This is a genomic window from Halomonas sp. JB37, assembly GCF_002332255.1.
GTDB lineage: Bacteria > Pseudomonadota > Gammaproteobacteria > Pseudomonadales > Halomonadaceae > Vreelandella > Vreelandella casei.
The window spans coordinates 1,146,981-1,262,323 of sequence record NZ_NRGW01000001.1; the positions used below are offsets into that span (position 1 = coordinate 1,146,981).

General features: G+C 55.4%; 87 protein-coding genes, 3 tRNA genes, 3 rRNA genes and 1 pseudogene (2 of these 94 cut by a window edge). 58 read left to right on the forward strand and 36 right to left on the reverse strand.

The annotated features are described in order from the left end of the window. On the forward strand, positions 1–322 hold the end of the coding sequence (gene trxB / locus CIK78_RS05435; RefSeq protein WP_096277975.1) for a thioredoxin-disulfide reductase. It extends 632 nt beyond the left edge of the window; the window shows 322 of its 954 coding nt (coding positions 633–954); the start codon falls outside the window, past its left edge; it ends in the stop codon at positions 320–322. 23 nt (positions 323–345) lie between these two features. On the opposite strand, the gene CIK78_RS05440 is transcribed toward trxB, so the two are convergent. Beyond that, positions 346–882 (reverse strand): GspH/FimT family pseudopilin, encoded by a 537-nt coding sequence (locus CIK78_RS05440; RefSeq protein ID WP_096277977.1) that lies wholly within the window; start codon positions 880–882, stop codon positions 346–348. Between the two features lie 134 nt (positions 883–1,016). Here CIK78_RS05440 and thiO point away from each other — a divergent pair, with 134 nt between their 5' ends. Then, on the forward strand, positions 1,017–2,120 hold the full coding sequence (gene thiO, locus CIK78_RS05445; protein ID WP_096277979.1) for a glycine oxidase ThiO: 1,104 nt from the start codon (positions 1,017–1,019) through the stop codon (positions 2,118–2,120). On the opposite strand, the gene CIK78_RS05450 is transcribed toward thiO, so the two are convergent. Next, a complete protein-coding gene (locus tag CIK78_RS05450; protein ID WP_096277981.1) occupies positions 2,117–2,389 on the reverse strand; it encodes a PP0621 family protein in 273 nt (90 codons plus the stop codon). The two genes, thiO and CIK78_RS05450, sit on opposite strands and share 4 nt — an antisense overlap. Before the next feature lie 135 nt (positions 2,390–2,524). Between CIK78_RS05450 and CIK78_RS05455 the strand changes: the two genes are divergently transcribed. After that, complete coding sequence (locus CIK78_RS05455; protein WP_096282278.1) at positions 2,525–4,159, forward strand: NAD+ synthase; 1,635 nt, start codon at positions 2,525–2,527, stop codon at positions 4,157–4,159. A 130-nt stretch (positions 4,160–4,289) separates the two neighbouring features. Here CIK78_RS05455 and CIK78_RS05460 read toward each other — a convergent pair whose 3' ends face one another. Further along, positions 4,290–5,105, reverse strand: a complete 816-nt coding sequence (locus tag CIK78_RS05460; protein ID WP_096277983.1) for an outer membrane protein assembly factor BamD — start codon at positions 5,103–5,105, stop codon at positions 4,290–4,292. Positions 5,106–5,312: 207 nt separating this feature from the next. Between CIK78_RS05460 and rluD the strand changes: the two genes are divergently transcribed. The 9 genes from rluD to rrf all read left to right on the forward strand — a co-directional run bounded on the left by rluD (position 5,313) and on the right by rrf (position 19,010). Further along, positions 5,313–6,272 (forward strand): 23S rRNA pseudouridine(1911/1915/1917) synthase RluD, encoded by a 960-nt coding sequence (gene rluD / locus CIK78_RS05465; RefSeq protein ID WP_096277985.1) that lies wholly within the window; start codon positions 5,313–5,315, stop codon positions 6,270–6,272. Further along, positions 6,269–7,039, forward strand: a complete 771-nt coding sequence (gene pgeF / locus CIK78_RS05470; RefSeq protein ID WP_096277987.1) for a peptidoglycan editing factor PgeF — start codon at positions 6,269–6,271, stop codon at positions 7,037–7,039. Before rluD ends, pgeF begins: the two co-directional genes overlap by 4 nt. Before the next feature lie 165 nt (positions 7,040–7,204). Further along, on the forward strand, positions 7,205–9,799 hold the full coding sequence (clpB, locus tag CIK78_RS05475; protein WP_096277989.1) for an ATP-dependent chaperone ClpB: 2,595 nt from the start codon (positions 7,205–7,207) through the stop codon (positions 9,797–9,799). 478 nt (positions 9,800–10,277) lie between these two features. Continuing rightward, complete coding sequence (locus CIK78_RS05480) at positions 10,278–12,002, forward strand: acetolactate synthase 3 large subunit (RefSeq protein ID WP_096277991.1); 1,725 nt, start codon at positions 10,278–10,280, stop codon at positions 12,000–12,002. Continuing rightward, entirely contained in the window at positions 12,002–12,493 is a 492-nt protein-coding gene (gene ilvN, locus CIK78_RS05485; RefSeq protein WP_096277993.1) for an acetolactate synthase small subunit, read from the forward strand. Before CIK78_RS05480 ends, ilvN begins: the two co-directional genes overlap by 1 nt. A gap of 181 nt (positions 12,494–12,674) precedes the next feature. After that, complete coding sequence (pssA, locus tag CIK78_RS05490) at positions 12,675–13,598, forward strand: CDP-diacylglycerol--serine O-phosphatidyltransferase (RefSeq protein ID WP_096277995.1); 924 nt, start codon at positions 12,675–12,677, stop codon at positions 13,596–13,598. 508 nt (positions 13,599–14,106) lie between these two features. After that, positions 14,107–15,639: ribosomal RNA gene (locus CIK78_RS05495) — 16S ribosomal RNA — on the forward strand. Positions 15,640–15,884: 245 nt separating this feature from the next. Beyond that, positions 15,885–18,782: ribosomal RNA gene (locus CIK78_RS05500) — 23S ribosomal RNA — on the forward strand. A gap of 112 nt (positions 18,783–18,894) precedes the next feature. Next, positions 18,895–19,010 (forward strand): 5S ribosomal RNA (gene rrf / locus CIK78_RS05505). The 16S, 23S and 5S rRNA genes sit together here, the layout of an rRNA operon. Before the next feature lie 130 nt (positions 19,011–19,140). Here rrf and hisC read toward each other — a convergent pair. Then, positions 19,141–20,202: a histidinol-phosphate transaminase gene (hisC, locus tag CIK78_RS05510; protein ID WP_096277997.1), complete on the reverse strand. Its 1,062-nt coding sequence runs from the start codon at positions 20,200–20,202 to the stop codon at positions 19,141–19,143. A 167-nt stretch (positions 20,203–20,369) separates the two neighbouring features. Here hisC and CIK78_RS05515 point away from each other — a divergent pair, with 167 nt between their 5' ends. From CIK78_RS05515 to selD, 3 genes are all read left to right on the forward strand, one after another. Beyond that, positions 20,370–20,816 (forward strand): copper resistance protein NlpE N-terminal domain-containing protein, encoded by a 447-nt coding sequence (locus CIK78_RS05515; RefSeq protein WP_096277999.1) that lies wholly within the window; start codon positions 20,370–20,372, stop codon positions 20,814–20,816. Positions 20,817–20,978: 162 nt separating this feature from the next. Next, on the forward strand, positions 20,979–22,349 hold the full coding sequence (gene radA / locus CIK78_RS05520; protein ID WP_096278001.1) for a DNA repair protein RadA: 1,371 nt from the start codon (positions 20,979–20,981) through the stop codon (positions 22,347–22,349). A gap of 53 nt (positions 22,350–22,402) precedes the next feature. Continuing rightward, a complete protein-coding gene (selD, locus tag CIK78_RS05525) occupies positions 22,403–23,440 on the forward strand; it encodes a selenide, water dikinase SelD (RefSeq protein ID WP_096278003.1) in 1,038 nt (345 codons plus the stop codon). A gap of 64 nt (positions 23,441–23,504) precedes the next feature. On the opposite strand, the gene CIK78_RS05530 is transcribed toward selD, so the two are convergent. Continuing rightward, positions 23,505–24,197: a type 1 glutamine amidotransferase gene (locus CIK78_RS05530; RefSeq protein WP_096278005.1), complete on the reverse strand. Its 693-nt coding sequence runs from the start codon at positions 24,195–24,197 to the stop codon at positions 23,505–23,507. 95 nt (positions 24,198–24,292) lie between these two features. Between CIK78_RS05530 and CIK78_RS05535 the strand changes: the two genes are divergently transcribed. Beyond that, the gene (locus CIK78_RS05535) at positions 24,293–24,895 is read left to right on the forward strand and encodes a YjaG family protein (RefSeq protein WP_096278007.1); all 603 of its coding nucleotides are present in this window, start codon (positions 24,293–24,295) and stop codon (positions 24,893–24,895) included. A 3-nt stretch (positions 24,896–24,898) separates the two neighbouring features. Here the strand turns inward: CIK78_RS05535 and CIK78_RS05540 are convergent, their stop codons facing one another. Genes CIK78_RS05540 through hisB form a run of 5 tightly spaced genes read right to left on the reverse strand, consistent with a single transcriptional unit; the run spans position 24,899 to position 28,249 of the window. Further along, positions 24,899–25,405 (reverse strand): hypothetical protein, encoded by a 507-nt coding sequence (locus tag CIK78_RS05540; protein WP_096278009.1) that lies wholly within the window; start codon positions 25,403–25,405, stop codon positions 24,899–24,901. A gap of 28 nt (positions 25,406–25,433) precedes the next feature. Continuing rightward, positions 25,434–26,207: an imidazole glycerol phosphate synthase subunit HisF gene (gene hisF, locus CIK78_RS05545; RefSeq protein ID WP_096278011.1), complete on the reverse strand. Its 774-nt coding sequence runs from the start codon at positions 26,205–26,207 to the stop codon at positions 25,434–25,436. Further along, positions 26,204–26,950 (reverse strand): 1-(5-phosphoribosyl)-5-[(5-phosphoribosylamino)methylideneamino]imidazole-4-carboxamide isomerase, encoded by a 747-nt coding sequence (gene hisA, locus CIK78_RS05550; protein WP_096278013.1) that lies wholly within the window; start codon positions 26,948–26,950, stop codon positions 26,204–26,206. The genes hisF and hisA overlap by 4 nt, the downstream gene beginning before the upstream one ends. 11 nt (positions 26,951–26,961) lie before the next feature. Beyond that, the gene (hisH, locus tag CIK78_RS05555) at positions 26,962–27,603 is read right to left on the reverse strand and encodes an imidazole glycerol phosphate synthase subunit HisH (RefSeq protein ID WP_096278015.1); all 642 of its coding nucleotides are present in this window, start codon (positions 27,601–27,603) and stop codon (positions 26,962–26,964) included. Positions 27,604–27,655: 52 nt separating this feature from the next. Further along, positions 27,656–28,249, reverse strand: a complete 594-nt coding sequence (gene hisB, locus CIK78_RS05560; RefSeq protein WP_096278017.1) for an imidazoleglycerol-phosphate dehydratase HisB — start codon at positions 28,247–28,249, stop codon at positions 27,656–27,658. A gap of 241 nt (positions 28,250–28,490) precedes the next feature. Here hisB and CIK78_RS05565 point away from each other — a divergent pair, with 241 nt between their 5' ends. From CIK78_RS05565 to CIK78_RS05675, 23 genes are all read left to right on the forward strand, one after another. After that, a complete protein-coding gene (locus CIK78_RS05565) occupies positions 28,491–28,970 on the forward strand; it encodes an acetyl-CoA sensor PanZ family protein (RefSeq protein ID WP_096278019.1) in 480 nt (159 codons plus the stop codon). Beyond that, positions 28,970–31,303, forward strand: a complete 2,334-nt coding sequence (locus CIK78_RS05570) for an AsmA family protein (protein WP_096278021.1) — start codon at positions 28,970–28,972, stop codon at positions 31,301–31,303. The genes CIK78_RS05565 and CIK78_RS05570 overlap by 1 nt, the downstream gene beginning before the upstream one ends. 94 nt (positions 31,304–31,397) lie before the next feature. Beyond that, positions 31,398–32,480, forward strand: a complete 1,083-nt coding sequence (gene mutY / locus CIK78_RS05575; RefSeq protein WP_096278023.1) for an A/G-specific adenine glycosylase — start codon at positions 31,398–31,400, stop codon at positions 32,478–32,480. Between the two features lie 59 nt (positions 32,481–32,539). Then, positions 32,540–32,815, forward strand: coding sequence for an oxidative damage protection protein (locus CIK78_RS05580; RefSeq protein ID WP_096278025.1), 276 nt, complete (start codon positions 32,540–32,542; stop codon positions 32,813–32,815). Between the two features lie 124 nt (positions 32,816–32,939). Next, a tRNA-Phe gene (locus tag CIK78_RS05585) sits at positions 32,940–33,015 on the forward strand. Positions 33,016–33,021: 6 nt separating this feature from the next. Beyond that, a tRNA-Gln gene (locus CIK78_RS05590) sits at positions 33,022–33,096 on the forward strand. 72 nt (positions 33,097–33,168) lie between these two features. Beyond that, positions 33,169–33,244, forward strand: a tRNA-Thr gene (locus CIK78_RS05595). Positions 33,245–33,922: 678 nt separating this feature from the next. After that, the gene (locus CIK78_RS05600) at positions 33,923–35,101 is read left to right on the forward strand and encodes a transporter substrate-binding domain-containing protein (protein WP_096278027.1); all 1,179 of its coding nucleotides are present in this window, start codon (positions 33,923–33,925) and stop codon (positions 35,099–35,101) included. Then, positions 35,098–35,748, forward strand: a complete 651-nt coding sequence (locus tag CIK78_RS05605; protein ID WP_096278029.1) for an ANTAR domain-containing protein — start codon at positions 35,098–35,100, stop codon at positions 35,746–35,748. The genes CIK78_RS05600 and CIK78_RS05605 overlap by 4 nt, the downstream gene beginning before the upstream one ends. 148 nt (positions 35,749–35,896) lie before the next feature. After that, the gene (locus tag CIK78_RS05610) at positions 35,897–37,132 is read left to right on the forward strand and encodes an urea ABC transporter substrate-binding protein (protein WP_096278031.1); all 1,236 of its coding nucleotides are present in this window, start codon (positions 35,897–35,899) and stop codon (positions 37,130–37,132) included. Positions 37,133–37,236: 104 nt separating this feature from the next. Then, positions 37,237–38,109: a branched-chain amino acid ABC transporter permease gene (locus CIK78_RS05615; protein WP_096278033.1), complete on the forward strand. Its 873-nt coding sequence runs from the start codon at positions 37,237–37,239 to the stop codon at positions 38,107–38,109. Next, positions 38,110–39,213 carry a hypothetical protein gene (locus CIK78_RS05620; protein ID WP_217990273.1) on the forward strand — a complete coding sequence of 368 codons (1,104 nt, stop codon included), beginning with the start codon at positions 38,110–38,112 and terminating at the stop codon, positions 39,211–39,213. Continuing rightward, positions 39,210–39,932 carry an ABC transporter ATP-binding protein gene (locus CIK78_RS05625; protein ID WP_096278034.1) on the forward strand — a complete coding sequence of 241 codons (723 nt, stop codon included), beginning with the start codon at positions 39,210–39,212 and terminating at the stop codon, positions 39,930–39,932. The genes CIK78_RS05620 and CIK78_RS05625 overlap by 4 nt, the downstream gene beginning before the upstream one ends. Beyond that, the gene (gene urtE / locus CIK78_RS05630; protein WP_096278037.1) at positions 39,919–40,638 is read left to right on the forward strand and encodes an urea ABC transporter ATP-binding subunit UrtE; all 720 of its coding nucleotides are present in this window, start codon (positions 39,919–39,921) and stop codon (positions 40,636–40,638) included. Before CIK78_RS05625 ends, urtE begins: the two co-directional genes overlap by 14 nt. A 99-nt stretch (positions 40,639–40,737) precedes the next feature. Next, on the forward strand, positions 40,738–41,736 hold the full coding sequence (locus CIK78_RS05635; RefSeq protein WP_096278039.1) for an acetamidase/formamidase family protein: 999 nt from the start codon (positions 40,738–40,740) through the stop codon (positions 41,734–41,736). Positions 41,737–41,753: 17 nt separating this feature from the next. Next, the gene (locus tag CIK78_RS05640) at positions 41,754–43,451 is read left to right on the forward strand and encodes a nitrilase-related carbon-nitrogen hydrolase (protein ID WP_096278041.1); all 1,698 of its coding nucleotides are present in this window, start codon (positions 41,754–41,756) and stop codon (positions 43,449–43,451) included. 61 nt (positions 43,452–43,512) lie between these two features. Further along, positions 43,513–43,689 (forward strand): hypothetical protein, encoded by a 177-nt coding sequence (locus CIK78_RS17845; RefSeq protein WP_176483368.1) that lies wholly within the window; start codon positions 43,513–43,515, stop codon positions 43,687–43,689. 505 nt (positions 43,690–44,194) lie between these two features. Beyond that, entirely contained in the window at positions 44,195–47,200 is a 3,006-nt protein-coding gene (locus CIK78_RS18140; RefSeq protein WP_096278043.1) for a salicylate synthase, read from the forward strand. Beyond that, positions 47,197–56,985 (forward strand): non-ribosomal peptide synthetase, encoded by a 9,789-nt coding sequence (locus tag CIK78_RS05655; RefSeq protein WP_096278045.1) that lies wholly within the window; start codon positions 47,197–47,199, stop codon positions 56,983–56,985. The genes CIK78_RS18140 and CIK78_RS05655 overlap by 4 nt, the downstream gene beginning before the upstream one ends. Beyond that, complete coding sequence (locus CIK78_RS05660; protein WP_096278047.1) at positions 56,982–57,947, forward strand: alpha/beta fold hydrolase; 966 nt, start codon at positions 56,982–56,984, stop codon at positions 57,945–57,947. Before CIK78_RS05655 ends, CIK78_RS05660 begins: the two co-directional genes overlap by 4 nt. After that, the gene (locus tag CIK78_RS05665) at positions 57,944–59,092 is read left to right on the forward strand and encodes a saccharopine dehydrogenase NADP-binding domain-containing protein (protein ID WP_096278049.1); all 1,149 of its coding nucleotides are present in this window, start codon (positions 57,944–57,946) and stop codon (positions 59,090–59,092) included. The genes CIK78_RS05660 and CIK78_RS05665 overlap by 4 nt, the downstream gene beginning before the upstream one ends. After that, a complete protein-coding gene (locus tag CIK78_RS05670) occupies positions 59,089–61,038 on the forward strand; it encodes a saccharopine dehydrogenase NADP-binding domain-containing protein (protein ID WP_096278051.1) in 1,950 nt (649 codons plus the stop codon). Before CIK78_RS05665 ends, CIK78_RS05670 begins: the two co-directional genes overlap by 4 nt. Before the next feature lie 56 nt (positions 61,039–61,094). Next, a complete protein-coding gene (locus tag CIK78_RS05675; protein WP_176483369.1) occupies positions 61,095–61,874 on the forward strand; it encodes a class I SAM-dependent methyltransferase in 780 nt (259 codons plus the stop codon). Between the two features lie 69 nt (positions 61,875–61,943). On the opposite strand, the gene CIK78_RS05680 is transcribed toward CIK78_RS05675, so the two are convergent. From CIK78_RS05680 to CIK78_RS05695, 4 genes are read right to left on the reverse strand one after another with little or no spacing between them, the layout of a single operon-like run. Then, a complete protein-coding gene (locus CIK78_RS05680) occupies positions 61,944–63,668 on the reverse strand; it encodes an ABC transporter ATP-binding protein (protein WP_096278055.1) in 1,725 nt (574 codons plus the stop codon). Further along, a complete protein-coding gene (locus CIK78_RS05685) occupies positions 63,659–65,425 on the reverse strand; it encodes an ABC transporter ATP-binding protein (RefSeq protein WP_096278058.1) in 1,767 nt (588 codons plus the stop codon). Before CIK78_RS05685 ends, CIK78_RS05680 begins: the two co-directional genes overlap by 10 nt. Next, entirely contained in the window at positions 65,422–66,657 is a 1,236-nt protein-coding gene (locus CIK78_RS05690; RefSeq protein ID WP_096278060.1) for an MFS transporter, read from the reverse strand. Before CIK78_RS05690 ends, CIK78_RS05685 begins: the two co-directional genes overlap by 4 nt. Before the next feature lie 2 nt (positions 66,658–66,659). Continuing rightward, positions 66,660–68,696: a TonB-dependent receptor gene (locus tag CIK78_RS05695; protein ID WP_096278062.1), complete on the reverse strand. Its 2,037-nt coding sequence runs from the start codon at positions 68,694–68,696 to the stop codon at positions 66,660–66,662. Positions 68,697–68,818: 122 nt separating this feature from the next. On the opposite strand from CIK78_RS05695, the gene CIK78_RS05700 reads away from it, so the two are divergent. Then, entirely contained in the window at positions 68,819–69,739 is a 921-nt protein-coding gene (locus CIK78_RS05700) for an AraC family transcriptional regulator (protein WP_096278064.1), read from the forward strand. A gap of 39 nt (positions 69,740–69,778) precedes the next feature. Here the strand turns inward: CIK78_RS05700 and CIK78_RS05705 are convergent, their stop codons facing one another. From CIK78_RS05705 to CIK78_RS05720, 3 genes are all read right to left on the reverse strand, one after another. Then, positions 69,779–70,402, reverse strand: coding sequence for a 4'-phosphopantetheinyl transferase superfamily protein (locus CIK78_RS05705; RefSeq protein ID WP_176483370.1), 624 nt, complete (start codon positions 70,400–70,402; stop codon positions 69,779–69,781). A gap of 509 nt (positions 70,403–70,911) precedes the next feature. Beyond that, a complete protein-coding gene (idi, locus tag CIK78_RS05710; protein ID WP_096278068.1) occupies positions 70,912–71,436 on the reverse strand; it encodes an isopentenyl-diphosphate Delta-isomerase in 525 nt (174 codons plus the stop codon). A gap of 1,143 nt (positions 71,437–72,579) precedes the next feature. Then, positions 72,580–73,035: an META domain-containing protein gene (locus tag CIK78_RS05720; RefSeq protein ID WP_096278072.1), complete on the reverse strand. Its 456-nt coding sequence runs from the start codon at positions 73,033–73,035 to the stop codon at positions 72,580–72,582. Between the two features lie 264 nt (positions 73,036–73,299). Here CIK78_RS05720 and CIK78_RS05725 point away from each other — a divergent pair. Next, positions 73,300–74,281 (forward strand): annotated as a pseudogene (locus tag CIK78_RS05725) (phytanoyl-CoA dioxygenase family protein). Positions 74,282–74,399: 118 nt separating this feature from the next. Further along, positions 74,400–75,065, forward strand: coding sequence for a fumarylacetoacetate hydrolase family protein (locus tag CIK78_RS05730; protein ID WP_096278074.1), 666 nt, complete (start codon positions 74,400–74,402; stop codon positions 75,063–75,065). A gap of 104 nt (positions 75,066–75,169) precedes the next feature. Here CIK78_RS05730 and speA read toward each other — a convergent pair whose 3' ends face one another. Both speA and CIK78_RS05740 read right to left on the reverse strand, forming a co-directional pair. Further along, a complete protein-coding gene (gene speA / locus CIK78_RS05735) occupies positions 75,170–77,098 on the reverse strand; it encodes a biosynthetic arginine decarboxylase (RefSeq protein WP_096278076.1) in 1,929 nt (642 codons plus the stop codon). Then, entirely contained in the window at positions 77,095–78,054 is a 960-nt protein-coding gene (locus CIK78_RS05740; protein WP_096278079.1) for a homoserine kinase, read from the reverse strand. Before CIK78_RS05740 ends, speA begins: the two co-directional genes overlap by 4 nt. Positions 78,055–78,255: 201 nt before the next feature. Between CIK78_RS05740 and polA the strand changes: the two genes are divergently transcribed. After that, on the forward strand, positions 78,256–81,045 hold the full coding sequence (gene polA, locus CIK78_RS05745) for a DNA polymerase I (RefSeq protein WP_096278081.1): 2,790 nt from the start codon (positions 78,256–78,258) through the stop codon (positions 81,043–81,045). 82 nt (positions 81,046–81,127) lie between these two features. Here polA and CIK78_RS05750 read toward each other — a convergent pair whose 3' ends face one another. After that, positions 81,128–82,153, reverse strand: a complete 1,026-nt coding sequence (locus CIK78_RS05750) for a Fe(3+) ABC transporter substrate-binding protein (RefSeq protein WP_096282280.1) — start codon at positions 82,151–82,153, stop codon at positions 81,128–81,130. Positions 82,154–82,377: 224 nt separating this feature from the next. On the opposite strand from CIK78_RS05750, the gene CIK78_RS05755 reads away from it, so the two are divergent. After that, complete coding sequence (locus tag CIK78_RS05755; RefSeq protein WP_096278084.1) at positions 82,378–83,481, forward strand: ABC transporter ATP-binding protein; 1,104 nt, start codon at positions 82,378–82,380, stop codon at positions 83,479–83,481. Positions 83,482–83,491: 10 nt separating this feature from the next. On the opposite strand, the gene CIK78_RS05760 is transcribed toward CIK78_RS05755, so the two are convergent. The 4 genes from CIK78_RS05760 to dctP all read right to left on the reverse strand — a co-directional run bounded on the left by CIK78_RS05760 (position 83,492) and on the right by dctP (position 88,349). After that, positions 83,492–85,177 (reverse strand): iron ABC transporter permease, encoded by a 1,686-nt coding sequence (locus CIK78_RS05760; protein ID WP_096278086.1) that lies wholly within the window; start codon positions 85,175–85,177, stop codon positions 83,492–83,494. 169 nt (positions 85,178–85,346) lie between these two features. After that, positions 85,347–86,681 (reverse strand): TRAP transporter large permease subunit, encoded by a 1,335-nt coding sequence (locus tag CIK78_RS05765; RefSeq protein WP_096278088.1) that lies wholly within the window; start codon positions 86,679–86,681, stop codon positions 85,347–85,349. Beyond that, entirely contained in the window at positions 86,678–87,181 is a 504-nt protein-coding gene (locus CIK78_RS05770; RefSeq protein ID WP_096278090.1) for a TRAP transporter small permease subunit, read from the reverse strand. Before CIK78_RS05770 ends, CIK78_RS05765 begins: the two co-directional genes overlap by 4 nt. A 64-nt stretch (positions 87,182–87,245) precedes the next feature. Continuing rightward, positions 87,246–88,349: a TRAP transporter substrate-binding protein DctP gene (dctP, locus tag CIK78_RS05775; protein WP_096278092.1), complete on the reverse strand. Its 1,104-nt coding sequence runs from the start codon at positions 88,347–88,349 to the stop codon at positions 87,246–87,248. A gap of 393 nt (positions 88,350–88,742) precedes the next feature. On the opposite strand from dctP, the gene CIK78_RS05780 reads away from it, so the two are divergent. Both CIK78_RS05780 and pepD read left to right on the forward strand, forming a co-directional pair. Then, positions 88,743–90,959, forward strand: coding sequence for a GNAT family N-acetyltransferase (locus CIK78_RS05780; protein WP_255249089.1), 2,217 nt, complete (start codon positions 88,743–88,745; stop codon positions 90,957–90,959). Positions 90,960–90,986: 27 nt separating this feature from the next. Then, the gene (gene pepD / locus CIK78_RS05785; protein WP_096278094.1) at positions 90,987–92,453 is read left to right on the forward strand and encodes a beta-Ala-His dipeptidase; all 1,467 of its coding nucleotides are present in this window, start codon (positions 90,987–90,989) and stop codon (positions 92,451–92,453) included. Between the two features lie 100 nt (positions 92,454–92,553). Here the strand turns inward: pepD and CIK78_RS05790 are convergent, their stop codons facing one another. The 3 genes from CIK78_RS05790 to CIK78_RS05800 all read right to left on the reverse strand — a co-directional run bounded on the left by CIK78_RS05790 (position 92,554) and on the right by CIK78_RS05800 (position 95,688). Then, positions 92,554–93,738 (reverse strand): MFS transporter, encoded by a 1,185-nt coding sequence (locus CIK78_RS05790; protein WP_096278096.1) that lies wholly within the window; start codon positions 93,736–93,738, stop codon positions 92,554–92,556. A gap of 139 nt (positions 93,739–93,877) precedes the next feature. Further along, positions 93,878–94,354: a Dps family protein gene (locus CIK78_RS05795; protein ID WP_096278099.1), complete on the reverse strand. Its 477-nt coding sequence runs from the start codon at positions 94,352–94,354 to the stop codon at positions 93,878–93,880. Between the two features lie 197 nt (positions 94,355–94,551). Next, positions 94,552–95,688, reverse strand: a complete 1,137-nt coding sequence (locus CIK78_RS05800; RefSeq protein WP_096278101.1) for a glycerate kinase — start codon at positions 95,686–95,688, stop codon at positions 94,552–94,554. Positions 95,689–95,808: 120 nt separating this feature from the next. Between CIK78_RS05800 and CIK78_RS05805 the strand changes: the two genes are divergently transcribed. From CIK78_RS05805 to CIK78_RS05820, 4 genes are all read left to right on the forward strand, one after another. Beyond that, complete coding sequence (locus tag CIK78_RS05805) at positions 95,809–96,369, forward strand: hypothetical protein (RefSeq protein WP_096278103.1); 561 nt, start codon at positions 95,809–95,811, stop codon at positions 96,367–96,369. After that, positions 96,366–96,725: a hypothetical protein gene (locus tag CIK78_RS05810; RefSeq protein WP_096278105.1), complete on the forward strand. Its 360-nt coding sequence runs from the start codon at positions 96,366–96,368 to the stop codon at positions 96,723–96,725. The genes CIK78_RS05805 and CIK78_RS05810 overlap by 4 nt, the downstream gene beginning before the upstream one ends. Further along, complete coding sequence (locus CIK78_RS05815; protein ID WP_096278107.1) at positions 96,722–97,387, forward strand: DUF1007 family protein; 666 nt, start codon at positions 96,722–96,724, stop codon at positions 97,385–97,387. Before CIK78_RS05810 ends, CIK78_RS05815 begins: the two co-directional genes overlap by 4 nt. Positions 97,388–97,467: 80 nt before the next feature. Further along, positions 97,468–98,523, forward strand: coding sequence for a nickel/cobalt transporter (locus tag CIK78_RS05820; protein WP_096278109.1), 1,056 nt, complete (start codon positions 97,468–97,470; stop codon positions 98,521–98,523). On the opposite strand, the gene CIK78_RS05825 is transcribed toward CIK78_RS05820, so the two are convergent. Further along, a complete protein-coding gene (locus tag CIK78_RS05825) occupies positions 98,513–98,950 on the reverse strand; it encodes an HIT domain-containing protein (protein ID WP_096278111.1) in 438 nt (145 codons plus the stop codon). The two genes, CIK78_RS05820 and CIK78_RS05825, sit on opposite strands and share 11 nt — an antisense overlap. Before the next feature lie 175 nt (positions 98,951–99,125). On the opposite strand from CIK78_RS05825, the gene CIK78_RS05830 reads away from it, so the two are divergent. Both CIK78_RS05830 and CIK78_RS05835 read left to right on the forward strand, forming a co-directional pair. Continuing rightward, complete coding sequence (locus tag CIK78_RS05830) at positions 99,126–99,257, forward strand: entericidin A/B family lipoprotein (protein WP_096278113.1); 132 nt, start codon at positions 99,126–99,128, stop codon at positions 99,255–99,257. Between the two features lie 110 nt (positions 99,258–99,367). Next, on the forward strand, positions 99,368–99,739 hold the full coding sequence (locus CIK78_RS05835; RefSeq protein ID WP_225734463.1) for an I78 family peptidase inhibitor: 372 nt from the start codon (positions 99,368–99,370) through the stop codon (positions 99,737–99,739). 28 nt (positions 99,740–99,767) lie between these two features. Here CIK78_RS05835 and CIK78_RS05840 read toward each other — a convergent pair whose 3' ends face one another. Then, the gene (locus CIK78_RS05840) at positions 99,768–100,373 is read right to left on the reverse strand and encodes a LysE family translocator (protein ID WP_096278115.1); all 606 of its coding nucleotides are present in this window, start codon (positions 100,371–100,373) and stop codon (positions 99,768–99,770) included. Between the two features lie 97 nt (positions 100,374–100,470). Between CIK78_RS05840 and CIK78_RS05845 the strand changes: the two genes are divergently transcribed. Next, on the forward strand, positions 100,471–101,865 hold the full coding sequence (locus CIK78_RS05845) for a PLP-dependent aminotransferase family protein (RefSeq protein ID WP_096278118.1): 1,395 nt from the start codon (positions 100,471–100,473) through the stop codon (positions 101,863–101,865). 1 nt (position 101,866) lies between these two features. Here CIK78_RS05845 and CIK78_RS05850 read toward each other — a convergent pair whose 3' ends face one another. The 7 genes from CIK78_RS05850 to CIK78_RS05880 form a co-directional block, all read right to left on the reverse strand. Then, positions 101,867–102,871 (reverse strand): hypothetical protein, encoded by a 1,005-nt coding sequence (locus CIK78_RS05850; protein WP_096278120.1) that lies wholly within the window; start codon positions 102,869–102,871, stop codon positions 101,867–101,869. Between the two features lie 35 nt (positions 102,872–102,906). Continuing rightward, positions 102,907–103,434: an acyl-CoA thioesterase gene (locus tag CIK78_RS05855; RefSeq protein ID WP_096278122.1), complete on the reverse strand. Its 528-nt coding sequence runs from the start codon at positions 103,432–103,434 to the stop codon at positions 102,907–102,909. Positions 103,435–103,518: 84 nt separating this feature from the next. Continuing rightward, a complete protein-coding gene (locus CIK78_RS05860) occupies positions 103,519–104,829 on the reverse strand; it encodes a short-chain fatty acid transporter (RefSeq protein ID WP_096278124.1) in 1,311 nt (436 codons plus the stop codon). Positions 104,830–104,963: 134 nt separating this feature from the next. Continuing rightward, positions 104,964–106,268 carry an MATE family efflux transporter gene (locus CIK78_RS05865; RefSeq protein WP_096278126.1) on the reverse strand — a complete coding sequence of 435 codons (1,305 nt, stop codon included), beginning with the start codon at positions 106,266–106,268 and terminating at the stop codon, positions 104,964–104,966. A 17-nt stretch (positions 106,269–106,285) separates the two neighbouring features. Continuing rightward, entirely contained in the window at positions 106,286–106,534 is a 249-nt protein-coding gene (locus CIK78_RS05870) for a YfhL family 4Fe-4S dicluster ferredoxin (RefSeq protein WP_096278128.1), read from the reverse strand. Positions 106,535–106,606: 72 nt separating this feature from the next. Continuing rightward, positions 106,607–107,101 carry a pantetheine-phosphate adenylyltransferase gene (coaD, locus tag CIK78_RS05875; RefSeq protein WP_096278130.1) on the reverse strand — a complete coding sequence of 165 codons (495 nt, stop codon included), beginning with the start codon at positions 107,099–107,101 and terminating at the stop codon, positions 106,607–106,609. Next, a complete protein-coding gene (locus tag CIK78_RS05880; protein WP_096282283.1) occupies positions 107,098–108,981 on the reverse strand; it encodes a beta-ketoacyl synthase in 1,884 nt (627 codons plus the stop codon). The genes coaD and CIK78_RS05880 overlap by 4 nt, the downstream gene beginning before the upstream one ends. Positions 108,982–109,190: 209 nt before the next feature. Between CIK78_RS05880 and CIK78_RS05885 the strand changes: the two genes are divergently transcribed. The 5 genes from CIK78_RS05885 to CIK78_RS05905 form a co-directional block, all read left to right on the forward strand. Beyond that, complete coding sequence (locus tag CIK78_RS05885) at positions 109,191–109,856, forward strand: SAM-dependent methyltransferase (protein ID WP_096278132.1); 666 nt, start codon at positions 109,191–109,193, stop codon at positions 109,854–109,856. Further along, the gene (dacB, locus tag CIK78_RS05890; protein WP_096278134.1) at positions 109,853–111,331 is read left to right on the forward strand and encodes a D-alanyl-D-alanine carboxypeptidase/D-alanyl-D-alanine-endopeptidase; all 1,479 of its coding nucleotides are present in this window, start codon (positions 109,853–109,855) and stop codon (positions 111,329–111,331) included. Before CIK78_RS05885 ends, dacB begins: the two co-directional genes overlap by 4 nt. Before the next feature lie 34 nt (positions 111,332–111,365). Then, positions 111,366–111,737: a diacylglycerol kinase gene (locus CIK78_RS05895; protein ID WP_096278136.1), complete on the forward strand. Its 372-nt coding sequence runs from the start codon at positions 111,366–111,368 to the stop codon at positions 111,735–111,737. 86 nt (positions 111,738–111,823) lie between these two features. Further along, positions 111,824–114,796 carry a bifunctional [glutamate--ammonia ligase]-adenylyl-L-tyrosine phosphorylase/[glutamate--ammonia-ligase] adenylyltransferase gene (gene glnE / locus CIK78_RS05900; protein ID WP_096282284.1) on the forward strand — a complete coding sequence of 991 codons (2,973 nt, stop codon included), beginning with the start codon at positions 111,824–111,826 and terminating at the stop codon, positions 114,794–114,796. 67 nt (positions 114,797–114,863) lie between these two features. Then, positions 114,864–115,343, forward strand: the 5' portion of a protein-coding gene (locus CIK78_RS05905) for an AEC family transporter (RefSeq protein WP_096278138.1). 417 nt of this gene lie beyond the right edge of the window; the window shows 480 of its 897 coding nt (coding positions 1–480); the start codon lies at positions 114,864–114,866; the stop codon falls past the right edge of the window.

Sequence of the window (115,343 nt, forward strand, 5' to 3'; positions counted from 1 at the left end):
GGGCGATAACTCGGGCGTCACCGGTATTCGCGTTAAATCCACCAAAGATGGTTCAAGCAAAGAAATTCATGCGCCCGGTTTGTTCATTGCGATTGGTCATAGCCCTAATACCGGCATCTTCGCGGACCAGTTAACGATGAATGGCGGCTATATCAAAGTGAATTCTGGGTTGGAAGGTAATGCGACCGCCACCAATATACCGGGCGTATTTGCCTGCGGCGACGTGATGGATCACATTTACCGTCAAGCCATTACCTCTGCGGGCAGTGGTTGCATGGCTGCACTGGATGCCGAGCGTTACCTAGACGGTATTGCCGGGTAATCTTTCCCTGCATGATGAGGCGTCTAGCAATCGATAGGCGCTTCATCAATCCTCAGCCGCCCTAGCTGGCTGAGCACCAGCTTTTGACCCTGAGCGCCTTCGGCGCGATGGCCAGCACAAACGGTAAAGCTGCCGTTGAAGCCGCTGGTATAGCCCATCGGGTCATAGCGAATGCGCGACCAGCCGCGGCTGTAAGTCACCTGTGTGTTCCGTTGAATAGGCATAATGCGCAGGATGTCTTGAGCTTGTATGCCATCGGTGTCACTCCCACGCACAATTATTAGCTCACCGGCCCAGTCGTTATTACAGGCGCTGCGGTCGCCAGCCGTGGGGCACACCGTGATATGGCTGCGTTGGCTAATCGCGGTATTGCGTGCTAAAGAAAACGTGCTCTGTAGCCGATTAACCTCGCTTGCTTGTGCGGATCGTTCGCCCAGTGCTTGAAAGCGCGGCACTCCCCAGACGCTAATAATACCCACCAGCAGCAGTGTGACGAGAAGCTCAAGCAGCGTAAATCCACCTTCAAGTGAGGTGTGTATGTTGATCTGGTCTTCGCTCATCGCCGACTCCCCACTTGACCCTGTTAACGCCCGCGCTATGCTCACTGTCCGTTGCCAGCAGCGAACCTCTTAAGCTCATAGGTCACACTAGGCGTCGCTGAGCATTTTTTATGTAAGCCAAAACGGACATTTTTGTGAGCGATTTCTTAATTATTGGTGGCGGCGTCATCGGCATGATGACGGCGTTGCAATTAGCCGATGCTGGCCAGCAAGTAACGCTGGTTGAGCGCGGCGAGTGCGGGAAAGAGGCTTCATGGGCCGGCGGAGGCATTGTGTCGCCGCTTTATCCATGGCGCTACGACACGGCGGTGTCGCAGCTGTCACGCTGGTCTGAAGGCGTTTACCCCTCTTTAGCACTGCGACTGTTGGAAGAAACCGGTATCGATCCTGAGTATCGCCAAAAAGGGCTGCTGTATCTGAACGTGGACGATGCTGAGGACGCGCTGAACTGGGCGCGCCAGCTGGGCAAGCCCCTCGAAAGGGTGGGAAAAGACTTTGTCGGCCATAAAGAACCCGGCGTTGCGATGGCAGCCGACAGCGCGCTGTGGATGCCGACGCTGGGCAGCGTGCGCAACCCACGCTTAGCTAAAGCGCTGAAAACCCGTCTAGCAGCGATGCCTAATGTCACGCTGCGCGAGCAGTGCGACGTCAGTGGGTTTAGTGATAGCAATGGGCAGGTAGATGGCGTTGTCTCTTCCCATGGGCTATTGAAGGCTGAGCGCATTGTGGTATGCGGCGGCGCCTGGGCAGCTCAGCTGTTAGCGCAGCTAGAGGTGCGGCTACCGGTAAGACCGGTGAAAGGGCAGATGATCGCTTATCAGGCACCCAAAGGCTTGGTGCGGCGCGTAGTATTAAAAGACGGTCGCTATATCATTCCGCGCGCAGACGGCCTGCTGCTAGTGGGCTCGACACTGGAAGAGGCGGGCTTTGATAAGACCACCGACGAGGCGGCGCTCGCCTCATTAAAGCAGAGCGCAGAGGCGATGGTGCCCGCCTTGGCAAGCTGCCCGGTGGCGAATCAGTGGGCCGGGCTACGCCCTGGCTCCCCTGACGGCGTACCCTTTATTGGCGCACTGCCTGAGCGGCCTAACGTGTTCGTCAATGCCGGGCATTATCGCAATGGTTTAGTGTTAGCACCGGCCTCGACCCATTTACTCGTTGACCAGTTGTTAGGCCGCACGCCGCTGGTAGACCCGGCGCCTTATCAGCTTACGCCCGCACGGCTGGCCGCGATTTAAGGTGTGCTGTCTTTATTTTGCTGCTCTTGCAAAAAACGGTCGCGATGGGCGCTAGAACAGAACCACTGCTCTTGGTCACGTAGCGCTTCTTGTTCGGGAACGTGGACTTCGCACCAGCGGCAGCGCACCATTTCGCCACCTTCATGACGGTTGATTTTGTTACTCTGCACCTGATGGTCGAGTTTGCGTTGACGGTAGAGGCCGTAAAGCTTTAAACCGACATAGAATAGAACGGCGAAGATAATCAGCCGAATGATCAAGAGGTTCATCCTTTTGTGTCTCCCGAAGCAGGGATGGAAGTGGTGAGTGTGTCGCGCGGCCTTTGCTAGCTGGCGGCCCTTGCGGGACAATGCCGTATGACGGTGCAACCCTATTCTTAAGATTCTCAAGAGATTTTGATGCCCATGCAAGACTTAACGCTGGTAATGGCCCAACTCGATCCTTTGGTCGGGGATATTCCCGGCAACGCCGCGCGTGCCATTGAAGCCGTGCGCGAAGCGCGAATTGAGCATGGGGCGGATATTGTGGTCTTTCCGGAGCTTTTTTTGTCGGGTTATCCGCCGGAAGATTTACTGCTGCGCCCCTCAATGGAAACACGCCTACGCGAAGCTCGCGCTTTAATGGCGTCGAAAATCTCCCGCGATGTGCTGGTGATTATCGGCTATCCAGGCGTACGCGAAGGGCAGTGTTATAACCTGGCTGGGGTGCTTTACAACGGTCAGTGGGAAGCTGAGTACGCCAAGCAGGCGCTGCCTAACTATCAGGTGTTTGACGAGCAGCGCTATTTCACGCCCGGCACACAGCCGCTGGTCTATGAGCACAAGGGCGCTCGATTAGGCATCTTGATCTGCGAAGACCTGTGGGATGGTGCGCCGGTCAAGGCCACGACTCAGGCGGGTGCTGAAGTGCTGATTACGCTGAATGCCTCGCCTTATCACCAGGACAAGCCCGCCGAGCGGCTGCGCTTATTGGAGCAGCACGCCCAAGACGTTAAGCGCCCGATTGTGTATGTGAATACCATAGGCGGCCAGGACGAGCTGGTCTTTGATGGCGGCTCTTGCTGCGTTAACGCCAGCGGTGAGCTGCAGGTGTTAGCGCCGTATTGGCAGGCTGGCTTGATGCCGATTCAGTTTTTACAAACCAGTGCCATGGTATGGGAGCCTCAGCCCGGCGAGATTGATCCTGAAGCGGCACCGGAAGAAAGCCTTTACTGCGCGCTGGTCACCGGTCTGCGCGATTATGTCAACAAAAGTGGTTTTGAGGGGGTCGTGCTGGGGCTTTCCGGCGGCATTGATTCCGCGCTCTCGCTAGCCATTGCGGTCGATGCTCTGGGCCCTCAGCGGGTGCAGGCGGTGATGATGCCTTATCATTACACGGCAGACATCTCCAAACAGGACGCTGCCGAGCAGGCCAACTTGCTAGGTGTGCACTACGAAGTTCTGCCGATTGAACCCATGGTCGAGGCGTTTATGGGGACGCTGGCGGAGAGCTTTGCAGGTACCGAACGGGACACGACGGAAGAAAATCTGCAGTCGCGCTGTCGTGGTGTGCTGCTCATGGCACTTTCGAATAAGAAAGGCCTGATGGTACTGACCACCGGTAACAAGAGCGAAATGGCGGTGGGCTACGCGACGCTTTACGGCGATATGGTGGGTGGCTATAACGCAATTAAAGACGTGTATAAAACCTGGGTGTATCGTCTGGCTCGCTGGCGCAATACCCAGTCGCCGGCGATTCCGGCGCGTGTGATTGAGCGCCCGCCTAGCGCAGAGCTGGCGCCCGATCAGCAGGACAGCGACTCGTTGCCGGACTACGATGTTCTGGACGCGATCTTGGTCAACTACATCGAAGGCGATATGAGCGCGGAGGCGATCATCGCCGCCGGGTTCGATCATGAAGATGTGTATAAAGTCGTTAAGCTCGTCGATCGCTGTGAGTATAAGCGTCGCCAGGCACCTATTGGTGTTCGCGTCACGCCACGAGGCTTTGGCCGCGACCGCCGCTATCCGATTGTGAATGGATGGCAGCCCGGCGATTAGGCCGGGCGTTTTTAAGCATCGCTGAGTAAGAAAACCAAAAAACCACGCCGAGGCGTGGTTTTTTAGTTTTTGAAAAACGTTTTTGAAAAACGTCATTCAAAGACGTCGTTCACGAAGCCTTTACGGTTCGTTAGTCGCTCTTTTTCACGTGCTTGGGCACGAAACGATTGCCCTGCAGCTGTTCGTGATCGGGCGCGTTCTCACGCAGCACCGCGAGCACTTCACTGGCGCGATCATCCATATCCAGCCCTTGATAGCCTTCTACCATCGTGGCTAGGGCGTCGCGAGTGGCGCTGGACTCAGGATAGTTTTCGATTACCCAGCGGCCACGCTCAACGGCGGCTAAATAAGCCCCGCGGCGTAGGTAGTAATCTGCGACGTGCAGCTCGTGCCGGGCCATCAGTTCACGCAGGTAAACAATACGCTGTTGAGCATCGGGCGCGTATTCACTTTGCGGGTGGCGCTGAATAAGCTCACGGAAATCATTATAGGCATCCCGTGAGGCGCCCAGGTCACGCTTTGAGATATCAATTAAGCGCAGACGTTCTAAGCTGAAACGACCCGCTTGCCACGCGGAAAGACCACGCAGGTAGTAGGCGTAATCTACTTGTGGGTGGTCGGGGTGCAGGCGAATAAAGCGGCTAGCCGCCGCACGCGCTTCTTCCCAGTTGCTGTTTTCGTAGTAGGCATAGACCAACTCAAGCTGTGCCTGCTCGGCATGCGCACCAAACGGATAGCGAGTATCCAGTGCTTCTAAACGTTCTATCGCAATCGGGTAGCGATTACTGTCCAGAGCCGTACGAGCAAGTTCATACAGCTCGCGTTCTTGTACCCCAGCAAATTCATCTGGCTCTTCATCGCTGGTGTCATTATTTGCACAGCCCGCTAGCAGGGCAAGGCTTAGGGCTAGAGCACCAAAGCGGTTGGCAGCTGAAAAAACGCGCATCATCATCCTCGTTGCAAACAAGCCTCAATCACCAAAAAAGCGGCGATGGCCGTGATAGTATAGGTCGCAGTCCACCCACTATAAAACACCTCGGCCTAAAACGCAGGCTTAGCGACGTTTCGCCGGGTGTCGTTGTTGGAAATAGTGCCATGCTTTAGCTAAATTTTTGCGTCAGGCTAGGGTTTTTGCGTTTTAAAGAGGTTTTTCATGTCTCGAATAGTTGAAGACACGCAGCGTGTACCCGCCTCTTTAGCCGGTGCGCGTTTAGACCAAGCGGCGGCTGAGTTGTTCAGCGATTATTCCCGCGAGCGCTTAAAGGCGTGGATTAATAGCGGCGAATTAACCGTAGATGGCGCGCAGCTCAAGCCGAAAGCCAAGCTGCATGGCTATGAAGTGCTGGCGCTGCAGGCGACCATTGAAGAAGATACGCGCTTTGAAGCCCAGAATATCCCCCTGGATATCGTCTATGAAGACGATACCATGATGGTGATTAATAAAGCCGCCGGCATGGTGGTACACCCAGCTGCGGGTAATCCTGATGGCACTCTGCTCAATGCGCTGCTTTATCATCATCCGGCCATTGCTCAAGTGCCCCGCGCAGGCATCGTACACCGACTGGACAAAGACACCACGGGACTGATGATGGTGGCCAAAACGCTACCTGCGCAAACGGCGCTGGTTGATCAGATGCAGGCGCGCAGCGTGTCACGCCAGTACGATGCGGTGGTGATTGGCAAGCCGGTCTCAGGCAGCACCATCGATGCGCCGATTGGCCGTCATCCGAAAGATCGCAAGCGGCAGGCGGTGACGACGGCGGGCAAGCAGGCCATCACGCATTTTCGTGTGGTTGAGCGGTTTCGCGCCCATACGCACGTTCGCTGCAAGTTAGAAACGGGGCGCACTCACCAAATCCGTGTTCACATGGCGCACGCCCGCTACCCCCTAGTGGGAGATCCCATGTATGGCGGTCGCGCCAAGCTGCCGCCTGGGGCCGCTGAGCCTTTGAAGGAAATCCTGCGCGAGTTTCCTCGTCAGGCTTTGCATGCGCGCAAATTAATTTTCAAGCACCCAGCAAGTGGCGAAACCTTAACGTTTCAGGTGGATCTACCCGATGATTTGTTAATGCTGCTGGACTATCTGCGTGAAGATAACGAGACCATGAGATGAGCGATGCCATTGATTTACGGCCCACGCTGCTAATCCCAGACTGGCCCGCGCCGGCAAACGTACGGGCTTTTGTCACCACGCGTGAGGCCGGGCCTAGTCAAGGTGACTTTGCCGCTTTTAATCCTGCCGCTCACGTTGGCGATAATCCTGATCACGTGGCGCTGTGTCGCCGGCTGTTACAAAAAGAGATAGGCGATGAGCGGCCGCTGCTGTGGCTCAATCAAACTCATGGCGCGCGCGTTCAGCAGGGTTATCAACCGGAAGTGCCGGGCGTTGAAGCGCCCGATGCAGACGCGGCGCTCACGACCACCAATGAGTACGCCTGTGTCGTATTGACAGCTGACTGCCTGCCGGTGATGTTTTGTAATCGTGCCGGTACTCAGGTAGCAGTTGCTCACGCAGGATGGCGCGGCTTAGCTGGGGGCGTTTTAGAAGCGACCATTGCGGCCATGAATACTGACCCTGATGATATTTTGGTGTGGCTAGGCCCTGCTATTTCTAATGCCCAGTTTGAAGTGGGCCCTGAAGTGTACGGCGCTTTTGTCGCTGTCCATCCTGATACGGCTGAAGCCTTTGATCACAGCCCTTATCGGCTGGGTCATTACATGGCTGACCTGTACCGGCTGGCGCGTTTTCGGTTAGAGGCATTAGGCATTACCCACATCAGCGGCGGTCATTTCTGTACCGCCTGCGAGTCACGTTTTTACTCCTATCGTCGCGATGGCGGCAAAACAGGTCGCATGGCCAGTGTGATTTGGATCGACTAGCGTTCATTAAAGATTTAATAAGTCAGCGGTTTGTTAATCTACCTCTTGAAAAGCGCAGAAGTGACGCCATTTAACTTGTCAAGCTAAAAATTATTAGCACGTCTAACGACACGTTAACGGGTTACGCGGTGCGTCCAAACGCACGGCTACCCCAGGAGGAATTCCATGCGTTTTGATAAATTTACCGCCAAGCTCCAAAGCTCGATTGCCCAAGCGCAATCGCTTGCCGTTGGCCGCGGCCATAGTCAGCTAGACCCTGCGCATTTGCTGCTTGCCCTGCTCGACACTAAAGACACCGGTATTAAAGCGCTGATTGAGAAAGCCGAAGGCAATAGCGCGCGTCTGCGCGATGGTTTAGTGCAGCAGCTGGATAATTTGCCGAAGATAGGGCAGTTTGACGGCGAAGTGCAGCCATCGCGCGATTTCATCAAGCTCTTCAACCTAACGGATCGCGAAGCGCAAAAGCGCGGCGACCAGTTTATTGCCAGCGAGCTTGTCCTGCTTGCGGCGCTAGAAATGAATTCACCCCTCACTAAGCTACTCAAAGAAATCGGGATTAATCGTAAAACCCTTGAAGCGGCGATCAACAGCCTACGTGGCGGTGCTACGGTCGATGATCCGAACGCGGAAGATCAGCGTGAGGCGCTCAATAAGTACACGATGGATCTCACTCAGCGGGCGCTGGACGGCAAGCTCGACCCTGTCATTGGTCGTGACGATGAAATTCGCCGCACTATCCAAGTATTGCAGCGGCGCACTAAAAACAATCCTGTGCTCATCGGCGAGCCGGGCGTGGGCAAAACCGCCATTGTCGAAGGGTTGGCGCAGCGTATCGTCAACGGTGAAGTGCCTGAAGGCTTAAAAGATAAGCGCGTGCTGTCGCTGGATATGGGCTCACTGTTAGCCGGCGCCAAATTCCGCGGAGAATTCGAAGAGCGCCTGAAGTCCGTGCTGAAAGAGCTCTCTCAGGAAGAAGGGCGGGTCATTCTGTTTATCGATGAGCTGCACACCATGGTCGGCGCTGGCAAAGCGGAAGGCGCGATGGATGCGGGCAATATGCTTAAGCCCGCACTGGCGCGTGGCGAGCTGCACTGCGTCGGCGCGACCACGCTTGATGAGTACCGTAAGTACATTGAAAAAGATGCCGCATTGGAGCGTCGCTTCCAGAAAGTCTTGGTTGATGAGCCTTCGGAAGAAGATACCGTGGCGATTTTGCGTGGCCTAAAGGAACGCTACGAAGTTCACCACGGCGTGGATATTACCGACTCTGCGATCATTGCCGCGGCTAAACTATCGACACGCTATATCACCGACCGTCAGTTGCCCGATAAAGCTATCGACTTGATCGACGAGGCCGCCTCGCGTATCCGCATGGAGCTGGATTCCAAGCCAGAAGCAATGGATCGTCTTGACCGGCGCCTGATCCAGCTCAAAATGGAGCGTGAGGCGCTGAAGAAAGAGACCGATGACGCGTCTAAAAAGCGCCTCGAAGCCCTCAATAATCAGATTCATGAGTTAGAGCGCGAGTACGCTGACCTGGATGAAATCTGGAAGGCGGAAAAGGCTAGTATTCAAGGTGCCGCCCAGTTCAAGGCTGAGCTGGAGCAAGTGCGCCTTGACCTTGAACAGGCGCGCCGCCAGGGCGACCTTGGCCGTATGTCTGAAATTCAGTACGGCAAAATTCCTGATCTTGAGAAAAAAATTGCTGAAAGCAGTGAGGGCGAAGCCGATACCTCAAGCCATCAGCTGTTGCGCTCTAATGTCACCGAAGAAGAAATTGCGGAAGTCGTATCGCGCTGGACGGGTATTCCTGTCTCGAAAATGCTCGAAGGTGAGCGCGATAAGCTGCTACGCATGGAAGACGCGCTGCATGAGCGTGTCATTGGCCAGGACGAAGCCGTAGAGGCCGTGGCTAATGCCGTGCGTCGCTCTAGGGCCGGGCTTTCGGACCCCAATCGACCCAACGGTTCGTTTTTATTCCTCGGCCCCACCGGGGTGGGTAAAACCGAACTGTGCAAGTCCCTGGCGAACTTCTTGTTCGATACCGAAGAGGCGATGGTGCGTATCGATATGTCGGAGTTTATGGAGAAGCACTCCGTGGCTCGTTTAATCGGTGCGCCTCCGGGCTATGTGGGCTATGAAGAAGGCGGCTACTTAACCGAAGCCGTGCGTCGTAAGCCTTATTCTGTGCTGCTGCTAGATGAGGTGGAAAAAGCGCATCCCGATGTTTTTAATATTTTGCTGCAGGTGTTGGAAGATGGCCGTTTAACCGATGGCCAGGGTCGTACGGTGGACTTTCGCAATACCGTGATTGTCATGACGTCCAATATGGGGTCGGACATTATTCAGCGTATGGGCGGTGATAATAGCGCTGATCAAGAGAGTGGCTATGAGTTGATGAAGAACATGGTGATGGAGGTGGTGGGTAATCACTTCCGGCCTGAGTTGATCAATCGTATCGACGAAGTGGTCGTATTTCATGCGCTGGGTCAAGAGCAGATTCAGGCCATTGCCGGTATTCAGCTGGAGCGTTTGAAGCTGCGCCTTGCCGAACATGAGTTGAAGCTTGAGATCAGTGACGATGCCATGGCTCAGCTAGCGGTGGTGGGTTTTGACCCCGTGTATGGCGCGCGGCCGCTTAAGCGAGCAATTCAGCGGCGTATTGAAAATCCGCTGGCGCAGGATCTGCTGGCCGGGAAGTTTGCGCCGGGCGATACCATTCATATCACGGCGGAAGACGGCAAGCTGGTGTTTGTCTAACGTTAAATGCCGCTACTTGCGCGCAATTGAGTAAGCAAAAAGCCCCTTCAGCATTGCTGGCGGGGCTTTTTTAATGGCTTGGGGCGATGTTTGTTGCGTTTGACCTGATCGGAGGTTGACACGCTGAGGGTGCTAATGGAATCTTATCGGTTCCTGATTTGCGGGCGCGGACTTAACGGGCAACCCCTCATCCCCGCGCGATGGGTAGGCAAAAGCCTTTACCCGCCGAAGGACTTCCGGGTTCGAGCTAACCGCTCGGCCTGGCCAACGCCCCAACGCGGCAAACCGCCGTGCAAGAGAAACGCTGATTTATGTTGCCATTCAGCAGCGTTTCCGATGAGAGTGCAGGCCCTAACCGGGCCACATGCCAGGGTTTGGCATCAGGTGCCGGCATTGGCCGGCAGCGGCATACCGCCGCACTCGACACCGTGCCCATGTGGGTACGGCTCGCACTCGAGACCTCCAGGGGAGAAATACAGTGGAACTGCTTTCCGGCGCAGATATGATCGCCCGCTTCTTGCAAGATGAGGGCATCGAACACATTTATGGTTACCCCGGCGGTGCAGCGCTGCATATTTATGATGCGCTATTCCGTCAGGACAAGGTGAAGCACATTTTAGTGCGTCATGAACAAGCGGCCACTCACGCCGCCGATGGCTACGCTCGTGCCTCGGGTAAGCCCGGCTGCGTGCTGGTCACGTCAGGCCCTGGGGCGACCAATGCCGTGACTGGCATTGCCACCGCCTATATGGACTCAATCCCTATGGTGGTGCTGTGTGGCCAGGTTGCCAGCCACCTGATTGGTGAAGATGCTTTTCAGGAAACGGATATTGTCGGGGTAACGCGCCCGATCGTGAAGCATAGCTTCTCGATTCGCCATCCTTCTGAAATCCCGGAAGTGCTTAAAAAAGCATTTTATTTAGCCGCCACGGGCCGTCCTGGCCCTGTTGTGGTTGATATCCCCAAAGATATGACCGCACCGACCGAGCGCTATGAGTATATCTACCCTAAAAAGGTCAAGATGCGCTCGTACAACCCCGTCACGCGTGGCCATACTGGGCAGATCAAAAAAGCCGTGGAGCTAATGCTCAAGGCCAAGCGCCCGGTGTTTTATACCGGCGGTGGTGTTGTAACCGGCAAAGCCAGCGAAGGCTTGACTGATCTGGTTAAGCAGCTGGGTTATCCGATTACTACGACGCTGATGGGTATCGGTTCGTACCCCCAGAGTGATAAGCAGTGTTTGGGCTGGCTGGGTATGCACGGTTCGTATGAGTCCAATATGGCCATGCACCATGCCGACCTGATCATTGCCATCGGCGCGCGTTTTGATGATCGTGTGACCAACAGCACATCAAAGTTCTGCCCGACAGCCAAAATTATTCACGTTGACGTTGATCCAAGCTCTATCTCTAAAACGGTGCGTGCCGATGTGCCCATCGTTGGGCCTGCGCTTAGTGTTATCAATGAGATGATTAGCCTGGTGCAAGGGCAGAAAATTGCTCACCCAGAGGCGCTTACCGAGTGGTGGCAAAAAATTGATGGCTGGCGTGCCGATCGTGTTGGCAAGCTTTATGAGCCTTCAAAGCCCGGCGAGGCGCTTAAGCCCCAGGAAGTCGTTGAGGCCCTCTGCCGCGTTACGCGGGGCGAGGCTTATGTGACGACGGACGTTGGTCAGCACCAGATGTTTGCAGCCCAGTATTACAAGTTTGATAAACCTAACCGGCTGATTACCTCGGGCGGATTAGGCACTATGGGCTTTGGTTTTCCTGCCGCCATGGGGATCAAGCAGAATTTTCCGGAAAGCGATGTCGTCTGCGTGACGGGTGAGGGCAGTTTTCAGATGATGATGCAGGAGCTCTCAACCTGTAAGCAGTATGGTGTGGGCGTTAAGATCGTCAATCTGAATAATGCGTCGCTTGGCATGGTGCGCCAGTGGCAGGATTTGAACTACAAATCTCGCCACGCACACTCCTATATGGAGTCGCTCCCCGATTTTCATATGCTGATTGAAGCGTATGGGTTTACGGCGATTACGGTGACCACGATTGCAGAGCTCGAGCCCGCGCTAGAGCGTGCATTTGCTGACAAACATGAGCTAGTGTTCCTTGACGTGAAGGTCGACCCTTTTGAGCACGTCTATCCGATGCAGGTGCCGTTAGGCGCTATGCGCGACATGCTGCTGTCTAAAACGGAGCGTACCTGATGCGTCATATCATCTCGATTCTGATGGAGAACGAGCCGGGTGCGCTGTCACGTGTGGTCGGGTTGTTCTCCCAGCGTAATTTCAACATTGAAACGCTTAACGTGGCGCCAACGGAAGATCCCTCACTTTCGCGCTTAACGGTTACGACCATAGGCGATGACCGGGTGGTTGAGCAGATCACTAAGCATCTTAATAAGCTGATTGATGTGGTGAAATTGGTGGACCTTACTGAAGGCAACCACATTGAGCGTGAGCTGATGCTGGTGAAAGTGAAAGCGCTGGGAGCAGCACGCGATGAGGTAAAGCGTACAGTGGATATTTTCCGCGCGCAGATCGTCGACGTTACGCCCAGTCTGTATACCGTGCAGATTACGGGCGATGCGGGCAAGCTTGATGCGTTCCTGCAGGCAATGGCGCCCGTGGGTATTCTCGAAGTTGCGCGTACCGGCGTTTCGGGCATCGCCCGCGGTGACAAGGTTTTGTCGCTCTAAGGGTCAATAGTGCGATAAGCAAGCAAAGAACGCCGCTGCCATGATTTACATGGGGCGGCGTTTTTTTATGGGCGGCTTTTGCGCTTCTGTTTGCCTGTGCCTAGCTGCAATTGGCTGGCTGAGTGCCATTCACCGTGTAGAATGAATGCCAACACTGTTCCCGTGACTTCACTTTTAATGGATGAAACCTATGACACAGGACGCTCGCGATCAACAGCACCCAGGCTCAAGTGAGCCAGCCGCAGGACTAGGCAAGGAGAGTTCAGAACTGGATCAATCCGGCCCGGCACAGCCTGGCGCTGACGAACATTCAGAAGTCGGCGGTAATGAAGATCTGGCCGCCGCATTTCTACGTGAAACAGAGGTGGTTGAAGAGGCGGTAGAAGACGGCAAGAAGATTCGCCGTAAAGGTATCTATTTACTACCCAACCTATTTACCACTTCGGCACTGTTTGCTGGTTTCTTTGCCGTGGTTGCTGGTATTAATGGAGAGTTTGCCTCGGCCGCCGTGGCGATTTTTATTGCGATGGTGCTAGATGGTTTGGATGGCCGTGTTGCACGAATGACTAATACGCAGAGCGAGTTTGGGGCTGAGTACGATAGCCTGGCAGATATGATTTCGTTCGGCATGGCGCCTGCATTGGTCGCCTTTACTTGGATTCTGCAAGACATTGGTAAAACTGGCTGGGTAGTCGCTTTCCTTTATGTTGCCTGCGCTGCGCTGCGCCTTGCGCGCTTTAATGTCCAAATTGGCAGTGTCGATAAAAAATGGTTTATCGGCTTGCCAAGCCCGTCCGCCGCAGCGTTAGTCGCCGCGAGTGTTTGGACCTTCCATAGCTTTGACGCCGATGCGTTTGGTTTCAAGCTGCTGATGCTGGTCGTTGTAGCCGCCGCCGGCGTGTTAATGGTAAGCAATATTCGCTATTACAGCTTTAAAGAGTTTGATGTACGTAAGCCGGTGCCTTTTGTGGTGCTGTTAGCCATCGTACTAGCCTTTGTGCTGATCTCGGTCGAGCCGTCAGTAATGCTGCTATTGCTGTTTGGTACCTACGTAGCTTCAGGGCCTGTTTTAGCCGTTATGCGCAAAGCAAAATCCAAGAGCTAAACCGGTCAGTCAGTTTTTATACTTATTTTCACAATAGCCCTTGCCAACCCGGCAGCGAGTCCGTAAAGTACGCATCCGCTGCCGGGGACGCCTAGCGTTACCAGCGGTGGATGAAGGTGAAAACCTTCGGTTTGTCAGCAGGTTAGCGTTTTCAGGTCATCGAAAAATGTTTCCCGAATCGGCCCCAGAAATTGCCGATTGACAAACACTCGGAAGTGCGTAGAATACGCCTTCCTCGCTGAGGCCAAACAGTTCAACGGTTGGCCCGCTATCACAACACGATAGCCACAGCGAAACGCTCTTTAACAATTTGATCAGGTAATTCATGTGGGCGCTTGCTGATGTTGGTGACAAATCACCAAATATCAAGGCAAGCGACTCAAGCAATAAGGTTTTAAAGGCATTGCCTTTTTAATCTGTTTTGAATGAATTCGTTTGAACCTTGAGCCAAGTTTGATTCGCTTTTGTGTTTTCCTCGGAAGACACGAGTAAGGATCACAATGATTGTAAACTGAAGAGTTTGATCATGGCTCAGATTGAACGCTGGCGGCAGGCCTAACACATGCAAGTCGAGCGGTAACAGATCTAGCTTGCTAGATGCTGACGAGCGGCGGACGGGTGAGTAATGCATAGGAATCTGCCCGATAGTGGGGGATAACCTGGGGAAACCCAGGCTAATACCGCATACGTCCTACGGGAGAAAGGGGGCTTCGGCTCCCGCTATTGGATGAGCCTATGTCGGATTAGCTAGTTGGTGAGGTAATGGCTCACCAAGGCAACGATCCGTAGCTGGTCTGAGAGGATGATCAGCCACATCGGGACTGAGACACGGCCCGAACTCCTACGGGAGGCAGCAGTGGGGAATATTGGACAATGGGGGCAACCCTGATCCAGCCATGCCGCGTGTGTGAAGAAGGCCTTAGGGTTGTAAAGCACTTTCAGCGAGGAAGAACGCCTAGTGGTTAATACCCATTAGGAAAGACATCACTCGCAGAAGAAGCACCGGCTAACTCCGTGCCAGCAGCCGCGGTAATACGGAGGGTGCAAGCGTTAATCGGAATTACTGGGCGTAAAGCGCGCGTAGGTGGCTTTATAAGCCGGTTGTGAAAGCCCCGGGCTCAACCTGGGAACGGCATCCGGAACTGTGAGGCTAGAGTACAGGAGAGGAAGGTAGAATTCCCGGTGTAGCGGTGAAATGCGTAGAGATCGGGAGGAATACCAGTGGCGAAGGCGGCCTTCTGGACTGATACTGACACTGAGGTGCGAAAGCGTGGGTAGCAAACAGGATTAGATACCCTGGTAGTCCACGCCGTAAACGATGTCGACCAGCCGTTGGGTGCCTAGAGCACTTTGTGGCGAAGTTAACGCGATAAGTCGACCGCCTGGGGAGTACGGCCGCAAGGTTAAAACTCAAATGAATTGACGGGGGCCCGCACAAGCGGTGGAGCATGTGGTTTAATTCGATGCAACGCGAAGAACCTTACCTACCCTTGACATCTATAGAAGATTGCAGAGATGCGATTGTGCCTTCGGGAACTATAAGACAGGTGCTGCATGGCTGTCGTCAGCTCGTGTTGTGAAATGTTGGGTTAAGTCCCGTAACGAGCGCAACCCTTGTCCTTATTTGCCAGCGAGTAATGTCGGGAACTCTAAGGAGACTGCCGGTGACAAACCGGAGGAAGGTGGGGACGACGTCAAGTCATCATGGCCCTTACGGGTAGGGCTACACACGTGCTACAATGGCCGGTACAAAGGGCTGCGAGCTCGCGAGAGTCAGCGAATCCCTTAAAGCCGGTCTCAGTCCGGATCGGAGTCTGCAACTCGACTCCGTGAAGTCGGAATCGCTAGTAATCGTGAATCAGAATGTCACGGTGAATACGTTCCCGGGCCTTGTACACACCGCCCGTCACACCATGGGAGTGGACTGCACCAGAAGTGGTTAGCCTAACGCAAGAGGGCGATCACCACGGTGTGGTTCATGACTGGGGTGAAGTCGTAACAAGGTAGCCGTAGGGGAACCTGCGGCTGGATCACCTCCTTAAACGATGCGTCACAGTTAGTAAGCGTCCACAATGAATTACCTGATCAAAATGCTGTTGATGAGCAGTGATAAGCCAGCCGCCTCCGGCGTTGTCTTATCACTGCTTATAGCAGTCGCTCTTTAACAATGTATATCATGCTGACAAGAACACACCGCAAGGTGGGTTCTTAAATTGTGATACGTTTTATACGTATCCGGCAAATGAACGTTATCATTGCGAGACACCAGACTCCTTCGGGTTATAGGGTCAAGCAATGAAGCGCACACGGTGGATGCCTAGGCAGTCAGAGGCGATGAAAGACGTGGTAGCCTGCGATAAGGTTCGGTGAGGTGGCAACAACCTGTGACCCGGACATCTCTGAATGGGGAAACCCACTGACCATAAGGTCAGTATCTTACACTGAATACATAGGTGTAAGAGGCGAACCAGGGGAACTGAAACATCTAAGTACCCTGAGGAAAAGAAATCAACCGAGATTCCCCTAGTAGCGGCGAGCGAACGGGGACCAGCCCTTAAGCATGTGACTGATTAGACGAACAGATTGGGAAGTCTGGCCGTAGCAGGTGATAGCCCTGTAGTCGAAAATCTGATCATGTGAAATCGAGTAGGTCGGGGCACGAGAAACCTTGACTGAAGACGGGGGGACCATCCTCCAAGGCTAAATACTCCTGACTGACCGATAGTGAACCAGTACCGTGAGGGAAAGGCGAAAAGAACCCCGGATAGGGGAGTGAAATAGATCCTGAAACCGTGTGCGTACAAGCAGTAGGAGCAGACTTGTTCTGTGACTGCGTACCTTTTGTATAATGGGTCAGCGACTTATATTCAGTGGCGAGGTTAACCGTATAGGGGAGCCGTAGGGAAACCGAGTCTTAACTGGGCGACACAGTCGCTGGATATAGACCCGAAACCGAGCGATCTATCCATGAGCAGGGTGAAGGTTGAGTAACATCAACTGGAGGCCCGAACCAGGATCTGTTGAAAAAGATTTGGATGACTTGTGGATCGGAGTGAAAGGCTAATCAAGCTCGGAGATAGCTGGTTCTCCTCGAAAGCTATTTAGGTAGCGCCTCACGTATTACCGCCGGGGGTAGAGCACTGTTTCGGCTAGGGGGTCATCCCGACTTACCAACCCGAGGCAAACTCCGAATACCGGTGAGTACAGCGTGGGAGACACACGGCGGGTGCTAACGTCCGTCGTGAAAAGGGAAACAACCCAGACCGTCAGCTAAGGTCCCGAAATCCTGGTTAAGTGGGAAACGATGTGGGAAGGCTTAGACAGCTAGGAGGTTGGCTTAGAAGCAGCCATCCTTTAAAGAAAGCGTAATAGCTCACTAGTCGAGTCGGCCTGCGCGGAAGATGTAACGGGGCTAAACCAGGTACCGAAGCTACGGGTGCGTCATTATTTCGATAATGATGCGCGGTAGAGGAGCGTCGTGTAAGCCAATGAAGGTGGATTGAGAAGTCTGCTGGAGGTATCACGAGTGCGAATGCTGACATGAGTAACGATAAAGGGAGTGAAAAACTCCCTCGCCGGAAGACCAAGGTTTTCTGTTCGATGCTAATCAGAGCAGAGTGAGTCGGCCCCTAAGGCGAGGCCGAAAGGCGTAGTCGATGGAAAACGGGCTAATATTCCCGTACCGGACATGGTTGCGATGGGGGGACGAAGAAGGCTAGGTGAGCCAGGCGTTGGTTGTCCTGGTGAAAGTGAGTAGGCCGAGATCTTAGGAAAATCCGGGATCTTAAAGCCGAGACACGAGATGAACTGACTACGGTCAGGAAGTCACTGATGCCACGCTTCCAGGAAAAGCCTCTAAGCTTCAGATCATGTGCGACCGTACCCCAAACCGACACAGGTGGTCAGGGAGAGAATCCCAAGGCGCTTGAGAGAACTCGGGTGAAGGAACTAGGCAAAATGGTGCCGTAACTTCGGGAGAAGGCACGCCGGCGTAGGGTGAAGAGACTTGCTCTCCTAGCCCGAACCGGTCGAAGATACCAGGTGGCTGCAACTGTTTATTAAAAACACAGCACTCTGCTAACTCGTAAGAGGACGTATAGGGTGTGACGCCTGCCCGGTGCCGGAAGGTTAAATGATGGTGTTAGCCGCAAGGCGAAGCTCTTGATTGAAGCCCCGGTAAACGGCGGCCGTAACTATAACGGTCCTAAGGTAGCGAAATTCCTTGTCGGGTAAGTTCCGACCTGCACGAATGGCGTAATGATGGCCACGCTGTCTCCACCCGAGACTCAGTGAAATTGAAATCGCCGTGAAGATGCGGTGTACCCGCGGCTAGACGGAAAGACCCCGTGAACCTTTACTATAGCTTCACACTGGACGCTGATGTTGCCTGTGTAGGATAGCTGGGAGGCTTTGAACTTTGGACGCCAGTTCGAAGGGAGCCAACCTTGAAATACCAGCCTGGCATCATTGGCGTTCTCACTCAGGTCCGTTATCCGGATCGAGGACAGTGTGTGGTGGGTAGTTTGACTGGGGCGGTCTCCTCCTAAAGAGTAACGGAGGAGCACGAAGGTACCCTCAGCACGGTCGGACATCGTGCATTGAGTGCAAGAGCATAAGGGTGCTTGACTGCGAGACAGACACGTCGAGCAGGTGCGAAAGCAGGTTCTAGTGATCCGGTGGTTCTGTATGGAAGGGCCATCGCTCAACGGATAAAAGGTACTCCGGGGATAACAGGCTGATACCGCCCAAGAGTTCACATCGACGGCGGTGTTTGGCACCTCGATGTCGGCTCATCACATCCTGGGGCTGAAGTCGGTCCCAAGGGTATGGCTGTTCGCCATTTAAAGTGGTACGCGAGCTGGGTTTAGAACGTCGTGAGACAGTTCGGTCCCTATCTGCCGTGGGCGTTGGATGTTTGAGAAGGGCTGCTCCTAGTACGAGAGGACCGGAGTGGACGACCCTCTGGTGTTCCGGTTGTCACGCCAGTGGCATTGCCGGGTAGCTATGGTCGGACGGGATAACCGCTGAAAGCATCTAAGCGGGAAGCCCCCTTCAAGATGAGACATCCCTGAGGCCTAGAGCCTCCTGAAGGGCCCAGCGAGACCAGCTGGTTGATAGGCACGGTGTGGAAGCGCTGCAAGGCGTTGAGCTAACGTGTACTAATGGCCCGTGAGGCTTGACCCTATAACACCCAAGGGGTTTGGTCGCAGTGATAACGTTAAGATGTTAACGCATCAAAAAGCCGGATACGCGCAAGAAAAAACGATCACATCAGCATGATATACAGCCAGTTACGCCTGACGACCATAGCACGCGTGAACCACCTGATCCCTTGCCGAACTCAGAAGTGAAACCGCTTAGCGCCGATGGTAGTGTGGGGTCTCCCCATGCGAGAGTAGGTCATCGTCAGGCACTTATACGAAAAATCCCCCAGGGCACATGCCCCGGGGGATTTTTTTTGCGTCTTTTTTAGTTTGCGAGAAAAACAGTCGATAAAAAAGGCGGCTTGCGCCGCCCAGGTAAAGGTTTACAAATTAAAGCGTTACGCGCAGATCGTCTGGAACGCCTCAATCAAACTATCCATTTCATCATCGGTGCCGATGCTAATCCGTAAGAAGTTGTTGAGTTCGGGGGTATTAAAGTGACGCACCAAAATGCCGCGCTCGCGTAGGCCTGCGTACAGCTGAGCACCTGCAAAGCTAGGATGCTGGGCAAGCACAAAGTTAGCTTTCGATGGCAACACTTCAAATCCTAGTGCTTCAAGGCGCTGGCGAGTACGCTCTCGCGTGGTGATGACATATTCGCGACATGCCTCGAAGTGCTCGGTGTCTTTTAGGGCAGCGATGCCGACAACGCTGGCTAAACTGTCTACGGGGAACGAGTTGAAGGAGTCTTTTACTCGCTCGAGGCCGTCGATCAACTCCTCTGAGCCCACCGCATAGCCTAAACGTAAGCCCGCCAAGCTGCGAGATTTAGAAAATGTCCCTGTGACTAGCAAGTTAGGATAGCGATTAACCAGCGTCACAGCGCTCTCAGCGCCGAAATCGACGTACGCTTCATCAATGAGTACCACTCGGTCTGTCACGCGCTTAAGCAGTGCCTCAATCGTCTCTAGAGAGTGCGCATGGCCAGTCGGCGCATTAGGGTTGGCGAAAATAACGCCGCCGCGCTCTGTGTTTGCCGCAAGCGCTTCTATATCGACTTCCCAGTTCGCCGTGAGCGGATGCTTGCGCAGCTCTATACGGTAAAGGTTGGCATACACAGGATAGAAGCTATACGTGATGGCCGGTACGTCAAGTGGTGCTTGATGGCAAAAGAAAGCCTGAAAGGCAAACGCGAGGACCTCATCAGAGCCATTGCCAACAAACACCTGGCTACTTGTTACCTGAAAATTCTCCGCCAGCGCTTCGCGAAGATCGGCAGAGGTTGGGTCAGGGTAGAGGCGGAGATGGTCGGTAGCGTAATGACGCAGTGCTTCACCAACGCCGGGTGCCGGCGGGTAAGGATTTTCATTGGTATTGAGCTTCACCAGCTGCTCGCGTGGTTGCTCGCCGGGCACGTAAGGCGTAAGTTCGCGAACGGCCGGACTCCAGTATTGGCTCATGACGGTGACCTGATTATCCTAGCGAAGGTATGACATGGTCGCCTGAAGACTAACGAAGCGCAAGCATTCGCATCGCTAGGGGTGTGCGTCGCACCTTGTAGCAGTTATGCTGTCACAAGTGCGCGTAAATAAATGTGATGTCCAACACGAGATTAAGGAGACACTCTATGCAACTCAGGAGTTTGCTAGCCGGTTCGGCTATGTTGGCACTGCTGGCTGGCTGTGCGAGCGGCCAAATGGAGCAGCAGCAGGAAGAGGCTGCTACCTCGCAGGCTAACTACAAGGGCTCACTGCCTTGCCGTAACTGCGACGGTATTGACCTGGATGTCACGATGGTCGGTGAAGAAATGAGCGCCGCTGAAGAACGCACGTTCACGTTGAACGCGACTTATCGTAACCATCCCCAAACACCGCCGGATGAAAACTACGCCGGAAACTGGGAAGTACTGACAGGCACGCCGTCTGATCCAGATGCTACCGTTTACGAGCTAACGCCAAATGGCGAAGGCCAGATTTACTACTTCATGCGCATTGATGAGCGCACGTTGGAGTTGATCGATCCTGAGCGTCGCCGTTTTGAAAATGGTGAGATGCTGCAGCTAACGCGTCAGTAATGCGTTAATCAGTAGTACAAAAGGCGGCCGATGGCCGCCTTTTGTATATATATCTGTTGGCTCAATCAAGCGCTGTTAAATAAAGATTAGTTTGAAAAGAATGGGTCGGATGTTATGGCCTAGAAGCGACTCAGACATAGCAACCATGGGAGCGTAATCTCAGTGGCCAAAGCCAAAAGCGCCTTTGTATGTACCGAATGCGGTGCTGAATATCGCAAATGGCAGGGGCAGTGCAGCAGTTGCCAAGAGTGGAACACGCTAAGCGAAGTGCACTTGGCGAGTGCTCGTCCAGGCGGCGGAGCGGCTTCTGGCCGGTCAGGCTACGCGGGAGATCTTTCGCGTGAGGTAATCGACCTGGGCAACGTTGATCTCAGCGAAGTGCCACGTATGAGTTCCACTTTTGCGGAATTTGATCGCGTATTGGGCGGCGGGCTTGTGCCTGGTTCGGCGGTGCTGCTGGGCGGTAATCCTGGGGCAGGGAAGTCGACGCTGCTGCTTCAAACGGCCTGCAAATTAGCGCAGCAACGACGCATTTTGTATGTTACCGGGGAAGAGTCGCTATCTCAGGTAGCGATGCGTGCGCATCGCCTGCAGCTGCCTACCAACGGACTAAAGATGCTGGCTGAGACCAGCGTAGAAACCATTTTGGCAGTATCTGAGCGCGAAAAGCCCGAAATCCTAGTGATTGATTCCATTCAAACGATGCATCTGGAAGATATCAGCTCGGCGCCTGGCGGTGTTGCTCAGGTGCGTGAATCTGCTGCCGCGCTAACGCGCTTCGCCAAAAAAACCAATACCGTTCTACTGCTGGTTGGACACGTAACCAAAGACGGTACCCTGGCGGGGCCTAAAGTGCTCGAGCATATGATTGATGCTTCTCTGTTGTTAGAGGGCGGCGCAGACTCGCGCTTTCGTACCCTACGCGGCCAGAAAAACCGCTTTGGCGCTGTCAATGAGCTAGGGGTCTTCGCGATGCTAGAGCAAGGCCTCAAAGAGGTTAAAAACCCCAGCGCGATTTTTCTTTCCCGCCAGGAAGAGCAGGCACCGGGTAGTTTGGTAATGGTGGTGTGGGAAGGTACACGGCCAATTTTAGTTGAGGTGCAGGCGCTCGTTGACGAGTCTGCACTGGGTAATCCACGGCGGGTGGCGGTGGGCGTAGATCAGAACCGCTTGGCAATGCTGCTGGCGGTGCTCAATCGACACGGCGGATTGTTCACCGGCGATCAAGACGTCTTCTTAAACGTTGTCGGCGGTGTGAAGGTGCTTGAAACCAGTGCCGATTTAGCCGTTCTGTTGGCGGTGGTGTCGAGCTTGCAAAATCGGGCGCTGCCAAAAGAGCTGGTCGTTTTTGGCGAAGTGGGGCTGTCAGGCGAGATACGCCCGGTACCAAGCGGCCAAGAGCGCATTGCCGAGGCCGCCAAGCACGGGTTCTTACGCGCCATTGTCCCCCGTGCGAACGCTCCCAAGCAGGCGCCAAAAGGCATGGAGGTCATTGCCGTGGATAAATTAAGCGACGCCTTAGACGCGCTCTAGCATGAGCTATCCTTAAAGCGTCTGATATTATGAATGTGCCAGGGAGAGACACGATGAGTTCCATTCGTTTAACCCAATATAGCCATGGCGCTGAGGCCGGCTGCAAAATTGCTTCCGACGCGCTGGACAGTCTTCTAGCCAAGGCCGGGCCAGAGGCGGGCCATAAGCAGCTTATCGTTGGCAATCAAGGGCGCGACGATGCCGCAGTGTATGACCTAGGCGATGGGCGCGGAATGATTGCGACCACTGACTTCTTTATGCCCATAGTTGATGACCCTTTTGATTTCGGCCGTATCGCTGTCACCAACGCGATCAGCGACGTTTATGCGATGGGCGGCACGCCGGTGATGGCATTAGGCATACTGGGCTGGCCGCTGGATAAATTAAGTGCGGAAGTCGCAGGCGATGTAATGGCGGGGGCTCAGGCGGTTTGTCGCGAGCTTGGTGTTGCGCTGGCTGGAGGCCACTCGGTTGACGCGCCCGAGCCAATTTTCGGGCTCGCCGTGAAGGGCTTGGTTGATCTCAAAAAGCTCAAGCTGAACAGCACCGCCAAGCCAGGCGACTTGCTATTTTTAACTAAGCCGCTGGGCGTTGGGATGCTAACCACGGCTGAAAAGCGCGGCTGGTTGGAAGTCGGTCACCATGGCCTGGCCCGTGAAACCATGCTGAAAGCTAACCGTATTGGTGTGAAGCTTGCCGAGGTCGAAGGAGTGAACGCCATGACAGAGGTCAACGGCTTTGGCTTAGCCGGCCATCTCACTGAAATGTGTCAAGCGAGCAACGTGATGGCGCGCATTGATTTTCGCCGCCTGCCCCGCTTAGCCGAAGCTGAGGCATATCGGCGTAAAGGCGCCGTGCCGGGTGATACGCTGAAAAATTGCGAAACCCTGGGTGAGAGTTTACCCGCCATGGATGAGGTGCACTGGCAGTGGCTATGCGACCCACAGACCTCTGGCGGGCTGCTGATTAGCGTTGACCCTGCCTGGGAGGATGATGTGATGCGCATTGGCCGAGAGTACGGCTTGGATTTACAGTCATTTGGCGTAATGGCCTCGCGAAGCGCTAAGGCGAGCATCGAGGTGATTGGGTGACATTAATCTCCTCTGGCAGAAATTCATGTTGGCGACTGGGGCCGCTAGCGGCGTGCTTGGGCGGTTATGTCGCTTTAAGCCACTGCGTCATTAACCGATCCAGTAGCGGCGCTAGCTGAATGAAACGGTCAGCGCTTTCAGTGATTTGTGCATCATCCTGGACATAGCGGTCGCCGGTTTTAGATGTTGCGTGTGGGCGCGGAGTATTGCTCAGTAGCAGATTGACGCTAGCGGGAGTGGCTTCTAAATGGCATAGCAGGCCCATGACGCGGCCTCTGTCCCAAGCAAACCCCTGTAGCGGCGCTGCTTCGCTACCGCCGAGCGCAATGGCTTCATCCGGCAGGCTGAAAACCAAGCGATGCCACATGAAAGCGCTAAACGTCTCTGGCAAATCGAACGTGCTTTCAGGCGCCAGCGTCACGGTGTGCCAGCCCGCCTCGGCATAGGTTCCAGGAGCGACCACTGCACCCAGCGCACGCGCTAACCAATGGGCGCCCAAGCCAATGCCCAGCAGCGGCTTTTGGCCATCTAGGTAGCGATTGATTAGTTTATCTTCGGCTTTGAGCCAGCGTGGAGGTTGGCTGAGCAACTCCTCCGGCCCATCAAGTACTATGAGTGCGTCTGCTTCATTGTGGCGTGGGGTTAATTCATCCGCATAGAGATGAAAAGTGCTGTAACTATGGCCCATACTGGCTAACCAATCCGTTAAACGGGCGGGGCCATGGTCAGGGCCGTGCTGTAGCAGATGAATATGCATGGTAATCTCCTCGCCGGCCGTTCCATCATCTGATGACCATAACGCACCCGCTACTTTTCACCAATACTTCGTAGAAGAAGCTTTAGGAACTCCGCATGGCGCCTAAACCCATAGGATTTTATCAACGACTACAAGAGCTTTCGTTACCCGCCCAGCAGGCCTTTATGGCGGCGCTTTGTGAACGCTTGTTGCCCAACTATGCGCTCTATGAGCAAACCACCGGGCAGGGCGACGGTCACACGCTTAGCGCGGTGCTGAGCTTGGTTTGGGAGCGGCTGAGCGTGCCTAGCGCCAGTATCGATTTTGCCCGTCAGGCGGAAAAATTAGCCGAGTGTGAGCCGCCTGAAGGCGACGACAGCTTTGGTGCCCGCCGTGCGCTAGACGCGGTAGTGTCGCTTTCGGCATTGCTTGATACGCTGCAAGGTGACTCTCCAGAGGCAGTGCTGGATGTGAGCCGCACTTCGCGGGCGGGCGTGCGTGCCTTTATCGAGCTCACGGAAGGTGAAGAAGATGCTCAGGCGTTGGCGCTGATTATTCGTGACCACCCGCTGATGGACGATGAAAATGACTTCCAGGATGCCGTGCTGGAAGCGGTCAGCGAACCGCTGGATAAAGCAGCGCTGAAAGAGGTGCGTCAGTTGGGCCGCAATGGCGGTATCAGTAACTTGGGTTTAACGCTTGATGAGGGTGATGAATAGCGGCTAAAAGCGCACGCCTGCGGTGACCATCATTCCGGCGGTTCCGAATATAATGAGATCGGACTCAAACCGCCCCCACTGAACGCCAATACTAGGCAAGACGGCCGGTGCCACTTCCAGATGGTTGAGCGGGATTTTATCGCGATACTCGCCTTTGTAGCCGTGTAAAAGCCCGCCCGTTATTTTGGCGCGCACGTTCAAGCCTTGGCTAAACTGCCAAACAGGAAACTCGCGGCCCGCATAGAAATACCACGTGGGCTGCTCATAAGAGTTCTTAAACCACGCCGCGCCCGCCAGCCAACGGTCTGGATTGTGCAGTTCAATGCTAATGAGATCCTGATGATTATTATGCTCAGGATCTGGGTTGAAATGCCGAGTATAAAGACTGGTTTGTACCAGCGTGTGATCCCACTCCAGCGCAGGCGGCCAGTCAGGCAGCGAAAACGCAGCGGCGGGCGTGCTCAGTGCGATGCCCGCTAACCACCCCATCCATGGGTATACTCGGCGCATTCGCCGTTCCTGAGTGAAAAGAGGCATCTTAAAGGCGCATTTCAATGCCGCGCTCCGCCATATAGCGTTTTGCTTCAGGGATCGTGTACTCGCCGAAGTGGAAAATACTGGCGGCCAGTACCGCGTCGGCACCGCCTTTTAGCACGCCGTCCACGAAGTGATCCAGGTTGCCCACACCGCCTGAAGCAATCACAGGAACGCTCACCGCTTCGGAAATCGCGTGTGTGACGCCTAGGTCAAAGCCAATCTTGGTGCCATCGCGATCCATGCTGGTAAGCAGCAGTTCGCCAGCGCCGAATTCCACCATCTTCTTCGCCCATTCAATGGCGTCGAGTCCCGTTGAGCGACGTCCACCATGGGTGAAAATTTCCCAACGCGGCGTTTCGCCCTCGGCTGATACTCGCTTGGCATCGATGGCAACGACAATACACTGGCTACCAAAACGTTCCGCGGCTTCGCGCACGAAGTCGGGGTTGGTGACCGCCGCGGTATTGATCGAGACTTTATCGGCCCCGGCGTTAAGCATGGTACGAATGTCGTCACAGGTGCGAATCCCGCCGCCCACGGTTAACGGAATAAAAACCTCACCCGCAATGCGCTCCACCATCTCAACCGTGGTGTCGCGGTCTTCGTGGCTGGCGGTAATGTCCAGGAAAGTGATTTCGTCAGCACCTTGCTGGTTGTAGCGCTGGGCGATCTCTACTGGGTCGCCGGCATCACGAATGCCGACAAAATTAACGCCTTTAACCACCCGCCCAGCGTCTACATCCAGGCAGGGGATAATACGTTTGGTGAGGCTCATGAATGGCCTCCCGTCAGCTGGTCGCTCAGGTGCTGCGCTTGCGCAACATCTAGGCTACCTTCGTAAATAGCGCGGCCGGTGATAGCACCTAAAATGCCGCTGTCAGCGACATCGCACAGCGCTCTGATATCGTCTAGATTGGTCACGCCACCGGAGGCAATCACCGGTAAGCCGCCTTCGCGAGCCAGGGCCGCGGTGGCGTCAACGTTGACACCCTGCATCATGCCATCGCGGGCAATATCGGTGTAAACGATGCTGGATACGCCATCGTTGGCGAAACGCTTGGCCAATTCGGTGGCTTTAATCGTCGACACTTCTGCCCAGCCGTCGGTGGCGACATAGCCGTCTTTAGCGTCTAGCCCAACAATCACATGGCCTGGGAATGCGCGGCACATTTCGCCTACAAAGGCAGGCTCTTTCACCGCCTTGGTGCCGATAATCACGTAGGAAACGCCGGCGCTTAGGTAGTGCTCAATCGTTTCTGCACTGCGGATGCCGCCGCCAATTTGAATCGGCAGGTTGGGATAGGCGCGGGCGATAGCGGTAACGGCATCGCCATTCACCGGCTTGCCTTCAAAGGCGCCGTTTAAATCCACAAGATGCAGCCGACGTGCGCCGGCTTCCACCCAGCGTGCCGCCATTGCTACCGGGTCATCGCCGTAGGAGGTAGCGTCTTCCATGCGGCCTTGCTTAAGCCGTACACACTGGCCGTCTTTGAGATCAATAGCGGGAATGACTAACATAAACAATCCTCTCAGGGCGTCCAGGTGACAAAGTTTTCGAGTAGGCGAAGACCGGCGCGGGAGCTTTTTTCGGGGTGAAACTGCACTGCGAAGGTAGCATCGCGGCCAATGGCGACGTGGGCGCTTACCTTGCCATATTGAGTCGTGCCAAACACCTGAGCATCGTCCTCGGCATTGACATAGTAGCTATGCACGAAGTAGAAGTGTTCACGGTTATCAATGCCTGCCCACAGCGGGTGGTCGTGATGCTGCTCGACAACATTCCAGCCCATGTGAGGGACTTTTAAGCGCTGCTCGTGGGTATCGCGCATATCGCTAGGAAAGCGGTCTACGCTACCTTTAAAGAACCCAAGACATGCCACGCCGCCGTTTTCTTCGCTACGCTCCAGCAGCATTTGCTGACCCACGCAAATACCCAGCAGCGGTTTATCTTGGCGCGTTAAAATATCATCCACCAGCCCGCGTAAATCGGTGCGCTCAAGTTCGCCAACGCAGTCGCGAATAGCCCCTTGGCCCGGTAGCACTAGACGCGTCGCGCCCAGAATGCGTCGCGGGTCACGAGTAATGACAACATTTTCATGCGTCACGTGTTCCAGCGCTTTGGCTACGGAATGCAGGTTGCCCATTCCATAGTCGATCACCGCAATGGTCATGAAGCGCTCCTTGTGAAAGTAAAGGGGTAGTCGCTAGTGGTACTGCAAAGCATTACAGGCTCCCTTTGGTTGAGGGCATCTGACCGGCCATACGAGGGTCTTCTGCTACCGCCATGCGTAGGGCACGTCCAAAGGCTTTGAAAATCGTTTCAGCCTGATGGTGAGCATTAAAGCCTTTAATGTTGTCGATATGCAGGGTCACGCGGGCATGGTTGACGAAACCTTGGAAAAACTCCCAAAAAAGTTGAATGTCCAAACTGCCAATCGTGTCGCGCGTAAAATCAACGTCCATAAAGAGGCCGGGGCGTCCGGAAAAATCGATCACCACGCGCGAAAGCGCTTCATCTAGAGGCACATAGGCATGTCCGTAACGGTAGATGCCGCGCTTATCGCCAATGGCTTCAAAAAAAGCCTGGCCTAGCGTGATACCCAGGTCTTCTACGGTGTGGTGGTCGTCAATATGTAGGTCGCCGGTGGCATTGATGTCGAGATCGATCATCCCGTGGCGGGCAACTTGATCAAGCATATGATCCAGAAACGGAACGCCGGTTTGGCAGCTAAGACGGCCTTCACCGTCGAGGTTTACGCTGACCTTGATCTGCGTTTCGTTGGTGTCACGGCTAACCGTGGCAATACGCGCTGACATGTTGCATCTCCTAGGCTGAAGCGCACTCTGAGGGGAGCCCTGAGGAACGATCCTAAGGGGTGATCCTAAGGAATGGTTGATGGTTTTGCATCAACTTACCACCGTTTGATCAGGGCATGACCTCTGGCGAAGCGACCATTATAGTGAATCGACGCCCTCATCCGCTACAATGCGCGCAATGTAGCCGTTATCAATGATAGAAAAATAGCAGCAAGACTGCTTTGGCGAAGAGGATTTCATCATGCCGGTGACACTGCACCACGTCGACCAGGCCCGTTGGGAAGCCGATGAACAGGTGCGCCTTGATCTAGTGCGCATTTACCAGGACGCGCCTCAAGAGCGCATGCCTACCCCAACGGTTGAGCCGTTTATCGATGCACATTTTAACGGCCGGCACTTTTTTGCCTGCGCGCTTTTCAATGATCGGCTGCTGGGAGCCGTCGCGGTGCAGGAGGGCACCGACCGCGCTTGGTGGCTCTCTGAGCTCTGCGTGCGTACAACCACTCGCCGCCGTGGGGTTGGTTCGCGTTTAATGGCACTGCTGGGTGAGCAAGCCAAACAAGAAGGGCGCGTATTGCGTATTGAAACCTCTTCATTGCCACTGGCTGACCGTGTGCTGCTTTCCAAGTTAGGTTATCGGCCCATGGCCAACCCAATGACTCCGGCGGGGATGCCCGCCACCAGCGATTTTGTTGAGTTAGACCCACAAGGGAAAGGGTAATGAAACAGTTATTACGTATTTTACTAGCGGCCGTCGGCATTCTTGCCATCGTGGCGGTCGCGGCAGTGGTCTACGTGACCACCTTTTTAGATCCAGAAGACTTCAAGCCGCGCTTAACCGCCGTTGTAAAAGAGCAAACGGGACTGAACTTGGTGTTGGAAGGCCCGATCAACTGGTCGTTCTATCCGCGTATTGGGGTCAGCGTAGAGCAGGCGCGCGCGTGGCTGCCTGAGCAAGATCAAGACAGTGCCGCGTTTGCTGCGATTAACCGCGCAGAAGTGAGCGTTGCCTTTGCCCCGTTGCTACGCGGCGAGATTGCCGTTGATGGGCTGACATTGGACGGCATGCGACTCAACTTAGAACGTGATGCTGAAGGTGAAGGCAATTGGGAACCGTTAGTCGAGCGCTTGTCCGAACAGACAAACGGTGCCGCTGAAACGGTGCTGGCGCCTGCCAGCGCGGGCCCTAATGCCGACGCCGGTAGCTTGGCGGTAGTGCTAAACATTGCGAGCGTGGAAGTGAAAAATGCCGATATACGTTTTCGTGATGAGCAAACCCAAGCGCTGTGGCGGCTGCAACAACTGAATATATCAGGTAGCAATGTTAATCCGGTGCGTGCTTTCCCACTGAAAGCCATGTTCACCTTGACTAAGCACAACCGCCTGGATGCCGAGGTATTGGAGCGCGCTCCGGATATTACCAGTGACATCAATCTTGAAACGCGCATGCGGCTTGGTTTAGAGGAAGAGCTTTTTGTACTCGAAAACATGTCATTAACGACGCGTACCAGTACGAAAACTGACAGCGAGCCGCAGCAGCTTAGTTTGAAAGCCGCCGAAATGGTGGCGCGTATGGGTGAACAGCAGCTGTCGATTAAAGAAGGGCTACTGGAAGCGGGTTTGCGCAATGCAGATAGCTGGCAGGGCAGCCTGGCGCTGGCGCTTGCCTTTGGTTTGGAAGGCGACTGGCAAGCGCAGACCGCTCAGTTTAAAGATCTCCAGCTCACGGGCCCTGATGGGCTACGAGTGAGCGGCCATCTTAATATTGAACAAATGCTTGACGCGCCGAACTACCGTGGGCAGCTAACCGCAGCGCCATTCACGCTGCGCCCCTGGCTAGCACGCGCGGGTATTACTCTCACTACCGCGGGCGAAGCCGCGCTCAGTGATGTGGCAATGACCAGCCCTATCGAAGGCGATGCCGAGCAGTTCTCGCTGCCCAGACTTTCATTAGTCATCGACGACAGCACCTTTACCGGAGAGCTATCGGCGGCGTTAGACGGCTCACGTCTGGCGTTTGATTTAGCAGGTGATCAGCTGTCGCTTGACCGCTATTTGCCCGGTGAGGCCACGGCTGAGCAAGCAAGCCGCGGCTTGCTGCGTAGCGCTTTTGCTCAAAGCAGTGATTCGCTACTCCCGCAATCCGTGCTTGCAGGATTAGCGCTAGAAGGCGATCTGAGTATTGATACCCTGATTTTCGCTGGGCTGACGTTCAATAAGCCTAGTTTGCAGCTGCGCGGAGATGATGGCGTCCACCGCTTAACGGCGTTTGAGTCCGGCTTCTATGAAGGTAAGCTCAACGCTACCGGCCAGGTGGACGCCTCTGATTCCGTGCTTGAATGGGCATTCTCGCCAACGATCAGCAGCGTGCAAGTAGCCCCGCTAATTGAAGCGATGAGTAAAGAAACGTCACCGCTGCGCGGTCGCTTTGATTTGTCTGGCGACCTCACCAGCCTTGGCAACACTCGGGAGGCGCTGACGAGCAACCTGAATGGCGAGCTCACAGCGCACCTAAAAGACGGGGCGATCTTAGAGACCAATATTTCACAGCAAATGTGTGAGCTGGTCGCTCAGCTAGAAGGTGAGGGCACCGTGCGCGACTGGCAGGATGATACCCGCTTTGAGCAGTTCGATGGCACCTTCCAAATTAGCAATGGACTGGTGGAAAGCGATGACCTGCTTATCACCCTGCCGGGTATTAATGTTCAGGGCGACGGCGAGCTTAATCTCAGCAGCTTGGCTTTTGATACGCACGCCAACGCACGCTTGGTCGATACGGCTGATGCGGCCTGCAACGTTAATCCGCGTCTGGCACAATTGCCGCTACCCATGCGCTGCGAGGGCAACCTGAGCGATGCACGCAGCGAGTGGTGCCGCTTCGACCGAGAGGCATTCCAGACGGCCGTTGTCGACTTGCTGCGTAACGAAGCCGGGGATCGTGTGGATGAAGAGATCGAAGAGCGCCTGGGCGATTCTTTGGATCAGCTAGACGAGCGCCTTGGCGAAGGAGCGGGCCAGAAGCTTCGCGAGGGGCTGCGTAATTTATTTAACTAAGTAACGATGCATGTTCATTCTGCGCCGGCCTAAATGCCGGCGCTTTTTTATGAGCATCGTGGATCGTTTACATACTTCTGTGTGAGGAACGTGCATGGCAGATATGCCCGCACCGCGGTTGACGGCCGCTGAATTCCAGCGTCGGCTATTAGACTGGTTCGATCAATATGGTCGCCACGACTTGCCCTGGCAGTCACCGCGCAGCGCCTATCGCGTATGGGTGTCGGAAATCATGCTGCAGCAAACACAGGTTGCGACCGTCATTCCGTACTTTGAGCGCTTTATGGCGCGCTTTCCGACCTTGGAGGCGCTTGCCAGCGCGCCGCAAGATGAGGTGCTGCACTTATGGACCGGGCTAGGTTATTACGCCCGTGCGCGCAACTTGCACAAGGCCGCTCAACTGACGGTAGCGCAGCACGGCGCAGAACTACCTAGCGAAAGTGTCGATGCCCTAACGGCGCTGCCCGGCATTGGCCGCTCTACCGCGGGTGCCATCGTTGCACAAAGCACTGGGCGGCGGGCGGCGATCTTAGATGGCAATGTCAAACGCTCGCTTGCTCGCCTGCATGCGCTGCCCGGCTGGCCGGGCAAGAAGGCGGTGGAGCAAAAGCTTTGGGCGCTGGCCGAGTATTACACGCCCAGCGCGCGCTTAGCCGACTATACCCAGGCGATCATGGATTTTGGTGCGACGCTGTGTAAACGCAGCAAGCCTGACTGTTTAAGCTGCCCGTTTAATGACGTTTGTTTGGCCTATGCCCAGGGCGAGCCAAAGCGCTATCCTGAATCAAAGCCGAAAAAAGCGTTGCCCACACGGCAGACCATTATGCTCATGCTGAGCGACTCACAGGGCCGGGTATGGCTAGAAAAACGACCGCCAAGTGGTCTTTGGGGCGGGCTATGGAGCTTGCCGCAGTTTGATAAGCATGGCGAACTTAACGACTGGCTAGAGGATCACGCGGTCAATCCTGCGCGCGGCAGTACAGCGCCAAGCTTTTATCATACGTTTAGCCATTTTCGCTTAGAGATTACCCCCCAGCCGGTGACCTGCGATAGGCTGGGCGGTATTCGTGAAAGCGGCGTATGGTACGACATCAACGATCCGCCTGCGCTGGGGCTGGCGGCGCCGGTCAAAGCGTTGCTGAGTCAGCTAACACCTTTTACCCTCACCCAGTCGTAGGCCATGCATAGGCGTATGGGAGAGAACTCTGAATAACATCGCATAACCAGGAGCATGCTATGAGCAATACCGTTTTTTGCCGCAAGTACCAGACAGAGTTAGAGGCGTTGCCATTTCCACCCTTGCCGGGTAAACAAGGTCATGAGATTCAGGCAACGGTCTCCAAGCCCGCCTGGGAAGCCTGGCAGGCACTGCAAACTCGCCTGATCAACGAGAAGCATCTCAATATGCTTGATCCAGAATCACGGGCCTACCTTATGGATCAAATGCAGTGCTTCCTAGATAATCAGGAAACCGACCAAGCCGAAGGGTACGTGCCGCCTACACAGGCATAAACGTTGCCGCCATTCTAGTAAAGGCAGTGGCGCAAAATACCCATAAGCATCGGTATCGAAAGAAAGTTTCACAAAGGTGTTGACGAAAAGCGGTGTTTTTAGTTTAATACGCACCGTTGGCAGCGGCCAGATAGCTCAGTTGGTAGAGCAGGGGATTGAAAATCCCCGTGTCGGCGGTTCGATTCCGTCTCTGGCCACCACGCAGTTGGGGTATCGCCAAGTGGTAAGGCACCGCTTTTTGGTAGCGGTATTCCCAGGTTCGAATCCTGGTACCCCAGCCATTGCCAACAAAATTTCTTGTTGATTGCAGAGCTTAGCAGCAAAACAATCATTTTCTCAAGAAAACGTGAAGCGCCGACATAGCTCAGTTGGTAGAGCAACTGACTTGTAATCAGTAGGTCCCGGGTTCGACTCCTGGTGTCGGCACCATCAAAAGATGGTTAAAAGCAACATGTTAGAGACTTAAAAAGGCTGCCTTCATCGGCGGCCTTTTTTGTTTCCTTCCCCAAATTCTGCATCTGCGTACCGTAGTGTGTACCGTTTCTCTCAAGACCCATTCTGCCTGCTTTTTTCGTTGCTGCAAACCGTTTCTAAGTAGTCAAAATCACCTGATAAGTCGGTGGCTTTCAGTAGATTCTACAAGCCCTTCACCCTTTGTCTGTTAGGGCGGTTTTTTAGGATTACAGAGTAAGTTGTGCTCTTACGATCTCGCCGACAACTGATTTTTCTGGCTCCCTGGTTTGCATGGTTGTGCAAGCATGGAAAGCCTGAACGCACCTTTTTACAGCATAAATTCTTTTGCATGTATCAAAAAGAGGCGCCACACCTACACTAAACGTGTTTCAAAGCCGCTATTGTGGAGTTTTGTGTAATTGGCACGCTTGTTGCTTTAAATTATTTACATTTGTTTAGTGGTTATGGCCTTCGACTTAAGAATAGCGTCAATGAGTTGACAAAGTCGATTAGGGGTCACAATCTAAGTTTTAGTATTTGACATATTGTGCGTCGGCATACACCGAAAGGGCACAGAGCAATAGGGCTCCCATCGTTACCGTCAGGTAGCGCTGTGAGCCCTTTTTTTATGTCTGGAAATAGGACGGTGAGTCAATGAACAGTCGTATCCCGGTTGGCATACTCTTCTCTACTCAAGGGCCATACGCCACTGTTGGCCGGTCAATGCGCGATGGGGCGATGCTGGCGCTTGAAGAGGTCAACCAGGGCACACGATTCCCCTTTGAACTTGTACCTATAGAATGCGATCCGGCCGGTGACACCGCTGCCTACAGCAATCACGTGCGGAGTTTGCTACGCCATGAGGGCGTAAAGCACGTGATTGGTTGCTATACGTCTTCAAGCCGCAAAGAAGTCATACCGATTTTTGAAAAATACGATGGCTTGCTGTGGTATCCGTCTCACTACGAAGGTTTTGAGACCAATAATAACGTTATTTATACAGGCGCCGTTCAGAACCAGCATGTTTTGCCGCTGATGGACCATGTGCTTGAGCATATCACTCGCGATGTTTACTTCGTGGGCTCTAACTATGTCTGGGCCTGGGAAAATGGCCGAATTATCAGAGAGCTGACTAAGGCGCATGGCGGGAAGATGATCGCTGAGCGTTACCTGCAGGTCGGTGACCTGGATGTGGCGCGTATCATCGAAGAGATTCACGAAAAGCGGCCTGCCTTCATTATGAACATGCTGATCGGTGAGTCTAGCTATGCATTCTACCGCGCGTTGGCCAAGGCGCGCGATGAGAACGCCGCCCTTCAAAAAACGGTGGTAGGCAGCTGCACGCTTTGCGAACCCGAACTTGCTCAAATTGGTCCGCAGGCGTGTGCTGGGCATTTAGCATCCAGCGTTTACTTCTCCACTATCGAGACAGAAGTTAACAAGCAGTTTGTCGCTAGCTACCGCCAACGCTACGGACATGATGCCTTGCCTAGTGCAGATGCAGAGGCGTCCTACAACACCGTTCACTTACTTGCCCTTGCCTTGGCTGGCGCCGATTCCGTTGATATCGACCGGGTGAAAAAAGCGCTGCATGGAACGTCCTTCCAAGCACCTCAGGGAAAGATCTATGTCGATCCTGAGAGCAATCACAGTTATTTGACCGTCCGGCTAGGAATCTCCCGCGAAGATGCGACGTTTAAGGTGATCTCCGAAGCAAACGCCCCCGTTCGCCCGGATCCTTATCTCGTTTGGGCTGAAGCATGTGGTGAAAGCTCTGCTCACACGGAAACGCCCATTGCTCAAAACAATATTGGCTTGAGGATCGTGCGATGACGCTTACCACACGACGCAATTTCAGGGGCCATCGTGCATTGATTGTGTGTGCCGCTGAAAGAGATCGAGAGGTGCTGACTCAGTTCCTTGTGGAGCTTGGCGTCACGCCAGTTGTTCATGAAAACCAGGATGAGGCTGTGTCTGATAGGCCGTTTGATCTGGTGTTTTTCGACGATGAGTTGGGACGCCAGTTTAGCGACATCACGCACATGATAGATCGCGTGCAGGGGCCGGCGATTGCACTTATCGGTTCAGATGCACCGAGCTCGGTTAATTGGTTCATCGAGCGCCAAGTGTCTGGCTATCTCACCAAACCGCTACGTAAGGGCGGCATTCTCGCGAGCCTTATTATTGCTTACCAAACATTTAATCAGTGCTATGAGACGGAGCAAAAACTCCACCGTTTGGAGCAGCAGGTTCGTGCCCGCCAAGTCGTATGCACGGCGGCGATCAAGCTCATTGAAGATATGGGAATTTCGGTCAATGACGCCTTTGCACTGTTGCGTTCGGCGAGCATGAGCCGACGCCTGTCCCTTGAGGATTTCGCTGCAATGATCGTCTCGGGTGAGATCGCAGTGGTGGTACTAAAGGAAGAGGCTGATGCCATTCATCGTCTTAGGGAATCCCGGTTAAACCATTATTCGTAGCACGTTTATTGAGGTTAATCGAAGCGGTATAGGTAGACAGGCTTCAAGAGCAAAAGGTCGTCTCTCATTTTATGGAGAGGTGATTAGGGAGTTGTGTTGCTGCCGGACGGCGAGGAAGTAAAAGTAAAACTACATCAGGGGTATACAAATGAAATACTCAACAATTCAGAGAACGGCAACCTTGTCAACGTTGTTAGCGGGCTCGTTAGTGACCAGCGCTTCAGCGAATGATCCTATCCAGATCGGTGTGCTTGAAGATCAGTCTGGCAACTTTGCAGCGGTGACGCAGGCGAAAGTGAATGCTATTGAGTTAGCGGCTGAAGAAATAAATGAGGCGGGCGGTATCGCTGGTCGCGAAGTGGAACTTGTTATTTACGATACTCAGTCTGATGATCGTCGTTACCAAGAGTTGATGCGACGGGTACTCCAGCGTGATCAAGTAGATACCGTCTTCGCGGGTTTTGCTTCGTCATCACGAGAAGCGTATCGACCGATTGTTAACCAATTTGATGGGTTGGCGTTTTATAACAATCAGTATGAAGGCGGCGTGTGTGACGCCAACATGATCGTCACTGGCGCAGTTCCTGAACAGCAGTTCTCGACGCTGATACCTTGGATGATAGAAAAGTACGGACCAAACGTCTATACGATCGCTGCAGACTATAACTTTGGTCAGATTTCGGCGGAATGGGTACGACAGATAGTAGAAGAGGAAGGTGGTGAAATCGTGGGTGAGGAGTTCATCCCTCTGGATGTTTCCCAGTTCTCGCAAACCATCCAAAATATCCAGGGTGAGTCCCCGGACTTCGTCGTCACCCTACTGGTCGGTTCCAATCAGGCGTCTTATTACGAGCAGGCAGCATCTACCGGCCTGGGGCTTCCCATGGCCTCATCGGTAAATGTTGGGCAGGGCTACGAGCATAAGCGCTTTGCGCCGCCAAGCCTTGAAAACATGTTCGTGACGACGAACTTTATTGAAGAAGTCGATACCCCTGAAGCAAATGAGTTCGTTGAGAAGTTCTATGAGCGCTTCCCCGATACGCCCTATGTGAACCAGGAAGCGGCTAACTCGTATATCGCGATGTACCTTTATAAGCAGATGGTTGAGCGTGCTGACGGCTCAACCGATAAAGAAGACCTTCGCGACGTTATTGCGGAGGGAGATGTCTGTTTCGATGGCCCTTCAGGCACCGTCTGCCTAGATCCTAAGAGCCAGCACATGTCTCACAATATCTTTCTGGCGCAAGTGGATGAGAATCACGAGATATCCTTCCCCGAAACTTGGGAAAATATTGAGCCTTACTGGCTGGGTGACAACGGCTGCGACCTGACCCAGAACGACCCAAGCGCTCAGTACACTCTTTCTAACCCTCCAAACGAGTAAATATCACGCATCGTACCGGCAGGGTGATGAGCTTCATCCTGCCTGGTCTGTGAATTTCCATTAAGCGGGAAATCTCGCGGGTGTTTCCTGCCTAGGAGCTGGATATGGAATATATACATTTAGCGTTTACTGCGTTCTATCAGTTTGGGGATGCGTTTGCCTTCTTGGTGCTATCCGCCATGGGGTTAGCGGTGATTTTCGGGATGATGGGCATCATCAACCTAGCTCACGGCGAATTTATCATGTGCGGTGCCTATGTAACGGTGGCAACGGCACGCCTAGGGATCCCACTGCCTATCGCGATGCTATGTGGCAGCCTTGCCGCCGGGATACTTGGCATTGTGCTTGAACGCACAATTATTCATCGCCTCTATCACCGTCCGTTGGACTCCATTGTTGCCACATGGGGGATTAGCCTGATCCTTACCCAGGGCACGCTGATCGTACTTGGATCCAGTATGGCGGGTATCAGCACGCCACTCGGCAGTTTTTCGGTGGGCGGCTACAGCTACTCTACCTATCGAATGGTGCTGCTTGGCGTCGCAGTGCTACTGCTTATTGGGCTGTATGTGCTGTTTCATCATACGACATTCGGTATCCACTCACGGGCAACAATTCAAGCACCGCACATGGCGAAAGCCGCGGGAATCGACACCGGACGTATGTACTCCCTCACCTTCGGTCTCGGCGCAGCCCTGGCGGGCTTAGCCGGAGCGCTTTATGCCCCCACGATCTCCATCGTCCCGACGCTGGGCGCCAACTTCCTGGTTGAAAGCTTCGTGACGGTGGTTGTTGGTGGGGCTGATGTGTTCTTGGGCACGGCGCCAGCGGCAGCCACGCTCGCGGTTATCAAGGCCTTTTTGACTGGGTGGCAAGGGCAGCTGATGGGCCAAGTGGGGTTGTTAATCACTGTCATGGTGGTCATCCGTATTCTCCCACAAGGCCTGTCTGGCTGGTTGCTCAAGGGGCGTACATAAATGGGTATGTTACAACGGGAAGATTTGAAAGCGTCTCGTCCGGACGGTCGAATGACCGGCTGGTTGCGTCTTATCAATGGCCCGCAAACGCTGGGGCGTGGCCCAGTGTATTGGGTTGTCTTTGTCTTAACGATTGGGGCGGCAGTTGTATATCCCGCTTTCGCGGATGCCTGGAGTGTAGGTAATACGGCCTACTTCTTTTGCTGGGTGTTTATGGCACTTGGGTTGTCGCTCATCTGGGGATATGCCGGGTCGCTCAGTTTCGGTCAGACTGCTTTCTTCGGGCTTGCCGGGTACACGTATGGTGTCGTCACTATCAACTTTGGCGCAGCTTACGGTTTGACCATCGTCGGCGTGCTTCTAGGCGTTGGCATGTCCTGTTTGGGGGCGGCTGTACTTGGTTACATTCTTTTTTATGGGCGTATTAGCGGCGTATTCCTCGGTATTATCACGCTGTCGACCACGCTGGTTTTCGCCACCTTCATGGCACAGACGGCTGGGTCCCAGTGGGCGATCGGCAATGCCCGACTGGGTGGCGACAATGGCATGACCGGTATGCCGCCGTTAACAATCCCTTGGGCTGGAGGAGATATCGCGCTGTATTCGGGCGTGCCACTCTATTACCTCCTTTTGGCCATGCTGGTGGTTTGTTATCTGGGCTTACGGGTTCTCGTCAATTCGAGATTCGGCAATGTGCTAGTCGCAATTCGTGAAAATCCGCACCGCGCTGAAATGCTTGGCTACGACATACGCCGCTATCAGTTAATTGTCTTTGTTATTGGCAGCGGTTTAGCGGGTCTATCAGGTGTGCTCTATACCGCTTGGGGACAGTACATCAGCCCATCCAATATGGATTTAGCGGCCGCTGCATTACCCATTATTTGGGTAGCAGTGGGCGGGCGTAAAGACCTCACCGCAACGCTGGTGGGCACCTTGGTAGTGCTTGGCATCTTCCAGAACCTCACTATTTACGGTAGCTACTACGCCTTTGTCATTATGGGGTTGCTGCTGGTCGTCGTGGTGGTCTTTTTGCCGGAAGGGTTGATCCCGGGGCTGGTCAAGTTCTTTGGTCGCTTTCGTAAGCGTAAGGAGGGCATGTCGTGACCATATTGCGAACTGAGAAATTATATAAACATTTCGACGGCGTCAAAGTTGCTCAGGATGTGAACTTCTCAATGGAGCATGGTGAGATCCGATGCCTGATAGGTCCGAATGGCGCTGGAAAGAGCACGTTTTTCAAGCTTGTACTCGGTGAGCATCAACCAAGCTCAGGTGATATCTACTTTTCAGGTCAAAAAATTACCAAGCTTCGTTCCTTCGAGCGCGTGAAGCAGGGAATTGCCGTCAAGTTCCAGGTGCCGGGTATCTTCTCCGAACTCTCCGTTTGGCAAAACATGCAAATAGCAGTTCAAAACCACCTGCATGGTGATTCCATGACAGCGGCTATCGATAAAGCACTCGCCTTTGTAAGGCTTACCGATAAAGCAGGAGAACTTGCTGGAGAACTCTCACACGGGGAACAGCAGTGGCTTGAGATCGGTATGGCGGTGAGCACGGAGCCGCGCTTACTACTTCTTGATGAACCGACAGCTGGCATGACACCAGAAGAAACGGCGCGCACGGGCGAGATGATCCAGGAGCTCAATCGCAAAGGTATGTCGATTTTAGCGGTTGAGCACGACATGGAATTTGTGCGCCAGATTGCCCACAAGGTCACTGTACTGAACTTCGGTGAAATCTTTGCGGAAGGCACGATCAACGAGATTGAGGCTAACGAAGAGGTTGCACGTATTTATCTGGGGACAGCCGATGACGACGAATAGTACAAATCTGTTGAGCGTGGAAGGTGTCATTTCTGGCTACGGTACCACCTCAGTGCTGCAAGAGGTCAGCTTGAATGTTGGTTGCGGCGAGGTGGTAGCCGTCATCGGCCGAAATGGCGTCGGCAAGACGACATTAATGAAAACGCTGATTGGTCTTATCAAGAATCGACAAGGCATTATCCGTTTTGATGGTAAGGATATTAGCTCGCTCGAATCTCACGAACGTGCGCGTTTGGGCATTGGTTATATCCCGCAAGGGCGTGAGGTCTTCTCACGCATGACCGTCTGGGAAAATCTCAAGGTCGGCGAAATGCTCCAACAGGCTGGCGAGGGAGTTGACTATGAGCGGGTTTATGAGTTCTTCCCCATCTTGAAAGAGCGGGCTAATCAACGAGCGGGCACCTTCAGCGGCGGACAGCAGCAACAGCTTGCGATCGGCCGTGCCATGGTGGGCAAGCCGAAGCTTATGCTACTCGACGAACCCTCGGAAGGTATTCAGCCAAACATCGTAAAGGACATTTCACGCAACATTCTCAAGCTCAATCGCGAACTGGGCGTAACCATTCTCCTCGTAGAGCAGAACCTGGACATGATCATGACCATGGCGCAACGCTGCTACGTCATGGATAAGGGGAAAATTACCCATGAGCTTGCGAAGGAGCAACTCCGTGATCGTGACGCCATGCGTCGAATTCTGGCTGTATAAGCAGGATGGGTACCCATCAGCACTATTTAACCATGACTCAAACTCCGGTCTGCAGTTGCTGGAGCGATGACTGAAAAACACCTAAAAAGGAGTAGAACAATGAGTTGGCTTGATCAATCCATCATGGCGCGTCGCGCCGTCGCCAAAGGTAAACCGGGTACTACACACCAGCTAACTGAGGCGGCTCAAGGTCAGTATCACTATACGCTTGGGCCTAACCCCAAGCCTGTACTGCATATCCAGCCGGGCGATATCGTCAGTGCTGAAACCCATGATGCTTTCGAAGGAAAGTTGCGCTCGGAAAGCGACAAGCCCAGCGAACTGCTTAATCTACCTTATCTGAATCCGCAGAACGGACCGATCTACGTAGAGGGGGCGGAGAAGGGCGATTGCTTGGCGGTTTATATCCGCGATATGAAACCCCGCGGCCCGCAGCCCTGCGGTACGACAGCGCTGATTACCGAATTTGGTGGACTAGTGGCGACCGGTGATACCGCGCTACTCAACGCGCCACTACCGGAGCGGGTAAAAAAGGTGGAGGTTGACGCGGAAACCGGCGTGAAGTGGAGCGATAAAATAACCCTTCCTTATCAGCCTTTTATTGGCACCATTGGGGTGTCACCGGAGATTGAGTCGATTAGCTCGCTGGTGCCCGATTATTACGGCGGCAATATGGACTTACCTGATGTAGCACCAGGTGCGGTGATCTATCTGCCGGTACATACCAAAGGTGCCTATCTTTATCTAGGTGACTGCCATGCGGCGCAGGGTGATGGTGAGTTGTGTGGCGTGGCTATCGAGCATCCTACCGTGACCACCGTTCAGGTCGACTTGATTAAAGATTGGACGTTCAAATGGCCGCGTCTGGAAAATGAACAGTTCTATATGACCATTGGTTCAGCGCGTCCCATGGAAGATGCCACCCGGATTGCCTACAGAGAGCTGGTACGCTGGCTAGCGGCAGAGTTTGATTTCGATGAAATAGAGGCTTACATGCTTCTTACTCAGGCAGGACGAGTGCGGCTGGGTAATATGGTGGATCCAAAATATACCTTAGGCGCTTCCATCCTCAAGTCCATCGTTGGGCAAGCACGCTAGCGAGCGGGGAGGACAATATGAAATACCTTGCCGCCACATTGCAGTTTGAGCCTGAAATGTTTGCAAAAGAGCGAAATATTGATGCTCTAAAGCGGTTAGTGGAAGAGGCGGCTGCGTCTGGTGCGCGGCTAATCATAACGCCGGAGATGGGGCTTACCGGCTATTGCTGGTATGACAGAGAGGAGGTTGCACCCTACGTCGAACAAGTGCCTGGACCCTCAACCCAAAGCTTCGCCGCTCTGGCGGCGAAGCTTGACTGCTATATCGTTATCGGGCTGCCAGAAGTTGATGCTGGCAATGGGCTTTACTACAACACGGCTGTTTTAGTTGGCCCTGAGGGCTATTTAGGAAAACATCGTAAAAGCCACCCTTATATCGCCGAGCCAAAGTGGGCGGCTTCAGGCGACACTGGCCATCAAGTGTTCGAGACGTCACTGGGCCGTATCGCGCTGCTCATCTGCATGGACATTCATTTTCTTGAAACTGCACGGTTGGTCGCGCTGCAGGGGGCCGAGGTCATTTGCCATCTGAGTAATTGGCTGGCTGAGAGAGCGCCAGCACCCTATTGGATTAGTCGTGCCAAAGAAAACGGCTGCTATCTTATTGAGAGCAATCGCTGGGGGGTGGAGCGCGGCGTTCAATTCAGTGGCGGTAGCTGCGTGATTGATCCAGATGGACATATCCAGGCTAGCCGCGATGACGGTGATGGCATCGTGCTGGGTGAAATTGATACTGAACGAGTAACGGGGCCGTTGACCAGTGAGCGTCGCCCAGACCTTTATCATGAGCTACTTCATCAAACACACGCTTGGAACCCGCTAGACTTTTTCAGGCTTTATGGCCATCAGCCACTGCCCAATGGAAAAGCAAGCACCATCGCCGTTGCTCAATTTTCCCCATCGAATAATCTCGACGATAACCTTTCCAAATGTACTGATTTGATTGCCCAAGAAGAGGGTGCCGAGCTGATTGTTTTTCCTGAGCTGGCGCTTACCGGGTTAGACACTGGCGGTATCAATCCCATCTCACAGCGTCACAGTGTTTTCGACACACTGCGTCGACTCGCTGAGGAGCGTCAACAGAACTATGTGGTAGGTTTCGCGGAACAGTCGGAGGAACATCTCTATAATGCTGCCGCTCTGGTAGGGGCGCAGGGCGTTATGGCGGTTTATCGTAAAATCCACTTAAGCGAGGCAGACCGTAAATGGGCGACGCCTGGCGATCGCTGGGTAAGCTTCGATCTGCCGCTAGGACGGCTAGGATTATTGATTGGCCATGATGCTGATTTTCCCGAAGCGGGGCGCATTCTGGCGCTGCGGGGGTGCGATGTCATCGCTTGTCCTGCTGCCCTGCCAGGGCCATTTCACTGCGTCCATCCCGGTACTGAGATTCGTCAGCCAGCACCTATTCCCACCGGCCCAGACGATTACCATTGGCACCATTATCGGGTGCGCGGTGGCGAGAACAACTGCTATTTCGCTTTCGCCAACGTGCATATGCCCGACGCTGGATTACCGGGGCTAAGCGGTATATTCGGCCCGGATACGTTTCATTTTCCTCGCCAAGAAGCATTGTTAACCAGCGCCACTGGCTGCGTGCAGCTTGCTATCGACACGAGTAACCTGGATTCGGCTTACCCAAACAGCGCTGTGCGCCGAAAGGACTTAGTGGTGATGCGCCTGCCACACCACTATCCAAAATTGTTGGAGCGATAGCTTGTACTTCCCTCGCTAAATGCCTTTTCAGGCAATCGTCCGTGTATAGGAGTAGTTGACTATGAGTGTGAAGCGACCCGGCATTGATACGTTGGCAGCCATTTCCGATTATTACGGTTTTGACCTTTCCTTTGAAGAACTGGGAGAGTTCCAGTCCGCCGTTGCTGGCTCAATGGCCATTTATGATCGCCTGGATGAACTGGCGGCACGCTTAGGTCGTAAGTATCCATCATGCTAGTAGATCGGTGGCCGTTGGCTTCCTGTTTCTCGTGGCGATTGCCTTTTGTGTCGGTAATGCCGCGTCGCTTTAGGTCATGGAGGCCGAAGCGTTCTTCTTCTGTAATCACTCCCTCTTCAATTGCCAGTTTAATCAAACGTTGCCAAGCGGTGTCTAGGCTGGATTTTCGCAGCTCGCTACCGTCGGCTGCGACGATTAGTGGGCGGCTTTCTGGGTGCGTGGGTACCCGCGCACGACATTATTCCGACGGCCTTTGCGGCGGTTGGTCCTCACGCCTTCGGCTGTGCTGTTTGCATCACTTAGCGTTATCACTTCGATACCGCGTTACTTTCCGTCTTTGTGTCAAAAAATACCGTTGAGGGTATTTAGCGAACGATCCAGGGTGTTGCTATCCGTGAGAATGCTTATCATTTGCCGATGCAAGGCCTGATGTACAGGATGCTAACTGCATGTGATGGATGCGCCTGTCAGGCCGGAAAATGACATATACAGGAGAGCCGTCGTAATGGCACATAGGGTTCCTCACACCGAGCCGGTTTGGGCAGAATACGAGCGCCTGGCGCATTGGCAACAGTCATCTCTGGGTGAGTCTCTCAAGCATTGGGTTAGTCTTTACGGCCACGCGACTGCACTCGTCGAAGGGGAGCAGCATCTCTCCTATATTGAGCTGGATGCGCGAGTCGATCAGTTGGCGCGGGCCTTTCTGGCATTGGGCATTGTGAGTGGTGATCGTGTGCTGGTGCAGTTGCCCAATGGTTTGGCCTTCATCGAAACTTGCTTTGCCCTGTTTCGTATGGGGGCGCTGCCGATCCTTGCGATGCCCGCGCAGCGCGAGAAGGATATCGAGGCGTTATGTCAGTTGGCGGAACCAGTGGCATTCATCACTAAAGACAGCTTTCTTGGTTTTGATCATGCGGAGCTCGCTGCCAAGGTGGCAGAGACCAGTGGCAGTATTCGTCATGTCATCATCGATGGAGTATCCGATAGCGGGAATGAGCTTGATGAGATTAGGCAGCTGGGGCATGCGGCGGCCGCGACGATCAGTGACACGCCATCTTCACAAGACGTGGCCCTACTGCTGCTATCGGGTGGCACCACTGGCACACCCAAGCTGATCCCTCGGACTCACGCTGATTATCTGTATAATGCCACCGCTTCCGCACATCTCTGTGATCTCGATGCCAGCAGTGTCTATCTGGCGGCCTTGCCGATTGCCCATAATTTCCCCCTGGCTTGTCCCGGCATTATAGGAACCCTGAGCGTTGGCGGGCGTGTTGTTCTGGCGCAGACCCCTAGTCCGGATGAGTGCTTTGAACTGATTGCTCGTGAGCGAGTGACGTTTACGTCGCTGGTGCCACCGCTCGTCCAGCTATGGATAGAAGCAAGAGAGTGGGACGATACGGATCTCTCATCACTGCGATTCCTTCAGGTGGGCGGGGCGCGTTGTGATGCCAACCTCGCCGCAAAGATAACGCCCGCTCTGGGTTGTTCACTACAGCAGGTCTTCGGTATGGCCGAGGGCCTGCTCTGCTATACCCGACTTGATGACCCGTTGGACGAAATTCTGAATACCCAGGGCCGACCGCTTTCGCCCCGCGACGAAGTGCGGCTGGTCAACGAACAGGGCGAGGATGTCGCTGAGGGCGAAGTGGGAGAACTGCTGACGCGTGGCCCTTACACCATCAGGGAATATTTCCGGGCCGCCGCACACAATGTGCAGTCGTTCACACCCGACGGCTTTTATTGCAGTGGAGACCTGGCCCGCTGGTCGGTCGGCGGCAATCTGCAGGTCGAGGGGCGTATCAAGCAGCAGGTCAATCGCGCTGGAGAGAAGATTGCGACTGAAGAAGTCGAGGAGGCTCTATGTCGTCATCCCGAAATAGAGAGTGCAGCACTCGTCGGGGTGGCGGATAGCCGCTTGGGTGAGCGTAGCTGTGCATTCCTGATTGGCTCGAATCACGCGCTTTGCGTCAGTGAACTTCGTACCTTTCTGATTACTCATGGATTGCCGGCATACAAATGCCCTGATCAGGTCGTTTTTACACGTCACTGGCCACTGACGCCGCTGGGCAAGATCGATAAGCAGAAGCTGGCAGAGCGAGTCATGGAACCATCCTCGTCATCCTCTGGCTTTATCGAGTGCGTACAATCCATCAATAGCGACCCTATGGCGCTGGCGGTGGCGTTTGCTAAGGCATCTGCGGATGAGGACCATGTCATCTACGAGCGCGAGGGCGAGTGGCTGGTTGCCACTGGCCGATTGGCGACGCTCAAGGTCACATCTGATCGGGTTTCGCTTCAGGAGGGTGATGCTGAACGTTTCTGGGAAGGTCGTGACATCTGCCGGTTAATTGCCGTGGCGCTGGGTGAAATAGAGACCGCAGGCTGGCGGGCTTATGGCTCGGCGTCATTCGAACTCGCGGATAGCTTTCATGGCGTACCAGGGAGTAGTGGGAATGTGTTGCTTGAGCTGTTTGTTCCACGCCTGGAAATTCGGCTAAGAGCCGGTGAAGCCACATTGCGAACGACGGACGAGCACCTGCTGACCGCGTTGGCGGCACAAACTGCGACATTGGACCAGGCGGGGGGGGATATCTTCCGGCCTTCGGAAAATCATTTGATCGGTATGGCGGGCTTGATCGCTAACCATGATGCTGAGGCGTATCGACTTCAGGTGGCGGAAGCGGTGAGTGATATCCGTGCTGGGCGCTATGAAAAGGTCATTCTCTCTCGTCAGGTGCCGGTGCCCGAGCCTGTTGACCTGTTTGCGACCTATCTTCATGGTCGGCGGCAGAACACACCGGCTCGCTCATTCTTGGTGCGTTGCTCGGGGTTGAATATGTTGGGTTTTAGCCCGGAGACCGTCGTCGAGGTCGATGCCAACGGTGGCGTCAACACGCAACCGTTGGCGGGTACCCGGTCCATGGGCACCAGCAGTGACGAGCGCAAGCGGCTGCGGCATGAACTGGAAACTGACGTCAAGGAGATCGCCGAGCATGCTGTCTCGGTCAGGTTGGCGATCGACGAACTCAGGCCGCATTGCCTACCCGAAACGGTGCACGTCTCCGAGTTCATGCATGTCCGGGAACGAGGGTCCGTACAGCACCTGGCCTCGCGGGTGAAAGGAAGCCTGTCTGAGGGCCGGACGGCTTGGCATGCTTTTGAGGCGCTGTTTCCGGCTGTTACGGCTTCCGGTATCCCTAAGCGCGAAGCGCTGCAGGCCATCCGCCGCTACGAGCAACAACCCCGTGGCCCCTACAGTGGCTGTGTGCTGATGGCCGATTGTGACGGGTCGCTAGATGCTGCTCTGGTCCTGCGCTCTCTGTTCCAGCGAAAGGGTAAAACCTGGCTGCAGGCCGGTGCAGGCATCGTGGCTCAATCCACGCCCGAACGCGAGCTGGAAGAAACGCGAGAAAAGCTCAGCTCGCTGGCGCACTGCCTGATCGCTGATGTCGCCGGTACGCATGCCAAACCGCATCCCGCTCTTATCGTTGACGGGGACATCCAATGAGCCGTTTTTCCTGCACCGATGGTATATCGCTGACTGGTCAAGATGAACTGCTGACAGCCGTCCGTGAGGTGACGACTCTGCCAGACAGGGTCGCCGGCGATGACAATCTCATCGCATTGGGGCTGGACTCCCTGGCGGTCATGCGACTCGCGAGCCGTTGGCGTAAGCAGGGTGCCAACGTCAGTTTTGCCAGCTTGATTGAGCGCCCCACACTGGCTGCCTGGTGGGCGCAGCTGGACCCAGCACAGCCCGGTCACGATGCCGTAGACCCCGTGGCAACCGATGAAATGCTCCCAGATATTGACCCCACGCTGGCGTTTGGTCTCACCGACGTTCAGCATGCCTATTGGATAGGGCGTCAGAACGGACAGCCGCTCGGCGGTGTCGGCTGTCATGCGTATCTTGAACTCGACGGCACGGGCCTGGACGCCGAAAGGCTGATGCGGGCATGGAAGGTGCTACGCCAACATCACGGCATGTTGCGTGCACGATTCACCGAAGATGGTGAGCAGCGGATCAGTACCGAGAACATAGATCCCGTCGTGGTATCGCATGATCTGAGAGGGCTTAACCCGACGCAACTCAATCAGGCGTTGGCGGCTATTCGGGCACGGCTTTCCCACCGACGGCTGGATGTCTCCCAGGGTGAAGTCATGGGCCTGGAGCTCAGCCTTATGGATGAGCAGCGGACACGTCTGCACGTCGATATCGACTTGTTGGTGGCTGATGTTCAGAGTCTGCATATCATCCTGCGGGATCTGGCCACGGCGTATGCCGGTGGCCGCGAGATGGCTGCGTTACCCGCCGCCAGCGATTGGCACTTTGCCCGCTATCTGGCACGAGAGCGACAGGCGAAGCAATTTGATCGCGCCCGTGATCGCGAATACTGGTCCAGACAGCTCCCTGATATGCCAGGCGCCCCAGGGCTGCCATTGACCGCGGGCGCAGGCCAAACAACGACACCTCCCACATTTCGGCGTCGCGAGCATGTTCTGGCACCCGAGGCCTGGTTTGCGCTGAAGCGAAGAGCAGCCCTAAGTTATGTGACCCCGGCAAATCTCCTGCTATCAGCTTACGCAGAGGTGCTGTCGCGATGGAGCGTCCAGCCACGTTTTCTGATCAATGTTCCCCTGTTCGACCGGCAGGCCGAGGACTCGGGCATCGAGCATGTCGTTGCTGATTTCACCAATCTGCTTCTGCTCTCCTGCGACTTCACCGAGCCACTATCCTTCGAGCACCGCCTACAGCAGATTCAAGCGCGCCTTCACGCCGATATGGCTCACGCCAGCTACTCCGGCGTGGAAGTGCAGCGTGATCTGGGACGCCATCATCGAAATGAAGGGGTCATCGCGCCGGTCGTCTTTGCCTGTAACCTGGGCACGCCACTTGTGGATGCGCCGACAAAGGCGGTGTTGGGCGAGCTCCATCACATGATCTCTCAAACGCCACAGGTCTGGCTCGATCACCAGGTCTACGATCACGAGGGTGGTTTATTATTGGTCTGGGATGCCGTCGAGGATCTATTCCCGACGTCGCTGCTTGACGACATGTTTTCGACATATATTCATCTCATCGAGTGGCTTGCCGCCAACCCGGGAGAATGGGGCGGCAAGCCACGCGCTGTTTTGCCATTGCCACAGGCCAGTATTCGCGCGCAAGCCAATGCGACCGCCTGTGCGTTGCCGCCACGTCTTTTGCAGACCCCGATTCTGGCGCAGGGCACTGCGTATCCCGAGCGCGTGGCACTGATTGCCGGCGAGCAGACACTCACCTTCGGTGAGCTGTGTGCCCGTGCCCTGAGCGTGGCCGGTGAGTTGGTCGCACAGGGCGTGCTACCCGGCGCTCCGGTTGCGATCAGCCTGCCCCGAGGGCCGGACCAGGTCGTGGCGGCGTTGGGTATTCTCATGGCGGGAGGGTGCTATGTGCCCATCGGCTTACGTCAACCGGCCAGCCGTCGGGCGAAGATTCAGCGTACGGCGGGCATCGCCCATGCGCTGTGCAGTCAGGCTCACCCGCCGGAGCGGGAAGCGGACGATGGCGTTCAATATCTTGAGATCGAAGTGGCTCGTCTGCATACGCCGCTGGTAGCACCCGTTACCGTCGATCCCGCTTCGCCGGCTTATATCATCTTTACCTCCGGTTCGACCGGTGAGCCCAAAGGCGTACAGATCGCCCACCAGGCTGCAGCCAACACCCTCGACGATATCAACGCCCGCTGTGGAATTACCGACACCAGTCGTGGCCTGGCCGTCTCCGCGTTGGACTTCGATCTGTCGGTCTACGATCTCTTCGGCCTGCTGGGCGTGGGCGGTTCGCTCGTGCTGATTGACGACGATCACCAGCGTGATGCGGCCCATTGGGTCGAGTTGGTCACACACCATCAGATCACGGTCTGGAACTCGGTGCCGGTGCTGCTGGATATGCTGCTGGTAGCGGGAGAGGGGCGCCGCCTGCCACTGGAACAGGTGCTGCTCTCGGGTGACTGGATCGGGCTTGATTTGCCGGAGCGTCTGGCCGCCTGTAGCCAGGCCCGCCTGTTCGCCTTGGGGGGGGCGACCGAAGCCTCGATCTGGTCGAACGTCTGCGAAGTCGAACACCCCATTCCTGCTGACTGGATCTCGATTCCCTATGGTAAGCCGTTGGCCAATCAGCAATACCGCGTGGTCGATACTCAGGGTCGCGACTGCCCGAACTGGGTCGCGGGAGAACTGTGGATCGGTGGAGCGGGCGTTGCCGATGGTTATCGCGGTGCCCCCGAACTGACGGCCTCGTGCTTTGTGGAATGGGCCGGTTCGCGCTGGTACCGCACGGGCGATCGCGGGCGCTACTGGCCGGACGGCACGCTGGAGTTTCTGGGTCGCGAAGATCACCAGGTCAAGATCCGCGGTCATCGTATCGAACTTGGTGAGATCGAAACGGCGCTGAAGGCTCAGCCTGGTGTTGAGCACGCCATCGTGGTGATGGTTGGTACGCCCGCTCACCTGGCTGCCGCGTTGGTGCTGGATCACGCAGCAGGCGACGAGGCGTGGTCGCTCGAGAGTTTGCAGCAGGGGCTGAGCCAGACGTTACCGGACTACATGATTCCGGGTCACCTGTTGGTACTGGATGCGTTGCCACTGAGTGCCAACGGCAAGGTCGACAGAAAATCGGTGCTGGCAACGCTGGAGGCTCGTGCCACTGCCGTTACCCGGACCGAGAGCCTGGAAGCACCGCAGGGCGATCGGGAAAATCAGGTTGCCGAACTCTGGACGCGGTTACTGGAGCTGGACCGGATCGGACGCCACCAGGGGTTCTTCGAGCTCGGTGGCGATAGTCTGCTGGCGACGCAGGTCATCGCCGCACTCAAACGGCAGAGTCTCGGTGCGCCGGAAGGGCTGAGAACTCTCTTTGCGAAGCCGATACTGGCAGACTTTGCAGCCGAGCTGCAGTCAATCGATGCGGATGAAGCGCGTGTTGAAATACGGCCGGATCCGGCCAATCGTTACGAGCCCTTCCCGCTGACGGAAGTTCAACGAGCCTACTGGGTGGGGCAATCGACCGGTCTGCCATTGAGCTGTGGCACGCACTACCTGGTCGAGCTGGACGGTGAGGCGGTAGACCTCGAGCGGCTCGAACGGGCATGGAATCGACTGGTTCAGCATCACGACATGCTGCGTGCCATCGTCGATGATGAAGGGCAGCAACGTGTCCTGGAGCACGTGCAGCCGATTTCCCTGACGCGCCATGAGTCATCGACAGATGATGCGGAGGTCGCTCAGCGCATATTGCACACTGCCTGGAGGGATGAGCGTGATGAGGGAGAGCTTCCGCATCGCATTCACGTCGTGCAATACGGCGTAAATCGCTGTCGCATTGGTGTGATTTTCGACTACATGCTGTTAGACGGATTCAGCATCAAACTGGTGCTGGATACATTGGCCCGGGTGTATCGAGAGCCGCTGGTGGCGCTTGAACCCCTGTCACTGTCGTTCCGGGACTATGTCGAGCAGGTTAGATCGGATGGTAAGGCGCTGGCGCGAGCCAGTGATTATTGGCAGACGCGTCTCGATTATTTGCCGATGGCTCCCGAACTCCCGCTTGTCTGCGACCCGGATACCTTGTCCGTTGCCCATTTTCACCGACGTCAGGCACGGCTGCCTGCGTATCAGTGGCAACGCCTACGTCAATTATCCAGTGCACGGAATATCACGCCCTCAGTTTTGCTGCTGACAGTCTATGCGCGACTGCTCAGTCAGTGGAGCGGGGGCAGTGCCCACACACTGAACATGACACTCTTCGATCGGCAAGCGGTGCACCCGGACATCAACCGCGTGCTCGGTGATTTTACGTCGTTGGCACCGGTCGCCTTCCATCCTGCGAATGATGCCAGTTTTATCACCCAGGCACAGGCGATGCAGCGTGAAGTGGCCGACGCGCTGGAACACCGAGAACGCTCTTCCATTTGGGTGCAGCGTGCCCTGAATCGCCAGGGTGAGCGAACAGGTGTGTCGTTGCCGATCGTCTTCACTAGTACGCTGGGAATGGGAGGCGGTCTGCTGGAAGAGGCTGAGGAAGGTTTTCCTGCTCTCGTTTCTGGTGGTTTGTCGGAAACTCCCCAGGTCTGGCTCGACCACCAGGTTTACGAATACAACGGCAGCCTCGTCCTGACCTGGGATTCTGTGGATGCGCTATTCCCAGAGGAGATGCTGGATACGATGTTCGAGGCGTATCAATGTGCCTTGAAGCAACTGTTGAATAGTGACTGGCAACTGCCACATGACACTACTCTGCCATTGCCACAGGCCAGTATTCGCGCGCAAGCCAATGCGACCGCCTGTGCGTTGCCGCCACGTCTTTTGCAGACCCCGATTCTGGCGCAGGGCACTGCGTATCCCGAGCGCGTGGCACTGATTGCCGGCGAGCAGACACTCACCTTCGGTGAGCTGTGTGCCCGTGCCCTGAGCGTGGCCGGTGAGTTGGTCGCACAGGGCGTGCTACCCGGCGCTCCGGTTGCGATCAGCCTGCCCCGAGGGCCGGACCAGGTCGTGGCGGCGTTGGGTATTCTCATGGCGGGAGGGTGCTATGTGCCCATCGGCTTACGTCAACCGGCCAGCCGTCGGGCGAAGATTCAGCGTACGGCGGGCATCGCCCATGCGCTGTGCAGTCAGGCTCACCCGCCGGAGCGGGAAGCGGACGATGGCGTTCAATATCTTGAGATCGAAGTGGCTCGTCTGCATACGCCGCTGGTAGCACCCGTTACCGTCGATCCCGCTTCGCCGGCTTATATCATCTTTACCTCCGGTTCGACCGGTGAGCCCAAAGGCGTACAGATCGCCCACCAGGCTGCAGCCAACACCCTCGACGATATCAACGCCCGCTGTGGAATTACCGACACCAGTCGTGGCCTGGCCGTCTCCGCGTTGGACTTCGATCTGTCGGTCTACGATCTCTTCGGCCTGCTGGGCGTGGGCGGTTCGCTCGTGCTGATTGACGACGATCACCAGCGTGATGCGGCCCATTGGGTCGAGTTGGTCACACACCATCAGATCACGGTCTGGAACTCGGTGCCGGTGCTGCTGGATATGCTGCTGGTAGCGGGAGAGGGGCGCCGCCTGCCACTGGAACAGGTGCTGCTCTCGGGTGACTGGATCGGGCTTGATTTGCCGGAGCGTCTGGCCGCCTGTAGCCAGGCCCGCCTGTTCGCCTTGGGGGGGGCGACCGAAGCCTCGATCTGGTCGAACGTCTGCGAAGTCGAACACCCCATTCCTGCTGACTGGATCTCGATTCCCTATGGTAAGCCGTTGGCCAATCAGCAATACCGCGTGGTCGATACTCAGGGTCGCGACTGCCCGAACTGGGTCGCGGGAGAACTGTGGATCGGTGGAGCGGGCGTTGCCGATGGTTATCGCGGTGCCCCCGAACTGACGGCCTCGTGCTTTGTGGAATGGGCCGGTTCGCGCTGGTACCGCACGGGCGATCGCGGGCGCTACTGGCCGGACGGCACGCTGGAGTTTCTGGGTCGCGAAGATCACCAGGTCAAGATCCGCGGTCATCGTATCGAACTTGGTGAGATCGAAACGGCGCTGAAGGCTCAGCCTGGTGTTGAGCACGCCATCGTGGTGATGGTTGGTACGCCCGCTCACCTGGCTGCCGCGTTGGTGCTGGATCACGCACCGGACGACGAGGCGTCGTTCCTCGCGGCTCTGACACCTTCGCTGGAGCAGGCGCTGCCGGACTACATGATCCCGGGACAGTTGCTGGTGCTGGATGCGTTGCCACTGAGTGCCAACGGCAAGGTCGACAGAAAGGCCGTGGTGGCGACAGTCAACGCCCAAACCGCCGCAGTGGCGGAGACTTTTGAAGCGCCAAAAGGTGAACGGGAGCTTCAGGTCGCCAATCTCTGGATGCGGTTGCTGGAGCTGGACCGGATCGGACGCCACCAGGGGTTCTTCGAACTCGGTGGCGATAGTCTGCTGGCGACGCAGGTTATCGCTTCGCTCAAGCAGCAGGGTCTCGGAGCACCGGAAGGACTGAGAACGCTCTTCGCGAAGCCAGCGCTGGCTGATTTCGCGGGTGAACTACAGCGGGTCGACACGGATGAAGCGCGTGTTGAAATACGGCCGGACCCCGCCAATCGTTACGAACCCTTCCCGCTGACGGAAGTCCAGCGGGCCTACTGGGTGGGGCAATCGACGGGCTTGCCGCTGAGCTGTGGCACACATTATTTGATTGAGCTGGATGGCGAAGCAGTGGATCTGGCGCGGCTTGAGCAGGCGTGGAATCGGTTGGTTGAACATCACGATATGCTGCGTGCTGTCGTTAACGATGAAGGGCAGCATATACGTGCATCGGTGCCGGTGTGTCGCGTAACGCTGGAAGCGGATCGAGCTGACAGCGCGGAAGAGGCTCGTGAGCGCCTTCACCGTGTATGGGAAGCACATCAGGCAGATTTATCGCAGGAGTCGATGTTTGCCCTGAGGGCGATTCGCTATGGTCAACATGGCTACCGGCTGGGCTTGTTCCTGAATTATCTAACTCTCGATGGCTACAGTATCAAGCGCCTGCTCAATGACTTCGCACTGTGTTACGGCGACCCGGATCATGTGCTGAGGCAGACAGGGATAGGATTTCGAGACTATGTGGTCCAGGTCAGACCGGCGCCCAGTCGGCGGCAACGGGCCGAAGCGTATTGGCGTGCACGGCTGGATGATCTTCCGGCTGCAGCCACGTTGCCGATGGTTTGCGACCCCCAAATACTGACATCAGTAAAATTCAGGCGTCACAGTGGGCGTCTCGATAAAGCGACCTGGCAGGCAGTGAGGCAGCAGGCCAGAAAGGGTGGCTTGACTCCCTCGGTATTGGTCTTACTGGTCTATGCACAGGTGTTGTCTCGCTGGAGTGGTGGCAAGGCGCATACCGTCAACCTGACGCTATTTGATCGTCAGCCGGTTCATTCGGATATCGATTATGTGCTCGGTGACTTCACGTCGCTGGCTCCCGTTGCCTGCCATCCGCTCGCGGACGCCTCGCTTACAGAACAAGCGAGTGCTATACAGCAGCAGATCGCGGAGGTACTAGAGTATCGGGAAGTGTCTTCCATTTGGGTCCAGCGTGAGCGCGCGAAGCGAGTGGGCACAATAGCAGCAGCGTTGCCTGTGGTCTTTACCAGTACGCTGGGCATCTCCGATAGCCTATTCGATCAGCCCCTGCCGACCGGTTTTCCGAATCTCGCGCCGGACGGCGGCTTGTCGCAAACGCCTCAGGTTTGGCTCGACCATCAAATGTACGAGCATCAGGGGGCCTTGTTGTTCTCCTGGGATGTACTGGAAGGCGTCTTCCCGCAAGGGCTGATTGAAGATGCGTTTGCGAGCTTGGTCGCAGGACTGAATCAGTTGGCAACGGCGCGTTGGGATGCACCGTTCCTTCTTGATGCGCCGGCACACCAGAGGGATACCCGTGCGCAAGCCAATGCGACCGCCTGTGCGTTGCCGCCACGTCTTTTGCAGACCCCGATTCTGGCGCAGGGCACTGCGTATCCCGAGCGCGTGGCACTGATTGCCGGCGAGCAGACACTCACCTTCGGTGAGCTGTGTGCCCGTGCCCTGAGCGTGGCCGGTGAGTTGGTCGCACAGGGCGTGCTACCCGGCGCTCCGGTTGCGATCAGCCTGCCCCGAGGGCCGGACCAGGTCGTGGCGGCGTTGGGTATTCTCATGGCGGGAGGGTGCTATGTGCCCATCGGCTTACGTCAACCGGCCAGCCGTCGGGCGAAGATTCAGCGTACGGCGGGCATCGCCCATGCGCTGTGCAGTCAGGCTCACCCGCCGGAGCGGGAAGCGGACGATGGCGTTCAATATCTTGAGATCGAAGTGGCTCGTCTGCATACGCCGCTGGTAGCACCCGTTACCGTCGATCCCGCTTCGCCGGCTTATATCATCTTTACCTCCGGTTCGACCGGTGAGCCCAAAGGCGTACAGATCGCCCACCAGGCTGCAGCCAACACCCTCGACGATATCAACGCCCGCTGTGGAATTACCGACACCAGTCGTGGCCTGGCCGTCTCCGCGTTGGACTTCGATCTGTCGGTCTACGATCTCTTCGGCCTGCTGGGCGTGGGCGGTTCGCTCGTGCTGATTGACGACGATCACCAGCGTGATGCGGCCCATTGGGTCGAGTTGGTCACACACCATCAGATCACGGTCTGGAACTCGGTGCCGGTGCTGCTGGATATGCTGCTGGTAGCGGGAGAGGGGCGCCGCCTGCCACTGGAACAGGTGCTGCTCTCGGGTGACTGGATCGGGCTTGATTTGCCGGAGCGTCTGGCCGCCTGTAGCCAGGCCCGCCTGTTCGCCTTGGGGGGGGCGACCGAAGCCTCGATCTGGTCGAACGTCTGCGAAGTCGAACACCCCATTCCTGCTGACTGGATCTCGATTCCCTATGGTAAGCCGTTGGCCAATCAGCAATACCGCGTGGTCGATACTCAGGGTCGCGACTGCCCGAACTGGGTCGCGGGAGAACTGTGGATCGGTGGAGCGGGCGTTGCCGATGGTTATCGCGGTGCCCCCGAACTGACGGCCTCGTGCTTTGTGGAATGGGCCGGTTCGCGCTGGTACCGCACGGGCGATCGCGGGCGCTACTGGCCGGACGGCACGCTGGAGTTTCTGGGTCGCGAAGATCACCAGGTCAAGATCCGCGGTCATCGTATCGAACTTGGTGAGATCGAAACGGCGCTGAAGGCTCAGCCTGGTGTTGAGCACGCCATCGTGGTGATGGTTGGTACGCCCGCTCACCTGGCTGCCGCGTTGGTGCTGGATCACGCAGCAGGCGACGAGGCGTCGTTCCTCGCGGCTCTGACACATTCGCTGGAGCAGGCGCTGCCGGACTACATGATTCCGGGTCACCTGCTGGTACTGGATGAATTGCCGCTGAGCGCCAATGGCAAGGTCGATCGCGTCGCGATTAGCCGTCATTTGCAGGCATTGAGTCAGGAGTCACTATCACTCGAATCTCCGCGTCAGGGGCTAGAGACAGATATCGCTAACACCTGGCAAGCGGTGTTGAACAACGATGATATCGGGCGTAACCAGGACTTCTTCGCTTTGGGCGGCGATAGCCTGAGTGCGACTCGCATTGTGGTGGCCCTACAGCAGCGATTCGGCAAGGAAAGCCTGTCACTGCGGGAGTTTTATGCCAGCGCGCCAACTATTGCCGCGTTGGCTCGCCATATCGAGAGTCATGCGGCGGTTGCCTCAACGTCACCGGCATCCTCCCAAACTGCTCAGGTTCTGTTTGAAGAGGGCGTGTTATGAGTTCTACCGAGACGCAATACCTTTCGGCATTTATCCAACAGCTTAATGACAGCGGCATCCAGATCTGGCATCAGCAGGGCGAACTGCGCTTTCGGGCACCGGTTGGCGCATTGCGTGATGAATGGCGAGAGACACTCAAAAGGCGCAAGCAGGACGTGTTGAAGCATCTTGAAAAGGTCGCGAGAGACCAAGCTGCGAGTTGGTTTCGTGCTTGGCAGCCAAGGCACGAGCCTCGGCAACGACTTATCTGCCTGGCCCATGCTGGTGGTGCCGCCAGCTTTTTTCGGGAGTGGGGGAATATGCTGCCTCAAGACATAGAGGTGGTCTCGGTACAGTACCCAGGGCGAGAGGAGCGAATCGAAGAATTGCTGATCGATGATCTACCAAGGCTGATTGCGCAGTTGGCCAATGCTCTGGTCTGCATGCCGCAATGGCTGGACCGGCCTTACGCGTTGTTTGGCCATAGTATGGGAGGCGCCGTGGCCCATGAGCTTTGCCTGGCGCTGCGCGAGCGAGGCCTCCCTCTACCTACCCACTTACTGGTATCCGCTTGCGAGGCGCCGTCGCGGCGCAAAGATGAGCGCTTTCATCTTGTCTCTGATGCCGCCTTACAGGACGAAATCTCGCGCCTTGGCGGTGCCAGCGCGGATTTCGTTAGCTCGTCGGAATTGATCGAGTTGGTCCTGCCGGTCATCCGCAGCGATTACCAACTTATTGAAACCTACCGACCGGACCCAGACCGTATCCCGCTTGATATGCCTATCACAGCGCTGACGGGCGATGACTACGGAGAGCTGGACCCTGCCGATGCTCGCGCTTGGTGCGAGGAGACCACTCACGCCTTCCAGCACCTTGAGTTCACGGGAGGGCACTTTTATCTGATAGGCCAGCGACGGGCAGTGTTGAGTGAGATCGACGGCCTGATCCGGTCTACGCACGACGCGGGGAATTCAACAGCATGAGTTTAACGAAGACCGAACAGCCCGTTTTGATTCTGGGTGGGCATGGCCGAGTGGGATACGAGGTACTGCGGTACCTGATCGACCATACGTCGGCGCCCATCCAACTGGCTTCCCGGAGCAACCCGGCGAGCGATTACCTGGATTTGGCAGAGCATGCACATCGCCTTCAGGGAATCGCACTGGATGTTCATGACGCCGACGCCCTTCAAGTCGCGGTAGGCAACGCACGCTTGGTCATTGCTTGTATCGGGCCGTCCGGCGTGATTGGGGATCGGGTCGCCAAAGCCTGTGCCCGAGCCGCCGTTCCGCTAGTCGATGCCGGGGGGTACGATCCGCTGTTGAAAGCTCTGGAACAGGAAGAGCGCGATACGCCTGCGAAAGTGCCCTTGATCATTAGTGTTGGACTGATGCCGGGTTTGACCGGTTTATTTCCCCGCTACGTGATGGAGCAGACCGCACATGGGCGCGGCGTGAAGCGTTTGGAAAGTTACTGCATCGGTCGCGATGCTTGGACCTACAATTCCGCCTGGGACATCGTGCACAGCTTGGGTGATTTCGGACAGAATCGTGGCTTCCCCATCATTCGCGATGGTCAGCACCAGACGGTGGGGTTTTTCAAGGCGACGCGAAAAGTCCGATTTGAGGGCAATGCCAAACCGGTTACAACGATGCTCATGCCATCAGAAGAGCTGGCTCGCCTGGCCAGGCAGGCCAATGTGGCGGAAGCTCGCGCCTATGGCAGTAATGTCGGGCCACGGGCAGCGTGGGTCTGTGGGTTGGCCAAGGTATTAGGGGCCTACCGGACGCCGCGTGGTATCGAGCGCGCGGCGCGTTGGCTAGTGCGTGCCTCCGAGGCGGATATGAAGCGTTTACCGCCGATATACCAACTCAACGTTAATGTGGAATATGTTGATGGTGAGCAGGTCAGCGCAACCTTGCAGATCGAGGATACCTACCGCGCCACCGGTGCGGTGGTCGCTATCGCCGCGCGTGAGGTGCTCGCGGGTATCGAAATGCGCAAGGGTGTTCAGATGCTGCACGAGGCGGTAGATAGCCAGCGTTTCATGGCATTGCTCGAGGCAGAAAATTTGGTATCGGTCGCCTGGTCAGGGACCCTGAATAATGCTCAGGAGTATCGAGTATGACGGCGTCCGATCGCGTTTTCGTGAGCACGCCGCGTATCCTGGTCATCGGTGGCACAGGAGAAACCGGGCGTCGCATCCTGCAATCCCTGCATGCGCACCACCCTGATTGGCCATTGACCTGTGCGTCGCGAAGCGGTGGCCTCCCCGCGGATCTCCCAGCTTCGATCCATGAGGCTGCACTGGATGTGCATGATGCTGAGGCGCTACATGCTGTGCTCACACATCACGACCTGATCGTGCTTGCCGCAGGTCCGATGGATGTGCTGGGAGCGTGCGTGCACGAAGCGTGTCTGGAGGTGGGCGTCGACTGTGTGGACATCAATGACAGCTTGTCGGCAGCGGATGCCATCTTTGCTCTCCATGCCAAAGCCGAAGCACGTCACTGCCGGTTACTGACCGGAATGGGGCTGACGCCTGGGCTGTCGGGCTGGTTGCTGATGAAGCTGATAGGTGAGAAAGCATCCGCAAAAGGGGTCTATCGCAGCAGATTCTATGCCGGCGCTGCCTATGGGGGTGGGATGGCAAGCCCTCATATACTGCTGGACAGCTTTGCACCGACACAAACGCAATGGTGTGATGGCCAGCGTGTGACGCAGCGATCTCCGCGCAGCGATGCGCATTGCCTGTTCCACTTCCCAGGGAAACCGAAAGCGTTGCCCTTATTCCCTTATTCGGCCCCTGAAATTGCCGGTCTATCAGCGTCTCGGCCGAGGGGGGGGAAGAGAGATCAAGTGACAGATTCATGGGATGGCGCGGTCCGAACGCTGGACTATCGCTATCACATTCAATTCCTGACACCTCGCATGGCTTCTGTATTTGGTCGACTGGACCGGGTGAGGGGTATGCGCCGCTGCCTGACCTCGATGTTTTACAAGAGTGGGCAGTCGATGAAACATCGTAAGCAGGCGGATCATGACTGCAGCCTATGGGTCTATCCTGATGATCGACCCGAGGCGGGTTGGGTGTTGCACGGGGAAATATCCTCGTATGACTTCACGGCACTGAGCGCTTGCGCGGCTGTAGAAGCATTGCTCGAAGCGGATGTCAAAATACCCCCAGGGGTATACGGCATGGAGCAGTTGCCCGAGAAGGCCTTGGCAAGCGTTGAGGCCTCCTTGCGTGGCTATGGCATCAGCGCACGGCGTGGAGATGATCTCGAACGCCCCGACGATCCATTGCCGTTCGGCTGGTGCAGTGTCGTGAATGGTGAGGTGCAAGCACTACGCCATTACGGGCAGTGTTGGTACGACATTGAACCCCACCCCCGCATGAAGTCACTCCAAGTGTCGTATTTGAAGCAGTCGGCGATCTGGGCGGCATTGCAGGCGTCGTTGTCGAAGTCCGCTTTTGCCGGTTTTGTCGCACGCTTTTTATGGCGATGGCAGCGTCACCACGCGGGTCTGAAGGAGTATCGACGTCAATATCTCGATCAAGCCGGCACGTGGGCGCGTATCACTCGGGACGTGAGCATGTTTACCGCTGGATATAGTCTCGCCCGTGATGTGCTGGGGCAGGAAAAAGCGCTGGCTGGGTACCGGCGTATGTTTGCTGAGACCGGGCGTATGGAGATGCGTTGGCTGTGGCCGTCACCTGAAGTCATCGCGGTTGTGGAAGCGCCTCGTGAAGCCGTTTGGCACTATTGGTCGGCTTTTGTGGAGCGCTATCGGGCTCTGGGATTATTGCAGGCGCAAGTGACTGACAATAGCCTCGATATTCAACAGTGTGCGTTCGCCGAGATGTTCACCCATTTGGGCTGCCCGGAACTCACCAGCCTGATGCGCGACATGGAGCGGGAGGCCCTTGAGCACCTGGGGTCGCTTGTGGATGTACGCATCGACTGGCAGGCAGGTGATGATGGGCAGGCCCGAGTCCGAGTCATTGATGCCAATCCTCAACGATCTGACGTTCGTGTCTTGTCATCTTCGCGAAAAGGAATTCAAATATGAAAACTGCCATCGATACGGCCCAAATTATCCCGGCCTTAGCCGGTGTTCCCGAGACGATGTTGTGGACCATATGGACACGCTCGGCTTATGCACAAGGTCCTGACAGCTTGCTGCATGATCCACTGCTGATCGATCTGATGGAGCGTATCGACTACCCGTTTCCGGAGCACTTCGGGCGCCCCAGCGCGATCCACGCCATTCGCTCACGCTATGCAGACGAGCGTATCCGTGACTTTCTGAAACGTAGCCGGGGGGCTGCCGTGGTGGTGTTAGGCGAGGGGCTGGAAACTCAGTTTTGGCGAGTTGATAACGAGACGGTGCAGTGGTATTCCGTCGATTTACCTGAATCGATAGCCATTCGGCGGGAACTGCTCCCCTCGCATCCTCGTAATCACCTGCTTGAATGCTCGGCACTCGACTTTACGTGGATGGAGCGTATCGAGGTGGCATCTCGACAGCCTGTGTTCATCAGCGCGGCTGGGTTGCTGATGTACTTTTCCGAAGGGCAGGTCGTCGACATGTTCCAGGAAATCACTCGCCGCTTCCCAGGCGGTGGGGAGATATTCTTTGACACCATCCCTCCCTGGTTTTCACGCAAGACCCTCAGGGGTTGGCGCATGTCTCCCCACTACACTGCGCCACAGATGCCGTTTGGATTGGCGCTTGGCGACTTGCCGGCACTCATCGCTCGTGTACCCCAACTGCATTTGCTGACGGCTCTCAACTACTCTCAGCCGTACCCCGCGCACATGCGCTCCTTTAATCTGTTGTCGCGCATTCCCCTGATCCACCGTCGTCTCGCTCCGGGACTGATCCACTGTCGATTCGGGGAATGACGTATCGCGAGGCTTGGACATCGCCAGACGGCGGTGTCTTCTCGCTATAGTCCCTGCTCCCTACTCGTTTTAGTCCTGTCTTTCCTGCGCCCACAGATGGGCGTAAAGAGGAGAGTGGCCCAGCAGCCAGGCATGATCGCCTTGTGCGACCAACTCGCCTTCCGCCATGACCAGAATGCGGTCTGCATGCCGAATGCCGTTGAGCTTGTGGGCAATGATGATAACGGTGCGACCCTGTATCAGACAGGATAGCGCCTGATGGATCGAACGTTCGGTTGTGGCATCGATACTGGCCGTGGCCTCGTCGAGCAGAATGATTGGGGCATCCTTGAGCAAGGCGCGTGCAATCGAAAGACGTTGGCGTTCGCCGCCAGAAAGGTTGCTGCCGTTTTCCTCCAATAGGGTGTCGTATTGCAGTGGCAAGCGCGAGATGAACTCATGCGCCTGCGCCTGACGTGCCACCTGCTCAATGTCCTCACGGCGGGCATTGGGGGCGCCTGCGCGCAGGTTCTCGAGGATACTGCCTGAGAACAGTTGTGCGTCCTGGAAAACCATTGAGACGTATCGAGGTAAATGTTGGCTACCGATGTCTCGAAGGTCGACACCGCCGATGCGGATACTGCCTTCGCTGACGTCCCAAAGCCTGGCGATCAGCTGCAGCAAGGTCGTCTTGCCGGCGCCCGAAGGCCCTACGAGGGCATTCAGGCTATCTGACTCGAGTGTGAAGGAGAGGCCCTGAAGAGTGGGCGTTGAACTGTCGGGGTAGCAAAATTTAACCGCGTCGAATGTGATGTCGTAGTGCCCAGGCTGCTGGGGTGTCGCTGGCTGGGCCATGGGACGAACGGCGAGCAGTGCCCGGGTACGCTGCAGTGCCTGGTCGGCAAAGCGCAGCAGCAGAAAGGCCAGCCCGACCTCGTAAAGCTGCCGATAAACCGGCAGTGCGAGAATGGCAAACAACAGGATATTGTTCGAGGTCGTCTGGCCGGTCGACAGCAACTGAACACCTAAACCGATTGCGATGGCAAAGCCGATTTCCACGGCAAAACCAAATCCGCCGACAAGTGGTGCGGGCCAGACATCAAGCCGGATGGCGGCGCTCCGCAAGCGTGAAAATTGGTGAAAAAGGCGCACCCGATAAGCCTCTTGCTGCCCCAGGCTCCGTAGTACAGTCATGCCTTGTAGGTACTCCAGAAGCTCTGTATTGACGGCTGTGCTGACATTGGCCAGCTTGTCGCTTTGGCGCATCAGAACCCATTGCCCGCCTATCAGAAAGGCGAGCGCGATGGGCAGGCTGGTGAGCATCAGCAGGCCCAGTTGCCAATCCATCCACAGTAAAAACACGCTGAGGAGTGCCGGTACCAGTAATCCGCCACAGAAAACGCCGAGCGAATGTGACCATAGCTCTTCGATGATCTGGAGATCGCGAGTCAGGGTGGCGCTCAAAGCACCGCTGTGCTGCGAACTCAGCCAGCCAAGCGGTACCTCGCGAAGATGCGCTGCTATACGCAGACGCGCCTGGCCCATCATCGCGTAGGCACCTCGGAACAGTGCCGGTGTCGCGATATGCGCGCAGAATAGTCGAGCTATGAGCACAAGGAACAGGGCAATGCCCAGGGCTACCACCTCATCGAGAATAAGCGTCCCTGTCAGTAGTCGGTCGATCATGATGTAGATCAACGGATAGGGCAGGAAGGCGAAAATTGCCTCGGCGACCGACCATGCTAGGCCACGTCGTAAGCGGGGGTCGGTATAGCCGGCAAGTTCCTTGCCCGAGCGTAGAAAGTTCAGGAGCATTGAGGGGATTCGCCGTCGGGTAGGGGGGGGGGCCAACTCATGGTGGATTGTTGGTCTTGCCAGAGCTTTTGATAGACATGGCACTCAGCTAGCAGGTGATCGTGATGGCCCTGGCCCACGACACATCCGGCATCCAGCACGATGATATGGTCGGCTTGCTGGGCGGTGCGCAATCGGTGGGTTGTCATCACTACCGTACAGCCATCCTCTGAACCGAGCAGTGCTTGGTGGATCAGGTTGGCGTTGTCGTTGTCGGCGTGAGCCGTAGCTTCATCCAGCAGTAGCAGGCAGGGCTTGCGCAAAATGGCTCGAGCCAATGTCAGGCGCTGACGCTCGCCCCCCGATAGTTGTGCGCCACGCTCACCCAGCAGGGTGTCATAGCCTTCAGGGAGCCGCTCTATGAATGCATGCGCCTGAGCCAGTTTCGCCGCTTCGCATAGTTGATCCTCGGTGGCACTGGGGCAAGCCAGTAACAGATTGTCACGAATACTGCCTCGGAACAGGAAGACTTCTTGGGGGACGACACCCAACCGTTCGAGCAATGTTGATAGGGGCCAGTCTCGTAGCTCTCGTCCTGCCAGCAGGATGTCTCCATCGCTGATTTCATCCAAACAAGCTATCAGACGTAGCAGTGTTGTTTTGCCCGCGCCGGAGGCGCCAACGATAGCGGTTGTCTGGCCGGCAACCGCAGTGAAAGTGACATTGTCGAGAACGGTTCGGGCATCTCGCGTGAAGTAAACATTGCGCAATTCTAGTGTGTGAGGTGAGTCGAGAGGCGGCGGCGGTGCGTATTCGGCGACGGCCATGTCGGTGTTTTCCAGTAGTGCACTGATTCTCGCCAGGGCCGCATTGCGGCGCTGCTGTTCACCCAGTGCGAACGTCAGTCTCATCAGTGGCTGTAGCATCAAGGGTGCGATCAGCAAAAATAGCACCACTGTGGATGCTGAGACCTCGCCCCTGGCGTGGAGCCAGGCACCAAGCGGGGCCACCAAGATCAGGTTGGCGGAGAGCAGCACCACGAACCATGCCCAGCCGATCGACATTCGGCCCGAGTGACGATCCACCCAGGTCACGATGGCGTTGACTGTGTCGGCCAACTGGCCGAATGAGCGTGCGTCCAGCCCGAAACTTCGGATCATTGGCATCACACGCAGATATTCCAGTAGCCGAGTCGACATTCGGGTCTGCATGGCGTTCCAGTCATTGATCTGGGCTCGTCCGCCGCGCAGCATCAGAATTTGTATGACCACCGCGATGGGGAGTGGCGCCAGCGCTGCCAGCGCCAGCAGCCAGTTAGCGCTCAGTAGATAGGTAAAGGTGAACAGAGGAACGAAGATTGCAGCTGCGGCATCCGGCAGTGTGTGAGCGAGCATACCTTCGAGTGATCCCACATCGTCCATGACAACTTTTCGCAAATCAGCACTATTTCGGCCTGAGTTGCGGCTGAGCGGTGCGTTGGCGAGAGCATCGAGCAAGCGTAGTCGCAAACGGCAAATGACATCAAAGGCCCCCAGGTGTGCGAGGCAGTGGCTGATGGACATGAGGGTCCAGCGCAATAGAACTGCGAAAATCGCATAAAGCACCCAGTCCTGTACGGCATCCAGATCGGGTGTCGCGGCGGATAGCAGTTCGGCAATACGATAGAGACAGTAAAACGGCAATAGACTGGCCAGCCCTGAGAGAACCGCAAATAACGATGCGCTGCCCAGCGAGAAGGGGGCCATGGCCAACAGCGATAACAAGCCCCACTTCTTCATCGGCTCTCGCCCTGCAGCTCGATGCGGCTCAGGCAGCGAACAATCAGCACCCAGGCCAGAATGCCGATTATCCAGGCGCCGCCGAACGTTGGTAAATAACCAAAATGCTGCCCGAGGACGCCGACAATGCTGGCTCCAAGCATATTGGTCAGGCTCTCACAGCACTGCATAGTGGTGTAATCGGTGCCCGGTCGTTCAGGCGAGGCCCAGTTCATGAGTAGCGCCCAGACCGATACGTAGAATGCGCCTTCAAAAAGGCCCTGGAGGCCAAACAGCAGATAGTAGAGACGTAGTTCGTGCCAGCCTGATATTTCGAGCAGCAAGGCGACGCCGAGGAAAAGCATGGCCAGCGCACCTGCGATACCAACTGCGGATCGATTCCCACAGCGCCGGACCAGGGGAATGCCGATCACGATACTCCCCAGTGCCATGAAAGTGAGATTACTGGCTTGTAGTGCCCCGGCGGTGGAAAGATCCAGCCCACGGTCGATCAGCCAGGCTTTGATCAGCGTCGAGACTGCGGTGCTGGCGAGCTTGAACGACATGGCGATGAGAATCGCGAAGATCAGATCATCATGCTGAAGTAGGTCCTTCAGCTTCACGACTGCCGTAGGCGTTTGTGGCTGATGCCGCCGCCAATCACGGCGTAGCCACAACGGTAGATAAAGCGCCAGCATCAGGACAGCGAACACCAGCATCAGGCCGCTCCAACCTAAATAGGGGTGGACGATAAGCAACCCCCCTCCGCCAGCGAGCATCCCCATGATGAATCCGCCGACTTGCATGGCATTGGCGGGGCCAGCTCCTTTTCCCTGTAGCCGGCTGACGGCATAGGCGTTGGTGGCGATGTCCTGCGTGGCGCAGATCAGATTCAGCCCGACAACGCCCATCAGAATCAGCGCCAAGTCTGTCCTGAAGTCGAGTGTTGACATGCCTAGGCAGGCGATGGCCACGAGGGCCTGTGTGACAAACACCACTCTTGAGATCCCAGCCTTGCGACAGAGGTTGTCGATATGGCTGGCCCACAGGAATTTTAGTGCCCACGGAAGAAATGCAAGCCCGACCCATCCGATCTGTGCCATGCCATGACCGCTATGGCGGATGAGCGTCGGGAGTGCCTCGAAAGCGAGCCCCATGGGTAACCCCTGGGCAAAATACATCAGTGCCAGGGCGAGGTAATCGCTGAGGCGTCGATGGTGGACCGCCTCCCGCAGAGGGTGAGTATCAGACACTATTAGAAGTCCATGCTCAGGCTGATGCCAACGGTTCGTGGAGCGCCGGCCACGAAGGTATCGCTGAGGGCACGGGTAAAATATGTCTCGTCCGAAAGATTTTTTCCATAAAGGCCGACAGCCCAGTTATCGAAGCGATAACCCACGTTGGCATCGATCAGGGTGAAGGCATCGTTGGTATGATGGCTATCGGGGTAGAGGAAGGACTGAGCCTGCCGGACTGCGGAGAGCCCCAATGACCAATGATCACTAGGCTCCCAGCGCGCCGAGATGCCCTGGCTGTTACGTGGTGCATTAGGGAACTGAGTGCCGGCGTAGTCAATGCCGCCCGTTGCGTACTCGTCGTACTCGGCTTCCACCCAGGCCGCAAATGCCTGGAGTTCTACGGAGTCCCAGGGGCGTAACGTGGCGCTAAGCTCCACGCCAGCATTATGCGACTTCCCCGCGTTGTCAGTCAGACTTTGGTTCTGGTCGCCAATGAGCACGACCTGCTGGTCGCGTAGTCGGGTATAGAACACGTTACCCTCAACTTCCCAGACCCCCTTGGCGTCACGTAGTCGATAGCCGAGCTCGGCGTAGTTGCCATACTCTGGTGCATAGGATTGACTCGCAGAGTCGGCATCAGTGGCATAAACGTTGAATCCAGAAGCCTTGTAGCCTCGAGCCAGGGTTAGCCAGGAATAATGACGATCATCAGGCTGGTATTCGAGGGTCAGTCGGGGTAGGACAACGGTGTCACGAACCTCGAGATTATCGAGGCGTTGCTGTTGAGAGAATCCGTCACCGGCTTGTAGACTCGTCCAGCCCATCTCTCGTCGATTATGCTCTGCGCGTAGCGCGGCAGCGATGCGCCATTCCGGCTGGAGGTGCCAGCCCAGCTCCCCGAAACCTGCTGCGGTATTGCCTGTCACATCCGCCGTGGTGGAGCTAACGAATGCTGGACCCATGTCGTACAAGTAGGGAGCTTCGCGTTCGAGATGGGACGCATAGCCACCCACCAGCCAGTCGAAATCGCCAGCAACGCCCGAGAGACGCGATTCGGCGCTGAACTGGCGTGTCTTCGCATCAAAACCGTTTTTGGCGCCCAAGGCTGAGTCCGGCATCCAGTAATTCCAGTTGCTCTGACTTCCACCTAATAGCACCACAAGATTGCGATCATTATCGAGCTTTCGGCGATATTCTCCCGACACTAGCGTGTACTCGATATCATTACGACCCGGTGTGGTGTTATCCGACTGATGATGGCTTGCCAATGATTGAGCAGTAAAGTAGTCATTGCCGCCGCGACTCTGAAAATGATGCAGCCCCAAACGCCATTCACCATCATTGTCATCGATGTGTAGCAGCTTGATTCGTCCAAAGCCACTGCGCCAATCGGCGCCCTCGTTATTCAGTCGCGCATTTTCGGTGTAGCCGTCGGACTCCTCTCCACCGGCGACCACGCGCACGGTGGTGCGATCACTGAGAGGGAGGTCGCCGGCGACTTCGACACGTTGGCGCTGATAGCTTCCATAGTCCAGTTGGAGATGCCCTCCCGCCTCGAATCCTGGATCCCGGCTGCGTAGTGCGACGACCCCCCCCATGCTGCCTTGCCCATACAAAGTGCTCTGTGGACCGCGCAGAATTTCAACTTGCTCCAGATCGAAAGGCTGGCCGAGCGCCATCCCTGTGACGGGAATGCCGTCAATGAAAGTGCTGGTGCTGGTGCTATCGGATTCGTCGTCTGAAAACCCCAGGCCGCGAATAGTCAATTGGGGTGTGCTTGGCGCATACGCAGTGAGATAAGTATTCGGCGTACGTACGGCAATATCGCCCATATTCTCGTAGCGATAGGTTTCGAGCGGGCCGCTGTCGATAATGCTAACACCGTTAGGTGTGTCGAATCTGGTAGTCCCCTGCTTGGATGCCGTCACGTTCAGTACCGGCAATACCGCGGGGGCGTCTCGCTCTGCAGAATCATTCACGTTCTGGGCTAGGGCAAGACTGGGGATACAGTGGGCAACGATCAGCAGGGCTCTGGAGAGTGGGGTACGGCGCATGGTGGGATCCTGGAGGGTAAAGGCCAACAATACCTTGCATAATATTGATTCTCATTTATAGTTCTACTCCAAGCAGCCACTTAAATGCCCTCATCGGTATTTTACTCACCAGGATTTCCTTGATGTCTGAATTGAGAGTTGTCGACCTTACGGGTTTGTCGCCGGTGGACTTCTTGGGGAAAAAACGGATATGGCCGGGCACACCTCAAAAAATGGGGGCCTATATGAGCGATTCGGGACTGCAGAGCTTTGCGAGCCGCCGTGACTATATTGGCCCGGTTGATATCACCGTGTGCGATTCGGATCCTCGCATTCATCTCAGCGTGTGGCTGTGTGATGGCGTGGAAATCCGCGCCGGCGGGGTGGCAAGAACTATCAATGGATTAGATTCAGTTGCCGGGTATCTGCCCGGCATTCCAATAGAAACTCGCGTCCAGGGTAAGGCACATCATGTTGGCTTGATGTTCAGCCCCGATACCTTGCGTACGCTTGCAGGTGATGATGGTGAAAGGTTCTTCGAGAGGCTGCACCGACATGCCGGATTGCATATTGCCCCTTGTGACTCACAGACCCTGCGAACGGCGCACGAATTGGACCAACTGCTTCTCTCAACAAGTCCGGCCAAGTTATTATGTGAAGCCAAGAGCTTGGAGTTGTTGGGTTGTTTCCTATTGCGACAGCAATCCTGTGCTGCTATCAGTAAGGCGGATAAAGAGCGCCTACGGCACGCAAGGGAATTATTGTTGAGCGATATTGCCAGCCCCCCTACGACTGCCGAACTCGCACGTGCCAGCGGAATCAATACACTAAAACTGAAACGCGGCTTCAAGGTTTTGTACGGTTTTCCTATCCACACGTTTTATCAAAAAGAGCGTATGCGAATAGCCTGGGAACGGGTGCATGAAGGAGAGATGAGTATCACGGAAATCGGGGCGTCAGTGGGATATCATAATCTAAGCCACTTCAGCGCGGCTTTTGTACGACAGTTCGGTATGTTACCGAGCACTGCAAGAAAGCTCGCAAGAACCTTCCTTGTCGAGTGAGATATTTCGTTGCAATATGCCCTCAAAAATCTGAGATATTCAGGATGGCGCACTCGGAATTTTTTCAATGGCAACGACGCTAAAAATCAGGTCATTGACCCAATTAAAATAGGCATCAAATCGATAAGGGGACAGCCACTGAAGCCCCTGGCCGGGGTTGACGCGTAAGCTGGCCTGACCGCTTCGGTCCCAGTGTGTGATTTCCATCTCCTTGAAGTCAAGCCGCTGTTTTATTGATGGATAGAGCGCCTTGAAAAGACTTTCTTTGAGAGAAAATGCTGATGCAATAAAAGCTTCTGAGCTATCTGTTTTGCTCTTCCCCAGGTGTCGTCGTTCGCTGGTGGTTAAAATTTCATAACTGATTTCTGAAGCTTCCAATAGGGTCAGTTTCCTCTCTATATCGATTCCTATCCCCATATAACGTTGCCGCGGGGCGGCTATCGCCGCCGCGTACCCATTGCTGTGACTAATGGAGCCTACGTAGCTGTCCGGCCAGAATGGGGCACCATCAATATCGATACCAGGTGCGGCAAGCGATGGGTCGAATTTATGCAGCGCCCCGCGAGCACAGAGCCTTCCAGCGAGGAATTCGGCTTGACGCTTTCGGGCAGCCGACTGCAACGTCGGTGGCATTGTTATGTTGCACGCTTCCGGGTCTTGCACACTGAAATCCTGGGGGGCAAAGCGGTATGCGACAAGGTGAACATCACGCCAATGCATCGGCCAAGGCCAGAAATTAGCTAAGGGAGTGCAGAAGCTAGGGTGAAGGGAAGATGAAAAATGTGACTTGATAAGGCGTTGTGTCATAAGGATATTTTATCTAATTAGGATGATTTATAGTTAAGTTTATTTTGGATTTGCTACTTTTTTAGCGAGATCAGCCGGCGAGCATAACCCCGGACTTGACCCAGGAGTGTCACAAGGATTTCCTTCAGGAAACGGAAAAGACGATCAGTAAGTCACTGATAGACTGTAGTGGTCAACTAGTCCCGGGCAGTAATTTAAGATTTGGAGTGCCCCAGATTTCCGGACACGTCGAAGCCTCACGCTAAGGGTGTCTAGAATACTCGGGGCGATTCACCATTGCGTCCGACACAGCCGCGCCGCGACTGGGCGGGAGGATTGCCGAGGATGAAACGCCTGCATAATCCACGCGCCGACTCATTGTGCATCTAACGTATGTATAACTGTAAATGACTGTTCTTTAACTGCATGGACATCCATGGGCTGATTAGTCTTGGCGCATGCGCTACGAGTTCCAGTACCAGCCTGTAATGAACCCACTGGTAGTCCATTGCTTCATCAGGATTGAGTACGGGTGTTGTACTGGTTTTTGCAATAAAAACAGGGCAATACTCATTCTCTTTTATGCCGTTTGTATCTGTCGCTTCATATCTGAAAGAGTTGTCGATAAGCTGAATATCTTGAGCGTCTATGCCTAGTTCCCATTGGCCACGCCGATGCACCGCTGAAGATAGCGATTCATCTGGCAATGGGTGGCCACAAAATGAGTTACTCCACACCCCCGGCCATGCTTTCTTGTTTAGTGATCTACGGGTCATCAGTAGCTCGTTCTTGTCATTCAGCAGGTAGCAGGAAAACGCCAAGTGTAAGGGTGTATTCGTGGTATGTACTTTGCTTTTAGGCATTACGCCACAGGGGGCAAGGCTTTCATTCAACAGCACAACTTGTTCCATGGAGTTTCCTTAGAATGAGTAGGTTATGAAGGATGCACAAATAACGGTGTACCAGTATTCCACTAGCCGGAACGACAGGTGATCGTGATCGCGCGATGGGTTTCTTCTGAACATACGGACAACGATTCACAAAAGGAGGGCAGCGCTAGTCAGCTCGAAACCAAGACTCGCGAGTGGGAGTGGAGCGCCAGGTGGACGATTAAATATCGCGACGTGGGCTATAAGAAGATAGACAAGACAGACCTGAGCAATGCTTAGGCGTGGTCTGCGGGCACCGATCCGAATGGGTAGCGTTACCCTGCCAACTCTTCTGTCCCCTTCAACATCGCGGAAATCCTGAATCCCGAAGAGCAATGTCATCATTATAAATATGTTAAGTAGCCACACTCCAATATCTAGCAGAGGTACGCCTGCGATGATGGCGGCTGGAAGCTGGGTTTGTATGCCAATACTGACCAATAAACACTTGAGTCACCAATGTCTACGACAGCCAGTATAGCTATAGAGCCAAGCGAGGCCAAATCATAGCAGTGCCCATCGCTCTACATTGAGTAGAAAGGCATAAGCGATGAAAGGCGCAGAGATGATAACGGCGCGTTTTTCCCCTGTTTTAGTGTAATGGCGCCTGCAGGTAGCGGTCTCTCGGGTTTGTGGATCCTATCTTCTTCTTATGCCAAAAATTTGGCTGTTTATCTCGAATACATCAATAAATAAGGAAAAGTAGCTACAAGCAATTGTCGTGTTGGCGATTATTAATGATGGTGGTTGATTTGTCGCAACATTTAAGCCAAATGAGAATAGCGTCAGTGGGGAAGCTGTCGTCCATATGTCGGTGCGAATGAATCGCCAGGAAAGCCATGCTTCAAAAAACGGGGTTCACCGCTTTGATGTAATCTCTATAGCTACTTGATTAATTTGATAAATATCTTTATTCGTAATCAATAGCTCCTGGGTTCGGTTCCTAGTGTCCAACACTTAAAATGGATAAAAGAAAAGCATTAGAGAGTTCAAAAGTGCTATCTGAAAAAAAATGGCTTTTTTGTATTTAAGACTTCTATAAGGCACCTCTTTTATCCATGTCCATCATGTTAATAGGCTTGTTTTTAATATAATTATATTGTCCCTAATGTAATGAAGTTGTTGTTAAAAAAGATGCACTGCTTCAAAGCTGGCAAGCTGTTCGTCACTATCTCCGAATAGTATCAACTTATTTCCATTCACCTCCCACTCCACAACCTGCCTGAGAGCGACCAATAAAGCGTGCTCGGTTTCCATTTGCTGTGCGGGGCAGGCCATCATGGTGGTGGCGATTTGGCTGAATGTGATGTGCTTATTCTCAAGATGGTAACTGCCCATCAGCGTATTGCAGCCGGTAGCACCCGCCAGACGCGAAGCATCTTGGTGAAGAACCAGGTGGGCTTCACGGACATTCTCTCGCGTCACGACAGACTGGTCGCCTAACGTGGCAAGCTTCCAATACGTATTGATCAACGATTCATTAGGCATTGTGGCAGGTGGCTGAGTATTCATCGCAGCTGTGCAGCCTGCCGTTATTAGTAGCGTGCCGGTCAACCAGTAACGCGCTAATGGGTGTTTCAATGTGTTATTCCTTGTTCAATTATTTACAAAGGTTATTACCATTTTCGTTAAATAAAATTACTTCAGTAGCGCTTAATAGTCTGGATGTTGCTTAAAAAAGCATCCTTCAGTTTTTTTCATGTAACCTACATTATCAAACCGGTAACCGCTCCTTGCGAGGAAACTTTAGTCAACTAGGCTGCCCTCTGTAGAGTATCTTAATTGTGCATTTATAAATATGTAAAGAGTTCGATCTGTAACCTAATCATACAAGGAGTGGATTAGATGACAGTCAAAAGCACACCGCTAAATTCTGTAACCGCCCATAAGCTCTATAGCGAAATGGCCGATACACCTAATGTTCACGGCAAACAGGCTGAACGCACACAGGCACAAGATCCTTACCCGTCGCGCTTGGCTTATATGCCCGAGAAGCGCTGCAGCCGCGCCAAGATGCGGTCGTTAAGGGGCACCAGTTGCCTGGCCCCTTAAGTCAGGCACAGCTCGATGAGTTCGAGCGTAAAGGTTTTTTATTCATCCCTAATCTCATTGAAGGTACTGAGCTTGATGAACTGCGCCGGAAAATGCAGGTGCTAATGAGTAACGATGACTATCGTAATGAGGACTTCATTACTGAGCCAGCGAGCCAGGAAATTTGTTCACTGTTTGCGGTACATTTCCTGTCTGAGCGCTTAGGTAAGCTGGCGAGCGATGAGCGGGTCGCGGGCGCAGTGCGCCAAATTATTGGCGACGACCCTTATGTGCATCAGTCTCGAATCAATTATAAACCGGGGTTTGCCGGTAAAGGCTTTAACTGGCACTCCGATTTCGAGACGTGGCACTCTGAAGATGGCATGCCCGCGATGCATGTGGTTAGTGCATCGCTGATTCTGACCAACAACCATGAGTTCAACGGCCCATTAATGCTGATCCCTGGCTCACTCAATAAGTTTTTGCCATGCCAGGGGGAGACGCCGGAAGATAACCATAAAAGCTCACTGAAAGCCCAGGAAGTGGGGGGGGGCGAGCCCTGAAGCGCTTTCACTGAGTGAGTGGCTGAACACGGTATTGAAGCACCCAAGGGTAAAGCCGGTGGCTTATTACTCTGCATGCCTCGAATGCTAATCTGTCGCCAGACCCGCGTAGCAACGTGTTCTTTGTGTTTAATCGTTCCGATAATTGCTGTGGTGAACCTTATGCGGCGGCTAAGCAGCGCCCGGATTTTCTGGCCCACAACCCGAGTAAGCAGGCGCAGCAACATCGATAATAGTCGTAGGGAGGATAAATTCATGGCTGAAGGGTGTGGAACCTTAGTATAGGTGGGGTAAACTGTTGCGCCTGTCGTTACGAAAGCGACACGCATAATGAGAAGGAGAATACCCGCCATGAGTTTTGTTCTACAGTTTACAGATGGTCAGGAATTTCCCCACGCGCTGGGCAAAGTCATCTGCATCGGCCGTAATTATGCCGCACACGCGAAAGAATTAGATAATCCTATTCCCACTGAGCCTCTGCTGTTTATTAAGCCGTCGACCAGCGTGGTGGATTTAACCAAGCCGCTAGATCCGCCTTTTTCACGTGGCGACGTCCATTATGAAGCAGAGCTTGCGCTGCTGGTAGGCGAAACGTTAACCCATGCTACTCAAGATGAAGCCGAGCGCGCCATCGTGGGGATTGGTTTGGCGATGGACCTGACGCTGCGTGATGTTCAGGCAAAGCTTAAAGAGAAGGGGCATCCTTGGGAAATTGCCAAGGCCTTCGATGGCGCTTGCCCGCTGTCGCCTTTTTTGCCGCTAAGCCGCGTTCCCAACTGGAACGCGCTGCGATTTACGCTTGAAATTGACGGGGAAGAACGCCAGCACGGTGAAGGCGCCGATATGATTTTCGCCGTTCCCACGCTGGTTGCAGAAATGAGCCGTCACTTTACCCTAGAGCCAGGCGATGTCATTTTGACCGGCACGCCGTCAGGCGTCGGTGAGTTGGTGCGTGGCTCATCGTTGCGCTTTACGTTGACCGGTGGTTTGGAAATCGAAACCAGCGTTGTTGAGTAATCAGTGATTGAATAAACGCTACAGCTAAGCCCAATAGCAACGCCACCCTGGATTAGGGTGGCGTTGCTCGTTTGGAACGTTGTAAACCGCTTATTTACAGCGATCTATTCAAGATAGGTGTATCCCTCAAGGCCTTCGCTTAAGCTCGCCGCAAAGTGCGCCTGCTCATCGGCAGAAAAGCCGCTAGCTGCGAGCTGGTCGGTTAGCTTTTGCTTGAGCACATTGGCATTGAAGTTTACGTACGCCAGCACGTCTGCGACCGAGTCACCTGCCTGCGGGTTCGAAAGCATCCATTCGCCGTCTGCATTGAGCGCGGCATCGACAGAGTCGGTGTCGCCAAACAGGTTATGCAGGTCGCCGAGAATTTCCTGGTAGGCACCCACCAAGAAGAAACCAAGCCAGCGCTCGTCATCCGACGTCCACTCTGGCAGTGGCAGCGTGCTTTCTACCCCCTGGCCGTCAACGTAGCTGTCGATTCGGCCGTCGGAATCGCAGGTGATATCTTGAATGACGGCTCGGCGAGTGGGCGCTTGGTCCAGCCCGCTGAGGGGGAGCACCGGGAAAATCTGCTCAATGCCCCAAACATCAGGTACCGACTGGAAAAGCGAGAAGTTAACAAACAGCTTGTCGGCGAGCTTTTCCGCCAGCTCATCCATGATTTCGCGATGGGCGCGATTGCGGGTATCAAGCTGGGTACGCAGCCGCGCGCAGGCCGCCATGTAAACGCGTTCGCCTTCAGCGCGAGCGGTGATATTGCTTAGCCCCATCACAAAGCGATCCTGCAGTTCACTCACGGCTTGCAGCAGGTCATGCCATGCTTCGACCAGCATGCGCGGCTCTTGAGTGGTCGCTAACTGCTCGAACACTCGCCACAGTAGCTCTACTTGAGGATCTTCTTGGCTTTCCTCTGAGGCATGACGCTCCGGTAGCGTGTCGTCTATACGCTCTTCACCAATGACATTGGTGATAAGCACCGCGTGGTGGGCGGTTAGCGCACGGCCGGATTCACTGATCAGATGAGGCTGTGGCAGCCCCGACTCTTGGCAGAGCTGAGCAAAAGCACTCACCACGTTACGCGCGTATTCGCGCATCGAGTAGTTGGCCGAGCAGAAGCTGCGCGAGCGCGTGCCTTCGTAGTCGATGCCTAAGCCGCCGCCGACGTCCACGGTGTCGATGGGCGCACCTAGTTCCATCAGGTTTTGGTAGAAGCGCGCGCACTCGCGCAATCCGCGTTGAATATCACGAATATTGGCGATCTGAGAGCCCAGATGAAAGTGCACTAGCTGCAGGCTTTCCAGCGCATCCTGATGGCGTAAGGTGTCTACGACGTCAAGAATCTGGCTGGCGGTCAGTCCAAATTTTGACTTTTCACCGCCAGTGTTCTGCCATTTGCCTTTGCCAACGGAGGCTAGGCGTGCGCGCAGCCCGATACGGGGCGTCACCTCCAGCTCACGCGCCTCTTCTAAAATCAGCTGCAGCTCAGAAAGCTTTTCGACCACGAGATATACCTTATGGCCAAGCTTTTCACCCAGCAGCGCTAAACGTACATATTCGCGATCTTTGTAGCCGTTGCAGACAATCAGCGAGGAGCCACCGTCGGAAAGCGCCAGTACGGCTAGAAGCTCTGGTTTGCTGCCTGCCTCCAGCCCCACGCGGCCGTTACCGCGCTCGGCGGTGGCTAAAATTTCTTCGACCACACGACGCTGTTGGTTCACTTTAATAGGGTAAACCGCGGTATAGCCGCCCTGGTACTCGCAATCGCTCATCGCAGAATCAAACGCGCCGCAAAGCTGCTCAACGCGATCGTGAAGAATATCGCTAAAGCGCACCAGTACCGGCAGGCGCAGCCCGGCACTTTGCAGTTGGCGAACCAGTCCGCTCAATGGCAGGGCGGGGCCTTCTGCATCGCTACCCAGCGGGCGTACGAGGGCTTGGCCAGCGTCGTCGACATCAAAATAGCCGCTGCCCCATTGATCGATATTCCAGGTGCGCCGAGCGCGCAGCGCGGGGCTAGTAGTGGCCATCACACTCATCCAGAAACCTCAGGCAGCGGCAGTGCGCCATGGGCAATGCGCGCATGTAAAATAGTACGAAAACGCTCGGGATCATGAGGCGTCAAATCGTGGGCTGGTGGGTCAACGTAGACCACCAGTAAACGCGACAGCCAATAGCGCAGCGCTGTCATACGTAGCATGGTAGGCCATAGTTCTCGCTCCGCTGTGGTTAACGGGCGGCGCGCTTGATAGGCGTTCAATAAGGCATTGTAGCGCTCTGCGTTGAGCGTACCATCCTCGTTAGAGGCCCAGTCATTGATCACTATCGCAAGGTCAAACAGCAAGTCACCGGTACAACCGTTGTAAAAATCAATGATACCGCCAAGCTGGTCACCCTCAAAGAGCGTATTGTCGCGAAATAGATCACCATGCAGGGCGCCTTGAGGCAGCTCATCGTGCTGAATAAAGGCGCTCTCAAAATCGTCGACTTCATTTTTCATCAACGTTTGATCCGCAGGGCTTAAATAGCTCAGCACCTTGTGGTGCATCACCTGTAGCCAAGTCAGGTCGCGCGGGTTCGGGCGGTGACCGTGAAAGTGCTTTGACACCACGTGCAGGCGACCCAATGTATCGCCCAAGGCTTGGCATTGGGCTAGATTAGGCGCTTCTGGATGGCGGCCAGGCAGGCGCGGAAATAACAGGGCCGGTTTGCCTTCAAGGCAATGAAGGGCAATGCCTTCACGATCATGAATCGTACCAGGCACCGGTAAACGGTGTTCGTCTAAATAATCCAACAGTTCGACAAAAAATGGCAGCTCTTCATGCTCACCCTGTTCGAACAGAGTGAGCACCAGTTCGCGGCGCTCGGTGGTCACAAAAAACGTCGAGTTTTCAGTGCCGCCTGCCACGCCCTGTAAGGAAACGAAACTACCAACATCAAATTTTTCTAAAAACGCGGCGACCTGTGCGTCGCTAAGCGGGGTAAATACAGCCATGAGAGTCTCGCCCAGGTTGCTAAGCCCACTATTGTAGCGGCTTGAAAGCTCAGTTGGCAGCGTTGTTGTAACCGTTATAAATAGAGATGAGGTGGATTGGCTCTGCAGGTAGTCTGTGCAACGCGTATTATGGGGGGAATTCTTTTAGCAATTCTTTTTAACGCATTTTTTTAGCACTTTTTTCAATAATGGAACTTGGTTATGGCTCGCGCTCCGATCGTCCTTGTAGATGGCTCCTCGTATCTTTACCGTGCATTTCATGCGCTGCCGCCGCTAACGACCTCTAGTGGTCAGCCTACCGGGGCGGTGAAAGGTGTGTTGAACATGCTCAAGCGGCTGATCAAAGATTATCCGCAAAGCCCCATGGCAGTGGTGTTTGATGCCCCGGGTAAAACCTTCCGCGATGATATGTACAGCGACTATAAGGCTCATCGGCCACCAATGCCTGATGACCTGCGCAGTCAAATTGCCCCGTTGCACGCCTGTGTGAAGGCGTTGGGCTTGACGCTGCTGTGCATTGAAGGCGTGGAAGCAGACGATGTGATTGGTACCTTAGCTCACTATGCCACTCAGGCCGGGCGCGATGCGGTGATCTCCACGGGCGATAAGGACATGGCGCAGTTAGTGAATGCCCATATCACGCTGGTGAATACCATGAAGGATGAAACCCTGGACGAGTCAGGGGTAGAAGAGAAGTTCGGTTTGCCCCCTGCGCTGATTATCGATTTTCTCGCCCTGATGGGTGACAAGGTCGATAACATCCCCGGCGTACCCGGTGTGGGCGAAAAGACAGCGATTGGGCTACTGCAAGGTATGGGGGGCGGGCTTGAGACTATCTATGGTGATTTGGAACGCGTCAAAACGCTTACCTTCCGGGGCGCGAAAACCCTGCCCAAGAAGCTTGAAGAGCATCGCGATCAAGCGTTTCTCTCCTATCAGTTGGCCACCATTAAAATCGACTGCGATTTGCCGGTGGGCTTGGATGATCTGGATATTGCCCATCCTGACCGCGAAGCGCTGGTTGCGCTATATAAAGAGATGGAGTTCCGCCAATGGCTAGGTGAACTGCTGGACGGAAAAGACGAGGGTGTGGATGACGTTAAAGGTGGCGAACCTGTGTCCGCTAGTGCGGGGGAAGTGGATAGCGAGTCCGAGGTGTCACGCGCGTCTGTACAAGCATCTGTGCGTGAAGATCACATCATTCTGGAGCAGGCAGACTTCGAGCGCTGGCTTGAGCGGCTGCAAAATGCAGAGTGCTTCTGTTTTGATCTGGAAACCACCAGCCTCAACTATATGGATGCGGAAATTGTTGGCGTTGGGCTGGCACTGGCAGCGGGTGAGGCAGCCTATATCCCCCTTGCCCATGACTATCTGGATGCCCCCCAACAGCTTGATCGAAAAGCGGTATTGGCGGCGCTAAAACCGCTGCTGGAAGACCCGGAAAAGACCAAAATTGGCCAAAACCTCAAGTACGATATTTCGGTATTGGCCAACTACGCCATCTCTGTGGCAGGCCCTTTTTCCGATACCATGCTGGCTTCCTATGTGCTCAACTCCACCGCCACGCGCCATGATATGGATTCGCTGGCGCTGAAGTATTTAGGTGAAAAGACCATCTCGTTTGAAGAGATTGCCGGTAAAGGCGCTAAACAGCTGACCTTTAACCAAATTGCCTTGGAGCAGGCCGCGCCTTACGCCTGCGAAGATGTCGATATCACGTTAAGGCTTCAGGGGGCACTACGCCCTCAGGTCGAAAACGAAGGGCGCCTGGCAGCGGTGCTAGATCATATTGAGCTGCCGTTGATCAAAGTACTCTCTCGCATCGAGCGTAATGGCGTTGCCGTGGATGCTGAGCTACTGCACAAACAGAGCCAGCAGCTAGAAAAGCGTATTGGCGAGTTAGAGCGCGAAGCATTTGCGCTCGCCGGGCGTGAATTTAACCTGGGCTCCCCCAAGCAGCTGGGGCAGATTCTGTTTGAAGAGCAGAAAATTCCGGTGCTTAAGAAAACACCCAAAGGGGCACCTTCGACTGCTGAAGGTGTGTTGGAGGAGCTGGCGCTGGATTACCCGCTACCCAAGGTCATCATGCAACACCGAGGCTTGGCGAAGCTTAAATCCACCTACACGGATAAGCTGCCTCGCCTGCTCAATAAAGCCACCGGGCGAGTACATACTAGCTATCATCAGGCGGTTACCGCGACAGGGCGGTTATCATCGTCAGACCCCAATTTACAAAATATCCCCATTCGTACCGAAGAAGGTCGCAAAATCCGCCAGGCGTTCATTGCCCGGCCCGGCTATCGCATTGTGGCCGCCGACTACTCGCAAATTGAGCTGCGCATTATGGCGCACCTTTCAGAAGATAAAGGGTTGCTGGAAGCATTTGCTGAAGGGCGCGATATCCACACCGCCACGGCGGCGGAAGTTTTCGGTACCTCGCTTGAGAAAGTGTCCGGTGACCAGCGACGCAGCGCCAAGGCGATCAACTTCGGGCTGATCTATGGGATGAGTGCCTGGGGGCTTTCGCGCCAGCTGCACATTGATCGCAATCAGGCCCAAACCTACATTGATCGCTACTTCGACCGTTATCCTGGCGTGGCGCGTTACATGGAGCGCATTCGCGCCCAGGCGGCTGAAGATGGCTTTGTTGAAACCGTACTGGGTCGGCGGCTGTATCTCCCGGAGATTCATTCACAGAACCATAATCGCCGCCAAGGCGCTGAGCGCACCGCGATTAATGCGCCGATGCAGGGCACGGCTGCCGATATTATCAAGCAGGCCATGATTGATGTGGATGCGTGGTTAGCGGAAGGCGAGTTTGATGCGCTGATGGTGATGCAGGTGCACGATGAGCTTGTGTTTGAGGTGGCTGAGCAGCAGGTTGATACGTTTATCGAGCAGGTTCAAGCGCGCATGCAGGGCGCAGCCAAGCTAAAAGTGGCGCTGATTGTAGAAGCCGCAAGCGGCGCTAACTGGGATGAGGCACATTAAGTTGATGAGTATGTGATCTTAAACGCAACACTTCCGCAGCCTAGGCTGCGGAGGTGTTAGGTATAAACGTAATGTTTAGCGTTTAACGCCAGCCGACGCGATCAAAAATGCGGATGGCTTCTGGGTTGTTTTCACCCAGCACGCTCATGTTCAGGTCATCTTTTTTGAAGTCGCCCCATGATTCGAGCACCGGATCTTTTTTAACGCCTGCCACGACCGGGAATTCATAGTTCCGCTCGGCAAGCACTTCCTGAGCAGCATCAGAGGCGAGGAATTCTAAGAAGCGAATGCCATTTTCAGGATTCTGGGCATTGGCCACTAGGCCCGCACCGCCGACGTTAATGTGCGTTCCGCGATCGTTTTGATTAGGGAATATAACCCCTACTTTACGGGCGGCATCGCGCTCTGCTTCGTCATCGGAGTGGAGCAGGCGCACATAGTAATAGTGGTTAGCCACGGCGAGGGTACATTCGCCGCTGGCCACGCCTAGAATCTGGTCGGTATCACCGCCTTCAGGCGTACGCGCCATATTATTCACAACGCCCTGCGCCCACTCTTGCGCGCCTTCTGCACCGTGGTGTTCAATCATCGAGGCTAGCAGCGACTGGTTGTAAATATTGTTTGAAGAGCGGATGCACACTTGGCCTTCAAACTGCGGGTCAGCAAGGTCTTCGTAGCTTTCCAACTGGCTGGGGTCGAAGTTTTCACGATTGTATAAAATCACCCGTGCACGCTGGCTAAAGCCAAACCATAAGCCTTCAGGGTCACGCATTGACGCTGGGATACGCTCATTGAGCACGTCAGAATCAACGCTTTGGAAAAGTCCATCTTCCTCGGCGCGCCATAGGCGGCCGGCATCAACCGTCAACATTACGTCCGCAGGGCTGGCAATGCCTTCGCGCTGCATGCGTTCCATCAACTGATCGGAGTCACCTTCCAACACGTTTACGTCAATGCCGGTCTCATCAGTGAACGCCTTATAAAGAATTTCATCAGAATCGTAATGACGAGCGGAGTAAATGTTGACCGCGTCAGCAAGAGCGCTACTCGCAAAGACAGAGCCAGCCATGATGGCGGCTACGGAAGCCGTTAGGCGTACTTTTTTCATCACCAAGAATCCCAAATGTTTATGATAATAAGTTTCATTAGCGTCGGAGTGCATTGAAGCGCTTCTGTCTAACGCCGTCAAGAGAAATGCCAGTCACGCCTTGATTAAGGTGGAAGCGTGCATCTGGTTGTGATTGAAAATAGAATGCAAATAACTTTCAAATGTATTGAATCCGCGTTTAGGCATTTATCGGCGCGACGTGCTCACCTGTAAAGCGATGATTTATGACCGCAACTCTGAAGGTAATCCAGCCCGCGTCTAACTCAACAGCGTTAACCCTTCACAATGTGCGCCATGCTTACGATGGCCATACGGTTGTGAAAGGCGTTGACCTGAGCGTCGCGCCGGGTGAAGTGGTATGCCTTTTAGGTCCTTCTGGGTGCGGGAAAACCACGTTGCTACGTATTGCTGCGGGGCTTGAAGTATTGCAAGAGGGCAGCGTCACTTTAGACGATACCTATATTGCTATGCCGGGCCAGCGTCATCTGCCGCCGGAAAAGCGCAATGTAGGCTTGGCGTTTCAGGACTCGGCACTGTTTCCACACCTCAGCGTGCTGCAGAACGTGGCCTTTGGGCTGAAACATTTGGCGTCTCGACAGCGCCGTGAGCGAGCCACGCAGCTACTCGAACAGCTGGGTATGGCGAAGTATGTTGATGTCTATCCGCACATGCTTTCCGGCGGGCAGCAGCAGCGGGTAGCGCTGGCAAGGGCGCTGGCACCATCACCTCGCTTAATGCTATTGGATGAGCCATTTTCAAGTTTAGATGCGCGGCTAAGAGACCGTATTCGCGACGATACGCTGCATGTGTTGAAAAAAGTGGGCGCGGCCACGCTGCTGGTGACCCATGACCCCGAAGAAGCCATGTTTATGGCAGACCGTATCGCCTTGATGCGCGATGGTCAGATTGTGCAGACGGGGACGCCGCAAGCGCTTTATTGCACGCCTCAAGATCCGTTTGTGGTGACCTTTTTTGGTGATGTGAATGAGCTGCAGGGTAGAGTGCACAATGACTTCGTGAGTACGCCAGTAGGGCGGGTGCCTGCCAATGGGTTAGCTGAAGGCAGCGATGTACAGATCATGATACGCCCCGAGGCGTTGCACATTGTTGAGCGTAATCTTCCCGTTGAAGCACACCGCCATAGCCATGTGGTGATGTCGAAACTGTTGGGGCGAACGAGCCTCTTACACTTGTGCGCGCATGATGACAGCGGCCTTGAGGCACACCTTCACGCCAGAGTACCTGGGGTTTTTCTACCTGCGGAGGGGCAGCCGGTGGACATTCACCTCGATCTTTCTCAAGTATTTGTTTTCCCGCTCAAGGCTTAAAGCATCGCAATCAGTGCTTGGCGCCAGGACGTGAGCGGCGCATGGCCATGCTGAGCAGGATAACCGGCAGAATACCCACCACTACAATTGCCAGCGATGAAGTCGAGGCTTCGGCAAGTCGTTCGTCGGATGCTAGATTATGTGCCCTGACTGCCAGCGTATCAAAGTTGAAGGGACGTAGAATAATCGTCGCGGGCAGCTCCTTCATTACATCCACGAAGACTAAAATACCTGCCGCTAGCAGGCTGCTGCGCATCATTGGCGTATGGATATGCCGCAGCGTGCCGCCAGCCGTTTGGCCAAGGGTGCGTGAGGCGGCATCCATGCTCGGCGTGACCTTGCCCAGGCTCGCTTCAACCGCATTGAAGGAAACGGCCAAAAAGCGCACCACGTAGGCGTAAAGCAAGATAAACGCCGACCCGCTAAATACTAAGCCGATGATGTAACCATAGTGGCTGTGAAACCATGTATTAAGAGCGTTATCTAGCCAGGTAAAGGGAATCAAAATACCCACGGCAATGACGGAACCAGGAATCGCGTAGCCCATCGAGGCCACTCTGGACGCCACGCGTGCAAACGCCGTGTCGTGCATGCGCACGCCATAGCTCAGCACAACGGCTAAGCCTACGGCGATCAGTGCGGCCACTGTTGCCAGGCCTAGGCTATTCCAGGCGTAGCCGATAAAACGTGTGCCCCACTGAGAATCACCCCCGTTTAACGCTAAATTCAGCAAAATACCGCTGGGCAGAAAAAAGCCAACCAGTACGGGAAGCAGGCATGCCAGCGTCGCTCCCAGGGCTCCCCAGCCGCGCAGCGCGTATTCGGGCAGCTGCTGGTAGCGATTGGTGGTATGAAAATAGCGCCGCTTGCCCCGCGACCAGCGCTCCAGCAGCACCAGAACAATCACAAACGTCAGCAAGCAGGCCGCTAATTGAGCCGCGGCGACCTGTTCGCCCATGCCAAACCAGGTGCGGTAAATGCCGGTGGTAAAGGTATCGACACCAAAGAATTGGACCGCCCCGAATTCATTCAGCGTTTCCATTAGCACCAGTGATACCCCGCCCACTAGCGCCGGGCGTGCTAGCGGTACCGCGACGGTCGCAAACAGCTTCCACGGGCCGCGCCCTAGTGTGCGGCCCACATCCAATACGCATACCGATTGCTCTAAGAAAGAGGCGCGCGCCAACAGGTAGACGTAAGGGTAAAGCACCAGCGTAATCACCGTCGCCGCACCGCCTAGCGAGCGAACGTTGGGGAAGTAATAGTCGCCATATCCCCAGCCAAACATGTCGCGCAGCATGCTTTGTAAGGGGCCCGCAAACTGCAGGAAATCGGTATAGGCGTAGGCAATGACGTAGGTGGGTACGGCCAGAGGCAGCAGCAGCGCCCATTCAAACCAACGCTTGCCGGGGAAGCGGCACATAACCACCAGCCATGCCGTGCCTGTGCCGATGATTAACGTGCCCAGACCTACCGTCACCACCAGCCAAAAAGTGTTGTTGAGATAGCGGCCTAGCACGGTGCTGGCTAAGTGCTGCCAAACGCCATCGGTGGGCATCACGATATGAGCAAACACTACCAGTACTGGCAGCGCAACGACGAAGGCAACGGCGATCAGTGCTATCGACCAAGGAGTGGCGCGATGGCTAAGCGAAGAGGAAAAAGCGAATAGCCCGCGATAGCCGGATCTGAACAAGCGCACACTCCTTGCAGTAGCAGTATTAGTCCAGTACCCGCCTAATGCGAATCACTGACGGCTGTGAATAGTAGCACTAGCCGTTAGCGGCTGCAGCGTTACCACCTACCCTTGACGCAAAAAAGCCCGCCGAAGCGGGCTCTTAAATGCACGTTTGTTAACGGGCAGGCTAGTACCCCAGCATCATGCTAGGCAGCCCGGTAATCAGCCAAGGGAAGAATGACATGAGTAAACAGGCCAAGAGAATCAGCGCGACGAAGGGCACAACCGCTTTATACAGATCGACGATTTCTACCCCAGGCGGTGCGACGCCTTTTAAATAGAACAGCGCATAGCCAAAGGGCGGGGTGAGGAACGAGGTCTGGAGTACGACCGCCACCATTACCACAAACCACAGCATATCCACGCCCATTGCGTCGACAATGGGTAGCATGATCGGGAAGCTCAGCAGCACAATCCCAGTCCAGTCCAAGAACATGCCCAAAATAAATACCAGGAACAGCATAAGAATGAGCGCGCCAACGGTGCCGCCAGGCATCGCCATGACTAAATCGCTGATCACTGTCATGCCACCACCGCGGGAGAACACGCCCGTAAAGGCCGTAGCACCCACCAGCACCAGCATCACCATGGTGGTGGTTTTTCCGGCTTCCACCATGGTCCAGAAGCAGGTGGATATTTTGCGATCACCGAAGATCAAAAACAGAATGAAGGCGATGAACACACCGATTGCCGACGCCTCTGTGGCCGTGGCAATGCCGGTAAAGAGAGCGCCGAGCACCCCAAGAATCAATGACATCGGCGGCACTACGTACTTTGCCAACATGATAAGCAGCTGTTTTGTGCTGACTGCTGCGCGCTCTTCTGCCGGTACTTTAGGGCCATAGTGCGGCTTGAAATAGCAGATGATCAGCACGTAAAGTGCATACATCACCCCCAGTAATAAGCCGGGAATTAGCGCGCCCGCGAACAGTGCGCCCACCGAGACCGGTGAGTAGCTCGCCATTAAAATCAGCATGATGCTAGGTGGAATTAATATACCTAAGCAGCCGCTGGCCATAATAACGCCCGCGCTAAGTTCTTTGTTGTAGCCATACTTCAGCATGGGCACCAAGGCGATCATGCCCATTACCGCAATAGAGGCGCCAACAATCCCGGTGGTCGCTGCGAGCAAAACCGACACAATGACCACGGTTAGCGCTAAGCCGCCGCGCAGGTTTGCGAGCAGCAGGCGCATGGCGTCAAACATTTTCTCGGTGACGCCCGAGTCGTTTAAAAACCTCGCCATCAAAATAAACAGCGGTATCGCCACCAGCACATAGTTGTCCATGGCGTTACCGAAGATATTGTTGATTAGAGTGCCAAGTATGCGTTCACCCGGGCCCAAAAAAGCGCCAATAACGGCCACGCCACCAAGCACGAACGCTAGTGGATGACCCATAAATAGCCCGACCAGCAGGCCGCCAAACATCACCAGCGTGAGTAATTCAGGGCTTAAGTTCATGCTGATGTCTCCTCGCGAAGTTGCATGATGGCACGCAGCACAATGGCAATCGCCTGCAGCAGAATGAGCACGGCGGCCACCACAATCACCCCTTTGATCGGATAGACGGGAATTGAGATCATGCCATACGTGGTTTCACCGCGGCTCCAAGCGCGTTCAAAGAAGCTCCAGCCCAGCGTGATCAGCATCCAGCTAAAAGGCACAAAGAAAATCAGATAGCCCAGTACTTCAAGTGCCGCCTGCTTCTTACGCGACAGCAGACGCTTTAAAACGTCAACTTCAACATGTGCATGATGGCGTAGCCCATAGGCTGCCATCAGCATAAAGTGGGCACCAAATAGCATCTTGGTAACGTCAAACGCCCAGTCGCTGGGCCGACCAAACAGAAAGCGTGAGGCAATATCGTAAAGAACGATGAGGGTAATGATGGCAATCAGCGGTGCGATGATGCGCCCAAACGCCTCGTTGATGGCATCGATCGCCTTGGCAATCGCATTCATGGAAGATCTCCGCAGTCAGCACAAAAAAACCGCCTCAGCAAAACCGAGGCGGTGCATAAGCGCCTTATAGGCAGGCTTCGATTTCTTCCAATGACGGGAGGTTATCCATCACTCGGCTCATGTTGAAGGGTGCCGACACGTCGCGCCACGTGGCGTAGTGCTGAAGGTAAGCAATCATGGATTGGTATACTTTGGCGTGATCAGAATTCTCGCACGCACCGCGTACAATAACCTCGTTGGTAATTTCTTGAATGCGCGCTAAGTCTTCTTCAGAGAACTGGTTAATCGTCACGCCCGCATCAATAAATTTCTGCGTGGCTTCGGTTGACTGGCGCTCAGACCAAGCAAGTGACCATGCCATGGTGGCATCTGCAGCAATGCGCAGCTTCTCTTGCGTGTCTTCTGAAAGCGCGTCCCAGGCATCTTTATTGATCATTACGCCAAACACGCTAGCGGACTGGTGCCAGCCTGGCGTTGCCCAGTAGTCAGCAACTTCTGCAAAGCCAGCCTTAAAATCAACGCCCGGGGTCGAGAACTCGCCAGCATCAATGACGCCACGCTCGATGGCTTGATACACTTCGCCACCGGCAAGCGTGACTTGTGAACCCCCCAGCTCTTCTAGTACGCGGCCCTGGTCGCGACCCGATAGACGCAGGCGCTTGCCTTCAAGGTCAGCGATACTTTCGATTGGCGTGCGGCCCATAAAGCCGGATTCGTTGTTAGTAATGCCGTAGGGCAGATAGATCATATTGAACTGGCCATAGATCTCTTCGTATAACTCGCGGCCGCCCCACTGCTGAATCCAGTTAAGGTAATCAACGCCATTAAACAGACTGGTCGTCGTCGCCAGCGGCGAGAAAGCTGGGTTTAAGCCTGCCCAGTAGCCCGGCCAGTCGCCCGCCGCTTCAATGCTGCCTGTTTCAGTGGCATCAAATACTTCGGTGCCGGGCATTAATGTACCGCCCGCGCGGAAGTTGATTTGCAGTTCGTCACCTGCCAACTGATTGACCAGCTCGGCCCAGTGCTGGTCAATCTTGATCAAATCAAGGTTTTCCGGCCAGGTAGAGGTCATCGTCCACTCTTCTTGTGCTTGGGCGGTGGTGGTGAAAGCAGCGAAAGCGATACCGGCAGCAAGGCCGCTGAGGGCAAATTTTGTGGTTTTTTTCATGATGTATTTCCTGGTTTGGCGTATGGCGTTATTAGTGTTTGTTACCTGGATGCAGGAAAGTGCAGCGTAGCAAAGGTTACGTTTACGTAAACAAGGAGATTTTAGCGCTGCAACGCTAAACTAGCACACTCACCCCGCTGCAATGCAATATCAGTTAATTAAGAGGTTTCGATTGATTCTTGTACTAATAAAATAGCTAAGCATCTGTTAAATAATGAATTACCTTTTTTTTTAAGTTGCCCTGGCAAGGGTTAAGTAGCGAGTCAGCGTTGAAATGAGCCGAATCATGCAACCAAAGTTGTAAGTCAGAGCCCCGCCATGAGAGGCTCGGCGACGGGTTTGACGGGGTGACGCTATGGGAAGCGATGGCGGCAAATAGAAAAGGGAATAACGGTGGGTGCAGAAACACAGGCAGATAGTCGCGCGTTAGATGGCCAGCAGCTACGCAAAGTGGCTACGTTAGTTCATCACGCCCGGCGTTTAGCCCACAGGCATTGGCGTCAGTTGGTCTGGTTAAGCGGCGATGCCCAGCAGTGTCGGCGTCTCGCGCAGGCGCTGTGGCAAGCCCACCCTTGGCAAGCGCCGGTGTGGGTAGGTAGCGACAAAGAGACGAACCAATGTGGGTCGTCTGCTTTTTCGCCGGTACTCTCTCCTCGCAAAGCGCGCATGCGACTGGGAGCTGAGCATCAGTTAGTCGTGCTTGATACTCATGGCACCGGCTTTGATCCTGAGGCGCTGGGAGCTCTGTCTGGAACCCTCACCGCCGGTGGTTTGCTGGTGCTGATCACGCCACAGCCATGGGGGCAGGCACCCGACCCAGACTACGCCCGCTTCGCGGACCATCCGCTGCGCTGGGAAGATCTCAGCTGTCATTATCTTGCGCGATTAGCACGCCAGCTGCAGGCCTCTGATCAGATCGTGCGCTGGCGTGCGGGCGGCGAGCTGCATTTGCCCCGTTTACCCGCACGTAACGTTTATGGCAATGAGCATAGCCACAATGATGCTAATAATGGCTGCCTCAGTGGCGATAGCGACTGCTTGACGGCTGATCAGGCGCAGGCTGTTAGGGCGTTAGTCGGCCTGAAACGCCGCCGACCGCTGGTGATGACCGCTGACCGAGGGCGTGGGAAAAGCGCGGCGCTGGGGATTGCCTGCGCTAGGCTGCTCGCTCATAAGCCTCGTACGGTCGTGCTCACCGCGCCGCGCCTTAGCTCGGTCGAGAGCGTGTTTGAACGCGTAGTGGCTCTTTGCCCGGGCGGCAGTCGCGTTGCCCCGGGTCACTTTGTGCTACCTCAGGGCAGCGAGTTGCTTTATCTAGCGCCGGATGTGTTAACCGAGCAGATCAATGCGCAGCAGCAGGGCGGCGATGGCAGCTATTTGCTAGTAGATGAGGCGGCGGCCATTCCTGCTGCTTTGCTGGGCCAGTGGCTCGACGCTTTTCCACGGATTGCGTTTGCGACCACGGTGCATGGCTACGAGGGTTCTGGGCGCGGCTTCGCGCTGCGCTTTCGGGCCACGCTAGACCGGCTGACGCCACAGTGGAAAGCGCTCATGCTTAAGGCTCCTATTCGCTGGCGTATCAACGATCCGCTGGAGGATTTGGTCAATCGACTGCTGCTGTTAAAAGCGCCGCTGCCTATCGCACAGGCGCAAGAAAGCGCTGAAATAACCACGGTTGTTGATCGCGACGCGCTTGCTCAGCAAGACGCTAGGCTGGAAAAACTGTTTGGGCTGCTGGTGCAGTCGCACTATCGCACGTCGCCTAACGACCTGCGTCAACTGCTTGATGGTCCGGGTGTTGAGCTGCGTACTCTCGAACAGGCTAGCGAGCCGCAGGCTGTCTTGGTTACTCGCGATGAGGGCGGTTTTGAGGCGGAACTTGCTGACCAGGTCGCCCGCGGCCAGCGTCGGCCGCAGGGGCATCTGTTAGCTCAGTCGCTCGCTACTCACACGGGTAGCCGCGCGGCGCTGACCGCTCGCTGGCGCCGGGTGGTCCGTATCGCCACTCATCCCGAACGGCGTCGCCAAGGGTTGGGGCATGCGCTGTTACAGGCAGATATGAACGCCGCGAGACAGCAAGGCGTGGCGCTGTATGGGGCCACTTTTGGCGCGGAGGCATCGCTGTTGCAATTTTGGCTGGCGCAAGGTTTCATCCCGGTACGCTTAGGTATTAGCCGCGAGACCTCGACCGGTGAGTTTGCCGTGATGGTCGCAAAAGCGCTGAGTGAGCAGGGAGAGGATGTGCTGGTTGATCTTGGCGAGCGCTTCCAGGCAGCGCTTTTAGGTCTGTTGGCGTTTGAACTTAACACGCTGCCCGCATCAATGGTTGCGCTGCTGCTCGCTGAATTGCCTGGCGCTGCGCTGAGTGCGCGTGATTGGCAAGATATAGACGATGTGGCCTTGGCTCATCGCGATCCTGTGCTTGCACGAGCGGCGCTACAGGCCCTGGCACGCGAAGCCAGTCGCTGCGTTTTAACGGATTCGCAGCAGCTCGCGCACCACCAATTGGCCGCATGGGCATTTCAAAACCGACCGCTGGCGAAGGCTCATGGCGAGGCAGTTCAAGCCTTACGCATCGCTGTGCATACACTCATTGAACCGGTAAAGTAGGCCGGTTGCCTATAACGAAGAGTCACCATGAACGCACATCTTGAAGCACTGGCGCCCACTATCGTTTGGCGCCACTTTCGAACGCTTTGTAATACGCCGCGCCCCTCGGGGCATGAAGCGGCGCTTGTCGCCATTCTTGAGGCTTGGGCCGATGCGCAAGGCTTTGCCCATGACCGTGACACCTTTGGTAATTTACGCATACGTAAAGCCGCTTCTGCAGGCTGCGAACAGGCGCCCGGCGTAGTGCTTCAGGGCCACCTGGATATGGTGGCGCAAGCGAATAGCGACCATGCGCATGACTTTACTCGCGACCCAATCAGCACCTATGTTGCCGACGGCTGGCTGCACGCTGATGGCACCACTTTAGGCGCTGATAACGGTATGGGCGTGGCGGCGATTCTGGCCGTACTAGAAGACCCCGATTTACGCCATGGGCCGCTGGAAGCCCTGTTCACTTTGGAAGAAGAAACCTCCATGGGCGGGGCGTTGAATCTAGCCGAGAATTGGTTAGAGGGTTCGCTACTGCTCAACCTGGACAGCGAAGATCGCGGCCAGGTCTATATTGGCTGTGCTGGCGGGGCTGACGTTGAAGTGGATGCTCAGCTACCCAGCGCTGCCGTGAATGATCATGAGCAAGTGATTAGCATTGCGCTTACCGGTTTAAAAGGTGGCCATTCCGGCATTGATATCCATAAACCGCTGGGCAACGCTAACCGTCTATTAATCAGAGTATTGCGCTCTCTAGAGTCGTTTGATGCACGGCTGATAAGCTATCACGGCGGCACTTTGCGCAATGCGATCCCTCGCGAAGCGTTTGCCCAGGTAGCGCTGCCTGGCGATGAAGTTGATGCGGCCATGGTCGCTATCGCCGGGCTGGAAACTATTCTGCTGAGAGAGCTGGGGAGTGGTGACAGCGGCCTTAAAATCAGCGCCCAGCGCGTAACGGAAATACCCGCTGCAGAGCCGTTAACCTTAGATGCTAGCTTAATGCTGCTGGCCGCGCTGCATGCCGCTCCCTGTGGGGTTGAGCGAATGAGTGCCGATGTGCCAGGCGTGGTAGAAACCTCCAATAATCTTGGCGTGTTAAGCCTGGAAAACGGCCGGCTACACCTCTGTGCATTGGTGCGTTCACTGCACGACAGCGCAGTCATTGCCATGGGCGACCGTTTTCATGCGCTGTTTGGGCTCATTGGGGCGCGGGTGAAAGTTGAAAATGGCTATCCCGGCTGGGCGCCTAATCCAGATGGCGGGCTGTTGGCGACGTTCAACGCACGCCATTTGGCACTGCTGGGCCGCGAGCCAGAGGTAAAGGTAGTTCACGCAGGTCTCGAATGCGGCATTTTGGGCAGCAAGTACCCGCATCTAGATATGATCTCGTTTGGACCGCTGATTCGCGGTGCTCACTCACCGGATGAGCGGGTAGAGCTTGCGTCAGTGGAAGAGTTCTGGCTGATGCTGCGGGCGTTGATTGAGGATCTTGCCGAAGCTAAATAACGCGCTGAAGCGTATAAAGATGGCCTATTTCAAGCCCTTGGTGCTGTTTATCCCAAGGGCTTGAAACGTTAGAGGCCGATGTCGCTATCATTAAAGGACGCTATGCCTGCTTACCAAGCACTGATTGAGATGGCTGGCTATTGCTACCGCGCCGTGCCACATAGGGCAGCAGGCTAAGTAGCCCAAGAACGGCCAGCAGAGTGCCGACCCCAAGCGGTGAAAGCAGGCCATAGCCTGCGCTGATGCCGAGACCACCTAGCCAAACGCCCATTCCCAAGCCAATATTGATGACCGATGCATGCACCGTGTTGACCAGCGTGCCCGGCCGGGCCGTTCTCATCACCCTTGCCACCATGGCAGGGTTCATTGTGACACCCACCAGCCCGATTAAAATGACCATCATAATACTGGCCGTGGCGCTTTGCGCTAGCAGCGAAAACGCCACCAGTGCCGTGATCAGCAGCAATAGCCCGCAAACCATTACCGAATACGTGTGCTTATCCGCGTAGCGACCCACCACTGCATTGCCGACGATATTAGCGACGCCATACATGCCAAGCAGCCAAGGAATGGCCGTTATGGAAAACCCCGTTACTTCTGTCAGGATTGGTGTGAAATAGCTGAAAGCTGCGAATGTCGCGCCGATAATGAAGGCGCTGGTGGCATAGGCAGACCACAAGTGGCCATTCTTAAACTCGGCCAACTCCTTGCTCAGCCCAATGGGGGCTGACGATTTAGATAGCGGCACTCGAATGCTAATGGCAACGGCACATAGCGCCGTGAGCGCCACCACGAGCCAGAAACTGGCGCGCCAGCCTACATTCTGATCAATCAGTGTGGCGATAGGTACGCCCAGCGCTGCCGCTAGCATTAACCCGCCCAACACGATTGAAGCAGCGCGTCCGCGTGCCTCGACAGCGACGACCTCTGCACAGATGGATAACGCGGTGCCGATACAGGCTGATGCCGCCACGCCTGTCGCGATGCGCGCTAATGTCATGATCGTATAGCTGTCTGTCGACGCGGCAATAGACTGCGCGGCGGCGTACAGCGCTAGCAGCCAAAGTAGCGCCGATTTGTTGGGCACACGAAGTTTGAGCAGGCCAGCGGTTAGCAGTGGCCCGCCAATCACCATGCCAAAGGCATACATTGAGATGAGCGAGCCGACCTGCTCTAGCGAAATATCAAACGCTGCTGCCAGCGATGGCATCATACCCGCGACCATGAATTCCGATGTGGTCAATGAGAAGATAGTTAGCCCAAGAATATAAACAATGAGGGGCATGAAAGTTTCCTGCCGTGTCACGGGCGTTAAAAGTGAGTCGCTAAAGCGCTGACTCAATATTGCTTGCTTAGAAACATAAAAACGGCACCCTTAGTGGGTGCCGTTTGACGTGCCTATTGTTAGGCGGTTATTGAACCACTTATTTACTCAAGTAAGCATTCAGCATCCAAATGGTTTTTTCCTGCTCACGGATGTAATCACCGGCTTGAGAGGCCGTGCCTTCATCGTCGGCGTCCGACGCTAGGGCCAGTAGTTCACGCTGCAGTTCAATGAGCGTTTGGTAGCCTTTCAGAACACCTTTGACGCAGGTTTTGCCGTCGTGAACATCCTTTTCTTCCTGAATGTTCGAAAGCTTTATGTAGTCGCTGTAGGCGTGTACTGGCTTGTGGCCTAGAGTCAAAATCCGCTCGGCGACTTCATCGACCTTGGTCAGTAGATCGGTGTAATACTCTTCAAATTTGACGTGGAGTTCGAAGAAGTCACTGCCCCTGATGTTCCAGTGATAGCCACGTACGTTCATGTAAAAAATCTGATAGTTGGCCAGCAGATGATTAAGCTTTTCGGCGAGCTGGCTAGCGCTGCCTTCGTGTAGGCCGATGCTATTGGTATCTGTCATATCCTGCTCCCTATCGGTGCCGCCTGCGCGGCGATTAATGCGTGATATGCAGCATAGAGCGTATTGGACGCGATGCAAAACAGGTTTTATGTATCGCTGCCATAGCGCCACGACATTACGTCTGTGTCGGCTGCCTGTGACTGATTACTAAATGCTGGCAGCCATTGATTTTTTCAAGGCCTGAGGAGAAACATTCGCTATCGCTGGGAGGCTGTCCATAGCCGTAGCAGGCTTTCGCAGCGTGCCTCAAGCAGCTCGGCGGTGCGTGGCAGAGCATCTTTTAATGCCATGGGGCCATCGGCTAACGCAAATGCCGCGGTCACGCCTTCATCAAAGCAGGCTTCCCAGCCATCGCCGAGGCTGCCTGCGAGCACAATCACCGGTTTATTGGCACGCTGGGCGGCGCGAGACACGCCAATGGGTGTTTTGCCCGCTAGGCTTTGGCCATCCAGGCGGCCTTCACCGGTAATTACCAAGTCTGCACGGGCTAGCCGCTCCGCCATGCCGGCCTGCTGCATAATCATTTCAATGCCGGGTTTTAGAGTGGCGTTCAAAAACGCCTTTGCAGCAAACCCCATGCCGCCGGCTGCTCCTGCACCGGGCAGCGTCCGATGATCGCAGCCCAGCGTTTGCGCACTGATGTCCGCAAAGTGGCTAAGCGCTTGATCGAGTTGCTCGACTTGCTGCAAAGACGCGCCTTTTTGCGGGCCGAACACCGCACTAGCCCCGCGTTTCCCCAGCAGCGGATTATCCACATCAACCGCCGCTTCTAATGTGAGGCTGGCGAGGCGATGGTCGACCCCCTCAAGTTCTAAACGATTTAACTGGCTAAGCGCCACCCCGCCGGGGGGCAACGGTTTACCCTGCTGGTCGAGCAGCTGGGCGCCCAGCGCCTGCAGCATGCCGGCACCACCGTCGTTGGTGGCGCTGCCGCCGAGTAGCAATAGTGCCTTTTCCGCGCCTTGGTCAAGCGCTGCGAGTAGCAGCTCACCGACGCCAAACGTCGAGGTCGTTAAGGCGTTGCGCTCCTCTGCAATGAGGTGTTGTAAGCCGCTGGCTTCTGCCAGTTCGATAAACGCGGTACGCTGGTCGCTTAGCCAGCCCCACGTTGCTTGGCGCGGACGCCCTAGAGCGTCTTGAACGCTCAGCTGGCGCCGTTCTGCGCCGGTGGCATCGATCAGTGCATCTAGGCTGCCTTCGCCGCCGTCAGCCAAGGGGCAGGTCTGAACGTGTGCATCAGGTACCGCGCGTTTTACACCCCGGGCCATGGCTTCAGCGGCCGCCTGGGCGCTCAGCGCATCTTTGAAACTGTCAGGGCAAAGCAATATATTCATTGGTACGGACTCCGCAAAACGTTCTTATCAAAATATTGTCATCATAATACAGCCATTGTTGGCGAGCTCAGCGCGCTAATCAGCGGTAAACCAGCGGCCTCGTCCGTTAGAGGGTCTAACATGAAGTCGATACCGATAAGCTTAACCTGTCTGCTGACACTGGCTGGCTGCCAGGCGGTTCCTGATCGTTTGCCACAAGCCGAGCCTGCCCCCGCCGCCGCTTGTTATTTTCCCACCTCAGCAGAGGGCGCGCTTAAAGCCAGCGTGGATGTGCTAATCGAAGAAGGATTTACACTAAGCTCCACCGATACCACATTAGGTCTGATTAGCGCCAGTCGTGAGCGTGCGCTGCAGGGGTATTATGATCCTTACGACAACGCCTACGGCTATGGGCGGGGAATGCGGGTATTTGGCGGATTGGGGTTTGGGCGGGGCGGATCCGGTGTAGGTATCGGGCTCGGCGGAATTGGTTTTGGCGGCGGGGTAGGCCAGCAGCCGGTTGAAGTGGAGCGTGTCTCGTTGCTGGTGAGCGATGCCCATATACGCATATCCCGAGATATTCGCCGCTTTGATCACGTAGGTGATTTACGTGAATCCTATAGCGCCAGTAACGACGATTTCTGCCGACGCTTTCAAACCAGTTTTGAACAACGCGTGCCGGTAACGAGGACACCGCTATGATGATTCGCCATTGGCTGCTGGTAAGTCTGCTGGGCGGGCTGGCGGGCTGTGCAACGACGGCACCGCTTGAAAATCGCGAGCTTTTCTATGCCACTGCGCCTGAAGAGACCTTTCGCGAAGCGGTAGAACTCATGGTGGAGCAGGGCTACGTCGTTCGTCATGCGGACATTTCACTGGGGCGAGCGGAGGCATCGCTTGCTCGTTGGCCTGAATATCGTTTGCAGCTGCAGGTCAGTGAGGAGCGCAGCGGTAGTCGGGTGAGTGTTTCCGCGCTGCGGGGTAATCAGCCGCTGCCTCCCTACGTATTAGACCCATGGCTTGTATCCTTACAGAGCAAACTAGGCGTTGCGCCATGAGGCTGGCGCACGCTGCTATGGCATTAGGAATGGGGGTGAGTGGCTTGTCTGTCAGCGCGGAGGCACTCGCGCACCCGCATGGCTGGATTGATCTGAGCGTTCAGGTCATGACAGATGATCAGGGCGTCGCTAGTGGTTTATATCAAACGTGGCGAATGGATCCATTTTACAGTCTGGTTGTCTTTGAAGAGCTTCAGCAGGTAGAAAATGCAAGCCTTGAACAGGGGCTTGATCAGCTGGGAAAAGAAATTCGCGACAATCTCTCTGGCGAGCACTACCTCACCGAGATAAGCATTAACGGTGAGCGTCAGGCGCTGGGCGAGGTGAGCGAATATACCGCTATGGAACGCGATGGCCGGTTAGTTTTCATGTTTATTCTGCCGCTGGAAACGCCTCAATCCCTGACCGATTCAACCCTTACGTACCAAGTGTTTGACCCCACCTACTACATCGAAGTAGTGCATGAGGCGGACGATAATCAGCCCACCGATGATGCACTAGTCCTCCAGGGGGGGCCTGCCTGTGAGCTGAGCATTCTGCCCGCTAACCCTGATCCCGAACTGGTGATGCAAGCCGCACTGCTTGATAAAGGCGAAAGCGGTGAACCAGGGCTGGGACGCTATTTTGCGGAAACGGGCAGCGTTGATTGTACGGGTCGCTAAGAATGTTGTTTTTCACAAAATCCCGGCTGACAATTGATCGTGATGTGTTACTTTATAACTTTTAGCGGCGAGACATTACGATGCCCTTAGCACGGCCTTTAACGCGATCCTTCACACGCCATTCTGGCTTACTACTTTGCTTTCTGCTGGTGGGCGCAGCGCTGACCCTTATCGTTTGGACTGGTGCGCTACAGGGCGTGAGCTATCAATTGTTGGCCTGGCAGCGAAGTTTGCATCGTTCGCTCACGATGGCGATTACCGAACTGTCAGGCGCGCCCACGCTGATGACATGGGTGAGCCTGCTGAGCATTAGCTTTGTTTATGGTGTTTTTCATGCCGCTGGGCCAGGGCATGGTAAAGCCGTGCTGGCGACCTATTTAGCCACTCATGGCGGCGCGGTGAAGCGTGCGCTAGGGCTCTCTTTTGCAGCCTCCTTACTCCAGGGGCTGACCGCCATTATGCTGGTGGTAGTGCTGGTGTACGGCTTGGGCTGGGTAACGCGCCAAGCGATGGGCAGCGTAGTGTGGGTTGAACAGGCAAGCTTTCTACTCGTAGCCGCCCTGGGTGTATGGCTATGTTGGCGAGCCATCAAGCAGCTTCGGCGTGCTTATAAGCCTGTCGTCGCGGCGCATAGTCACAGCCATCAGCACAATCACAGCCATAGGCATGATCACAATCATGAGTCCCATGTTAGCCATGACAACCACTGCTGCGGCGGAGCCCATCATATTGAGCCCCAGCAAGTATTGGACTGGCGTACGGCGCTGATGACGGTGGGGGCCATTGGTATGCGCCCCTGTAGTGGCGCAGTGCTGATGGTCGGCGCTGCTAGTTTGCTAGGCCAATTCTACGTGGGCGTTGCGTCAGTGGTCGCGATGTCGGTTGGCACGGGCCTCACTGTTTCAGCGCTTGCAGTCGCCAGCATTGTGGCACGCGGATGGGCGCAGCGGCGCTTGGCTACGCAGCAGCATAGCGAGCGTCGCGTTCAAAAAGCCGCTGGTTGGCTGGCCTTAGCCGGCGGGGCGTTCATCGTCTTGCTAGGGGGTTCACTCAGCGTTGCGGGAATAGTCGAGCCTGTCGGCGGGCCGCTGCTTAACGAGCCGCCCGCCCGAGTGGGCCACCCTCTTAGCGGGTAAGCGCTGACGAAACATCTAGCGTTTGAATGTGTGCAAGCAACTGGTCACGCATGTGAGCCTGGCCTGCTAAGTCATAAGGTTCCGGCGTGCCGTTGCCCCAAACGGGCGCAGGCCAGGTAGCATCGCCATGTTGACGTATGACGACATGCACGTGCAGTTGGCTCACGACGTTGCCAAGCGAGGCAATATTAAGTTTGTCGCCTCCCAGCGCTACCTTCATTGCTTCGCCTAGCTGGGTTGCCTCACGCCATAGCTGCTGTTGATCCGCCGCGGGCAGTTCAAGTATCTCGCTGATCGCTGGGTGGCGCGGTACCAGAATGACCCATGGGTAGCGCGCATCATTCATTAGCAGTACGCGGCAAAGAGGCAGATCCGCCACGGGGAATGTGTCGCTGGCAAGGCGTTCATCAAGCGTGAAATCGTTCAAGTAATAGGCTCCCGTATACTTACTAGGTGTTTATTAGCATAGCAGCCACGGCGTGGCGTAGGGAAAACAAGCGCAATTGCGAAAACGCTGTTACCCTAAAAAAACTCCCAGGCGGTGAGTCGCATTGCCAGTGGAGTTCCCCCCGATGTTGAATGACTCGTTAAGGAGAACGTAAATGAAAAAATTATTGGCCATGAGCTTTATGCTGCTGATGACGGCAGGTGTTCTGTCCGGTTGTAACACTATTTCTGGCGCTGGTCAGGATGTGCAAGAAGGCGGTAAAGCCGTCCAAGATGCAGCTGAATAATTAGTTAAGGCTGGATTAGAGATAACGCTAGTATTCCCACGGGCTAGGCTAATGCCTAGCCCGTTCGGGTTCATTAGCTCATTTTTTCATTACGTTTTGGAGACTCAAGGATGAAGCCTCGCTTTACCCTGTCTAAAGTTGTGGCCATGGGCGCCTTCACTATGCTGCTAACGGCGTGCGTTAGTTCTCAAATGCCGATTTCACCGGCTAACGATGATGTAGATGCCGCGCCGCCCCCGCCAACGGTCACTTCCAGTAATGCCGCTCAAGAGCAGGCCTCAACCTGTGATTTAGAGGCTATCAACGATGCGATAGGTGAGTCATTCGATGAAGCTGGGGTGTCCCAGCTGCAAAGCGAAAGCGGCGCCAGCCAGGTGCGTGTCTTGCGTCCAAACGATATGGCGACCATGGACCATCGTCCTAATCGTTTGAATATTCATCTTGATGATCAAGATGTTATTGCCGATGTGCGCTGCGGCTAAGACGCTTGACGCTTTAACCCATGCAGCGTTAGCGTAAAATCAGTACAACGCAGGCGGCGGTCAGCGCGCCCATCGTTATATTGAACGAACGCCATGCGCGGTCGCTTTTGATCCACTGCCCAATGGCACTGCCAAAAGCGGCCCATAGTGCAATGCAGGGTAGGCCCACCAATTCCGCAAAGCCGGCAAGCATCAGCGCGTTAAGCACCGGAGGGCCGCTTTCCGGCAGAAAGCCCGCCATCAAAGCAAGCCCCATCACCCACGCTTTAGGGTTAGCAAACTGAAACGTCGCCGCCTGCCAAAATGTAAACGGCACGCTATGTTCTTGGGCCTTAAGATTGGGTGGCGGTGCGGTGGCAATCTTCCACGCCAAATAGAGCAAATACAGGCTGCCGAGCCAGCGCAAGGCGAGCTGGAGCGATGGATAGCGCTCAAACAGCACACCTAAGCCCAGCGCAATGCCCGCGAACAGTACAAAGCAGCCACCCAAAATCCCCCACATATGCGGCAGCGTACGCCGAAAACCGAAGTTAGCCCCAGACGCCGTGAGCATGATGTTGTTTGGGCCAGGCGTTAGCGTCATCGACATCATATAGAGTGCGGCAGGGCCCAGAATTAACCATTCACTGTTCATTTTTTGTATCCATACAATGTGCGCTTTAAGATTGTCTTGAGGCTGCTTTTGCTAGCATAATGGGGATTAAAATGACGTCAAAGGTTTTATTGTCACCATGACAATCTGGGTGCCTTCATTAAACGAGTTTTCTGGATCGCGCTATCGTGCTATTGCCAGCGCCGTCGAATCCGCCATTCAGGACGGGACACTGCTACCTGGGGAGCGTTTGCCGCCTCAGCGCCGGTTGGCAGATGCGCTAGGGGTGACCGTCGGCACGGTGACGCGTGGTTATGCTGAGGCTGAGCGCAATGGGTGGGTGTCGGCCAGGGTAGGCAGTGGCACCTATGTGAAGAGCGAATCCCAAGCCAGCGCTTTTAGCCCGACATTTCATAGTGATGAAACGCCCGGCATGATCGATTTAAGCCTTAGCATACCGCCACCACATCCGTTGCGTCAGTCGCTGCTGAGCGAAGCCCTGGTTGCCTTAAGCCAGTCAGGGGCCGCATTAGCCCGGGGTGTTACCTATCAAGAAGCCCAAGGCCGTCGTGAGCAACGTGGTGTGCTGGCGAGCTGGTTGAATAGCTTGGGAATGCCGTTTAGTGCCGATGAGCTATTTATTACTCAAGGTGGCCAGCACGGCATTAGCCTAGCGCTCAGCACGTTACTTCGGCCGGGCGAGCTGTTGGCCGCTGATGCGTTAACGTACCCTGGTGCTATTAGCGCCGCGCAACAGGCGCACCTCAAACTGGTTGGGATCGGTCAAGACCATGAGGGAATGCGGGTGGATCTTCTTGAAGCTCAGTGTGCCCGGCAACCGCCTCGAGCTATCTACCTGACACCGGATCAGAACAACCCCACCGGTGCCTGTTTAAGCGAGCCACGTCGCGAACAGCTGGTGGCGTTAGCAAGGCGTTATGATATCTGGCTGATTGAAGATGGCGTGCAATATTTGCCGGTGGAGCAGCGCGGCACGCCGCTTTATCAACTTGCACCGGAGCGTACGCTGTTTGTCTTCAGTACCGCTAAAGTACTCGCGGGCGGGCTGCGTATTGGGGTGCTTCGAGCGCCGACATGTTTGCATGAGCGACTTGCGACGGGGCTACGCTCGCAGAGTTGGATGGTACCCCCATTAATGGTTGATGTGGCATGTCACTGGGTCAATCAGGAGGCGGCTAAGGAGCTGCTTACTTGGCAAACCCAAGAATTAGCTGAACGTCAGCGGTTAACGGCCGAATGGCTGCAAGGTTTTACCCTGAGTGGACGTTCACACAGCAGCAATGTATGGCTCACGCTACCCGAGGGTCGGCGCGCGGTGGAGTTATGTGAGCGACTCCTGCAGCGAGGCGTGAAGGTCAGTAGCGCAGAGCCATTTTGTGTCGGGAGTACGCCAGCGCCACAAGCGATTCGTCTATGTATTGGTGCCGCGTCGAATCGTAGCAAGCTTATTCATGCATTGAGCATTGTTGCTGCCTGTTTAACTGAGCGCCCCCTGGCGCCCGCCACGTTGTAAATTATTCATAACGGTCTTTCCACCCTTGATGGCGCACTTGGTCTTTTAGCATTTCGAGAACATCGTATAGTACTTGCTCTGTCACGCGGCTGCTGCCTTCATCGACCGTTAACCAAGTGTCAAAGCCGCTATCGGCGGTGCGCTCTACTAGCTGTCTGAATTCGTCAGAATGAATGCCGAGCATCAGCTCATCGACTAAGCGCTGGGCAACGCCGCTTAAAGAGGCTTCCATCGCGCTGGTTGCCTGCTGCCCCATCGGCAGTCGGTGCAGCCGCTGAATCTCTGGGCTTTCGCGCAGGGTGCGATGCACCAAATCACTGATTGCCGCCATGATGGATTGACGATTATGCTGGTAAGCCTCACCGACAGTGCTCTCCAGGCGCTGAACAATTTCCTGAATTAGCTGTGCTTTGCGCGGCATAATCACACGCTCAATGATCCGCTCGGTCAGCGAATCGCTGGCGCGGATCTGCTGTTGCACATTGCCCAATAGGCGAAGGGCAATGCGATCAGAAAGCTCTTCAAGCAAAATATCGTAGTATTTGGCAAAAAACAGAGTGATATCCCAGCGGGCAACATCAATAAGGCCGAGGCGATGCAGGCGGTGGATCAGCGACACCACGCGTAGAATCCGCAGCAGGCGGAAGCCCGCCAGAGGAATGCAGCCCAGCACGTCATACCAGTGCACGAAGGGGTAAAAGAACCACCGGTGGTAGCGCCGCTCGGCAATCGCGATGGACCAGCCCAGCAGTACATCAACGATAAAAAAGCTGACGAATATTAAATCGATAGTCGTAAAACGGCTATGTATCACGTCAGCGTAGAACGTGTAAAAACTCGGTGCGATGCTGGCAATGCCTTGATTGATAGGGCCTAGCAGGAACAGTGAGTCAAATAGCAGTAGCCCAAGGTTGATGACCACCGCCGCCAGGATAAGAAAATCCCAACCGATGTGGGTATATTCAACGGCTTTAGGCAGGTGCGGGTAGCGTTCCCTAGCGGGCATACGAACTCCTTGTCGTTGGGCGATGCAGTGCTCTGCTACTGAGCCCGCGACTGATACTGTTGCTGAGTCAGACGCTCTTCTTTTTCTGCCTGCTTGCGCAGCTTCTTGCGCAGAGCGGCCTTTTCAAATCGCAGTTTCTGCAGCGGGGTTGCCAAATTAAGCGGCGGCACGCTGGCGGGTTTGCCATCAGCATCGACAGCGACCATGGTCAGGTAGCAACTGTTGGTGTGACGAATCAGCTTATTGCGAATATCTTCAGCCACGACCTTGATGCCAATTTCCATTGATGAGCGCCCAACGTGATTGACGCTGGCTAAAAAGGTGACTAGCTCGCCAACATGAATCGGCTGTTTAAACAGCACCTGATCCACTGACAGTGTCACCACATAATGGCCCGAATAGCGGCTGGCGCAGGCAAACGCGACTTCATCAAGCTTTTTAAGAATGGCGCCGCCGTGAACTTTACCACTGAAATTAGCCATATCCGGCGTCATCAGTACGGTCATCGACAGTTCGTGCTGCCCGGGCAGGGCGCTGTTCGCACTTATTTCGGCGTCGGTCATGCGGTGTTCCTGCGGTTATCTTAAAACGTTAAGGGTTGCCCGCCGCCTCTCAATGGTGAATTAGCGGCGGGCAATGAAGAAGTGCTAGAACCACACCAGTCCGATGGAGATAATAATACCGGTGATAAATAGCTGAATCAGGCAGAAGCCCATTATGTCTTTCGCCTTTAACCCGGCAATGGCGAGCACCGGTAATGCCCAGAAGGGCTGCAGCAGGTTAGTCCAGGCGTCGCCCCAGGCAACGGCCATGGCAACGCGTGAAATATCGGCACCTAGCGCTTGAGCTGCAGGTAGCATGACCGGCGCTTGCACGGCCCATTGGCCGCCACCAGAGGGTACAAACAGGTTGACGATGCCCGCACTAATAAATGACCAGAACGGTAGCGTTGTCGCCGTGGCAAAGGACACCAGCCATTCGGACATGCTTTCTGCTAATCCGGACTGCACCATGATTGCCATAATGCCCGCGTAAAATGGGAACTGAATAACGATACCCGCGCCGCCTTTAATCGCCTCGTTTAGGCTGTTCAATAAATTACGTGGCGTGCGGTGCAGCACAATGGCCAGGAACAAAAACAGGAAGTTAACTACGTTAAGGTTCAGGCTGCCTCCGCGCAGTAAAAAATGATCCAGCAAAAACAGCAGTCCGGGTACCCCGACCAGCAGCGCGAGAGCCATGCTGTTTTCGAGCTTTTCAGCCGGCCGTGTAATACGCCCCATCTGCTCTGGCTCATCGTCGAGCACTTTAGGGTCTACGTAAACGCTATCCTTTTCATCCGGCAGCATCATGCGGTTGACGAGAGGTATAGCAATGAACAGGCAGATCACGATCGCGATGTTGAAGAAGGCAAAAATCGTTGAACCGGTGCCAATAACGCCAATTTGATCAGCGGCAAAGTGACCCTCGGTCGCAATCGTCAGCGGTATAGAGCCCGCTAAGCCGCCGTGCCAAACGACGAAGCCGGAATAGGCGCTGGCAACCAATAGCCGGTAGTCAACGCGAATCAGACGGGCCAGCTCTTTCGCAAATAGCGCGCCGACAACCAGGCCAAATCCCCAGTTGATCCAACTCGCTGCCAATGAGACTAGCGTGACTAAAATGATAGCACCACCGGGCGTTTTGGCGGTGCCGGCAATTTTTTGCAGAATGCGCTTTACCGGTGGAGAGCTTGCCAGCATAAAGCCTGTCACCAGCACCAGTAGCATCTGCATGGAGAAGGTCAGCAGGCTCCAGAAACCGTCACCCCAAAACCGCAAGACAGCCAGCGGTGACTGGCGCTCAATAGCAATCGCGGCGACTGAGGCGATGAGCGTCAGCAGCAGAACGAAAATGTACGGGTCAGGCAGATAGCGCTCCACTAGCTTAACCGCCGGTTTTGATATCATTTTAAGCATGGGATGCTCTCTTTTTTCATTATTAGGAAGTGCGTGGCTGATCCGTGGCTAATATACGGGGGAGGGCGGCATTTTTCACCTTGAAGCTGCACGCTTCATCTCACGTTAGCTTAGTTAACGCTAATTGCCCCGTTTTAGCGCCAGCGGTTTAGCTGGTAGCGGCGATGGTAGTGACGGTGATAGTAATGGATCAATACCGCCGAGCGAACCAGGGTGAACAGCATAAACGATAGCCAGAGCCCATGATTGCCGAGCCCTTGGGTTAGCCACCAGGCGGGTAGGTAAGCGGCAAGGCCGATAAAAATACTGTTGCGCATTTCGCGCACGCCGGTGGTGCCGATAAAGATACCGTCGAGTAGATAGCTCCACACCGCAATCAGCGGCATAACCACCATCCACGGCAGATACTGCGCCGCGGTTATACGCACTTCTTCAAGGCCGGTAAGCATGGCCACCAGCCCATTACCCCCCACGGCGAACAGGCAGGCCGCCGTGCCCGCGGTCCAAAAGGAAAAACGTGCGGCGGCGCGCACGGTAAGCGCAAATTCGCGCCAGTCTTTGCGGCCGTAAGCGCGCCCCACCAGCGATTCTGCCGCGTGGGCAAAGCCATCTAAAGCGTAGCTGGTCAGCATAATAAATTGCAGGAGTACCGCGTTGGCAGCCAGTATGGTGTCGCCTTGGCGCGCGCCCTGAGCGGTAAAAAAGGCCATGACAAATAATAGCCCTAGCGTGCGCACGAACAGATTGGCATTGACGTGAAAAAGCGCCGTGTAGGCCGCTAGCGCGAGTAAACGTTCGCGCAAAAAAGTGCCTTTCAGCGTGGCTAGCTGGCGCAGCACTAAATAGCCGCCGAACGCAAAAGCCGTGTAGTCAGCAATCACGCTGGCCCAGGCGACGCCGTTGCTGGTCATGCCTAGTCCCATCACAAACCATATATCCAGCGTGATATTGACACTGTTGGTGAGTAGCAAAATCATTAGGGTAACGCGCGAATTTTGCTGGCCGAGAAACCACCCTAAAATCGCATAGTTAGCGAGAACGGCTGGCGCCGACCAGAGGCGTATTTGGGCATATTCACGGGCTAGGTGGGTGGCCACGTCACTACCATCTAATAGCCATAACCCTAGTGAGATTAGCGGGGATGCAAATAGAATAAGCAGGACGCCGATCACCATTGCCATGATCAGCGACTGGCCCAGCAGGTTGCGCACGTCAGTGTCGTTCGCGCGCCCCATGGCTTGAGCAACCAGCCCTGTGGTGCCCATGCGTAAAAAGCCAAACCCCCAGTAAAGGAAGCTAAATAGCATCGCGCCTAGCGTGACGCCTGCTAAATAGCGAGAGTCAGGCAGGTGTCCAACCACGGCGGTATCCACCAGGCCCAGCAATGGGACGGTGATATTAGATAAAATGATTGGCCAGGCGAGGGCCCAAATACGCACGTTAAGGGCTGAGCCGCTTAAGCGGCAGTGATGATGCGGTACTTCGTCATCAGCTGTTCTTGGCTTTCGTGGCGCTCAGGATCGAGTGGAATACAGTCTACCGGGCATACTTGCTGGCACTGCGGCTCGTCAAAATGACCGACGCACTCGGTGCACTGGCTAGGATTGATGACGTAAATCTCCTCGCCTGGGGAAATAGCGTCATTGGGACATTCGGGCTCGCAGACGTCGCAGTTAATGCACTCGTCGGTAATCATCAGGGCCATGGGCGTACCTCGCGGATGGCTGGCGCACTCAAGGGATCAATACCTGAGTGTTTTACTCAACAATGGCGTTGGCTAGTTAGTGTAATGCTTACGCAGCGCCTCGGCGACCTGCGGATGAACTAATGGTGAAATGTCGCCGCCGAGCTTGGCAATTTCCCGCACAATGGTCGAAGAAATATACGAATTTTCTACCGCAGGCGTGAGGAACACGCTTTCGAGCTCCGGATTTTGAGCGCGATTCATATTGGCAAGCTGCAGCTCGTACTCAAAATCGGATATCGCGCGCAGGCCGCGCAGTATGATCGATGCACCCTGTTCGTGCATCATGGTGGTGAGCAGGTTTGAAAAGCCAACTACCTCAACGTTAGGCAGCGCCTCACAAACCGTTTGCGCTAGGGCTATACGCGTTTCCAATGAGAGGTTCGGCCGTTTCCCTGGGCTTTCTGCGACCGCAATCACCACCTTATCGAACAGTCGTGCACCGCGCTCAATTAGGTCGAAATGGCCGTTGGTGATCGGGTCGAAGGTGCCTGGGTAAACGGCGATATTGGCATTGCCGATACTCATGACGACGTTTCCTCATCCAGCCGGCCAAACGGATTGTCGCTGGTTAACGAGATAGCGTGATCGTAGCCGGGAATGTGAATTCGGTCAGCATGGATATCCAGCTCTGGGCCTTCAAGCACCGCTTCGCCAAATTGATAGCGTGGGGCGTAATGGCCAGAATCAGCCTGGGCAAGATAGGCCGCCGCCGTTAGACGAGTTGTCTCGCGACGCTCTTTCCAGGCGCTCACTGCAGCGGCGCCATGGCGCTGAGTCAGCAGGCGCTCAGTCACCGCAGAGGAAAGCACCACGCCGGTGGCATTGTTGCCCCCGAAGCCTTTGGCATTGATAAAGGCGGCATCGGCATGAAATGCCTGCGTCGTTTGCGACAAGCGCAGCCGCTCGGCATAGACATCGTCGGCCACCGCGTCAAGCGTGGGGATTCCCGGTAGCAGGCCGTGGGCAAAGCTGCCTAAGGCGCTCGCTAGCTGGTCGCCTGCAGCTGAGCCTTGCGAGTGGCCGATAAACGCTTTAATGGCGACCACGGGCCAATCGGTGATCCCGTTGGCGCGAGCAATTTCATCCAGGACATGAGATTCAGTGGTGCGATTTTTGGGCGTGCTGGTGCCATGGGCGTGCACAAAACTGCGTTCTTTCAGCGCTTTTTCACCAAGTATGTCGCGCACTAGCGCGGCCGCTTTACCCAGGGTGATGTAGTTGCCAATGCCCGGTGCGGAGATCGAGCGCTTATAGCCATCAGCATTGACGAATACATCGGGCACAGCGCCCAAAATGTCGGCGCCGACATCCATCGCTAACGTATCGTCCATTAACATTACGAACTGGCTGGCTTCTGCCATTGTAAAGCCGCAGTTGCGTGCAAACGGGCGACAGGCGCGCTGGTAGTCAGCATCAGTGAGCAGCTCCAGAGCATCTAGCGCTTTCAAGCCTGCATCGTCAGCCAGCGCGCCCATGGCCCGAAAGCCTTCAATAATTTCTGGCGTAATGGGGGCATCGGCGGTGCCTACCATCACTACCCGCCGGCGTCCGGAGCGAATGTCGTCAATGCCAAGGCGCAGGTTATAAAGGAAACTAGCGCAAGCGCCTAATGCTGCGCCGGTGCCGCCTACGCTGCCAAGCACGTAGGCGTTTAAAAAGTCGGCAGGCATTTGGCCATAGCCCAGCGGCATCTGCTTAGACGTAGCGCGTTGGCCGCTCACCAGGCTCTTCAGTAAGCCACCCCAGCCTTGATCGTCCAATTGACCAATAGAGTTCCCAGCGTACACGGCAATATGATCCGGGCTCAGCTGCTGTCGTAGTGCTTCCCAGGAAAGGCCGCTGGCGCCTAAGCAGTCGCTGGCGCCAAACACCGCTAGAGATAATCCGCGAGGGTGGTGCACGCTGCGGTAGAGGCTGGCGGGGTCAAAGCCGCTGGGTAGCTGGGCCGCTGCACGTACTTTAGGAACCTGTGCATCGGGCAGCAGCACCTCTAGCACGCCTGCGGGCACGCTGACCTCTACCTCTCGGGCATCAATGTCGCGCACCTGCCAGTCAGCCGGCAGGTGGTCGGGCAGTTGGCGTCGACGCAGCGTAAAGCGCATCGGCTCAGCAAGATGCATGCTGGCTTGCCGATTAGACGGCATCCCTGGGGCGAGAAAGCGCGGGTCTTCATTGCGGCGGATCAGGGTATGGTTAAGTACCTGTTCACGCAGCGACTCAGCAGGGGCATCTACAGACTGGCCAGACTGATCGAGCCATCCTTTGTCGGAGTGCTGAACAAGACGCATAAGCGCCGCTAAGCCTTCCAGTGTCTGGCGTTGCTGGTCAGCAGGAAGAGCATCAAGCACGGTGCGGCGGAAGGCCTGATGGCCAGATGTTCTGCCTGCGGGATTGATGCCACCCATGCCGACAATCACCGGTAAGTGTGACAAGCCGGGTTCCTCGTGGTGCGATGGTGGTAATAACGGTTTTTGGCAATACTCGGACCGTATAATGACCAGAGTCATGCGCTTCATAAGCAATTAAGGCGTGATGATAGCACCGGGCGCGCAATGGCGTCATGCCGCAAGCGTTCTAGACTGATAGAATCACTGCTTTTCAGCCGAGAGATGGCATGCAGCATAATTCTCGATCAGTGATTTCTAATCAACCTGGCCCCCATCACGATCTAGCGCGCCAAGTCAGCCGAGCGTTAGCGTATCCGCTGCGCAAGCCAATTGCCGACCATACCAAGCGCAGTTTTGCGCAGGCAGCCGAGTGGTTTCAGGCCCGCCAAACGCCGCTGATACTTGATTCAGGTTGCGGTGTGGGTATATCGACACGTCAACTGGCGCTCCAGTTCCCAACCAGAGCGGTGATTGGCGTTGATCGTAGTGAGCATCGGCTGGGTCGTGATCACGGTGACCTGCCGGCGAACGCTCTGCTGGTTCGGGCGGACCTTGTCGATTTCTGGCGACTCGCCCACCAGGCTGGCTGGGCACCCGAGCGTCACTATCTGCTTTACCCTAATCCTTACCCTAAGTCTGGCCACCTAAAAATGCGCTGGCATGGTCATCCTATTTTACCCACACTGTTGGCCCTTGGGGGATGCCTTGAGTTGCGCTCCAACTGGCCAATATATGTTGAGGAGTTTGCTTCAGCGGTGGCTCAGGTGACCGGTAAGCAGTCGAGCATTGCCGAAATTTTCCCCAATGGTGATTATTTAACCCCGTTTGAAGCTAAGTATTCGCAAAGCGGCCAGGCGCTGTGGCGTTTACGCGTTGATTTGGAGCGAACATGACGCATTTTTTTAACCTAGCTGCGCGTCTGCAGCGTGGTATTTCTGTTGTTAGCATCACCACCGCGGCACTGCTGGTCAGTTCCCCGCTGCTTGCCGACTTTAATCGTCTCGGGCAATTAGAAGATAAAGGATTCTCGATCAGCGCTGAGGCGCGACTACTTGACGCTGACTCAAACGCCAATGCGCTGCTGGGTAGTTTGAATCCTGACCGTCAGATGTCTCCAGCGTCGGTGACCAAAACGTATTTAGCCGCTGCGGCGCTGAATCGTTTTGGCCCCCAGCATCGCTTTACTAGCCAATTAGTGAGCTCTGGCCGGGTGGATAATGGCGTGCTGCATGGTGATTTAGTGTTTGAGGGCGGGGGAGACCCAGGCCTGACCACTGAAAATTTATGGCGCCTGGTGCAGCGTTTGCACCTAGCGGGGGTTCGCGACGTTGACGGTGCATTGGTGGTTAGCCAGTGGCGCTTTGGGCCTGTCGATTGCATTACCACTGATCGCTGCAATGCCCTGACCCAGGTCACTAACGCCTATAGCGCACCGCTTTCTTCGGCAGGCGTTGATTTCGGCACCTGGTGCGTTAATGTTGCCCCAGCCGCCGTTGCCGGTGAGCCTGCACGCGTTGGCCTGTGCGACAGCCAGGCACCGTTGATCACCATTGATAATCAGGTGACGACTCGCCCGGCGAACAGCGGCACAGAGATCAGTGCTGAGCGGGTGACGGATGAGCGCGGCGATGTCATGCGTCTCACCGGGCAGATTTCAACCAATGCCAACGCCCAGGATGTCTATCGCGGCGCGGGCGATGCTGCCGAAAAAACAGCACAAGTATTGCTGAGCATGCTCAATCAGGCGGGTATTCAAGTGCGTGAGCCGTGGCGGGTGAGCTCCACCCAGCCGCCCAGCACGGCCCAGCGATTGGCGGCGATCGACGGTCAGCCGCTACAAGAGATACTGCTGCGGATCATGAATTACTCCAATAATTATATGGCTGATGTGCTGGCGCTGGATCTAGTTGAGACGCCACAAGCGCAGCTGCGCCAAGCTGGCCAAGCGGTCGAAGCATACGCTCAGGGTCTGCCTGGGCACGGGCCGTTAACGCTATACAGCGGCAGTGGACTAACGACGGAAAATCGGACGTCTGCGCAAGGTGTGAACGTGATGCTAGAGGACATGTTTCGTCAGAGCGCTCTTTTTCCAAGTTTTGTAGCGGCGTTTCAATCGCCGGCTAATGGGGTGATGCGTTTTATTCGACGTGGCTCAGCGACGTTTCAAAACAATGTCATGTTAAAAACAGGCACGCTGAATCAACCGTTCGCAGTTCGCGCTGCCGCGGGTTACTTTCGTACGGCGGAAGGGCGCTGGGGAGTGTTTAGCGTCCTGGTCAACGGTAACGGCAGTACGCCTTACCTAAGCTGGCCCGAGGTGCTGGATCCGCTGTCTCTTGATCTAGATGCAATGATTTTAGCGAACTGATTCAACTTTACGCTCACAAGGTGAGGCAACGTGTATGAAACCAGGGCATACCGGCTTAACACATTTGGTTCACTCCACGCGTTATTCATGGAAAGGCCTTAAAGCCGCGTTTAGAAACGAATCGGCTTTTCGTCAGGAAGTTGGCATCACGGCGGTTATGCTGCCGTTTGCCTGGTGGATTGGTGAGGGCCCCGTTAGCTGGCTGCTGCTAGTGGGAAGCCTGTTTTTGGTGCTGATAGTAGAGCTGCTCAATAGTGCGATTGAAAATGTGGTCGATCGCATTGGCACCGAGCACCACGAGCTTTCTGGGCGGGCTAAGGACATTGGCTCTGCGGCGGTTATGCTGTCGCTGATTATGGCCGGACTTACCTGGGGGCTGTTAGGTTGGGAAAAATTCTATAGCTAAGTCGGGGTTGGAAGGCCAAGTTTAATAACTAGCTAACTAGGCGAACTTTTTCAACGCTGATAAACGTGCTTGGCAGCGAGGTGATTATGCAAGTGAACAACGATTTTTTACCGTTGTCGACGCTGCCAGCGTCGTTACAAACAGTGGCCCAATCTGCTTGGCAGCGCTTGGTTGAGGCGCTAGCCCAGGCGGATAATGTCGCCGAGATGACTCAGCAGGAGCTACCTTCAAGTAGCTGGCAGGGGCTTTCTGAAGCCCGCCGCGAGGCCCTGGCTAGAGTGCTGTCGATCTCAACGTTCGTCGTGGATAGCCTTGCCCGATACCCTCACTGGCTGACTGAGCTTGATGTCGCCGGCGAGCTAGACGCAAACCCAGGGCGCGAAGCGCTGGAAAACTGGCTGAATGAGTCGCTTGAGCGGATCGATGACGAAGAAGGTATGCAGCGAGTAATACGCCGTTTTCGTCGTCAGCGTATGCTGGGCATTATCTGGCGTGATCTTAACCGAGTGCCCAACCACGCCATGTGGGATACCGCCACGGCGGTGTCTGAGCTTGCCGAGCTATGCCTTGAAGCTGCGTTAAGCTGGCTTGAGCAGTTTTATGCCACGCGTTGGGGCACGCCCGCTCCACGCAAAGACGGGATGCCCCAGCGTCTGGTTATTTTGGGGATGGGCAAGCTGGGGGCCGGGGAGCTTAACCTTTCCTCTGATATCGATCTTATTTTTGCTTTTCCCGAAAAAGGCGAAACCCAGGGCGGGCGCAAGCCGTTAGAGCATCAGGAGTATTTTACTAAGCTGGGCCAAAAGCTAATTGCCGCGCTGGATGCTATGACCGCCGATGGTTTTGCCTTCCGCGTTGATATGCGCCTGCGGCCACTAGGCGATGGAGGCCCGCTAGTAGGCAGTTTTGCGATGCTTTCCAGCTACTATCAAGATCAGGGCCGCGAGTGGGAACGTTATGCCATGCTGAAGGCGCGCCCGGTGGCGGGCGATGTAGATGCAGGGCATGAGCTGCTAGCAGGGCTGCGTCCCTTTGTGTATCGCCGCTATCTGGATTTTGGCGCGATTGAGTCGCTGCGCGAGCTGAAAGCGATGATTAATCGCGAAGTAAAGCGCAAAGGTATGCAGAGCAATATCAAGCTTGGCCCTGGCGGCATTCGCGAGGTTGAGTTCGTAGTGCAGGCCTTTCAGCTAATTCGCGGCGGTCGCGATACGGAGCTGCAGGTGACGTCGCTGAAAACCGCGCTCAACCGATTGCCCGAGCTAGGCTTGTTGCCTCAAGCTGTGGTTGATGAGCTACTGCCCGATTACGCTTTTTTACGCGATATTGAGCACGCACTTCAAGCGCTGGAAGATCGCCAGACACAGACCTTGCCTATCGATGATAGTGATCGTGAGCGGGTGGCCTTTGCCATGGGCCATGAAGATTGGTCTGGCTTGATGGCGCAGCTTGATGAAGTGCGTGAACGGGTGCGCCAGCACTTTGATGCGGTGATCGCGGACCCCGAAGACGATGTCGACGAGGCAAATGATGCCAGCCAGTTGGGTTTGGCTCAGTGGCGGCTAATGTGGCGCGGCGAGTTAGACGCAGACGAGGCCATCGCGCATCTTACCGAGGCAGGTTTTCACGAACCCGAAAAAGCCCTTAAGCGGCTGCAGAGCCTGTATCACTCGCGCCAAGTACAAAGCATGCAGCGGATTGGCTTTGAGCGGCTGGACGCACTAATGCCGCTCTTACTGGATGCCGTGGCGAGTAACGATGCGCCGGACACGGCCCTTGTGCGCGTGCAGCCGTTAATTGAAGCCGTCTTACGGCGTACCGCTTACCTTGCGCTATTGCGCGAAAATCCGCATGCGCTTGAGCACCTTATGCACCTGTGCGCTGCCAGCCCCTGGATTGCCGAACAGCTGTCGCGCTACCCCATTTTGCTCGACGAGCTGTTGACGCCAGAGACGCTATATACGCCTGCCGATAAGGCACGCTTGGCGGACGAGCTGCGCCAAACGCTGAACCGCTTGCCCGAAGATGATGAAGAGGCGCAGCTGGAGGCGCTGCGGGTCTTTAAGCATGCCAAAACGCTGCACGTCGCCGCCTCCGATGTTGCGGGTACTCGGCATTTGATGAAAGTGAGTGATTACTTAACCTTTATTGCCGAAGTGATTCTTGACGCGGTGCTGGCGATGGCGTGGAAGCACATTACGCGTAAGCACGGCGTGCCTGAGGGGGTCAATGCCAGTGAGGCCGAGTTTTTAATTATTGGCTACGGCAAGCTGGGTGGCATTGAGTTGGGCTACAGCTCCGATTTAGACCTGGTGTTTTTGCATGATAGCGACGGCAAAGGTGCGACTGACGGCCCCAGGCCCATTGATACAACGATGTTTTTTACCCGCCTGGGTCAGCGCATTATTCACCTGCTGACGGCGGTGACGCCGGCGGGCAGTCTTTATGAGGTTGATATGCGCCTGCGACCTTCGGGCAATTCAGGGCTATTGGTCACATCATTGAAAGCCTTTGCCGATTACCAGCATCAGAATGCCTGGACCTGGGAGCATCAGGCATTAGTGCGCGCACGGGTCGTGGCAGGCAGCGGTTTACTCGCCGAAAAATTTGGCAGCCTTCGGGGCGACATTTTATCTCGTCAGCGTGATAACGCCGCGTTGCGAGACGAAGTCGTCAAAATGCGTCAGAAAATGCGCGATCATCTGGGCAGTAAAGCCACCAGCGATACGTTCAATGTTAAGCACGATGCGGGCGGGATGGTCGACATCGAGTTTCTTTGCCAGTACGCGGTGTTAGCGCTTGCTAACCAAACTCCGGCGCTGCTGACCTACAGTGATAATGTTCGGATTTTAGAGAGTCTGACAGAGAGTGGGTACTTACCTTTCGATGAAGCAGAGCGCCTTCGAGAAGCCTACCTTGCCTATCGTAGCGCTACTCATCGTGCAGCGCTGACCGGTGAAAAAACGCGTAGCGATGGTGAGGAATTTAGCCGTCAGCGTGAAATAGTGACGGCCCTTTGGCAGCGTTTTCTTGAGCCGCCCATGGCTAACGATCTCTAGCCAGCCGTCGCTATCAACATAATCTGGAAGAATAAATGATGCTAAGGCGCAAGGCAGGGCGAGCCACATGATTGGGCATATTCTGGGCACGCTGCTGCCGGTGTTTTTGATCGCCGGCTGTGGCGCTGTTTACGGGCGCTACCGCACGCCGGATATTCGCAGCCTCAATACGCTAAACATGGAGCTGTTCGTCCCTCTACTAGTGTTTGCCGTGCTGGCCGACCGCCAGGCGCCGCTAGCCGAATACGCTTGGCTCGCCACGGCGGCAGTTGCGGTGGTGCTAGGGTCGGGGCTGGTACTGTGGCCACTGGCTAAATGGCTATCGTTAGACATCAAAACCTTCCTGCCTCCGATGATGTTTAATAATGCAGGCAATATGGGCGTGCCGCTATTGGTGCTGGCCTTTGGTCCTGAGGCGCTGCCCGCGGCGGTCGTGGTATTTATTGTCGAAATGCTGCTGCATTTTTCGATAGGGATTTACATGCTCAATCCGCGCACGTCGCTGTGGCGCATGCTGCGCATGCCGATTGTCTTGGCGAGTGTGGCG

What these genes read in the sequence shown, in the direction of transcription:
- CIK78_RS05800 (WP_096278101.1), bottom strand. Translation starts at nt 95,688, where the DNA reads ATGAATATATTGCTTTGCCCTGACAGTTTCAAAGATGCGCTGAGCGCC.
- CIK78_RS05685 (WP_096278058.1), bottom strand. Translation starts at nt 65,425, where the DNA reads ATGAAGAAGTGGGGCTTGTTATCGCTGTTGGCCATGGCCCCCTTCTCG.
- ilvN (WP_096277993.1), top strand. Translation starts at nt 12,002, where the DNA reads ATGCGTCATATCATCTCGATTCTGATGGAGAACGAGCCGGGTGCGCTG.
- CIK78_RS05655 (WP_096278045.1), top strand. Translation starts at nt 47,197, where the DNA reads ATGAGCCGTTTTTCCTGCACCGATGGTATATCGCTGACTGGTCAAGAT.
- CIK78_RS05565 (WP_096278019.1), top strand. Translation starts at nt 28,491, where the DNA reads ATGCCGGTGACACTGCACCACGTCGACCAGGCCCGTTGGGAAGCCGAT.
- CIK78_RS05840 (WP_096278115.1), bottom strand. Translation starts at nt 100,373, where the DNA reads ATGAACAGTGAATGGTTAATTCTGGGCCCTGCCGCACTCTATATGATG.
- CIK78_RS05540 (WP_096278009.1), bottom strand. Translation starts at nt 25,405, where the DNA reads ATGCGCCGAGTATACCCATGGATGGGGTGGTTAGCGGGCATCGCACTG.
- CIK78_RS05600 (WP_096278027.1), top strand. Translation starts at nt 33,923, where the DNA reads ATGAACAGTCGTATCCCGGTTGGCATACTCTTCTCTACTCAAGGGCCA.
- idi (WP_096278068.1), bottom strand. Translation starts at nt 71,436, where the DNA reads ATGGAACAAGTTGTGCTGTTGAATGAAAGCCTTGCCCCCTGTGGCGTA.
- CIK78_RS05660 (WP_096278047.1), top strand. Translation starts at nt 56,982, where the DNA reads ATGAGTTCTACCGAGACGCAATACCTTTCGGCATTTATCCAACAGCTT.
- clpB (WP_096277989.1), top strand. Translation starts at nt 7,205, where the DNA reads ATGCGTTTTGATAAATTTACCGCCAAGCTCCAAAGCTCGATTGCCCAA.
- pepD (WP_096278094.1), top strand. Translation starts at nt 90,987, where the DNA reads ATGAACGCACATCTTGAAGCACTGGCGCCCACTATCGTTTGGCGCCAC.
- CIK78_RS05770 (WP_096278090.1), bottom strand. Translation starts at nt 87,181, where the DNA reads ATGAATGCGATTGCCAAGGCGATCGATGCCATCAACGAGGCGTTTGGG.
- CIK78_RS05450 (WP_096277981.1), bottom strand. Translation starts at nt 2,389, where the DNA reads ATGAACCTCTTGATCATTCGGCTGATTATCTTCGCCGTTCTATTCTAT.
- CIK78_RS05605 (WP_096278029.1), top strand. Translation starts at nt 35,098, where the DNA reads ATGACGCTTACCACACGACGCAATTTCAGGGGCCATCGTGCATTGATT.
- CIK78_RS05795 (WP_096278099.1), bottom strand. Translation starts at nt 94,354, where the DNA reads ATGACAGATACCAATAGCATCGGCCTACACGAAGGCAGCGCTAGCCAG.
- dctP (WP_096278092.1), bottom strand. Translation starts at nt 88,349, where the DNA reads ATGAAAAAAACCACAAAATTTGCCCTCAGCGGCCTTGCTGCCGGTATC.
- CIK78_RS05880 (WP_096282283.1), bottom strand. Translation starts at nt 108,981, where the DNA reads ATGGGTGGCATCAATCCCGCAGGCAGAACATCTGGCCATCAGGCCTTC.
- pssA (WP_096277995.1), top strand. Translation starts at nt 12,675, where the DNA reads ATGAAACCTATGACACAGGACGCTCGCGATCAACAGCACCCAGGCTCA.
- CIK78_RS05700 (WP_096278064.1), top strand. Translation starts at nt 68,819, where the DNA reads ATGTCTGAATTGAGAGTTGTCGACCTTACGGGTTTGTCGCCGGTGGAC.
- glnE (WP_096282284.1), top strand. Translation starts at nt 111,824, where the DNA reads ATGCAAGTGAACAACGATTTTTTACCGTTGTCGACGCTGCCAGCGTCG.
- CIK78_RS05610 (WP_096278031.1), top strand. Translation starts at nt 35,897, where the DNA reads ATGAAATACTCAACAATTCAGAGAACGGCAACCTTGTCAACGTTGTTA.
- CIK78_RS05755 (WP_096278084.1), top strand. Translation starts at nt 82,378, where the DNA reads ATGACCGCAACTCTGAAGGTAATCCAGCCCGCGTCTAACTCAACAGCG.
- CIK78_RS05870 (WP_096278128.1), bottom strand. Translation starts at nt 106,534, where the DNA reads ATGGCCCTGATGATTACCGACGAGTGCATTAACTGCGACGTCTGCGAG.
- CIK78_RS05635 (WP_096278039.1), top strand. Translation starts at nt 40,738, where the DNA reads ATGAGTTGGCTTGATCAATCCATCATGGCGCGTCGCGCCGTCGCCAAA.
- CIK78_RS05730 (WP_096278074.1), top strand. Translation starts at nt 74,400, where the DNA reads ATGAGTTTTGTTCTACAGTTTACAGATGGTCAGGAATTTCCCCACGCG.
- CIK78_RS05855 (WP_096278122.1), bottom strand. Translation starts at nt 103,434, where the DNA reads ATGACCGACGCCGAAATAAGTGCGAACAGCGCCCTGCCCGGGCAGCAC.
- CIK78_RS05835 (WP_225734463.1), top strand. Translation starts at nt 99,368, where the DNA reads ATGAAGCCTCGCTTTACCCTGTCTAAAGTTGTGGCCATGGGCGCCTTC.
- CIK78_RS05740 (WP_096278079.1), bottom strand. Translation starts at nt 78,054, where the DNA reads ATGGCTGTATTTACCCCGCTTAGCGACGCACAGGTCGCCGCGTTTTTA.
- CIK78_RS05765 (WP_096278088.1), bottom strand. Translation starts at nt 86,681, where the DNA reads ATGAACTTAAGCCCTGAATTACTCACGCTGGTGATGTTTGGCGGCCTG.
- CIK78_RS05640 (WP_096278041.1), top strand. Translation starts at nt 41,754, where the DNA reads ATGAAATACCTTGCCGCCACATTGCAGTTTGAGCCTGAAATGTTTGCA.
- CIK78_RS05790 (WP_096278096.1), bottom strand. Translation starts at nt 93,738, where the DNA reads ATGCCCCTCATTGTTTATATTCTTGGGCTAACTATCTTCTCATTGACC.
- CIK78_RS05815 (WP_096278107.1), top strand. Translation starts at nt 96,722, where the DNA reads ATGAGGCTGGCGCACGCTGCTATGGCATTAGGAATGGGGGTGAGTGGC.
- CIK78_RS05680 (WP_096278055.1), bottom strand. Translation starts at nt 63,668, where the DNA reads ATGCTCCTGAACTTTCTACGCTCGGGCAAGGAACTTGCCGGCTATACC.
- CIK78_RS05620 (WP_217990273.1), top strand. Translation starts at nt 38,110, where the DNA reads ATGGGTATGTTACAACGGGAAGATTTGAAAGCGTCTCGTCCGGACGGT.
- CIK78_RS05665 (WP_096278049.1), top strand. Translation starts at nt 57,944, where the DNA reads ATGAGTTTAACGAAGACCGAACAGCCCGTTTTGATTCTGGGTGGGCAT.
- speA (WP_096278076.1), bottom strand. Translation starts at nt 77,098, where the DNA reads ATGAGTGTGATGGCCACTACTAGCCCCGCGCTGCGCGCTCGGCGCACC.
- CIK78_RS05455 (WP_096282278.1), top strand. Translation starts at nt 2,525, where the DNA reads ATGCAAGACTTAACGCTGGTAATGGCCCAACTCGATCCTTTGGTCGGG.
- CIK78_RS05750 (WP_096282280.1), bottom strand. Translation starts at nt 82,153, where the DNA reads ATGAAAAAAGTACGCCTAACGGCTTCCGTAGCCGCCATCATGGCTGGC.
- CIK78_RS05460 (WP_096277983.1), bottom strand. Translation starts at nt 5,105, where the DNA reads ATGCGCGTTTTTTCAGCTGCCAACCGCTTTGGTGCTCTAGCCCTAAGC.
- CIK78_RS05830 (WP_096278113.1), top strand. Translation starts at nt 99,126, where the DNA reads ATGAAAAAATTATTGGCCATGAGCTTTATGCTGCTGATGACGGCAGGT.
- dacB (WP_096278134.1), top strand. Translation starts at nt 109,853, where the DNA reads ATGACGCATTTTTTTAACCTAGCTGCGCGTCTGCAGCGTGGTATTTCT.
- CIK78_RS05580 (WP_096278025.1), top strand. Translation starts at nt 32,540, where the DNA reads ATGAGCAATACCGTTTTTTGCCGCAAGTACCAGACAGAGTTAGAGGCG.
- CIK78_RS05895 (WP_096278136.1), top strand. Translation starts at nt 111,366, where the DNA reads ATGAAACCAGGGCATACCGGCTTAACACATTTGGTTCACTCCACGCGT.
- polA (WP_096278081.1), top strand. Translation starts at nt 78,256, where the DNA reads ATGGCTCGCGCTCCGATCGTCCTTGTAGATGGCTCCTCGTATCTTTAC.
- CIK78_RS05675 (WP_176483369.1), top strand. Translation starts at nt 61,095, where the DNA reads ATGTTGTGGACCATATGGACACGCTCGGCTTATGCACAAGGTCCTGAC.
- CIK78_RS05810 (WP_096278105.1), top strand. Translation starts at nt 96,366, where the DNA reads ATGATGATTCGCCATTGGCTGCTGGTAAGTCTGCTGGGCGGGCTGGCG.
- pgeF (WP_096277987.1), top strand. Translation starts at nt 6,269, where the DNA reads ATGAGCGATGCCATTGATTTACGGCCCACGCTGCTAATCCCAGACTGG.
- CIK78_RS05695 (WP_096278062.1), bottom strand. Translation starts at nt 68,696, where the DNA reads ATGCGCCGTACCCCACTCTCCAGAGCCCTGCTGATCGTTGCCCACTGT.
- CIK78_RS05850 (WP_096278120.1), bottom strand. Translation starts at nt 102,871, where the DNA reads ATGCCCGCTAGGGAACGCTACCCGCACCTGCCTAAAGCCGTTGAATAT.
- CIK78_RS05515 (WP_096277999.1), top strand. Translation starts at nt 20,370, where the DNA reads ATGCAACTCAGGAGTTTGCTAGCCGGTTCGGCTATGTTGGCACTGCTG.
- CIK78_RS05535 (WP_096278007.1), top strand. Translation starts at nt 24,293, where the DNA reads ATGGCGCCTAAACCCATAGGATTTTATCAACGACTACAAGAGCTTTCG.
- CIK78_RS05615 (WP_096278033.1), top strand. Translation starts at nt 37,237, where the DNA reads ATGGAATATATACATTTAGCGTTTACTGCGTTCTATCAGTTTGGGGAT.
- coaD (WP_096278130.1), bottom strand. Translation starts at nt 107,101, where the DNA reads ATGAGTATCGGCAATGCCAATATCGCCGTTTACCCAGGCACCTTCGAC.
- CIK78_RS18140 (WP_096278043.1), top strand. Translation starts at nt 44,195, where the DNA reads ATGGCACATAGGGTTCCTCACACCGAGCCGGTTTGGGCAGAATACGAG.
- hisA (WP_096278013.1), bottom strand. Translation starts at nt 26,950, where the DNA reads ATGTTAGTCATTCCCGCTATTGATCTCAAAGACGGCCAGTGTGTACGG.
- selD (WP_096278003.1), top strand. Translation starts at nt 22,403, where the DNA reads ATGAGTTCCATTCGTTTAACCCAATATAGCCATGGCGCTGAGGCCGGC.
- rluD (WP_096277985.1), top strand. Translation starts at nt 5,313, where the DNA reads ATGTCTCGAATAGTTGAAGACACGCAGCGTGTACCCGCCTCTTTAGCC.
- hisC (WP_096277997.1), bottom strand. Translation starts at nt 20,202, where the DNA reads ATGAGCCAATACTGGAGTCCGGCCGTTCGCGAACTTACGCCTTACGTG.
- CIK78_RS05860 (WP_096278124.1), bottom strand. Translation starts at nt 104,829, where the DNA reads ATGCTTAAAATGATATCAAAACCGGCGGTTAAGCTAGTGGAGCGCTAT.
- CIK78_RS17845 (WP_176483368.1), top strand. Translation starts at nt 43,513, where the DNA reads ATGAGTGTGAAGCGACCCGGCATTGATACGTTGGCAGCCATTTCCGAT.
- CIK78_RS05440 (WP_096277977.1), bottom strand. Translation starts at nt 882, where the DNA reads ATGAGCGAAGACCAGATCAACATACACACCTCACTTGAAGGTGGATTT.
- CIK78_RS05885 (WP_096278132.1), top strand. Translation starts at nt 109,191, where the DNA reads ATGCAGCATAATTCTCGATCAGTGATTTCTAATCAACCTGGCCCCCAT.
- urtE (WP_096278037.1), top strand. Translation starts at nt 39,919, where the DNA reads ATGACGACGAATAGTACAAATCTGTTGAGCGTGGAAGGTGTCATTTCT.
- CIK78_RS05805 (WP_096278103.1), top strand. Translation starts at nt 95,809, where the DNA reads ATGAAGTCGATACCGATAAGCTTAACCTGTCTGCTGACACTGGCTGGC.
- mutY (WP_096278023.1), top strand. Translation starts at nt 31,398, where the DNA reads ATGGCAGATATGCCCGCACCGCGGTTGACGGCCGCTGAATTCCAGCGT.
- CIK78_RS05820 (WP_096278109.1), top strand. Translation starts at nt 97,468, where the DNA reads ATGCCCTTAGCACGGCCTTTAACGCGATCCTTCACACGCCATTCTGGC.
- CIK78_RS05570 (WP_096278021.1), top strand. Translation starts at nt 28,970, where the DNA reads ATGAAACAGTTATTACGTATTTTACTAGCGGCCGTCGGCATTCTTGCC.
- CIK78_RS05530 (WP_096278005.1), bottom strand. Translation starts at nt 24,197, where the DNA reads ATGCATATTCATCTGCTACAGCACGGCCCTGACCATGGCCCCGCCCGT.
- CIK78_RS05670 (WP_096278051.1), top strand. Translation starts at nt 59,089, where the DNA reads ATGACGGCGTCCGATCGCGTTTTCGTGAGCACGCCGCGTATCCTGGTC.
- hisH (WP_096278015.1), bottom strand. Translation starts at nt 27,603, where the DNA reads ATGACCATTGCGGTGATCGACTATGGAATGGGCAACCTGCATTCCGTA.
- hisF (WP_096278011.1), bottom strand. Translation starts at nt 26,207, where the DNA reads ATGAGCCTCACCAAACGTATTATCCCCTGCCTGGATGTAGACGCTGGG.
- hisB (WP_096278017.1), bottom strand. Translation starts at nt 28,249, where the DNA reads ATGTCAGCGCGTATTGCCACGGTTAGCCGTGACACCAACGAAACGCAG.
- CIK78_RS05845 (WP_096278118.1), top strand. Translation starts at nt 100,471, where the DNA reads ATGACAATCTGGGTGCCTTCATTAAACGAGTTTTCTGGATCGCGCTAT.